Origin of the sequence: Achromobacter pulmonis (genome assembly GCF_021733725.1) — a bacterium.
Classification (GTDB): Bacteria; Pseudomonadota; Gammaproteobacteria; order Burkholderiales; family Burkholderiaceae_B; genus Achromobacter; species Achromobacter pulmonis.
Genome location: NZ_JAIFOT010000002.1, coordinates 1 through 93,321, shown reverse-complemented (window position 1 = coordinate 93,321; position 93,321 = coordinate 1). Strand labels below are relative to the sequence as shown.

At 67.0% G+C, this 93,321-nt stretch carries 83 protein-coding genes and 4 tRNA genes; 58 read left to right on the top strand and 29 right to left on the bottom strand.

From position 1 onward, the window contains the following. Window positions 1–62: 62 nt before the first annotated feature. Entirely contained in the window at window positions 63–413 is a 351-nt protein-coding gene (locus K2W61_RS27695) for a phage tail protein (protein WP_175135843.1), read from the top strand. Window positions 414–428: 15 nt separating this feature from the next. On the opposite strand, the gene K2W61_RS27690 is transcribed toward K2W61_RS27695, so the two are convergent. Beyond that, on the bottom strand, window positions 429–1,451 hold the full coding sequence (locus tag K2W61_RS27690) for a tyrosine-type recombinase/integrase (RefSeq protein WP_175135844.1): 1,023 nt from the start codon (window positions 1,449–1,451) through the stop codon (window positions 429–431). 155 nt (window positions 1,452–1,606) lie between these two features. Between K2W61_RS27690 and K2W61_RS27685 the strand changes: the two genes are divergently transcribed. The 4 genes from K2W61_RS27685 (at window position 1,607) to K2W61_RS27670 (ending at window position 4,789) form a co-directional block, all read left to right on the top strand. Further along, complete coding sequence (locus tag K2W61_RS27685; protein WP_236757147.1) at window positions 1,607–2,098, top strand: hypothetical protein; 492 nt, start codon at window positions 1,607–1,609, stop codon at window positions 2,096–2,098. Further along, window positions 2,088–2,621: a hypothetical protein gene (locus K2W61_RS27680; protein WP_175135845.1), complete on the top strand. Its 534-nt coding sequence runs from the start codon at window positions 2,088–2,090 to the stop codon at window positions 2,619–2,621. The genes K2W61_RS27685 and K2W61_RS27680 overlap by 11 nt, the downstream gene beginning before the upstream one ends. Further along, complete coding sequence (locus K2W61_RS27675) at window positions 2,599–2,874, top strand: hypothetical protein (RefSeq protein ID WP_236757145.1); 276 nt, start codon at window positions 2,599–2,601, stop codon at window positions 2,872–2,874. The genes K2W61_RS27680 and K2W61_RS27675 overlap by 23 nt, the downstream gene beginning before the upstream one ends. 340 nt (window positions 2,875–3,214) lie before the next feature. Next, on the top strand, window positions 3,215–4,789 hold the full coding sequence (locus K2W61_RS27670; protein WP_175141772.1) for a diguanylate cyclase: 1,575 nt from the start codon (window positions 3,215–3,217) through the stop codon (window positions 4,787–4,789). A 27-nt stretch (window positions 4,790–4,816) separates the two neighbouring features. Here the strand turns inward: K2W61_RS27670 and K2W61_RS27665 are convergent, their stop codons facing one another. Beyond that, window positions 4,817–5,059 (bottom strand): 6-phosphofructokinase, encoded by a 243-nt coding sequence (locus K2W61_RS27665; RefSeq protein ID WP_175135847.1) that lies wholly within the window; start codon window positions 5,057–5,059, stop codon window positions 4,817–4,819. A 167-nt stretch (window positions 5,060–5,226) separates the two neighbouring features. On the opposite strand from K2W61_RS27665, the gene yddG reads away from it, so the two are divergent. Then, window positions 5,227–6,135, top strand: a complete 909-nt coding sequence (gene yddG, locus K2W61_RS27660) for an aromatic amino acid DMT transporter YddG (protein WP_175135848.1) — start codon at window positions 5,227–5,229, stop codon at window positions 6,133–6,135. 48 nt (window positions 6,136–6,183) lie between these two features. On the opposite strand, the gene K2W61_RS27655 is transcribed toward yddG, so the two are convergent. After that, the gene (locus K2W61_RS27655) at window positions 6,184–6,375 is read right to left on the bottom strand and encodes a hypothetical protein (protein WP_175135849.1); all 192 of its coding nucleotides are present in this window, start codon (window positions 6,373–6,375) and stop codon (window positions 6,184–6,186) included. A 251-nt stretch (window positions 6,376–6,626) separates the two neighbouring features. Here K2W61_RS27655 and K2W61_RS27650 point away from each other — a divergent pair, with 251 nt between their 5' ends. The 3 genes from K2W61_RS27650 to K2W61_RS27640 all read left to right on the top strand — a co-directional run bounded on the left by K2W61_RS27650 (window position 6,627) and on the right by K2W61_RS27640 (window position 8,287). Continuing rightward, window positions 6,627–6,848, top strand: a complete 222-nt coding sequence (locus K2W61_RS27650; RefSeq protein WP_175135850.1) for a hypothetical protein — start codon at window positions 6,627–6,629, stop codon at window positions 6,846–6,848. Window positions 6,849–7,013: 165 nt separating this feature from the next. Then, window positions 7,014–7,205 carry a hypothetical protein gene (locus tag K2W61_RS27645; protein WP_175135851.1) on the top strand — a complete coding sequence of 64 codons (192 nt, stop codon included), beginning with the start codon at window positions 7,014–7,016 and terminating at the stop codon, window positions 7,203–7,205. A gap of 155 nt (window positions 7,206–7,360) precedes the next feature. Beyond that, complete coding sequence (locus K2W61_RS27640; protein ID WP_236757143.1) at window positions 7,361–8,287, top strand: hypothetical protein; 927 nt, start codon at window positions 7,361–7,363, stop codon at window positions 8,285–8,287. Window positions 8,288–8,542: 255 nt separating this feature from the next. Here the strand turns inward: K2W61_RS27640 and K2W61_RS27635 are convergent. The 3 genes from K2W61_RS27635 to egtD all read right to left on the bottom strand — a co-directional run bounded on the left by K2W61_RS27635 (window position 8,543) and on the right by egtD (window position 11,096). Next, window positions 8,543–8,619, bottom strand: a tRNA-Met gene (locus K2W61_RS27635). A 141-nt stretch (window positions 8,620–8,760) separates the two neighbouring features. Further along, the gene (gene egtB, locus K2W61_RS27630) at window positions 8,761–10,083 is read right to left on the bottom strand and encodes an ergothioneine biosynthesis protein EgtB (RefSeq protein ID WP_236757140.1); all 1,323 of its coding nucleotides are present in this window, start codon (window positions 10,081–10,083) and stop codon (window positions 8,761–8,763) included. A gap of 35 nt (window positions 10,084–10,118) precedes the next feature. Then, on the bottom strand, window positions 10,119–11,096 hold the full coding sequence (gene egtD, locus K2W61_RS27625; RefSeq protein WP_175135854.1) for an L-histidine N(alpha)-methyltransferase: 978 nt from the start codon (window positions 11,094–11,096) through the stop codon (window positions 10,119–10,121). 350 nt (window positions 11,097–11,446) lie between these two features. On the opposite strand from egtD, the gene K2W61_RS27620 reads away from it, so the two are divergent. Together K2W61_RS27620 and K2W61_RS27615 are read left to right on the top strand one after the other, a co-directional pair. Continuing rightward, entirely contained in the window at window positions 11,447–11,779 is a 333-nt protein-coding gene (locus K2W61_RS27620; RefSeq protein ID WP_175135855.1) for an ElaB/YgaM/YqjD family protein, read from the top strand. An 11-nt stretch (window positions 11,780–11,790) separates the two neighbouring features. Further along, window positions 11,791–13,248, top strand: coding sequence for a phospholipase D-like domain-containing protein (locus tag K2W61_RS27615; RefSeq protein ID WP_236757139.1), 1,458 nt, complete (start codon window positions 11,791–11,793; stop codon window positions 13,246–13,248). Between the two features lie 21 nt (window positions 13,249–13,269). On the opposite strand, the gene K2W61_RS27610 is transcribed toward K2W61_RS27615, so the two are convergent. The 4 genes from K2W61_RS27610 to K2W61_RS27595 all read right to left on the bottom strand — a co-directional run bounded on the left by K2W61_RS27610 (window position 13,270) and on the right by K2W61_RS27595 (window position 18,407). Continuing rightward, the gene (locus K2W61_RS27610) at window positions 13,270–14,940 is read right to left on the bottom strand and encodes an FMN-binding glutamate synthase family protein (RefSeq protein WP_175135238.1); all 1,671 of its coding nucleotides are present in this window, start codon (window positions 14,938–14,940) and stop codon (window positions 13,270–13,272) included. A 188-nt stretch (window positions 14,941–15,128) separates the two neighbouring features. Then, on the bottom strand, window positions 15,129–16,352 hold the full coding sequence (locus K2W61_RS27605; RefSeq protein WP_236757137.1) for a YeeE/YedE family protein: 1,224 nt from the start codon (window positions 16,350–16,352) through the stop codon (window positions 15,129–15,131). A 170-nt stretch (window positions 16,353–16,522) separates the two neighbouring features. After that, window positions 16,523–17,467: an AEC family transporter gene (locus K2W61_RS27600; RefSeq protein ID WP_175135236.1), complete on the bottom strand. Its 945-nt coding sequence runs from the start codon at window positions 17,465–17,467 to the stop codon at window positions 16,523–16,525. A 31-nt stretch (window positions 17,468–17,498) separates the two neighbouring features. Then, complete coding sequence (locus K2W61_RS27595) at window positions 17,499–18,407, bottom strand: DMT family transporter (RefSeq protein WP_236757135.1); 909 nt, start codon at window positions 18,405–18,407, stop codon at window positions 17,499–17,501. A 119-nt stretch (window positions 18,408–18,526) separates the two neighbouring features. Between K2W61_RS27595 and K2W61_RS27590 the strand changes: the two genes are divergently transcribed. Continuing rightward, window positions 18,527–18,967 (top strand): GNAT family N-acetyltransferase, encoded by a 441-nt coding sequence (locus K2W61_RS27590; protein ID WP_175141766.1) that lies wholly within the window; start codon window positions 18,527–18,529, stop codon window positions 18,965–18,967. Between the two features lie 98 nt (window positions 18,968–19,065). Here the strand turns inward: K2W61_RS27590 and K2W61_RS27585 are convergent. Beyond that, window positions 19,066–19,150, bottom strand: a tRNA-Leu gene (locus tag K2W61_RS27585). Between the two features lie 205 nt (window positions 19,151–19,355). Between K2W61_RS27585 and K2W61_RS27580 the strand changes: the two genes are divergently transcribed. Further along, on the top strand, window positions 19,356–19,967 hold the full coding sequence (locus K2W61_RS27580) for a tRNA-uridine aminocarboxypropyltransferase (protein WP_175135233.1): 612 nt from the start codon (window positions 19,356–19,358) through the stop codon (window positions 19,965–19,967). 170 nt (window positions 19,968–20,137) lie between these two features. On the opposite strand, the gene K2W61_RS27575 is transcribed toward K2W61_RS27580, so the two are convergent. Then, window positions 20,138–20,222: transfer RNA gene (locus K2W61_RS27575), tRNA-Leu, on the bottom strand. A 178-nt stretch (window positions 20,223–20,400) separates the two neighbouring features. On the opposite strand from K2W61_RS27575, the gene rnr reads away from it, so the two are divergent. The 12 genes from rnr (at window position 20,401) to K2W61_RS27515 (ending at window position 33,099) form a co-directional block, all read left to right on the top strand. After that, window positions 20,401–22,866 carry a ribonuclease R gene (gene rnr, locus K2W61_RS27570; protein ID WP_175135232.1) on the top strand — a complete coding sequence of 822 codons (2,466 nt, stop codon included), beginning with the start codon at window positions 20,401–20,403 and terminating at the stop codon, window positions 22,864–22,866. A 228-nt stretch (window positions 22,867–23,094) separates the two neighbouring features. Further along, entirely contained in the window at window positions 23,095–23,832 is a 738-nt protein-coding gene (rlmB, locus tag K2W61_RS27565; protein WP_175135231.1) for a 23S rRNA (guanosine(2251)-2'-O)-methyltransferase RlmB, read from the top strand. A 42-nt stretch (window positions 23,833–23,874) separates the two neighbouring features. Then, a complete protein-coding gene (locus K2W61_RS27560) occupies window positions 23,875–25,119 on the top strand; it encodes a cystathionine gamma-synthase family protein (protein ID WP_175135230.1) in 1,245 nt (414 codons plus the stop codon). Between the two features lie 53 nt (window positions 25,120–25,172). Continuing rightward, entirely contained in the window at window positions 25,173–25,853 is a 681-nt protein-coding gene (locus tag K2W61_RS27555; RefSeq protein WP_175135229.1) for a Fe2+-dependent dioxygenase, read from the top strand. A gap of 360 nt (window positions 25,854–26,213) precedes the next feature. Continuing rightward, window positions 26,214–26,486 (top strand): HU family DNA-binding protein, encoded by a 273-nt coding sequence (locus tag K2W61_RS27550; RefSeq protein WP_003812968.1) that lies wholly within the window; start codon window positions 26,214–26,216, stop codon window positions 26,484–26,486. Window positions 26,487–26,632: 146 nt separating this feature from the next. Beyond that, window positions 26,633–26,708 (top strand) — tRNA-Val (locus K2W61_RS27545). Between the two features lie 255 nt (window positions 26,709–26,963). Next, complete coding sequence (locus tag K2W61_RS27540) at window positions 26,964–27,761, top strand: energy transducer TonB (RefSeq protein WP_175135228.1); 798 nt, start codon at window positions 26,964–26,966, stop codon at window positions 27,759–27,761. A gap of 1 nt (window position 27,762) precedes the next feature. Further along, window positions 27,763–28,752, top strand: coding sequence for a MotA/TolQ/ExbB proton channel family protein (locus K2W61_RS27535; protein WP_236757134.1), 990 nt, complete (start codon window positions 27,763–27,765; stop codon window positions 28,750–28,752). Next, on the top strand, window positions 28,752–29,231 hold the full coding sequence (locus tag K2W61_RS27530) for an ExbD/TolR family protein (RefSeq protein ID WP_175135226.1): 480 nt from the start codon (window positions 28,752–28,754) through the stop codon (window positions 29,229–29,231). Before K2W61_RS27535 ends, K2W61_RS27530 begins: the two co-directional genes overlap by 1 nt. A gap of 65 nt (window positions 29,232–29,296) precedes the next feature. Beyond that, window positions 29,297–29,968, top strand: coding sequence for a response regulator transcription factor (locus K2W61_RS27525; RefSeq protein WP_175135225.1), 672 nt, complete (start codon window positions 29,297–29,299; stop codon window positions 29,966–29,968). Window positions 29,969–30,148: 180 nt separating this feature from the next. Continuing rightward, window positions 30,149–31,174, top strand: a complete 1,026-nt coding sequence (locus tag K2W61_RS27520; RefSeq protein ID WP_175135224.1) for a sensor histidine kinase — start codon at window positions 30,149–30,151, stop codon at window positions 31,172–31,174. Next, window positions 31,171–33,099: a potassium transporter Kup gene (locus tag K2W61_RS27515; RefSeq protein ID WP_175135223.1), complete on the top strand. Its 1,929-nt coding sequence runs from the start codon at window positions 31,171–31,173 to the stop codon at window positions 33,097–33,099. The genes K2W61_RS27520 and K2W61_RS27515 overlap by 4 nt, the downstream gene beginning before the upstream one ends. 138 nt (window positions 33,100–33,237) lie before the next feature. On the opposite strand, the gene argG is transcribed toward K2W61_RS27515, so the two are convergent. Both argG and K2W61_RS27505 read right to left on the bottom strand, forming a co-directional pair. After that, window positions 33,238–34,578, bottom strand: coding sequence for an argininosuccinate synthase (gene argG, locus K2W61_RS27510; protein WP_175141764.1), 1,341 nt, complete (start codon window positions 34,576–34,578; stop codon window positions 33,238–33,240). A gap of 69 nt (window positions 34,579–34,647) precedes the next feature. Next, window positions 34,648–35,565, bottom strand: coding sequence for a LysR substrate-binding domain-containing protein (locus K2W61_RS27505; protein WP_175135221.1), 918 nt, complete (start codon window positions 35,563–35,565; stop codon window positions 34,648–34,650). A 102-nt stretch (window positions 35,566–35,667) separates the two neighbouring features. Between K2W61_RS27505 and K2W61_RS27500 the strand changes: the two genes are divergently transcribed. The 4 genes from K2W61_RS27500 to K2W61_RS27485 are packed head-to-tail and all read left to right on the top strand — an operon-like array spanning window position 35,668 to window position 38,658. Next, window positions 35,668–36,534 carry an amidohydrolase family protein gene (locus K2W61_RS27500; RefSeq protein WP_175135240.1) on the top strand — a complete coding sequence of 289 codons (867 nt, stop codon included), beginning with the start codon at window positions 35,668–35,670 and terminating at the stop codon, window positions 36,532–36,534. A gap of 58 nt (window positions 36,535–36,592) precedes the next feature. Next, window positions 36,593–37,549 carry a Bug family tripartite tricarboxylate transporter substrate binding protein gene (locus K2W61_RS27495; RefSeq protein WP_175135220.1) on the top strand — a complete coding sequence of 319 codons (957 nt, stop codon included), beginning with the start codon at window positions 36,593–36,595 and terminating at the stop codon, window positions 37,547–37,549. Window positions 37,550–37,551: 2 nt separating this feature from the next. Further along, the gene (locus K2W61_RS27490) at window positions 37,552–38,082 is read left to right on the top strand and encodes a carboxymuconolactone decarboxylase family protein (RefSeq protein WP_236757131.1); all 531 of its coding nucleotides are present in this window, start codon (window positions 37,552–37,554) and stop codon (window positions 38,080–38,082) included. 12 nt (window positions 38,083–38,094) lie between these two features. Continuing rightward, window positions 38,095–38,658, top strand: a complete 564-nt coding sequence (locus K2W61_RS27485; RefSeq protein WP_175141762.1) for a DUF4286 family protein — start codon at window positions 38,095–38,097, stop codon at window positions 38,656–38,658. A 292-nt stretch (window positions 38,659–38,950) separates the two neighbouring features. Here K2W61_RS27485 and argF read toward each other — a convergent pair whose 3' ends face one another. Both argF and K2W61_RS27475 read right to left on the bottom strand, forming a co-directional pair. Then, window positions 38,951–39,892 (bottom strand): ornithine carbamoyltransferase, encoded by a 942-nt coding sequence (gene argF, locus K2W61_RS27480; protein ID WP_175135217.1) that lies wholly within the window; start codon window positions 39,890–39,892, stop codon window positions 38,951–38,953. A 56-nt stretch (window positions 39,893–39,948) separates the two neighbouring features. Then, on the bottom strand, window positions 39,949–41,130 hold the full coding sequence (locus K2W61_RS27475) for an aspartate aminotransferase family protein (RefSeq protein WP_236757130.1): 1,182 nt from the start codon (window positions 41,128–41,130) through the stop codon (window positions 39,949–39,951). A 148-nt stretch (window positions 41,131–41,278) separates the two neighbouring features. Here K2W61_RS27475 and K2W61_RS27470 point away from each other — a divergent pair, with 148 nt between their 5' ends. After that, window positions 41,279–41,569, top strand: coding sequence for a DUF3579 domain-containing protein (locus tag K2W61_RS27470; protein ID WP_006388526.1), 291 nt, complete (start codon window positions 41,279–41,281; stop codon window positions 41,567–41,569). A 120-nt stretch (window positions 41,570–41,689) separates the two neighbouring features. On the opposite strand, the gene K2W61_RS27465 is transcribed toward K2W61_RS27470, so the two are convergent. From K2W61_RS27465 to K2W61_RS27455, 3 genes are all read right to left on the bottom strand, one after another. Then, window positions 41,690–42,967, bottom strand: coding sequence for a TRAP transporter large permease (locus K2W61_RS27465; RefSeq protein ID WP_175135215.1), 1,278 nt, complete (start codon window positions 42,965–42,967; stop codon window positions 41,690–41,692). 31 nt (window positions 42,968–42,998) lie between these two features. Next, on the bottom strand, window positions 42,999–43,499 hold the full coding sequence (locus tag K2W61_RS27460; protein WP_175135214.1) for a TRAP transporter small permease: 501 nt from the start codon (window positions 43,497–43,499) through the stop codon (window positions 42,999–43,001). A gap of 181 nt (window positions 43,500–43,680) precedes the next feature. Next, window positions 43,681–44,655, bottom strand: coding sequence for a TRAP transporter substrate-binding protein (locus tag K2W61_RS27455; RefSeq protein WP_175135213.1), 975 nt, complete (start codon window positions 44,653–44,655; stop codon window positions 43,681–43,683). 113 nt (window positions 44,656–44,768) lie between these two features. On the opposite strand from K2W61_RS27455, the gene K2W61_RS27450 reads away from it, so the two are divergent. The 9 genes from K2W61_RS27450 to K2W61_RS27410 all read left to right on the top strand — a co-directional run bounded on the left by K2W61_RS27450 (window position 44,769) and on the right by K2W61_RS27410 (window position 53,635). After that, window positions 44,769–47,300, top strand: coding sequence for an ABC transporter permease (locus K2W61_RS27450; protein WP_236757129.1), 2,532 nt, complete (start codon window positions 44,769–44,771; stop codon window positions 47,298–47,300). Beyond that, a complete protein-coding gene (locus K2W61_RS27445; protein WP_175141760.1) occupies window positions 47,300–47,722 on the top strand; it encodes a group II truncated hemoglobin in 423 nt (140 codons plus the stop codon). The genes K2W61_RS27450 and K2W61_RS27445 overlap by 1 nt, the downstream gene beginning before the upstream one ends. Window positions 47,723–47,777: 55 nt before the next feature. Next, window positions 47,778–48,443: a 3-deoxy-D-manno-octulosonic acid kinase gene (locus K2W61_RS27440; RefSeq protein WP_272909571.1), complete on the top strand. Its 666-nt coding sequence runs from the start codon at window positions 47,778–47,780 to the stop codon at window positions 48,441–48,443. Between the two features lie 149 nt (window positions 48,444–48,592). Next, window positions 48,593–49,696, top strand: coding sequence for a polyamine ABC transporter substrate-binding protein (locus K2W61_RS27435; protein ID WP_175135209.1), 1,104 nt, complete (start codon window positions 48,593–48,595; stop codon window positions 49,694–49,696). A gap of 5 nt (window positions 49,697–49,701) precedes the next feature. Next, window positions 49,702–50,829 (top strand): ABC transporter ATP-binding protein, encoded by a 1,128-nt coding sequence (locus K2W61_RS27430; protein WP_175135208.1) that lies wholly within the window; start codon window positions 49,702–49,704, stop codon window positions 50,827–50,829. Beyond that, window positions 50,826–51,746, top strand: a complete 921-nt coding sequence (locus K2W61_RS27425; RefSeq protein ID WP_175135207.1) for an ABC transporter permease subunit — start codon at window positions 50,826–50,828, stop codon at window positions 51,744–51,746. The genes K2W61_RS27430 and K2W61_RS27425 overlap by 4 nt, the downstream gene beginning before the upstream one ends. Then, complete coding sequence (locus tag K2W61_RS27420) at window positions 51,743–52,552, top strand: ABC transporter permease subunit (protein WP_175135206.1); 810 nt, start codon at window positions 51,743–51,745, stop codon at window positions 52,550–52,552. Before K2W61_RS27425 ends, K2W61_RS27420 begins: the two co-directional genes overlap by 4 nt. Then, window positions 52,549–52,905, top strand: coding sequence for an arsenate reductase (locus K2W61_RS27415; protein ID WP_175135205.1), 357 nt, complete (start codon window positions 52,549–52,551; stop codon window positions 52,903–52,905). The genes K2W61_RS27420 and K2W61_RS27415 overlap by 4 nt, the downstream gene beginning before the upstream one ends. A gap of 4 nt (window positions 52,906–52,909) precedes the next feature. Then, window positions 52,910–53,635: a DNA-3-methyladenine glycosylase gene (locus K2W61_RS27410; protein WP_175135204.1), complete on the top strand. Its 726-nt coding sequence runs from the start codon at window positions 52,910–52,912 to the stop codon at window positions 53,633–53,635. A 4-nt stretch (window positions 53,636–53,639) separates the two neighbouring features. Here the strand turns inward: K2W61_RS27410 and K2W61_RS27405 are convergent, their stop codons facing one another. Next, entirely contained in the window at window positions 53,640–54,374 is a 735-nt protein-coding gene (locus K2W61_RS27405) for a YrbL family protein (protein WP_175135203.1), read from the bottom strand. A 163-nt stretch (window positions 54,375–54,537) separates the two neighbouring features. Between K2W61_RS27405 and K2W61_RS27400 the strand changes: the two genes are divergently transcribed. From K2W61_RS27400 to phoU, 5 genes are all read left to right on the top strand, one after another. Beyond that, window positions 54,538–55,929 carry a DNA recombination protein RmuC gene (locus tag K2W61_RS27400; protein ID WP_236757123.1) on the top strand — a complete coding sequence of 464 codons (1,392 nt, stop codon included), beginning with the start codon at window positions 54,538–54,540 and terminating at the stop codon, window positions 55,927–55,929. A 99-nt stretch (window positions 55,930–56,028) separates the two neighbouring features. Beyond that, complete coding sequence (locus K2W61_RS27395; RefSeq protein ID WP_175135202.1) at window positions 56,029–57,558, top strand: amidase; 1,530 nt, start codon at window positions 56,029–56,031, stop codon at window positions 57,556–57,558. 52 nt (window positions 57,559–57,610) lie between these two features. Continuing rightward, window positions 57,611–59,275, top strand: coding sequence for an isovaleryl-CoA dehydrogenase (locus tag K2W61_RS27390; protein ID WP_236757122.1), 1,665 nt, complete (start codon window positions 57,611–57,613; stop codon window positions 59,273–59,275). A gap of 39 nt (window positions 59,276–59,314) precedes the next feature. Beyond that, the gene (gene rpiA, locus K2W61_RS27385) at window positions 59,315–59,995 is read left to right on the top strand and encodes a ribose-5-phosphate isomerase RpiA (RefSeq protein WP_175135200.1); all 681 of its coding nucleotides are present in this window, start codon (window positions 59,315–59,317) and stop codon (window positions 59,993–59,995) included. Window positions 59,996–60,156: 161 nt separating this feature from the next. After that, window positions 60,157–60,885, top strand: coding sequence for a phosphate signaling complex protein PhoU (gene phoU, locus K2W61_RS27380; RefSeq protein WP_175135199.1), 729 nt, complete (start codon window positions 60,157–60,159; stop codon window positions 60,883–60,885). Between the two features lie 114 nt (window positions 60,886–60,999). Here the strand turns inward: phoU and K2W61_RS27375 are convergent, their stop codons facing one another. The 3 genes from K2W61_RS27375 to argA all read right to left on the bottom strand — a co-directional run bounded on the left by K2W61_RS27375 (window position 61,000) and on the right by argA (window position 64,834). Then, on the bottom strand, window positions 61,000–62,955 hold the full coding sequence (locus tag K2W61_RS27375; RefSeq protein ID WP_175135198.1) for a phosphocholine-specific phospholipase C: 1,956 nt from the start codon (window positions 62,953–62,955) through the stop codon (window positions 61,000–61,002). 129 nt (window positions 62,956–63,084) lie between these two features. Further along, window positions 63,085–63,357 carry an oxidative damage protection protein gene (locus K2W61_RS27370; RefSeq protein WP_006393887.1) on the bottom strand — a complete coding sequence of 91 codons (273 nt, stop codon included), beginning with the start codon at window positions 63,355–63,357 and terminating at the stop codon, window positions 63,085–63,087. Window positions 63,358–63,475: 118 nt separating this feature from the next. Then, window positions 63,476–64,834: an amino-acid N-acetyltransferase gene (gene argA / locus K2W61_RS27365; protein WP_175135197.1), complete on the bottom strand. Its 1,359-nt coding sequence runs from the start codon at window positions 64,832–64,834 to the stop codon at window positions 63,476–63,478. Between the two features lie 136 nt (window positions 64,835–64,970). Here argA and hrpA point away from each other — a divergent pair, with 136 nt between their 5' ends. From hrpA to K2W61_RS27350, 3 genes are all read left to right on the top strand, one after another. Further along, window positions 64,971–68,909, top strand: coding sequence for an ATP-dependent RNA helicase HrpA (hrpA, locus tag K2W61_RS27360; RefSeq protein WP_236757121.1), 3,939 nt, complete (start codon window positions 64,971–64,973; stop codon window positions 68,907–68,909). A gap of 169 nt (window positions 68,910–69,078) precedes the next feature. Continuing rightward, on the top strand, window positions 69,079–70,812 hold the full coding sequence (locus K2W61_RS27355; protein WP_236757120.1) for an ABC transporter permease: 1,734 nt from the start codon (window positions 69,079–69,081) through the stop codon (window positions 70,810–70,812). Window positions 70,813–70,820: 8 nt separating this feature from the next. Then, window positions 70,821–72,116: an ABC transporter ATP-binding protein gene (locus K2W61_RS27350; RefSeq protein WP_175135627.1), complete on the top strand. Its 1,296-nt coding sequence runs from the start codon at window positions 70,821–70,823 to the stop codon at window positions 72,114–72,116. A 41-nt stretch (window positions 72,117–72,157) separates the two neighbouring features. Here K2W61_RS27350 and lpxO read toward each other — a convergent pair whose 3' ends face one another. Beyond that, window positions 72,158–73,057 (bottom strand): lipid A hydroxylase LpxO, encoded by a 900-nt coding sequence (gene lpxO / locus K2W61_RS27345; protein WP_175135626.1) that lies wholly within the window; start codon window positions 73,055–73,057, stop codon window positions 72,158–72,160. Window positions 73,058–73,185: 128 nt separating this feature from the next. Between lpxO and dnaE the strand changes: the two genes are divergently transcribed. From dnaE to K2W61_RS27310, 7 genes are read left to right on the top strand one after another with little or no spacing between them, the layout of a single operon-like run. Next, window positions 73,186–76,677: a DNA polymerase III subunit alpha gene (dnaE, locus tag K2W61_RS27340; RefSeq protein ID WP_236757119.1), complete on the top strand. Its 3,492-nt coding sequence runs from the start codon at window positions 73,186–73,188 to the stop codon at window positions 76,675–76,677. After that, window positions 76,677–77,768: a glycosyltransferase family 4 protein gene (locus K2W61_RS27335; protein ID WP_175135624.1), complete on the top strand. Its 1,092-nt coding sequence runs from the start codon at window positions 76,677–76,679 to the stop codon at window positions 77,766–77,768. The genes dnaE and K2W61_RS27335 overlap by 1 nt, the downstream gene beginning before the upstream one ends. Beyond that, window positions 77,765–78,613, top strand: coding sequence for a polysaccharide deacetylase family protein (locus tag K2W61_RS27330; RefSeq protein WP_236757118.1), 849 nt, complete (start codon window positions 77,765–77,767; stop codon window positions 78,611–78,613). Before K2W61_RS27335 ends, K2W61_RS27330 begins: the two co-directional genes overlap by 4 nt. Beyond that, entirely contained in the window at window positions 78,610–79,365 is a 756-nt protein-coding gene (locus K2W61_RS27325) for a glycosyltransferase family 2 protein (protein WP_175135622.1), read from the top strand. Before K2W61_RS27330 ends, K2W61_RS27325 begins: the two co-directional genes overlap by 4 nt. After that, on the top strand, window positions 79,362–80,477 hold the full coding sequence (locus K2W61_RS27320; protein ID WP_175135621.1) for a glycosyltransferase family 4 protein: 1,116 nt from the start codon (window positions 79,362–79,364) through the stop codon (window positions 80,475–80,477). The genes K2W61_RS27325 and K2W61_RS27320 overlap by 4 nt, the downstream gene beginning before the upstream one ends. 17 nt (window positions 80,478–80,494) lie before the next feature. After that, window positions 80,495–81,220, top strand: a complete 726-nt coding sequence (locus K2W61_RS27315) for a polysaccharide deacetylase family protein (RefSeq protein WP_236757117.1) — start codon at window positions 80,495–80,497, stop codon at window positions 81,218–81,220. Further along, entirely contained in the window at window positions 81,195–82,343 is a 1,149-nt protein-coding gene (locus K2W61_RS27310) for a glycosyltransferase family 4 protein (protein ID WP_236757115.1), read from the top strand. Before K2W61_RS27315 ends, K2W61_RS27310 begins: the two co-directional genes overlap by 26 nt. Before the next feature lie 54 nt (window positions 82,344–82,397). On the opposite strand, the gene K2W61_RS27305 is transcribed toward K2W61_RS27310, so the two are convergent. The 3 genes from K2W61_RS27305 to K2W61_RS27295 are packed head-to-tail and all read right to left on the bottom strand — an operon-like array spanning window position 82,398 to window position 84,427. Beyond that, window positions 82,398–82,673: a YkgJ family cysteine cluster protein gene (locus K2W61_RS27305; protein ID WP_175135618.1), complete on the bottom strand. Its 276-nt coding sequence runs from the start codon at window positions 82,671–82,673 to the stop codon at window positions 82,398–82,400. A 2-nt stretch (window positions 82,674–82,675) separates the two neighbouring features. Continuing rightward, window positions 82,676–83,440, bottom strand: coding sequence for a YdcF family protein (locus K2W61_RS27300; protein WP_175135617.1), 765 nt, complete (start codon window positions 83,438–83,440; stop codon window positions 82,676–82,678). 15 nt (window positions 83,441–83,455) lie between these two features. Further along, the gene (locus K2W61_RS27295; protein ID WP_175135616.1) at window positions 83,456–84,427 is read right to left on the bottom strand and encodes a glycosyltransferase family 9 protein; all 972 of its coding nucleotides are present in this window, start codon (window positions 84,425–84,427) and stop codon (window positions 83,456–83,458) included. A gap of 108 nt (window positions 84,428–84,535) precedes the next feature. Between K2W61_RS27295 and msbA the strand changes: the two genes are divergently transcribed. From msbA to K2W61_RS27275, 4 genes are all read left to right on the top strand, one after another. Next, window positions 84,536–86,311, top strand: a complete 1,776-nt coding sequence (gene msbA, locus K2W61_RS27290; RefSeq protein WP_175135615.1) for a lipid A export permease/ATP-binding protein MsbA — start codon at window positions 84,536–84,538, stop codon at window positions 86,309–86,311. A 35-nt stretch (window positions 86,312–86,346) separates the two neighbouring features. Then, window positions 86,347–88,161 carry a monovalent cation:proton antiporter-2 (CPA2) family protein gene (locus tag K2W61_RS27285; protein ID WP_175135614.1) on the top strand — a complete coding sequence of 605 codons (1,815 nt, stop codon included), beginning with the start codon at window positions 86,347–86,349 and terminating at the stop codon, window positions 88,159–88,161. A 147-nt stretch (window positions 88,162–88,308) separates the two neighbouring features. Continuing rightward, entirely contained in the window at window positions 88,309–88,533 is a 225-nt protein-coding gene (locus K2W61_RS27280) for a hypothetical protein (RefSeq protein ID WP_175141757.1), read from the top strand. A gap of 318 nt (window positions 88,534–88,851) precedes the next feature. Further along, window positions 88,852–90,339 (top strand): GGDEF domain-containing protein, encoded by a 1,488-nt coding sequence (locus tag K2W61_RS27275; RefSeq protein WP_236757114.1) that lies wholly within the window; start codon window positions 88,852–88,854, stop codon window positions 90,337–90,339. A 58-nt stretch (window positions 90,340–90,397) separates the two neighbouring features. On the opposite strand, the gene K2W61_RS27270 is transcribed toward K2W61_RS27275, so the two are convergent. Next, the gene (locus K2W61_RS27270; RefSeq protein ID WP_236757113.1) at window positions 90,398–91,102 is read right to left on the bottom strand and encodes a DUF3053 domain-containing protein; all 705 of its coding nucleotides are present in this window, start codon (window positions 91,100–91,102) and stop codon (window positions 90,398–90,400) included. Between the two features lie 294 nt (window positions 91,103–91,396). Further along, window positions 91,397–92,860 (bottom strand): ribonuclease G, encoded by a 1,464-nt coding sequence (gene rng / locus K2W61_RS27265; RefSeq protein ID WP_175135629.1) that lies wholly within the window; start codon window positions 92,858–92,860, stop codon window positions 91,397–91,399. Window positions 92,861–93,321: the final 461 nt, after the last annotated feature.

Below are 93,321 nucleotides of genomic sequence, written 5' to 3'. Positions count from 1 at the left end.
CCTGCCGGCTACCCAACACCCGCGCATTTGCAGTGCAAATTTCATTTCCAAGGAAAACCAAAATGCAAATAGACGTATTCCAGGCCGACGACAACGGCCTGTTCCTGTACAAGTCGGTCGCCAACGAACTGGCGTTGACGCCCGGCTCGTTCAATATTCCTTTTGGCGCCCACGCGGACGCCCCGCCGACCCCGCCTGCCGGGAAATGGCCGCGCCGCCTGGGCGATACGTGGAGCATGGTCGAAGACTATCGCTCCACGCCGCTGTGGCTGGTGGAGACGGGTGCACCGTATTCGATTGGTGCGGAACATGACGGCGCTGGCGGCAAAGTCAGCTATCCCGGCTGGGGACCGCTGCCGGCCTGGCTGACGATGGTGGAACCCCCGGACCGCGAGCAGGAGGGCACGGTCTAAGCCTCGGGGCAGGCGTCAGGCGGCCAGGGGCAAGGCTCCCTGGCCGAACTCGCGCTCGTGCCGCATTTCCTCGAGCTGGCGCCGGCCCAACTGGCTGCGCGCCAGCTTCTGGGCCAGTTCACGTCCGTGAGGATGGTAGTAGCGCAGGAGCATGCGGGTGTCGACGTTGCCATTGACCTTCGCCAGTTCGTGGATCTGGAACACGGTGGCGAGCTGCGACGTACCCTCGTGGCGCAGGTCGTGAAACCGCAGATCGCGGAAGTAGGCGGCGTTGGGCCGCCGGCCATGGTGCCGGCACATGCCTTCGTAGCGCAAACGGGCGCGGCGCCGTGCGCGGATGAAAGCCCGCGTGACCGAGCCGGGTTGCATCGTGAATATGCGGCCTCGCATGGGCTTTCCCGTGACCCAGCGCCGCAGGGCCTCGCGGGCCCGTGGCGTCAACGGTACGTCGCGGGCGCGGCCGTTTTTCGTGTGGGGCAGGTGCACCACGCCGTGCATCAGGTCGAGGTGTTCGCGCTGGATGCCGACCACCTCGGACCGGCGCATCCCTGTTTCCTTGGCCACAGTCAGGATCGTGGGAAGTTCCGTCGAGCGGGTAGCGCGGATGATCCATTCCAGCTCTTTGCGCGGACAGTCCTCTTGCGACAGTCCGCGCAGGGTGATGCGGTCGAACAGACGCCGATCGCGGGCGTCATCCACGGGCGGCCGTCGCACCAGTTGGACCGGATTGGCCAGTTGGTCAAAGCCCCAATCTTTCCGGATCACCGTATACACGTGCGACAGGAAGGCCATGCGTCGCACGACGGTGGCGGGCGCCCGATCCTTGAGCCATTCGTCGCGCAGCTCCGTCAGGTCGGAGCTGCGGATGCGGTCGACTGGGCGGATGGCCAGGCGTGTGGCGCGCCAGATCCGCGCGATCGATTGTTCCGAGGTATGGCCCTTCTTGGTGACCGAAACCTCGGCCAGATAGCGAACAAGCGCCTCGGCGAGCGTGGGCGTGGTCTTGCGGCGGGGTTGGCGGCGGGTCCAGGGTTTCATGGCAAGTCGGGCAGGGAGGTAAAGGCGATAGACCAGAAAGATAGCAGCACAAACGCAGGCAAGGCCTGCGGCAAACGGACGACAGTGTCGCCCGGATTTCAAATTTTCCATCCGGTGCGCCTGCGTGGCGCTCGTGATGCTCACGGGAGGCAGCAATGCGCACCGTCGACAGGAGCGGTGTAACCATGGAACCGGGATCAACGGGTTTGGGCGGATTCGCCGCCCTGAAAATTGCGCTGGCCTTCGGCATGCCGGCGGCGATGGCGGCGTTGATCGGCATGTTGCTGATGCCGCCGCGCACGCCGCGCGAGTTCGTCGCGCGTACCGCCTGTACGGTGGTCAGTTCTTTTCTGTTCGGGCCGTTGCTGGCGATCGGCATGATCGCATGGATGCCCGACATCATGTCGTCCGCCTATTGGATGGCACAACGCACCGGGCTGGGCGAGGACGGGCTGCTGGCGATGTTCTACGTGCTCGGCCCCTGCATGCTGCTGGCGGGATTGCCGGCGTGGTGGGTATTGGGCGCCTACTTGCGCCTGACCGCCAAGCTGCAGAACCAGGATCTGGTGGACTGGGCGGTGGAGATCCGGCGCAAGACGCTCGGCATGGAAACGCAATCGGATAAGGAGGGCAGGCATGACGCTTGACCAGATCATGGATGATGCGCTGCGCCCGGCGCTGGCGCGGTTGCCGGCGCGCATGGACACGCGCGAGGCGTGCTGCATGCTGCTGGCGATCGGCTTGCAGGAAAGCCGCTTCGTGCATCGGCGCCAGATCGGCGGACCGGCGCGTGGCTTCTGGCAGTTCGAGAAAGGCACCCGCGCCAGTCGCGGTGGCGTGTGGGGTGTGTACTTGCACGCCGCCAGCCGGGATCACCTGGCCGTGCTGTGCAAGGCCCGCAGCGTGGCCTGCGATCCGGACGCGGTCTACGCCGCGCTCGAATACGACGACGTGCTGGCCGCAGGCGTTGCGCGGCTGCTGCTGTGGACCGATCCGAGGGCGTTGCCGCCGGTCGGCGATGCGGCAGCGGCCTGGGCGCTGTACCTGCGCACCTGGCGCCCCGGCAAACCCTGGCCCGACAGCTGGAACCGTCTGTACCTACAGGCGGCCGCGGCGGTGCGGTCGGGGGAGCAAAGGAGTGTGACCGATGCTGTTGCAGCAATGGATTAAGCGGGGCCTCGGCTTGATGGCGGCAGTGCTGGCGGGTCTGGCCGCCGTCGCCGGGGTGTATTGGCGGGGGCGGGCCATGGGCCGGGCGCAGGAACGCGCGGACAGTGCGGCCCGCCTCCAGGAGCGGGCCGCCCAGGCCCGCCAGGAGAGCGTTGATGTCGAAGAAACGGTGGCTCGTCGCAATGACGATGCCGTGGCTGATCGCCTCAAGTCTGAGTGGGTGCGCGCCGCCCCCCCTGCGGACCGGGATTGAGTATTGCGATCATGCCCGGCCGGTGTATTTCAATTCCGCGGCCGAGGTCGACGCGACCCCGGCGGCGATCCGGCGACAGATACTGGTTCATAACGAGATGGTCGCCAGACTCTGTTTTTGAGGTAAATTGGGGACGCGATTTTCCGTTGGAGGCCAACCTGCCCGCCGGCTCGGCATTAAGGGCGGATGGGTGGGGTGTGGTCTGGTTCTGCAATAATTTCTGGTTTTCCGTCCTGCCGGGCTTCCTGTCCGGCTGACCGTTCCAGGAGAGGCGCCATGAGTCAGAAAGTGTGGTGTCGGCAAACGTCTTGTCCGGCGCGGCCGCGCCCGGAAAAATAATATGGCTGACGGCGAAATCCTGGCGGCGACGCGGGCTCGCCCGCGGCGCCGCTATACGATGCGGACCGGCTTGTTGGCGCTGGTGTTCGCCTGTATCGCGCCGGCGCTGGTGGTGGCATCGATCGCCGTCTATGAAAGCTATCAGATCCAGAAAGAGCGGATCTTTCGCGACACGATTTTCCTGGCACGCAATCTGACCGCCGTTCTTGATCGGGAACTGACCGGCGTCGAGGCGGGTTTGCAGATGCTGGCGAGCTCGCCCGACCTGATAGGCGGCGATCTGGCCGGATTCCATCGGCGCGCCCGCGAAGTCATCAAATTCCAGATTGTCGACAGCTATGTCCTGACCGACAAGGAGGGCCAGCAGGTACTCAATACCCTGGTGCCTTACGGCACGGCGCTGCCGCCGTCGGCCGTGTCGCGGGAGCTGGCCCAGGTGTTCCGCGCGCGCGAGCCGGTGCTGAGCAGCCTGTTCATGGGTGGGGTCAGTCATGCGCCGACCATTGCGCTCGGGGTGCCGGTGGTGCGCGGCGAGGACGTCATCTACAGCCTGAATGTGGGCCTGTCGCCGGAGCGCATCGGCAATGTGCTGGGGCGCCGCGGCCTGCCCGACGGTTGGGTGGCCGCCGTGCTGGACAAGAGCGGCACCATCATCGCGCGGACCCGCGACACGGCAAAATTCGTTGGCCAGAAGGCCGTGCCGGCGCTGGCGCAGGCGGTGCGGGCGGAAGACGAAGGTTCGCTCGAGACCACGACCAAGGAGGGCACCCCGGTCTACACCGCCTTCAACCGTTCCACCCTGACAGGCTGGACGGTCGCCGCCGGGGCGCCGATGACGCTGGTGACGACCGATCTGTATCGTTCGATCGCCTGGCTGGCGCTGGGAACGCTGGCGGCGTTCGGGTTGGGCCTGTGGCTCGCATTGCGGCTGGCCAACCGCCTGACCTCGGCGGTGCAGGGCCTGGTGGAGCCGGCGCTGGCGCTGGGGGATGGCCGGACCGTCGAATTGCCCGACACGCGCGTCAAGGAAGCCGAAGAGGTGGGCACGGCCTTGCTGCATGCTTCACGCATGCTGGCGCGCGCGCAGCATCTGGCGCACTACGATCCGCTGACGGGACTGTGCAACCGGGTACTGTTCGGGGAACTGGTGCTGCGCGAGCTGGCGGTGGCGCAGCGCAGTGGGCAGTCATTCGCCATTCTTGCGATCGACCTGGATGGCTTCAAATCCGTCAATGACCTGCACGGTCATGCGGCCGGCGACACCGTGCTGAAAGAGGCCGCCGATCGCATGGCCCGCGCCATCCGAGTCTCGGATGTGGCGGCGCGGCTGGGGGGCGACGAGTTCGCCGTGCTGCTGCTGGGAACCGATCACGACGGGGCGCAGGCGGTTGCCGAAGCGCTGGTCGAAAGCCTGTCGCTGCCCTATCCCAATATCCGGGTGGCGGTGTCGGCCAGCGTGGGAATCGCCGTGTATCCGCAGTCGGGTAGCACCATGCTGCAGTTGCTGGAGCGGGCCGACGTCGCCCTCTACCGGGCCAAGGGCCTGGGCAAGCGGCGGGTGGCATCCGATGGCTGAGCCGGCGGGTGCTGTGCCCGGCCAGGCTCAGGCGTCGGGGCGTGGCGCGGGCGACGGGACCAGAGCGGTCAGCACCTCGCCCGATTTCAGGCGATAGCGACGATCCCCCAGGGCGATGACGTGTTCGCCGTCCGAGGTCCTGAGAATGTAATGCGTGATCGCGGGTGGACCGGCCCGGCTATCGGCCTGTGAGAACACTTCGATGCGATAGAGGCGGCCCGATGCCGTGGTGGCCAGCACGTCAGTCAGTCTGCGTACAGAGATGGTCATGCGCCTTGCTCTCCCTCTTGTTCGTTGTCGACGGTTGCATTGCGCGCCGGCTCGGGCTTCCTCAAAGCCGGCCATGCCGCGACCCATTTCCTGTTTTCGCTACACTGCGTCGTTTCGGCGCGCGTCGCCCGGCGCGGCGCTTGTAAATCGGGCAATCGGAAACAGTCATGCAATTCGTTCTCAGCCGGAAGACGGCGACCGGCGCGGGTCTGATGGCAGTCGTGCTGTGGGGCACGGTCGTCGGCCTCATCCGCAGCATCAGCGAGCGCTTCGGGCCGATTGGCGGCGCCGCCTTGATCTATACCGTCGGCTCGCTGTTCCTGGTGTTGCTGGTGGGGTTCCCCCGCCTGCGCACGTTTCCGCGCCGCTACCTGCTGTCCGGCAGCATCCTGTTCGTCGCCTACGAAATCTGCCTGTCGCTGTCGCTGGGATTTGCCGCCAACCGGGGCCAGGCCATCGAACTGGGCATCGTCAATTATCTCTGGCCGTGTTTCACCGTCGTCCTGGCGATACTGATCAACGGCCAGCGCGCCCGCGCCTGGGTCGTGCCGGGCATTGCGCTGTCACTGTGCGGCATCGTCTGGGTGGTCGGCGGCGACGGCGGCATCTCGTGGCAAGGCATCGTTGCCAATGTCTCGGGCAATCCCCTCAGTTATGGCCTGGCATTCGGCGGAGCCATCATTTGGGCGGTTTATTGCAACGTCACCAAACGCTATGCGGACGGCAAAAATGGTGTTGCGTTGTTCTTCATGTTGACCGCGGCGGTATTGTGGATCAAATACGGCATGAGCGCCGAGCCTGCGTTGGCCTTCGATGGCGCCGCCGTGCTGGAACTATGCGTGACGGGGGGCGCCATGGCGGCCGGCTACGCGTTATGGAACGTGGGCATATTGAACGGCAATCTCACGCTGCTGGCCACGGCCTCGTATTTCACTCCGGTGCTATCGACTTTTTTCGCGGCGCTGTGGCTGTCCACCCATCTGACCGCGGCATTCTGGCAAGGCGTGGCCATGGTCACTGCCGGCTCGCTGATCTGCTGGGCGGCCACACGCGGCCGACCGGCCCGGGGCGGCTAGCCCGGGGCCGGAATTCGGTCTCGCGCCAGCCATGGCGCGATGGCTGGCTCAGTCCAACACCATGGTCTGCGCCACGGCGTAGCCGAGCGGGATGAGCAATAGGGAAGCGAACAGGGAACTGACGATCGCCGCCGATATCTTCAGCCAGGGCTCGGGCCCCGCGCTTTGAATCGTTTGAACCACCAACGCGACGATACCCACAACCATCAAACAGCTGATTACCACTGCTACGTAAGTCATGTTGCCTCCGTCCTCGCCTGATTAAGGGGATTGCGGCGCCGCTGGTACGGTCTAGGTGTTTGGTCTGATTGTGCGCCTGTATTGGGAGGCATGGCGCTAGGGTTTTCCTGGCTACGGGGGCTCGGTGTGGCGTTTTTGCCGCGCACCCCGCAGCATGGAATTGGTGTGCGCCGCAGCATTTTCAGGCCGCCGCCAAGGCTGCGCTTTGCGCTACGATGGCGGCGTCGAATCATTTTCAAAGCCGCGTCGATATGCCGCAACGACTCCGCCCTGGTACCCGCGCCACGTTGCAGGTCAGGCAATTGATGCCGGGCGAGTTCGCCTGGATCATCACCCTGCTGGACCCGGAGACGGGCAATGTGCGCAGCACCAATTATTCCGAACGCCGCTACGCCAGCCAGGACGAGGCCTCGGCCGCCGGCAAGGCCGCCGTGGTGGAATTTCTCGGCGCCGATGGCCGCAACGGCGTCTAGACCAGGGACGGCAGGTCGCCCAGGCCTTGCCCGCAAAGCGTGCGCACGAACCCCTCCCGCCCTCCATGAGGGCTTTTTTGTGGCCGGCGCCTGGTCGGAGAGGGGGTGGGCACGGCGCTTGCTGACCGTGGATCGGCGCGTTTTGCGCTATCTAGGAGATCCACTATGTCGCACGCTTCCCACCGTCCACCGGGCGCACCCGATGAGGTGCCAGCCGATGATCCGCCGCTGCCAGGCAACCCGCCGCCGGATGATCCTCCTGCACGCCCGAATCCCGCGCCCGACGATCCTGCTTCCCCCGATGTGACGCCGCCCGCGCCGGATCCGCGCGCGCCGGGCACCATCGATCTGGCTTGATTCCCGACCGACAAGGAGGTTCGCATGCGTTCCATTCTGCTATGGCTGCTGGGCGTGCCCATTCCCATCATCCTGCTGCTGGCGCTGTTCTGGCATTGACTGCCGGTTTGACACCATGCGGCGGCGGCCGCTTGTGACCTGAACAAGGAATGACCATGGAAAATGCAATATCGGCAAACCGCGCCCAAGATGGCGCAGTCCCGGCGCGTGAATCGACGGTGTCCGCGGTCTCGTGGGCGGCGGTCTTCGCTGGCGCGGTCATCGCCGCGGCACTATCGTTGGCATTGCTGGCGGGCGGCTCGGGCCTGGGCCTGCTGTCGGTGTCGCCGTGGGGCGACGAGGGGCTGTCGGCCCCGGCAGTGGGTATCGGCATCATCGCCTGGATGCTGTTCACGCAAATCGTGACTTATGGGATTGGCGGCTACGTCGCCGGCCGCTTGCGGACCAAGTGGGTCGATGCGCACATCGACGAGGTGTACTTTCGCGATACCGCGCACGGCTTCCTGGTATGGGCGCTGAGCGCCGTCGTCAGTGCGGCGCTATTGGGTTCGGCGCTGGCCACGCTGGCATCGGGCGCGGCCAAGGCCGGGGCATCGGTGGCGGCCGGAGCGGGGGCGGCGATGACGGCAACCGCGACCGCGGCTGCCGGCGCGGGCGGCGCGGGCGGCGCGGACCAGGCACGCGATTACTTCACCGATACGCTGTTGCGTGCCGAACGTCCCGAGGCTGGCGGCGACCGCGCCGCGGCGCGGGCCGAGGTGGGGCGAATCGTTGCGATGAGTCTGGCGCGCGGTGAGATGGCGGCGGCGGATCGCGACTATGTCGCCAAGGTGGTGGCGGCCCAGGCCGGCATCGATCCTGCCGCGGCGCAGCAGCGCGTCGACCAGACGCTGCAAAAGGCCCGCCAGGCTGTCGAGGATGCCAAGCGCGAGGCGCGCGCCGCAGCCGACCTGGCGCGCAAGGCCACGGCGACCTTGGCGCTATGGGGCTTCGCGTCCATGCTGATCGGCGCCTTCGTCGCCAGCCTGTGCGCCACGTGGGGCGGCCGGCGCCGCGATTTGCCTTCGCCGCTCAAACCGTAGCGCGGCAAGGCCATGCCACCCCGGCCGGCCTGCGGTATGCCGCCAGGCCGGCGTGGCGCCGCCTTTCGAGGTTCTCGGGGGGCTTGTCCTAGGCGTGCTTTCTTGCGGGGGACTGTATCGGCGCGCGCTTCCCTGAGCCCCCTTCCTTGATCATGCCTTTTCTGGTTGCTTTTCTGGTCCGCTTCCCCGATCGCTTTTTCGGCCGCAAGGCACAAATGAAAAAGGCCTTCACCGAAGTGAAGGCCTTTTGAATTTTGGTGGCGCATCCCTGATTCGAACAGGGGACCTGCGGATTATGATTCCGTCGCTCTAACCGGCTGAGCTAATGCGCCATCCTATCGCCGCTTGGGCTGCCTACTCCCTTGGCTGCCTACTCCCTTTCAAGTTCGTAAGCAAAGCAGCGAAGAACAAAATTCTAGCACGGAATATTTTTGCAATGCAACTCTAGCCGCGGTTTTTCTTATGCCTGCGCCTCAGTCGTCCCGGGCCAGTCGGATGCCGGAGAACTGCCAGCGGGCTTCCGGCGGGAAGAAGTTGCGATAGCTGGGCCGGAGGTGGCCGCGCGGGGTGGCGCAGGAGCCGCCTCGCAGCACAAACTGGTTGCACATGAATTTGCCGTTGTATTCGCCTACGGCCCCCGCGTCGGGCTTGAAGCCGGGATAGGCGTCATAGGCGCTGGCGGTCCATTCCCAGGCATCGCCATACAACTGCGCGGGCCCGCTGGCGTTCAGCCTGGCGGGCGCGGGGCGCGGATCGAGATGGCCATTTTCCAGCAGGTTGGCCCGGCTCGACCAGGCGGCGTCTGGCAACTGCCGGGTCCGGGCCGCGTGCTCCCATTCCGCCTCGCGCGGCAGGCGTACCCGGGCCCAGCGCGCGTAGGCATCGGCTTCGTAATAGCTGATGTGCGTGACCGGGGCCTGCAACTCCAACTCCTGCATGCCGCGTAGCGTGAAGACGCGCCAATCGTCACGCTCGCCTTCCCAGTACAAGGGCGCGCGCCAGCCTTCGGCACAGACTTTTTCCCATCCCAGCGATAGCCACAGTTCCGGCCGTTTGTAGCCGCCATCGCGGATGAACGCCAGATACTCGTGTTGGGTCACCAGGCGGTTGGCCAAATGGAACGGGGGGAGCAGCACATCATGCGCGGGGCCTTCGTTATCGAAGGCGAAACCGCCGCCTTCGTGGCCGATGCGGGTTATGCCGCCGGCGTAATGCGTCCATCCGGCCGGCGTGCCTGGCGGCAGGGCCGGCGAACCCGACGCCACGTATGCAGGGCGCAACGGGTTGGCGTACAGCAGATGCTTGAGGTCTGTCAGGATCAGTTCCTGGTGCTGTTGCTCGTGGTTCAAGCCCAGCTCGAGCAATGCATCGAAGGCCGGATCGTTGCCGCCCAGCCGAGAGATCAGTGCGTGCATGGCCTGGTCCACATGCTGGCGGTAGCGCATTACGTCGGCCAGCGGCGGACGGGTCAGCAAGCCGCGCTGCGGGCGCGGGTGCTTGGCGCCGACAGCGTTGTAATACGAATTGAACAGCATGCGGTACTGTGGATGGAACACCGGCACGGGTGGCGCGAAGTGGGACAGCAGGAAGGTTTCGAAGAACCAGGTGGTGTGTGCCAGATGCCATTTGACGGGGCTGCAATCCGGCATGGACTGCGCCTGGCAATCCTCCGGGCTCAGCGGCGCCGCGAGCGCCATGGTGGTGGCGCGCACGGCATCGTAGCGATCATGCTGGCCCGCCTGTCCGGCGGCGTAGGGCCCGCTGGCGGGGTGGGTCAGCAGGCAGGCGGGTTCCATGGCGATCCTCCCGTGGCGGGTTGCGGGCGGGCGCGTCAGGCGCGCGCACTGAAAACCGAAAACCAGCCGCGCGAATCCGACCAGTGTTCGATGTTGTTGAAGCCCGCGCGCCCCAGCAGATCGGCAAAGGCCTGTGGCGCGAACTTGTACGAATTTTCCGTATGGATGCGTTCACCCGGTGCGAAGTGCCGGGCATCGCCGGGCCAGGTGACGGTGACGGGGTGGCGCGCTTGCAGGTGCATTTCGATACGCGAGCGATCGCTATTGAATAGCGCCACGTGGTGCCAATCATCGACGTCGAAATCGCTGCCGAGCACGCGATTGACATGGCGCAGCACGTTCAGGTTGAAGGCGGCCGTCAGGTGCAGGGCGTCGTCGTAGGCGGGCTCCAGTACCTGCCTGGGCTTGACCCGGTCAACGCCCACCAGCAGCCCGCCACCGACGCACTGGCGCCGGATCCGCCGCAACATGGCGAGCGCCGCTTCCGGGTCCAGGTTGCCGATGCTGGAGCCCGGGTAGAAAAACAGACGTTGCTCGGGAGCGATCTCGGCCGGTAGCGCCAGCGCTTGCGACAGGTCCAGGCCGATCGGGGTGATGCGCAGGTCCGGATAGGAGAGGCGCAGCCTGCGCACCGCCGACTGCAGGTAGTCCGCGGAGATGTCGATGGGCACGTAGTGGCGCGGCCGCAGGCTGGCGAACAGCCGCTCGGCCTTGGCACAGTCGCCCGCGCCCAGGTCGATCATGGCCTGCACCGGCCCGACGCGCCGTGCAATATCCTGGCCGTGGCGCTCGAAGATCTCGGCCTCGCAACGGGTGGGGTAATACTCGGGCAACTGGGTGATGGCGGTGAACAGCGACGAACCCAGCGCGTCGTAAAGGAATTTGGGGTCGATATGGGCAGGATTGTCCAGCAACCCGTCGCGCAGCTCTTGCTGTTCGGGGCGGGGAGATGCAGACGGGGGCGCCAGGAAATACGAATCGGCGCCGGCTGGCAGGGCGGAGGGAGAGACCATGCGTTCAGTTCCTTTGTGAGGCTGATGAAGCGCATTGCAAAGGCTTATTGTGGCGGACAGAGGGGTTCTGGTGTCAAGCCTAAGCCGCTGAAATGCAATGGACTTTTACTAAATCGACCGGTCGGCCGCGTGGAGGTCGCCACGGGCGCGGGCTGTCAGGCCCGGACCGTTCAGCAAGTGCCGCGCCGCTGAAATATCGGTTAACGGCTGGTTGCCAAAGCTCGGGCGCGAGATGCGGGGAGTGGCCACAATGGGTCATGGCCTGGGCGGCAACTGTCCGGCCCGCGCCGGCAGCGGCGATGCGCCGTGCCGGCTGGCCCCCGTAAACCACAAGCAAAAAAGGAGCGACCATGAATCGAAAGCACCAACGCGCTGAAATGGCCTTGCATCGTGAGCGCGTCAACGACAGCCTCCACGAACTGCTGGCCGGTACCGAGGATCTGCTGCGTTCGACGGCCTCGTACACGGGGTCCGAAATCGAGGCTGCGCGCGCGCGCCTGAAGCAGCAGCTGGCCGACGCGCGCGAGTCCGCGGGCGATTGGGAAGGAGTGGCGCGGGAGCGGGCGCGCCGCGCCCGGGCCTATGCCGATGAATATGTCCATGAACACGCGTGGAAGTCGGTCGGCGTGGCCACGCTGGTGGGGGTATTGCTGGGCTGCTGCCTGCTGGCCAACCGGCGCTGAGCGCGCATGTCATGAGGCCATCGCCGGTCCCGCCGGCCTCACCGCGCGCGACGGCCCGGGCGGGGGCCGCCGGCTGGTGGCGCGCATGGCGCGCCGCGGCGCTGGCCGGCGGCATCGCAGTGCTGGCCGCGTGCGCCAGCGTGCCCGATGCGCGCGAGCGCGCCGCGCGCCAGGCCCAGGCCGGGCTGTCGGCCGATGCAGCCCGGGAGAGCTACCGGCGCGGCCACGCTATCGCGGCGGATCCGCGCAATGCGCGGGACGATTTTCTGGCGCGCCACCTAGCGGCGGAAGAGGCGGTCAGCGGCGCGCCGCTGGTGGCCGGCAATCGCGTGCGCCTGCTGACCGATGGGCCAGGCACCTACCAGGATATGCTGCGTTCGATCGCCCAGGCGCGGCGCTATGTCCATATGGAAACCTACATCTTCGACGATGATGAGGAAGGCGCGCGCTTTGCCGAGGCCTTGATCGCGGCAAAGCGCCGGGGCGCCGATGTGGCGTTGATGGTGGACGCGGTAGGCACCCTCAATACGCCGGATGCGCTGTTCCAGCGGCTGCGCGATGCGGACGTGCAAGTGGCCGTTTTCAATCCGGTCAACCCGGCCAGCGGCAGCCGCGCCGGCTGGTCGCCGAATCAGCGGAACCATCGCAAGATCCTGGTCGTGGACGGCAAGGTCGGCTACCTGGGGGGTATCAACGTCAGCGCCGTGTATGCGTCATCGCCGGCGGCCGAGAGCGTCGCGCCGGGCGGCGCGGATGGCGAGCGCACCGGCGCCGCCGGCGCGCCATGGCGCGATACGCATCTGCGCATCGACGGGCCGGCCGTGGCGCAACTGGAAGCGGTGATCGAGCGTGGATGGCAGTCCCAGGCCAAGGAGCCCTTGCGAGGCGGCGGCGTGGCCATCGCACCGGCGGCGGGACCGACGCGGGTGCGGATCCTGGCCAACCAGCCTGACCGCAGCGATGGCTACACGGTCTATCTGACGTTGATGTCCGCGTTCGAAAGTGCCCAACGTTCGATCCACATCACCATGGCCTACTTCGTGCCGGATCCGGCCTTCGTCGATGCGCTGGCGGCCGCGGCGCGCCGGGGGGTGGATGTGGTGCTGGTGTTGCCCGGTTTCAGCGATTCCTCACTGGTCTTCCATGCCGGCCGTTCCCACTACACCCGGCTGCTGCAGGCTGGCGTGAAACTTTACGAACGGCGCGATGCGCTGTTGCATGCCAAGACGGCGGTGGTGGACGGCGTCTGGTCCACGGTTGGATCGAGCAACATGGACTGGCGCAGCTTTGCATTGAACTACGAGGTCAACGCGGTCGTGCTGGGGGCGGACTTCGGCGCCGGGATGGAGGCCCTGTTCCAGCGCGATGTGGCCGCATCGGTACGGATCAGCCCCGGGGCCTGGCAGGCCCGGGGCGTGGATGACCGCTTCATGGAGTTCTTTTCGCGGATGTTCGAGCGCTGGCTGTAGCACGCCGGCGCGTCCGCGCGCTCAGGCCGTGGCGGGCCGCGGCGGATGCGCCATGGCGTGTTCCTGGGCCAACGCGGTGCTGATGTCGTGGGTCGGCTGGAACGAGTCGGCGCGCGCCATGGACCAGCCGGTGCGGAACACCTGGTGGCGGAATTCGCCCCGGAGCAGTTCTCCCGGCGCCAGTTCGGGGAACAGCGCCGACAGCAGCCGGATCTCGCTGGGCGAAATGCGGCGGGCGATGTGATGGGGGCGCAATTGGCCCGGATGGGTCAGGCCGGCGGCGGCCAGCAATTCGGCCAGCGCGTGCAGCGTGTTCTTGTGGAAATTGGCCACGCGCTCAGCCTTGTCCGGCACCACCAGGGCGCGTTGGCGCAGCGGATCCTGGGTGGTGACGCCGGTCGGGCATTTGCCGGTGTGGCAGGCCTGGGCCTGGATGCAGCCGATGGCGAACATGAAGCCGCGCGCGGCGTTGCACCAATCGGCGCCCATGGCCATGACGCGGGCCATGTCGAAAGCGGTGATGATCTTGCCCGAAGCGCCCAGCTTGATGCGGTCGCGCAGGTTCACGCCGATCAGCGTGTTGTGCACCAGGCGCAGCGCCTCGCGCAGCGGCGTGCCGACATGGTCGACGAACTCGACCGGCGCGGCGCCGGTGCCGCCCTCGGCGCCATCCACCACGATGAAGTCGGGCGTGATGCCGGTTTCCAGCATGGCCTTGACGATGGCGAACCATTCCCAGGGGTGGCCGACGCAGAATTTGAAACCCACCGGCTTGCCGCCGGACAGCTCGCGCAGGCGAGCCACGAACTTCATCAGGCCGATGGGCGAGTCGAAGGCCGAGTGGCTGGCGGGCGAGTTGCAATCCTGCCAGGGCGCGACACCGCGCGCTTCGGCGATCTCTGGGGTGACCTTACCCGCCGGCAGGATGCCGCCGTGGCCCGGCTTGGCGCCCTGCGACAACTTGATCTCGATCATTTTGACCTGCGGGGTACAGGCGTTTTGCGCAAATGCCTCCTCGGAAAAGGCGCCATGTTCGTCACGGCAGCCGAAGTAGCCCGAGCCGATGTTCCACACCAGGCTGCCGCCCGGTTGGCGGTGGTAGCGGCTGATGCCGCCTTCGCCGGTGTCATGCGCGAAGTCGCCCTGGCGAGCGCCTTCGTTGAGCGCCAGGATGGCGTTGGCCGACAGTGCGCCAAAACTCATGGCGGAGACGTTGAATGCCGACATCGAATACGGCTGGGTGCAGTCCGGGCCGCCGACGGTCACACGGAAATCGGTATCGCCGATATGGGTCGGCGACATGGAATGGTTGATCCATTCATAGCGGTCGCCGTAGACGTCTTCCTGGGTGCCGAAGGGACGCTTGTCGATTTCGCGCTTGGCGCGCTGGTACACGATCGAACGCTGCGCCCGCGAGAACGGCGAAGCTTGCGTGTCGTCCTCCAGGAAGTACTGACGGATTTCGGGCCGGATGAACTCGAACAGAAAGCGCAGGTTGCCCAGCACCGGATAGTTGCGGCGGATGGCGTGGCGCGTCTGGATCAGGTCGTAGACGCCCAGCAGGCCCAGCAGCAGCAACGGCACGGCGGCCCACAGCCACCAGTACGAGTGCGTGAAGACCAGCACGGTGGTCGCGACGGCGGCCACCAGGGTCAAGATAAAGGCCGTATAGCGGCCGGCGATCCATTGCATGTCCATCTCCGTATTGCGGGATGCAGCAACCATACACCAGGGCGACGGTAAAACCGGTAAACGAACGGCGCGGCGCGGCGGCCATCCCGGATCAGTCTGTCGTCCCGAAGGCGGCGCCAGCGTTGGCGTTGCGCGGGACAGGCGCAAAAAAAGCCCCCGAACAGGGGGGCTTGCTGGAACAGTGTTTTTCAGCAGCTGGACGCTACGGGGGTTCTTTCGACCGCCAGACCGAACAGCGGGCGCAGGTGTACGCCCAGGGCGCTGCCGGCAAAGGCCGCCGGCAACCACAACCAGGCGTGCAGGCTGCCCGAAAGGATGCCGCTGAAATAGGCGCCGATGTTGCAGCCGAAGGCCAGACGCGCGCCATAGCCCAGCAACAGGCCGCCGATAACCGCGCCGGCCAGCGAGCGCGCGGGCACCTTCCAGACCGGCGCGAACTTGCCGGCGGCGCTGGCCGCGGCCAGCGCGCCCAGCATCAGGCCGAGGTCCATCACCGTGGTCACATCCTGGCGCAGCGGCGCGCTCAGGCCCGCCTGCCTGCTCCAATAGGTCCACGTGGCCACGTCACTGCCCATCGCGTCCAGCGTCTTGGCGCCCCAGAGTGCGAAAGCCGAGGTAATGCCCCAAGGCCGGCCGGCCAGCGCCAGCGTGGCGAAATTCAGCGCCACCAACGCCACGCCGCCCCAGATCAGCGGCCACGGACCTTGCAGCAGCGAAGCCGGGCGCGTGGTGCGCGCGGCCAGTGAGATTACATGGCCATGGCGACGCTTTTCCAGCACGGTGGCGATCCAGGCGATCAGCGCGAACACCGCCAGGTTGGCAATGATGGCGGGCGCCAGGCCCCAGGTTTTGATCAGCGAAGTCGGCGCCAGCGCGGGCAGCGCGGACCACCAATCGAAATGGGCGGTGGCGACGACCGAGCCGACGATGAAGAACAGCAGCGTGACCAGCATGCGGGTATTGCCGCCACCCACCGCGAACAGCGTGCCCGAGGCGCAGCCGCCGCCCAGTTGCATGCCGATGCCGAACAGAAAGGCGCCCAGTACCACCGATACGCCCGGGGGAGCCACCAGGCCCCTGACCGGCAGGCCGAACAACGAGCCCTGCGCCAGGAACGGGAAGAACAGCAGCACGCCGAGCGCCAGCATGAACATCTGCGCGCGCAGGCCGGCGCCGCGGCGATCCGAGACGAACACGCGCCAGGCCTGGGTGAAACCGAAGGAGGCGTGGTAGAGCGCCACGCCCAGCAACGCGCCGACGATCCACAGCGCGCCCTGGCGCCAACTGACGGTCTGGTGGAGGTACAGCGCGCCGGCCAGCACCAGCAATAGCGCGATCCAGAGCGGCTTGCGGTTGGCGCGGACCGGCGGCAAGGCCGCGGGCAGGGGCAGGGCGGAAACGTGGGTACTCATGGTCGGGTCCAGAGGGAGCGGCAAGAACGATGCCGGCGAGGGAAAAGCAAACGGGCGCGTTGCCGCACCCGTTATGGTCCGCTGCAGTCTAAGGCCGGCGGAACATTTCTCAAAGAACCAATCGCGGATTTTTTTATGACTTCAAGTTATATAACGACCAGGACCGGTGTTCAGGCGATCGGGTGGGCGCTGATCCAGGCCACCAGCAGGCTGACCGTCAGCACCGACAGCACGGTGGAGACCAGGATGGCGCGCGAGGTGACGCGCGCGTCGCGGCCATACATCTGCGCCAGCATGAAAGGGCCGGTGCCGATCGGCAGGGCGCTCATCAGCACTGCCGTCCAGGCCCACAGCGGCGGCATGGAAAACACCTGGAATGCCAGCAGCGCGGTCACGGCGGGCTGCAGCAGCAGTTTGCCGGCCACCAACCGCAGCACGCCCGGGCCGGGGCTGGCGGTTTCGGTCTGGGCCAGGAACAGGCCGATGGTCACCAGCGCACACGGGCTGGCCGACGCGCCCAGCAGCGAGACATAACGATCCAGCCCCTCGGGCAGCGCCAGGCCGGTGCCGGCCCATGCCAGGCCCAGCACCGGTGCGGCCAGCAAGGGATTGCGCATCAGCGCGCGGCCGACCTTGGTCAGCGTGGCGGCCAGACTTGGCGCCTGCTGGCGGTCGAACTCGATCAAGGCGATGGTGCAGCCAAACAGGACGCTGGCCGTCAGCAGCGTGCTGAAGGCCGCGGGCGCCAGACTCTCGGCGCCGAACAGCGCCAGGCAAAGCGGGATACCCATATAGCCGGCGTTGGCATAGGCCGCGGCCAGGCCTTCGATGCCACGATCGGTCAGCCCGCGCGGGCCACGCTTGCGCGGCAGGAATGCCAACAGGAAGGTGACGGCGATGCCGCCGGCAAAGGCGCCGACGAACCCCCAATGCGCCATGTGCGCCAGATCGACCTGGGTCATCGCGCGGAACAGCAGTGCCGGCAGCGACAGGTAGACCACGTAGCGGTTCAGCGCGTCGGTGGCGCCCGCGCCCAGCAGACGCCAGCGTGCCGCCAGCCATCCGGTCAGGATCAGCGCGAAGACCGGCAGGGCGGCGGTGATGACGGCATTCATGGCGGTGAAAGAGGCGAGCGCGGAAAGGCGCTCATTCTACTTGCCGCGGCATGGCGTGGCCGTGTGCCGAGCGCGTCACCAGCAGGATGCCCAGCGCCGCCAGCGCCATGCCGGGCCACGCCAGCGGCGGGATGGGCTCGCCCAGCACCAGCAGGGCAATGACGGCGGTGGAAGGCGGCACCAGGAAAAACAGGGCCGACACGCGCGATGCCTCGCCATGGCGCAACATGGCCAGCAGCAGTGTGATCGCGACCAGTGAATTGCCCACCACCAGGTAGGCCAGCGAGCCCAGCAGCGGCGCGCTCCATTCGATGCGCATCGGCTCCAGCCAGAATGCCAGCGGCGCCGTGACCGCCAGCCCCACGGCGTATTGCACCGTGTTGGCGGTCACGGGATGGGTCGGCACGCCAAAGCGCTTTTCATACAGTGTGCCGCTGGTGATGCAGAGCAGGGCGGCGCCCGCGAACACCAGGCCGAGCGTCGAGGCCAGGTCGACCGAGGCCTTGGCGACAATGACCAGCGCCGCGCCGGACACGCCCAGTGCCAGCCCCGCCCAGCGCCGCGCGTTGACTCGTTCGTGCGCGATCATCGGCGCCAGCAGTCCGATCAGGATGGGTTGCAGCGAGGTGATCAGCGCCAATCCACCGGCCGACATGCCCTGCTTGAGCGACAGGTAGGTGCAGCAGAAGTAGCCGGCCTGCAGCAGCAGGCCAACCATGGCCAGATGCATCCAGGCATGGGCGCCCTGGGGCAACGGTGGCCGCAACGCCAGCAGGAACGGCGCCAGCAGCGCCATCACGCAGGCATAACGCAATGCCAGGAAGGTCAGTGGATCGGCGTAAGCCAGCCCCACCTTGAGCACGACGAAGCCGCTGGCCCATAGCAGCAGGAAAAGCGCGGGCGCGAATTTCAACCAGGCGGGCGTTGCGGCTTGCGGCATCTGGAGGGTCCGCTGCGGGAATGGGCCAGCCGCGATGGTACGCCTGTTTCGCGGATGCGCCATCCCTGCGAAAATGGCGCGATCATCTTTTCGGCAAGCCGCAGCGCGAGGACATACAAATGGCTACTGACAAACCGGCGGTACGGATCACTCTCGGAACCTGGGACCGCCTGCGCGCCGACGCCGCGGCGATCCGCTACGATGTTTTCGTGGTCGAGCAGAATGTGCCGCCCGAAGTCGAAATGGACGATGACGACGCGGTGTCGGTGCACGCGGTGGCCTACGGCGCGGATGGGACGCCGCTCGGTACCGGCCGCCTGTTGCCGGATGGCCACATCGGCCGCATGGCGGTACACAAGCGGGCACGCGGGCTGGGCGTCGGCGGCCAATTGCTCGATGCCTTGGTCAGCCAGGGGCATGGCGATGGCCATCGCATGCTGGTGTTGCATGCCCAGGCCCATGCCAAGGGCTTCTACGAAGCCCACGGTTTCCAGGTCGAAGGCGAGGAGTTCATGGAGGCCGGCATCGCGCACGTCGTCATGACGCGGGTGCTGGCGTAATCCGGCGCTGGGGCTGCGGGGCAAAACAAAAACCCCGCACGCTTTCGCGAACGGGGTTTTCTTGGCGCATCACGACAGGTATCTCGTGATGTAATAATTGGTGCCCAGGAGAGGACTCGAACCTCCACACCTTGCGGCACATGGACCTGAACCATGCGCGTCTACCAATTCCGCCACCTGGGCGCTGATGTTTCACCTTCCACGTCGCTTTCCGATTTGCCTTCCACCTTTCGGCTTCTTGTCTTTCGACTTTTTGCTACCGGCTGCGTTTCGTTTCGTGTTCAACAGCAGAGGAACGAGATTATGCATACTTTTTTGAAAGTGTGCAAGTCGTGCGGCATTTTTTTCACTTTTTTTGAGGCGGCCGGCTTCGCTATAGTGTCGCCCCATGTCACGCCTTCTTTGCCTGCGCTGCAAGCGCCCTGAATCCCATTGCCTATGTGCGCTGATCCCGGCGTTGGTGCCGCGAACCCGCGTGGTGGTCTTGCAGCATCCGAGCGAGGCGCGCCATGCGCTGAACACGGCGCGGCTGGCGGTGCTGGGGCTGGAGGGCGCGCGGCGCCTGGTGGGGGAGCGCTTCCAGTATGCGCAGTGGGCCGAGCCAGGCTTTGAGCCTTGCGTGCTGTTTCCGGGCGAGGGCGCCGAGATATTGACGCCGGGGTGTGCCGCCGCGACGGGTGCGCCGGTGCAATTGATCGTGCCGGATGGCACCTGGACCCATGCGCGCAAGCTGCTGCACATCAATCCGCAACTGGCCGCGTTGCCACGCGTGATGCTGCCGCCTGGTCTGGTCACGCGCTACCGGGTGCGGCACGCGGATATCCCGGGTGCGTTGTCCACCATCGAGGCGGTGACGCATGCGCTCAACGCGCTGGAGGCGCCGCGCAACTTCGACGGCCTGCTGCGGCCGTTCGAGGCCTTGATCGATGGTCAGATCGCGGGGATGGGCGCGGACCTGTATGCGCGCCACCACTTGAACCGCAAGGTGCCGTGGCGCTGACCCATGACGGGAGTCATGGGCGGGGCGCCCAACCCAACTGGGTCGCGCAAAGCAAAAACCCCGGAAATCTCGCGATTTCCGGGGTTTTTAACTTTTTGCCAACGCTGTTCGCTTGTTTCCGCGACGACTTGCATGCATCGCGAATCCAGGCAGCCTTGGCTGAAATTCCGTGGTGCCCAGGAGAGGACTCGAACCTCCACACCTTGCGGCACATGGACCTGAACCATGCGCGTCTACCAATTCCGCCACCTGGGCACTGAGACATTGCAGTCAGAACTTTGTGATACGCTGCCACTTCGATTGCATGAGGTTTTTCTCATGTATTCAAAGCGCAATTGCAAAACCACTCTACAATCCGTCTGACCATTTCTGCTTCAGTGTTCAGCCTTGGGCGAACCACAGAAGCTGCGCATTATATACGGAAAAATTAGCTTTGGCAAAACGATCGAATAACGAATCGAACAACAACAGATCCACTCCGTTGCCGGAAGCGCCGCCAGACTTCGATCCCGATGTCCCGTCCCGTGAAGCCATCCTGAAGGCGCTGCGATCCGCGGGGGCGCCGTTGTCCCCGGTGGAACTGGCCGAGCGCATGGGCGTGGAGCGTCCCGCGACGATGGTGGGATTCGAACGCCGCCTGGGCGCCATGGAGCGCGACGGCCAATTGATGCCCAATCGCAAGGGTGTGCTGCTGCTGGCCACCAAGCTGGATTTCGTGGCCGGCAAGGTGCTGGGCCACCGCGATGGCTTCGGTTTCCTGCTGCGCGATGATGGCGGGCCGGACCTGTTCCTGTCGCCGCGCGAAATGCTCAAGGTGCTGCATGGCGACCGCGTGCTGGTCAAGCCGTCGGGCGAATACCGCGGCAAGCCGGAAGGCACCATCGTCGAAGTCATCGAGCGCCGCACCAATAAACTGGTGGGCCGTTTCCTGCACGAACATGGCCTGTCCATCGTGGTGCCGGAAGACCAGCGCATCAAGCACGACATCCTGATTCCGCCCAGCGATACCAACGGAGCCCAGCACGGGCAGGTGGTGTCGGTGGAGATCATCGAACAGCCCACCCGCCACACGCAGCCGCTGGGCCGCGTGGCCGAGGTGCTGGGCGAGATCGACGATCCCGGCATGGAAATCGAGATCGCGGTGCGCAAGTTCGACGTGCCGGTTGAATTCTCCGAGGCGGCGCGCAAGCAGGCCGCACGGTTGCCGGATGTGGTGCGCAGGACCGACCTGAAAGACCGCGTCGATCTGCGCGACGTGCCGTTGATCACCATTGACGGCGAGGACGCGCGCGATTTCGACGACGCCGTCTATTGCGAGGCGGTGGAACTGGGAACGGGCCAGCGCAAGCGCCCGGGCTGGCGCCTGCTGGTGGCCATCGCCGACGTCAGTCATTACGTGCGGCCCGGCGATGCGCTGGACGACGATGCGCTCGAGCGCGGCACCAGCGTGTATTTCCCGCGCCGCGTCATCCCGATGTTGCCCGAATCGTTGTCCAACGGCTTGTGCTCGCTGAACCCGGATGTCGATCGCCTGGTGCTGGTGTGCGACATGGTGATCCCGGCATCGGGGGCCAAGGCCGGGACCGTGACGGCCTATCAGTTCTACAACGCGGTCATGCATTCGCACGCCCGCACCACCTACACCAATATCTGGGCGGCGCTGCAGCAGCCTGGCGGCCCCGCGGCCCATGCCATGCGCGCCGTCATGCCGCAGGTGCAGAGCCTGTACGAGCTTTTCCAGCTGCTTTCGCAAAGCCGCAAGAAGCGCGGCGCCATCGATTTCGACACGGTCGAGACCAAGATCGTCTGCAACGAGTTGGGCCGCATCGAACAGATCGTGCCTGCGGTGCGCAACGACGCCCACAAGCTGATCGAGGAGTGCATGCTGGCCGCCAATACTTGCGCGGCCGACTTCATGGCGCGCAGCAAGCATCCCGGCCTGTATCGCATCCACGAAGGCCCGACGCCCGAGCGCCTGCAATCGTTGCGTGAATTCCTGCGCACCATGGGCTTGTCGCTGGGTGGGGGCGAGACGCCCAGCGCCAAGGACTACGGTGATTTCCTCGACTCGGTGCGGGGGCGTCCTGACTACCAGCTGCTGCAGACCATGTGCCTGCGTTCGATGCAGCAGGCCATCTACAGCCCGGACAATCTGGGCCACTTCGGCCTGTCATATCCCGGCTACAGCCATTTCACCTCGCCAATCCGCCGATACCCCGACCTGCTCACGCACCGCGTCATCAAGGCGTTGCTGGCCGGCCAGCGCTACGTGCCCAGCCTGGACGAGCAGCCGGTCGTGATCGGCCGCACCCAGCGCGAGCACGAACACGCCATCTGGGAAAAGCTGGGCCTGGTGCTGTCGGCCAGCGAGCGCCGCGCCGACGAAGCCTCGCGCGATGTCGAGGCCTGGCTCAAGTGCTGGTTCGTCAAGGAGCGTGTGGGCGAGGATTTCAGCGGCACCGTCACCGGCGTGGCCAGCTTCGGCATCTTCGTCACGCTCGACACGCTGCACGTGGAAGGGCTGGTGCATGTTTCCGAGCTGGGCGGCGAGTACTTCCAGTTCAACGACGCGCTGCACGAGCTGCGCGGCGAACGCACTGGCATGCGCTACCGCTTGACCGACAAGGTCCAGGTGCAGGTGTCGCGGGTCGATCTGGAGGCGCGCCGGATCGAATTCCGTCTGGTGCAGGGCACCAGCTTCGATGCCTTGCGCAAGGCCGCGGCCCGCGGCCCCGACGAGGGGCCGCGCCGCGTGAAGAAGGCAGCCGCGCCCAAGCCGGCCGCGCTCAAGGGCCAGACCGCCAAAGAGCGGCGCGCTGCCGCCAAGAAGGCGAGCAAGCCGCCCAAGGCTGCCCAGCACGCCGCGCCGGCCAAGCAGGCCACGCGCAAGCGCCACTGACGGCGGGCCGCGGCGTTTCTCCCGGGAAGGGCGGGGCGCCGTGGCATCCCGCTGGCAAGGCGGGCGTCCTGGCCGCGCGCCCCTGGGGGGGGGGCGCGGCGCCGGCGACAAGGGATGAGGCCATAAGGAATAAGGCCATAAGGGGTAACATTGCGCCTGTGGCCGGTGCGTCCGGCGGCCCGTTCCGCTCCGGCGCGGGTATTCGTTTCTCTAAAGGTATTTGCATTTATGGCGTCGACCCAAGTCCTTGCCGGGTTTCACGCGGTTGTCGCGCGGCTGCGCCACGCGCCCGAGTCGATCAAGGAAATCTACGTAGAAGCGTCGCGCCGCGACAAGCGCATGCAGACGCTCATCGAGCAGGTCGAGCGGGCCGGCTGCCGCCTGCATCCGGTTCCGATGGAGCGCCTGGATGGACTGGCGCGCGGGACTCGCCACCAGGGTGTGGTGGCGCTGGCCGATGAGCGCCAGTTGGCGGTGGATGTGGATGAGGTGCTCGATGTGATCGAGGGGCCGCCGCTGCTGTTGATCCTGGATGGTGTGACGGACCCCCACAATCTGGGCGCCTGCCTGCGCACGGCCGATGCCGCCGGCGTGCACGCCGTGATCGCGCCGCGTGACCGCGCGGTGGGGTTGAACAGCACGGTGCAGCGCGTCGCGTGCGGCGCGGCCGATACCGTGCCGTACCTGATGGTCACCAACCTGGCGCGCACCATGCGCGGCCTGAAGGATCGCGGAGTGTGGCTGGTGGGGACCGACGACCAGGCCACCGAGAGCATGCACCAGGTCGACGCGCGCCAGCCCATGGCCTGGGTCATGGGCGCCGAAGGCGAGGGCATGCGCCGGCTGACGCGCGAGACCTGCGACCAACTGGTCAATATTCCCATGCTGGGTTCGGTCGAGAGCCTGAACGTCAGCGTGGCCAGCGCCGTCTGTCTCTATGAATCCGTGCGCCAGCGCCAGGCCTGAATCCGTATCTCCGTAGATCTTTCCCTTCCCGCGTAACCCATCATGCACCAGAACGGCTTTACCACCACGATCCTCCATTCCGACCGCCAGCAATCCGTCGAGCACGGAGCGGTGCACAAGCCGATGCATCCCTCGTCGGAATTCGCCTACGCCGATGCGCGTGAACTGGCGGCGGTATTCCAGGGCAAGCCGGGTTTCACGTACGCGCGCCAGGGCACGCCGACCACCACGGCGCTGGAAGCCAAGGTCAACCATATGGAAGGCGGCAAGGGCACGGTGAGCTTCGCCACCGGCATGGCCGCGCTGGCGGCCATTTTCACCACGCTGCTGCGCCGTGGCGACCACCTGGTGTCGAGCCAGTACGTGTTCGGCAATACCAACAGCCTGCTCGGCACGCTGCTGGAGCTGGGGGTGGAAATCACTTTCGTGGACGCGACCGACTCGGCGCAGGTGCGCGCCGCGATCCGGCCCAATACCCGCATGGTGTTCACCGAAACCATCGCCAATCCCGGCACCCAGGTGGCCGACCTGGCGGTCATCGGCGAGATCTGCCGCGAGAAGGGGCTGGTCTATGTGGTCGACAACACGTTGACGTCGCCCTGGATGTTCCGGCCATCGACGGTGGGCGCTTCGCTGGTGATGAATTCGCTGTCCAAGTACATTGGCGGCCACGGCAATGCGCTCGGCGGCGCCGTCACCGATACCGGCCTGTACGACTGGGCCAATTATTCGAACATCCATGACGCCTATCGCAAGGGCCCGTCCACCGGCTGGGGGCTGACCCAGATCAAGAAGAAAGGCCTGCGCGATATGGGCGGCACGCTGGCGGCCGAGCCCGCGCACCGCATCGCGGTGGGGGCCGAGACGCTGGCCCTGCGTATGGCCAAGCACTGTTCCAATGCGCTGGCGCTGGCGCGCTTCCTGCAAGAGCATCGCGGCGTGGCGAAGGTGCATTACCCCGGGCTGGACAGTCATCCGCAACACGCGCGCGCCGCAGCGCTGTTCGGTTCGCGCTTTGGCGGCTTGCTGGGCGTGGAGCTGGCCGAAGGCGTGGACTGCTTCGATTTCCTGAACCGCCTGCGCGTTGTGCTGATGGCGACCCACCTGGGCGACACGCGCAGCCTGGCGCTGCCGGCCGCGCACACCATCTATTACGAGATGGGCGCCGAGCGGCGCAAGCAGATGGGGATCGCCGACAGCCTGATCCGGGTGTCGGTGGGCATCGAGGATGAGACTGATCTGCTATTTGACTTCGATCAGGCGCTCAACGGCAGCCTGCAGGGATAATCCCACGGGTCTCCGGCGTGGCGATGCGCCGGCCGCAACCCGGGCAGGAAGCCATGCTGATACAGATCGCCGAAGTATTCTCCGCTGACGAGGCGGCCACCCTCCGCCAGCGCCTCGAAGCCGCCGACTGGGTGGATGGCAAGGTCACCGCCGGCCATCAATCCGCCGCGGTCAAGCACAACCGCCAGTTGTCCGAGCGACATCCGCTGGCACAGGAACTGGGCGACCTGATCCTGCAGCGCCTGTCGGGCAACAACCTGTTCATGTCGGCGGCGTTGCCGCGCAAGATATTCCCGCCGCTGTTCAATCGCTACGAAGGCGGCGAGGCTTTCGGCTATCACGTCGACAACGCCGTGCGTGGCATTGCCGGCACCGCCGAGCGCGTGCGCACCGACCTGTCCGCCACGCTGTTCTTCTCCGAGCCGGACGCCTACGACGGCGGTGAGCTGGTCATCGACGATACCTACGGCCCGCGCACCGTGAAGCTCCCGGCGGGCCACATGGTGCTGTATCCCGGCACCAGCCTGCACAAGGTCAATCCGGTCACGCGTGGCGCCCGGATCAGTTCGTTCTTCTGGATGCAGAGCCTGGTGCGCGAGGACAGCCAGCGCGCCCTGTTGCTCGACATGGACGTGGCGATCCAGCGCTTGAATCAGGATGCGCAGGGCCACCCATCGATCGTGCAGCTCACTGGCATTTATCACAATTTGCTGCGCCGCTGGGCCGATGTTTGAGGCGCGCGCCAAGGGGGGGGCAAGGCGCTGTCGTGCAAACCCCGAAATGCGCGTTTATGTTTATTGCGGAAAGGCCTAAAAGCTAGTATTGGTGCGGCTTATCGTGAGGTTTTCGCTTGACAGCCGCTCTACGCCAAGGCCTAATACACGTCTGCGTCGCTGACGGTTCGAGGGCTTCAAAGCCCTCGAAACCTAAGCGGCGCAGCAGTTTAAAAGTTGTGCTTTGCAGCGCAAGAAAAAGTTTATCCACTAGTCTGTTCGTCGTTTGTCGGGTATGCGCGCCGAGTCGTGATGTCCTGCATGACACCATGATGAACTGCACTCCCGGCAGACTCCATACCTTGTGAGGGGTACACCTGAATGAACAAAACCGAACTCATCGATCACATTGCCAGCAAGGCCGATATCTCCAAGGCTGCCGCCGGTCGTTCGCTTGACGCCCTGATCGGTGCCGTCAAGACCACCCTGAAGAAGGGCGGTACGGTCACCCTGGTGGGCTTCGGCACGTTTGCCGTGTCGGCTCGCGCCGCTCGCACCGGCCGCAACCCGCGCACGGGTGAAACCATCAAGATCAAGAAGGCCAAGGTGCCGAAGTTCCGTCCGGGCAAGGCCCTGAAGGACGCCGTCAACTAAATCGACGGCAAGGCGGATCGGGCGTGCGCGGCACTCCTTGATTTGCCGACAGGTACGCGGTCCGGTATACTCCGGCCCGCGTATTGCTTTTGAGTACCCCGGCAGTGTTTTTCCGCATCGCATTCGCGGCGAAACCAAAATCAGACGGGTGCTTAGCTCAGTTGGTAGAGCGGCGCCCTTACAAGGCGTAGGTCACAGGTTCGACCCCTGTAGCACCCACCATCAGCAAGCCGAATCAGAAACCCGCACACGGTACCGTGGCGGGTTTTTTGTTTGCGCGGCGTTCGCGGTGCGCGCGGGGGCAGGGGCAGGTAGGCCATGGCGCGCGGCCGAATGTTATGCTGTTGCAGACGAAATATGACGTGCGAATCATTCGCATTTAAGATATCATGTCTGGCTTGTGCTGGTCAGCCGGCGCGCGTTCTTGGCGCGCATTTTCGGGGTTGGCCAGATAAGTCAATGCATCCTGGCTGATTCATGCCTAGCTTTCAACGTGGTTTGAACCCCTCACCACCATCTTCCCTTGGTATACGCATAGGCGCGGGCCTGGCGGTCGTCGCGCTGCACGCCGCGGTGGTTTATGCCATCTACCTGACTCCCGATAACCCTCCCGAACTGGAGGAGCCCGAGGCCATCATGGTGAGTGTGGTCGAAGCGCCCATTCCCCAGGTCGCCAAAGCCGATCCGGCGCCCGAAGTGCCGCAGCCCGTGGTCGAGCCGCCGCCGGAACCGCAGCCCGAGGTCGAACCCGAGCCGGAAACCAAGGTGGAACCGGAGCCCGACCCCGAACCCGAGCCCGAGGTGGTCGAAAAGCCGCCGATGCCGGCGCCCAAGCCCAAGCCAAAACCCAAGCCGAAACCCAAGCCCCAGCCCAAGCAGGAGGTCAAGCCCGAGCCCAAGCCGGAGCCCCCCGTTGAGACGCCGCCCACCGGCGCGCCGGATGGCGCGCAGGCCACGCAAGCGCCGCGCCAGGGGCCGCCGCCCGACCAGATCCTGCAGGAAACCCAGATCGAGTACCTGGGCGCGCGGCCGATGCCCAACTATCCGATGGCGTCACGGCGCATGCGCGAAGAGGGCCGGGTGGTTGTCCTGGTGGAAATCAACACGCAGGGGCTGGTCGAGCGTGCCACGATCGATTCGTCGTCGGGCTTTCCCCGGCTGGACGAGTCGGCACTGGCCGCCGCGCGCAAGGCCCGCATGAAACCCTATAGCCGCAATGGCGTGGCTTATCCCGCCAAAGCAAAGATTCCGTTCGATTTCGTAATGAGGAACTGAGATGTCCAACGCAATGCACAGCGCCACCCTGGTGGCGCAGGCGGCCACCAGCCCGGCAGCGGCTCCGGCGGCTGCGGCACCCGCCGCTGCCGTCGCGGCTCCCGCCGCCCAGCAAGCCGCAGCCGCGGCGGGCGGCGTCGTTCAGCAGGCCACTGGCGCGATCCAGCAGTCCGCGGACGCGCTGCACAGCGCCGCCGCCGCGCTGCCCGCGGTCGCGCCGGTGCCAGCCGCCGCGCCCGTCCCCGACATGGGTTTCCTGCACTTCGTTGCCCAGAGCGATGTCGTCGGCAAGAGCCTGTTCATCATCCTGATCCTGATGTCGCTGGTGACCTGGTACCTGATCCTGGTCAAGGTCGGCAGCAACATCAGCATGCGCCGCCGCTCGGCCGACTTCCTGAACAAGTTCTGGAACGCCAGCTCGCTGGAGCAGGTGGAAAACGAAATCGTGACGCACGGCGCGCGCGATCCGTTCTCGCATCTGGCCAGCCACGCCATGTACGCGCAGGCGCACCATAACAAGTTCGGCGCCACCAAGCTGGAGGAGGCGGGCTCGAGCAGCGATTTCGTCACCCGCACCATGCGCAAGGTGATCGACGAGGAAACCGCCAAGCTCGAGAACGGCCTGACGGTGCTGGCCTCGGTGGGCTCGACGGCGCCTTTCGTCGGCCTGTTCGGCACGGTGTGGGGCGTGTACCATGCGCTGGTCGGTATCGGCCTGTCCGATGGCGTCACCATCAACCGCATCGCCGGTCCGGTGGGCGAAGCCCTGATCATGACCGGCCTGGGCCTGGCGGTCGCCATCCCGGCTGTGCTGGCCTACAACACTTTCGTGCGCAACAACCGGGTCTACCTGTCGCGCCTGGACGCGTTCGCGCATGACTTGTTCGCCTTCCTGACGACCGGCCAGCAAGTGGCATTGTCGGACAGCAAGGTGCGTGCCCTGCGCCGTCAGCACGGTAACGACGCTGCGGCCCAACGCGGGAGCGCATAATGGCTTTTGGCAGCTTCGAGGGCAAGGGGTCCGGGACCCATACGGTTTCCGAGATCAACATGGTGCCGCTGATCGACGTCATGCTGGTGCTGCTGGTGATCTTCATCATCACGGCGCCGCTGCTGGCGCATTCGATCAAGATCAACATGCCCCAGGTGGCCGCCGAGCAGATCGAGGAAGAACCCAAGACCGTGGATCTGGCGATCGATGCCGGGGGCGCGCTGTTCTGGGACGAAAAGCCGGTCAATATCGACGACCTGCCCAACCGTTTCAAGTCGATCGCCGGCGACAAGCCGCAGCCTGAAATCCGTATCCGCGCCGACCAGAACACCCGCTACGAGACCTTGGCCAAGGTCATGGCTTCGGCCCGTCGCTCTGGCATGACGCGCATCGGTTTCGTCACCACGCCGCCTTCGGGCGGCGCGGCGGCGGACGAGCCGGCAGCGACTGGGGCCCCTGCGGCGCCGTCCAAGCCTTGAACGATTCCCAACAACGGGGCGCATTTCGCGCCCCGTTTTTTCCGGGATCGCGCTAGAATCGCGGCATGCGAGTTCTGGTAATCGAAGACGACACCACCCTGGGCCATGCGCTCCAGGAATTTCTGGCCGACCAGGGTTATGCGGTCGACTGGCTGACCGATGGCGACCGCGTCCTGGGCGCGCTTGCCGGCCAGCCCTATGACCTGATGCTGCTCGACCTCAATCTGCCCGGCATGAGCGGCCTGGACGTGCTGCGTCAGCTGCGCCAGGACGGCAGCCAGGTTCCGGTCCTGATTCTGACGGCCCGCGACGGCATCGAAGACCGTGTTGCCGGGCTGGACGCCGGCGCCGACGACTATGTCACCAAGCCTTTCGAACTGCCCGAGTTGGCCGCCCGCGTGCGCGCTTTCGGCCGCCGTCGGGCAGGGCAGGCGCAGCCGCTGATTGAAGTCGGCCCTCTGGTGTTCGACACCGTTGGCCGTGAAGTCCGGGCCAACGGCCAGCGCCTGTCACTGTCGGTGCGCGAGTTGTCCGTGCTGGAAATGCTGATGGCACGTGTCGGTCGCGTGGTCACCAAGCGCCAGATCGTCAATTCGCTGTCGGCCTGGGATGCCGATTTCAGCGAGAACGCCGTGGAAGTCTACGTATACCGCCTGCGCAAGCGCCTGGAAGGCACGGGCGCCAGCATCCAGACGGTGCGTGGCTTCGGCTACATGCTGGATGTGGAAACGGCCTGACGGCCGCCCGCCCGGCCGCTGGATGCCGGCTAGCCTGGCCGGCCCGCGGCGGTCTCCCCTGCACGTCCTCCTGAGCGAGGACTCCGCGTCATGACGCCAGATCGCACGCCTTCCGCTTCCGCCGCCCCCCGCCCAGTGCTTCCGTCCCGCTCGCTCGCGCGGCATCTGGTCATCCGCCTGATGCCGCCGATCCTGTTGTTGGTGCTGCTGGACCTGGCGGCCACCTGGGTCATCACCCACAAGATCGACATGTCGCTCTGGATGCTGGAAGACTTCTTCTGGCTGATGGTGGTGGGGCAGGTAATGCTGATCGGCCTGTTCACCTGGGTCGTGATGCAGGGCGTGCGCTCCGGCCTGCGCTCGGTCAATCACCTGTCCGAGGAGATCCGCCAGCGTTCCATCGACGACATGCAGCCGCTGGAGGTGGCTGGCGTGCCCGTCGAGATCGAGCCGTTGGTTACCCACACCAACGATCTGCTGCTGCGGCTCGATGCCTCGCTGGCGGCGCAGCGCCGTTTCATCGGGCATGCCGCCCACCAGCTGCGCACCCCGCTGTCGGGCCTGCGGCTGGAATCCGAATTGATGCTGGCGCGCCCCTTGCCCGACGATGTGCGGGCGCGTGCCGAGCGTATCAAGGCGGTCAGTGACCGCATGATCCGGCTGGGCCAGCAATTGCTGGTGCTGGCGCGCGCCGATCCCAATGCCCGGCCGCAGGACAGCTTCGTGCGTATCGATCTGTGCGAATGGGTGCGGGCGCATGGCGCCGAATGGTTTCCGCGGGTGCGCGAGGCGCGCTATGAGCTGGATCTGGTCGCGCCCGATGCGCCGATCTGGATCGACGCCGATCCCTTGCTGCTGGCCGAATTGCTGGGCAACCTGATCGACAACGCGCTGCGCTACGGCAACGCCACCGGCAAGATCACCTTGATCGTCGGCGCCAATCCACCGTCGCTGACGGTCGAGGATGACGGCCCCGGCATTCCACCCGAAGAGCGCGATCGCGTCTTCGAGGCGTTCTATCGTTCGCCATCGGCCAGCGCCGGTGGCTCGGGCCTGGGCCTTGCCATCGTGCGCGAGATCGCGCATGCGCACGGCGCCTGGTGGAAGCTCACCAGCCGGCCCGATTTTTCCGGAACACGACTGTCGGTCGTGTTTCCCGGTCCTCGCAAGGGGGCTCAACTCACACGGCAAGAACCTACATCATGAGCCAGGGCCCGGTCAGTGCTCCTTCCTCGTCCAACGGCCAGGCGCACGCCGGTCATGCACCGTCGTCGCGCGCGGCACTCATCCTGGGGGCGCTCGGGGTGGTGTACGGTGATATCGGCACCAGTCCCCTTTACACGCTGCGGGCCTGCCTGACGGGGCTGAGCGTGCACACCGACCTGGAGCCGGCCCACTTGCTGGGCGTGCTGTCCATCCTGTTCTGGATGCTGATGCTGGTGGTGTCGTTCAAGTATGTGACGCTGGTCCTGCGCGCCGACAACCGTGGCGAAGGCGGCACGCTGGCGCTGCTGGAGCTGGCGGTGCGCAGCCGCGAGGGCAAGTTGCGCTGGATCCTGATCGTGCTGGGCATATTCGGCGCGGCGCTGTTCTACGGCGACAGCATGATCACGCCGGCGATTTCAGTGTTGTCGGCGCTGGAAGGCATCGGCATTGTTTCGCATACTCTGGATCCCTGGGTGGTGCCGCTGGCGCTGGTGGTGTTGGTGGCGCTGTTCGCGATCCAGTCGCACGGCACGGGGGCCATGGGCAAGCTGTTCGGGCCGGTGATGCTGTTGTGGTTCGGCACGCTGGCGGCGCTGGGCGCCTGGCAAGTGTGGCAGACGCCCGAGGTGCTGGCCGCGCTCAATCCGATGTGGGGGCTGCGTTTCATCGTCGAGTTTCCCTGGATCAGTTTCGTGCTGCTGGGCGCGGTGGTGTTGGCGTTGACCGGCGCCGAGGCGTTGTATGCCGACATGGGCCATTTCGGCCGCCCGGCGATCCGCAGCGCCTGGTTCAGCATGGTGCTGCCGGCGCTGACGCTGTGTTACTTCGGCCAGGGCGCGCTGTTGCTGCGCGATCCGGCCGCGATCCGCAATCCGTTCTTCATGATGGCGCCGGACTGGGCCCTGGCGCCGCTGGTGGCGCTGGCGACCGTGGCTACTATCGTGGCTTCGCAGGCTGTGATCTCGGGCGCCTACTCGGTGACGCGCCAAGCGGTGCAACTGGGCTTCTGGCCGCGCATGCAGATCCTGCACACGTCGGCGGTGGAGAAGGGCCAGATCTACCTGCCCCAGGTCAACGCGTTGCTGTTGTGCGCGGTGCTGGTGCTGGTGCTGTTGTTCCGCAATTCGGACAATCTCGCCGCGGCCTATGGGTTCGCGGTGACCGGCACCATGCTGACGACTTCGGTGCTGGCCTTCGCGGTGCTGCCGCGCGGCAGCACCGGTGTCAAGCGCCTGCTCTGGTTTGCGGTGCTGGGCCTGCTGTTGATGTTCGATGTGCTGCTGTTTTCGGCCAATGTATTCAAGATCCACGAGGGCGGCTGGCTGCCGCTGGTGGTGGCGATCGTGGTGTTCACGCTGATGATGACCTGGCGGCGCGGCCGTCGGCTGCTGTCTGACATGCAGCAGCGCGACCGGCAGCCGCTCAAGGAGTTCATGGAGCAACTCGAGGCCTATCCGCCGTCGAGGGTGCCGGGCACGGCGATTTTCATGACGATGAATTCGGGCAATGTGCCACCGGCGCTGCTGCACAACCTGAAGCACAACAAGGTGCTGCATGACCATGTGCTGTTCCTGACGATCCGGGTGGCGGACGTGCCGTACGTGTCGGAGGACGAGCGATTTTCGGTGCAGAAGATGAGCGCGTCGAGCTGGGCGGCGACGATCAACTACGGCTTCAAGGAAGATCCGGACGTGCCGGAGGCATTGCGGCAGGTGGCCGAAGCCTATCCGGAGCTGGATCTGGAGCCGATGCGCACGTCCTACTTCCTGTCGCGGCAGACGGTGGTGGCGGCGAAGAAGCCGGCATTGTTGCGCTGGCGGCGGGCGGTGTTTTCGTTCATGGCGCGCAATTCGACGCGCAGCACCAAGTTCTTCAAGATTCCGGCCAATCGCGTGGTGGAGATGGGGATGCAGGTGGAGTTGTAGGCCTGTTTTTTTGGGTCTGGGACGAGCCGGGTTCCTGAGACGCCCGGCGTGCCTGACTGACGGGCGCGGCATTGTCGGTGTTTGCGCAATAAAAAGCCCCTCGGTGTTGCCGAGGGGCTTTTCGTTGGGCGGGAAGAATTACTTCTTCTTGGCCTCGTCTTTCAGCTGCGGCAGCGAGGTGCCGGAGGCCGAGAGCAGGCCGGTCTGCGTGTAGGTGAACAGCTTGGCGCGGGTGTCGACGATGTCGAGGTTGCGCATGGTCAGCTGGCCGATGCGGTCGGCGGGCGTGAAGGGGGCGTTCTCGACCTTTTCCATCGACAGGCGCTCGGGGGCGTAGGTCAGGTTGGGCGATTCGGTGTTGAGCAGCGAGTAGTCGTTGCCGCGGCGCAGTTCGATGGTGACTTCGCCGGTGATGGCGCGAGCGACCCAGCGTTGGGCGGTTTCGCGCAGCATGATCGCTTGCGGGTCGAACCAGCGGCCCTGGTACAGCAGGCGGCCGAGCTTGCGGCCGCTTTCGCGGTATTGCTCGATGGTGTCTTCGTTGTGGATGCCGGTGACCAGGCGCTCGTAGGCGATGAACAGCAGGGCCAGGCCCGGGGCTTCGTAGATGCCGCGGCTCTTGGCTTCGATGATGCGGTTTTCGATCTGGTCGCTCATGCCCAGGCCGTGGCGGCCGCCAATGCGGTTGGCTTCGAGCATCAGTTCGACCGGGTCGCTGTATTCCACGCCGTTCAGGGCGACCGGTTGGCCTTCCTCGAAGCGGACGGTGACTTCCTCGGCCTTGACGGCGACGTCGTCGCGCCAGAACGCCACGCCCATGATGGGCTTGACGATGCGGATGCCGGAATTCAGGTGTTCCAGGTCCTTGGCTTCGTGGGTGGCGCCGAGCAGGTTGGAATCGGTGGAGTAGGCCTTTTCCGCCGACATCTTGTAGTCGAAGCCGGCCTGGCGCATGTACTCGGACATTTCCGAGCGGCCGCCGAGCTGGTCGATGAACTGCTGGTCGAGCCAGGGCTTGTAGATCTTCAGGTCGGGGTTGGTCAGCAGGCCGTAGCGGTAGAAGCGCTCGATGTCGTTGCCCTTGAAGGTGCTGCCGTCGCCCCAGATGTTGACGTCGTCTTCCTTCATGGCCGCCACCAGCATGGTGCCGGTGACGGCGCGGCCGATGGGCGTGGTGTTGAAGTAGGTGATGCCGGCGGTGGAGATGTGGAAGGCGCCGGCCTGCAGGGCGGCGATGCCTTCGGCCACCAGCTGCGCGCGGCAGTCGATCAGGCGGGCGTTCTCGGCGCCGTAGGCCATGGCCTTGCGCGGGATCTCGTCGTAGTCGGATTCGTCGGGCTGGCCCAGGTTCGCGGTGTAGGCGTAGGGGATGGCGCCGTTGTTGCGCATCCAGAGCAGCGCCGCGCTGGTGTCGAGGCCGCCGGAGAAGGCGATGCCGACCTTCTGGCCGGTGGGAAGGTTCGGGAGGATAGTGGTCATTGTTTGAGGTGAGACGCCAACGGGACTTTGACAGCAACGAGCCGCCAAACAAGAAATCTGGCCGCTATTTTAACTCTTTTGCCGGATAGGCTCGAACAACGCCGCCAGGTTCAACTGACGGATCAGTTCGCCTGTGGCCGTGGCCAGCCGGGTGGCGGGGCGGTGGCGGGCGCTGGCCAGCACCAGATTGTTGGTGATGCTGGGCGATACGATTTCGCTGAGCGACAGCACATGTTCTGCCGCCGGGCCGCGCGCGGCCGAGCGCGGCAGGATGGCGTAGGCATCGCCCTGCGCCGCCAGTTCGACAATGGTCTGCACCGCGTCGACCTCGGCCGCGACCTGCAGGCGCACGCCCTGGGCGCGGCAGACGCTCTCGACCAGGGTGCGGATGGCATTCGGCAGGCTGGGCAGCACCAGCGGATAGGCGCCCAGGCCGGCCACGGCGATGCGCGCGGGTAGGGGCGGCTGGTGATCGGGGGCGGCCACCAACACCAGGTTTTCCCGGAACAGCGATTCGTAGCCCAACTGCGGCGATGGCGCCGGGTCGTACAACAGGGCCAGATCGACCCGGCCGGCCAGCAACCATTCGCGCATTTGTGCGCTCAGGCCTTCGGCCACGGCGATCGAGGCGTCGGGAAAGCGGCGGCGGAATGCCTGCACCAGTGGCGGGGTGAGAGCCCGTGCGATGCGTGGCGGCAGGCCGACCACGACCTTGCCGGTGGGCGTTTCGCGCAGGCTCTGCAAATCCTGCTTGGCGCGGTCGGCCAGGGCCAGCAGGGCGCGGGCATGTTCCAGGAAGCGCAGGCCGGCCTCGGTCGGCTCGGCGCCACGGCCATTGCGGTAGAGCAGATGTTGGCCCAGTTCCAGTTCCAGCAGGCGCACCTGGCGGCTCAGGGTCGGCTGGGCCACGTCCAGCATTTCGGCGGCGCGAGAGAAGCTGCGTCGCTCGGCCACACGCACGAAATACTCGATCTGCTTCAGATCCATGGAAATTAGGTATTTATATTTTCTATATCTGAAATCAAAGATATAGCATTGTTAAGCAGACTGCAATCCGCGAGCATGGCGTTTTTCCTGCTGGATCCCGCCGTGTCCGATTGCCGTCCTCCGCTTGCCATGCCTTCCCGCCCCCGCCACGCGCTGCCGGCCGGGGCCTGCGATGCGCACTGCCATGTGTTCGGCCCGGCCGAGCTGTTTCCCTATGCCGAGGGACGTTCCTACACGCCGCCGGATGCGCCATACGCGAAGATGGCGGCGCTGCATGCGCACCTGGGTGTGCAGCGTGCGGTGGTGGTGCAGGCCAATTGCCACGGCAGCGATCATGCCGCCCTGCTCGACGCATTGGCGCAGAGCCAGGGCCGCTATCGCGGCGTGGCGCTGCTGGGCGCGGATGCCACGGCGGCTCGGGTGCGCCAGTTGCATGAGGGCGGGGTGCGCGGCGCGCGCTTCAATTTCGTGCCGCACCTGGGGGGCGCGCCCGATCCGGCGGTGTTCGACCACGTCGTCGGCCTGATCGCGCCGCTGGGCTGGCACATCTGCCTGCACCTGGACGGCGCCATGCTGCCTGGGCTGCTGCCGCGCCTGCGCGCGCTGCCGGTGCCGTTCGTGATCGACCATATGGGCCGTGTGCGGACCGCCGATGGTATGGACACGCCCGCGTTCCGGGCATTGCTGGACCTGGCGCGCGAGCCGCGCGCCTGGGTCAAGGTCTCGGGCATCGACCGCATCGCTTCCGGCAAGCGCCCCTTTGCCGAGGGCATTCCGTTCGTGCGCGCGCTGGTGGAGGCGCTGCCCGAGCGCACGCTGTGGGGCACCGATTGGCCGCATCCGAACGTGGCGGGCGATATGCCCGACGATGGCGAGCTGGCCGATGCTTTTTTCCTGGCCTGCCCGGATGCCGAGACGCGCCGGCAAGTGCTGGTGGACAACCCGGCGCGCCTCTATGGCTTTCCGTAGCCGCGCCAACGCCCGGCGACGGGCGTGAACAAGACGATATATCCCGAGGAGACAATTCATGTTCAAGAAATTCGTGTTCGCCGGCCTGCTGGGTCTGGCCAGCCTGGGCGCCACGGCGCATGCCGAGGGGCCGGTGCGGCTGATCATCGCCTTCCCGCCCGGCGGTCCGGTGGATCTGGTGGGGCGTGTACTGGCCGATCAACTGGGCAAAGAGCTCAAGCAGCAGGTCATCGTCGAGAACAAGGCCGGCGCCAATGGCAATATCGCGGCGGCCTACGTGGCCAAGGCGCCCGCCGACGGTTCCGTGTTGTTCCTGACGAGTGTGGGCGCGGTGGCCATCAGCCCGGCGCTCTACAAGGATCTGCCTTATGATCCGGCGCGTGATTTCGCGCCGGTCTCGCGCGTGGTCAACAATGCCACCGTATTCGTGGTGAACCCGGCCAACCCGGCGACCGACGCGGCGGACTTCGTCAAGCGCTCGCAAGCGGCCGCGCAGTCGGTGGCGATCGGTTCGTCGGGCATCGGCAGCATTCCGCACCTGACGCTGGAGATGTTCGCCGATGCCAGCAAGGCCAAGGTGCTGCATGTGCCGTACAAGGGCGCCGCGCCTGTGATCAACGACGTGCTCGGCAATCAGGTGGCCGGTTTCTTCGGCGACGTGCCCGGGCTGATCGGCCACATCCAGGGGGGCAAGCTCAAGGCGCTGGGCATTGCCGCGCCGACGCGCCATCCCCTGTTGCCGCAGGTCAAGACGCTGGCCGAGCAGGGCATCGCCGGGGTCGAGTCCAACAACTGGTATGGCATTGTGGCGCCGGCCGCCACGCCGCCCGCTACGGTGGAAAAGCTGAATCAGGCCGTGCGCGCCGCGCTCGGCAATGACGCCGTGCGCACCAAGCTGGAGAAGTTCGGCGCCCAGGCCGCGCCCAGTTCGCCTCAGGAACTGGCGGCCTTGATCGCCGCCGATCGCGAGAAGTGGGGCGCGTTGATCCAGCGCAAGAACATCCGCCCGGAGTGAGCATGAGCGACTGCCGAGTCTCGCCGGTCGTGCCGGGCACGCGTCCGGCCCTGGCCGAAATGGAAGCGCGCATCGCAGCCGCGCGCGGCCGCGTCTCGCCGTTGTACCAGGTACTGCTGAACAGTCCTGCAGTGGTGCAGGGCTGGGAGGCGATGCTGACCGCGATCCGCCTGAACACTTCGCTGTCGCCGCGGGTACGCGAGCTGATCATCCTGCGCGTGGCGACCCTGAACAACGCGCCTTATGAGTTCGACGCGCATGTGCCGCATGCGCTGGCCGCGGGGATGCCGCAGGCGGTGGTCGAGCAGTTGCGCGACGGGCCGCGCCCGGACGCCGTGCCGGGGCTGGAAGCGGGCGAGGCCGATGTTCTGGCCCTGACCGACGCCATGACCCGCGACATCGAGGTTCCGGACGCCCTGTTCGCGCCGCTGCGCGCGCGCTATAACGACCAGGAACTGGTCGAGTTGACCGCGACGGTGGCGGCCTACAACATGGTGTCGCGCTTCCTGGTGGCGTTGCGTTTGGGACACTGAAAGGAGCTTTGCATGGACAAGACGGTATTGCTGGTGTCGCTGGGTGAGCGTTTCGACGCAGCGCGCGCGGCCGCCATGGCGCAACGCCTGACCGAGGGGCTGGATGGCGTGCGGCTGCGCGTCTTCGCCGCGGTCGAGGAGGATGAAACCTACGTATATGTCGACGGCGATGCCGCCGGCCAGCCGGAAGTGCAGGCGCGCCTGGCCGAGCTGTTCCCGGGGGCGCAGGCACGCGTGCTGCACCGAACCCTGGACCTGGCAGGCGCGTCGGCCGGCTCGGATGCGCCCTGGCACTACATCGTCGAGACCGACGTGCTGCCCGAGGCCGAAGCCGATCTGAATGCGTGGTACGACCAGGAACACCTGCCGGGCCTGGCTTCGGTGCCTGGCACCGTGCGCGCGCAACGCTACGAGTGCCGCGACCAGGGGCCGCGCTACCTGGCCTGCTATGACCTGGAAACGCGCGAGACCTTTGGCAGCCCGCCATGGCTGGCGGTGCGCGCGACCGATTGGAGCAGTCGCGTGCGGCCGTCATTCCGTAACACGCGCCGCACCATGTTCCAGAAGGTGCTTTGAGCCAGAGGAACGGGGAGACAACGATGCACAAGCGCTGGGCGAAGGTGGCGTTGTGGGGCGCGTCGAGCGCGGCATGGTGATCGTGCGCGAGCGTCTGGCTCAATGACTGGTATCCCGAGGTCAGCAAGAGCCGGCGTCTGGCCGGCAAGGCCACGCACGGGTGCCGGAAGCGCCGCAGGCCGTGGTCGACGCCATCGTGCGCTGGGAAACGTCGCTCGCGCCCTGAACGTCCGCGCGATGCGGGCAGAAAAAAAGCAGCCCCGCGGGGCTGCTTTTTTCAGGGGCGTGGCGCTTACTTCAACTGGCCCAGCAGCAGGAATTCCATCAGCGCCTTCTGTACGTGCAGGCGGTTCTCGGCTTCGTCCCAGACCACGCTCTGCGGGCCATCGATGACTTCGCCGGTGACTTCCTCGCCGCGGTGGGCGGGCAGGCAGTGCATGAACACGGCCTGGGGATCGGCGGCGGCCATCATCTCGGCGTCCACGCACCAGTCGGCGAAGGCGGCGCGGCGCTCGTCGTTCTCGGCCTCGTAGCCCATGCTGGTCCAGACGTCGGTGGTCACCAGGTGGGCGCCCTGGCAGGCCTGCATCGGGTCCTTGAACTGGCGCAACACCTTGTCCGACGGCGAACCGATGCGGGCGGCTTCGAGCTCGTAGCCGGCCGGGGTCGATACGTGCAGCGTGAAGCCGAGCATCTCGGCCGCCTGCAGCCAGGTGTAGGCCATGTTGTTGGCGTCGCCGACCCAGGCGACCGTCTTGCCGGCGATGGGGCCGCGGTGCTCGATGTAGGTGAAGATGTCGGCCAGGATCTGGCAGGGGTGGAATTCGTTGGTCAGGCCGTTGATCACGGGCACGCGCGAGTGCGAGGCGAAGCGCTCGATGCGGGTCTGCTCGAACGTGCGGATCATGACGATGTCGACCATGCGCGAGATGACGCGCGCGGTGTCCTCGATGGGCTCGGAGCGGCCCAGCTGGGAATCATTGGAGGTCAGGTTGATGACCGAGCCGCCCATCTGGTACATGCCGGCCTCGAACGAGACGCGGGTACGGGTGCTGGCCTTTTCGAACACCATCGCCAGCGTGCGGTCGTGCAGCGGCATGTGGGGTTCGTAGCGCTTGAATTTTTCCTTGATCAGCCGCGCGCGGTCCAGCACGTAGGCGATCTCGGCGGACGAGAAGTCCTTGAACTGCAGGAAGTGCCGCAAGGGGCCGTTTTGAGTCGTGGGAGGAGTCATGGTGATGTCGCAGGTCATTGGGCCCGGACGGGCTCGTGGCCCGGGCGGGAGGTTGATTATGGATGTTCGGCCAGGAACTGTCGAATCAGCGGCGCCAGGATACCGACGATCTGATCGGCTTCGGCGCGCGACAGCACCAGCGGCGGCAACAGGCGGACGACGCGCTCGCGGGTAACGTTGATCAGCAGGCCTGCCTCCAGGGCGCGCAGGGCCAGCACGCCACAGGGACGGGTCAGTTCGATACCCAGCATCAGGCCGCGGCCGCGCACCTCGGCCACGCCCGCCACGCCGGCCAGCTCGGCCGACAGCCGCGCCTGCAGGTGGCCGCCCACGGTGCGGGCGTTGTCCAGCAGGTTTTCCGCTTCCAGTGCGTCCAGCACCGCCAGGCCGGCCGCGCAGACCAGCGGGCCGCCGCCGAAGGTGGTGCCATGGCTGCCGGGGGTGAGGACGCCGGCGGCGGGGCCGGCGGCCAGCATCGCGCCTATCGGCACGCCGCCGGCCAGGCCCTTGGCCAGGGTCATGACGTCCGGCACGATGTCGGCCCACTGGTGGGCGAACCATTTGCCGGTGCGGCCGATGCCCGACTGGACCTCGTCGATCATCAGCAGCCAGCCGCGCTCGGTGCACAACTGGCGCACCTCTTGCAGGAAGGCGGCGTCGGAGGGACGGATGCCGCCTTCGCCCTGCAGCGCCTCCAGCAGCACGGCCGCCACGCGCGGTTCGGCGTCACCGGCGGCGCGGATCGCGGCGGCGTCGTTGTAGGGCACCTGGATGAAACCGGAGGGCAGGGGCTCGAAGCCCTTGCGCGCCTTGTCGCTGCCCGTGGCCGCCAGCGTCGCCAGGGTGCGCCCGTGCCAGGACGAATCCATCGTGATGATGTGGGCGTGGCGGTTACCGCGTTGGTAGGCGTGGTAGCGCGCCAGCTTGATGGCGGCCTCGTTGGCCTCGGCGCCGCTGTTGTTGAACAGCACCTCGCGCATGCCGGACAGGCGCGCCAGGCGCGCGGCCAGCTCGGTCTGCAGCGGGATGTCGTAGAGGTTGGAGGTGTGGATGACACGGGCGGCCTGTTCGCCGATGGCGGCCACCAGCCGCGGATGGGCATGGCCCAGACAGGAAACGCCGATGCCCGCCAGCGCGTCCAGGTACTTGCGGCCCTGGGCGTCCCACAGCCACACGCCCTGGCCGTGCGTGAATGCGACCGGCAACCGGGCGTAAATATTGGCCAGCGGCGAGGTCATTGCGGGTCCTCCTGGGCTTTTTTTCCCTGGGCAAAGTGCCTTGCGGGACAGGGCAAAGGATCAATCATATACAATTCGCGGCGCGGGGCGCATGTTTGATCACGCCGACGATCCGGCTTAGTGGTGGGCGTTCCGTAGTGAAGAATCCATGGCAACTCGCGTCAGACAATTCGTAATTCATGGCGTTACCGAGAGCGGCAGCCGCTTTCGCCCCAGCGATTGGGCGGAACGGCTGGCCGGCGTAATGGCACAGTTCCGGCCTGCCGGCTGTGCGGGTAACCACCTCACCTATTCGCCCTACGTGCTTCCCGTCGTCATCGACGGCGTGCGCGGCATCGTGGTCGACCAGCGCTTGCGCGACCTCGAACCGCTGGCGTACAAGTTCGTGGTGGATTTCGCCCGCGACAACCACCTCAAGACGGAAGAACGCGAAATCTAGCCCCGCCAGAACCGAAAAAGCGCCCACCCCGGGCGCTTTTCCGTTTCCGGTCCATCGCAGACGCGCTCCGGCACCGGCCGTGGCGCGCGCCGCCGCCTGTGCGCGGCGGCGCGCGCCACGCTACTTCGCGTACACCAGGTCGCGCAGGCCCAGCGACAAGGCCGGCCAGTACGTGATCACGATCAGGCAGACGACCACCACCCCGACGAACGGGATCAGGGGCTTGATCAGGCGTTCCAGCGGCACCTTGGCCACCGCGCTGGCGGCGAACAGATTCACCCCGAACGGCGGCGTGATCATGCCGAGCGCCAGGTTCACGACCATGATGATGCCGAAGTGCACCGGGTCCAGCCCGAATTTCACGGCGACCGGCAGCAACAGGGGGGCGAGCACCACGATCGACGCCGAGGTCTCGATGAACATGCCGATCAGGAACAGCGCCAGGTTCACGCCCATCAGGAATGTGATCTGCGTGTCGAACAATTGCGCCAGCCAGACGCCCAGGGCATCCGGAATGCCGGCGCGGTTCAGCAGGAAACTGAAGACGCCGGCATTGGCAATCACGAACATGATCACGGCGGTCGAGACGACCGATTTGTGCAGGGTGCCGGACAATTGCCTGAAGCTCAGGCGGCGGTAGATGAACTTGCCCACCACCACCGCGTACATCACCGCCACCACCGAGGCTTCGGTCGGGGTGAAGATGCCGCCGTAGATGCCGCCCAGGATGATCACCGGCATCATCAGGGCCAGCCAGGCGCGCTTGAAGGACGGCCACAGCGGCAGGCGGCCTTCGCCGTCGCGCTTGCCCAGGTGATTGCGTTTGGCGTAGAGCCAGACGTAGAACATCAGCGCCGTGCCGATCAGGATGCCGGGCAGCACGCCAGCGATGAACAGTTCGCCGGTCGAGGTGTCGGTGGACACCGCGAACAGAATCATCGGGATCGACGGCGGGATGATCACGCCCAGCTCGGCCGCGCTGGCCTGCAGCGAGGCGGCGAAGGGGGCAGGGTAGCCATGGCGCACCATGGCCGGGATCAGGATGGCGCCAACCGCGAAAGTGGTGGCCACGCTGGAGCCGGCCACGGCGGCGAAGATCATGCAGGTCAGCACGCAGGTGCAGGCCAGGCCGCCCTGGATGCCGCCGACCACGCTCTTGGCGAATTCCACCATGCGTTCGGAAATGCCGCCGGCTTCCATCAGGTTGCCAGCCAGGATGAAGAACGGGATCGCGACCAGCGGGTATTTGTCCAGCGCGGCGTACAACTGCTGGGCCACCACCAGCCAGGGCAGGTTGGCGGCGCCGACTCCCGCCAGGCTGGCCAGTCCGATCGACACGGCGACCGGCACGGACAGCCCGAAGAAAATCAGCATCGAGACAATCATTAATTGGGACATGGCGATATCGGCTGCTTGTTCGGGGCGGGGCTCAACCTTGCGCGTCGTTGCGCACGGGGGCGTCTTCTTCCTGGCCGGCGCACCAGCGCGCCAGCACGGCGATGGCGGCGAGCGTCGCGCCCACCGGGATCGCCAGGTAGATCCAGGAAATCGAGATGTCCAGGCTGGGCACCGTCTGAAAGCGCACGCGGTAGGTCATGTGGCCGCCGATCCAGGCAATGAAACCGAGAAAGCCGGCGCAGATCAGGCCGATCACGGCCTCCAGCACGCGGCGGCGCATGCCACCCAGCAGGTTGCGCAGCAATTCGACGCTGATCATGGCGCCGTGGCGGAAGGCCAGGGCCACGCCCAGCAGCACGGTCCAGATCAGCAGGGCGCGGGTCAGCACCTCGCTCCAGTCGGCGGGCGAATGCAGCACGAAGCGGGCGATGACCTGGTAGAAGGCGGCGGCCGCGGCGGCCACCAGCAGGAGTTGGGCGATGACCGACACCAGTTTGAACAGGAGGCGGTCGAAGGCGCAGAGCAGACGCATGAGGGTTCCAGGAGCGGGTAAAACAGGACGCGGCAGACCGGGAAGGCGGCCCCCGGCAGCGCGCGTGGCGGTGTCCGGGGATGGGCCGCGATGCCGGGCAGGCGCCACGCGCGGACCGGGCGGCCGGGGGACGAAAACCGGTTCCGTCATCCCGGCGCGTCCGGCCGCGCCGGCCTTGCGCTTACTTGGTGTCGCGGATCGACTCGATCAGCTTCTTGTCGAACTTCTTGTAGTACTCGGGGTAGGCCGGTTCGACGGCGGCGGCGAAGGCGGCGCGGTCGACTTCGGTGACCTGCATGCCTTCCTTCTTGAGCTGCTCGACGCCGGTCTTCTCGATGTTGTCGACGTAGGCGCGCATGGCCTGGGCCGATGCCTTGCCGGCCTGGTCGAACTTGGCTTTGTCCTCGGCCGACAGGCTGTCATAGACGTTGGCGGACATCAGCACCAGCGCCGGGCCATAGACGTGGCCGGTCAGCGACAGGTACTTCTGCATCTGCGACAGTTTGGCCGAGGTGATCACCGACAGCGGGTTTTCCTGGCCGTCGATGGTGCCCTGCTGCAGGGCGGTGGCCACTTCCGGCCAGGCCATCGGCGTCGGCAGGATGCCGATCTGGCGGAAGGCGGTGATGTGGATGGGGTTTTCCGTGGTGCGGATTTTCAGGCCCTTGGCGTCCGCCGGGGTCTTGACCGGGCGCACGTTGTTGGTCAGATGGCGAAAGCCCTGTTCGCCCCAGGCCAGCGCGATGATGCCGCGGCTGGGGAACTTTGCCAGCATATCCTGTCCGATCTTGCTGTCCAGGACCTTGCGGGCGTGTTGCAGGTCGCGCAGCAGGAAGGGGATGTCGAAGACGCCCGTTTCCGGCACGAAGTTCAGCGTGGCGCCGGTCGAGACGATCGCCAGGTCGATGGTGCCGATCTGCAGGCCCTCGATCACTTCGCGTTCGCCGCCCAGCGCGCTGTTGGCGAATTGCTGGACCTTGAATTTGCCGTTGCTGGCGGTTTCGATGGATTTGGCGAAAGCGTCGGCGCCGGCGCCATAATGCGACGACGTGGACAGGGCATAGGCCATCTTGAGGGGGGCCTGGGCCGAGGCGGCCAGGGGCGCGGCGACCGCGCATGCGGCAAGCATCGTGGCCGCGAGCCAGGATTTACGCATTGTCTTCTCCAGGGGATCAGTATTTTTTTCAGCAAGTGTGAGGCGCCACGGGGGCGCTTCGCGCATGATAGCGGGATTCGGCCCCCATTCCGGCCGTTGGTTAACATTGGCAGATGATGGATTTCCCTGATGTCTCCCGGGCCAGGCGCCCCGGTTTCTGGACCACCCTGGCGCTGGGCGCCCGCATGATGCTGCGCGACGCCCGCGCCGGCGAGCTGCGGTTACTGGTGCTGGCCCTGGTGGTGGCGGTGGCCGCCGTCACCAGCGTGGGCTTCCTGGCGGACCGCGTCAGCCGGGCGCTGGAGCGCGACGCCGGACAGATGCTGGGCGCCGATCTGGTGCTGGACGCCGACGAGCCGGTGCCGCCGGCCTTCGTGGAGCAGGCGCGCGAGCGTGGCCTGGCGGTGTCCAGCACCTGGCAGTTCCCGTCCATGGTCAGCGCCGGCGAGGGCGCCCAGTTGGCCGCCCTGAAGGCGGTCCAACCCGGCTATCCGCTGCGCGGCGCCCTGCGGGTGACCGGCGCCCCATTCCAGCCCGATGCGCCCACCCGCGACATTCCGCCCGAGGGCGCGGTGTGGGTGGATGGGCAATTGCTGGCGCTGCTGGGCCTGAAGGTCGGCGACTTCCTCAACGTGGGCGACACCCGCCTGCGCATCGACCGGGTCATCACCTACGAACCGGATCGCGGCATGCAGTTCGTCAACGTCGCGCCGCGGGTCATGCTGCGCGCCAGCGACCTGCCGGCCACGGGCCTGATCGCGCCCGGCAGCCGGATCGGCTACGCGCTGCTGGTGGCCGGCCAGCCGGACGCGGTCGCCGATTATTCGGCCTGGCTCGGCCGCAACCTCAAGCGCGGCCAGAAGGTCGCCACCCTGGAGTCGGGACGGCCCGAGGTGCGCCGCACGCTGGACCGCGCGCAGCGCTTCCTGTCGCTGGTGGCGCTGCTGGCGGTGCTGATCTCGGCTGTGGCGGTGGCGCTGGCCGCCGGCCGCTACATGACGCGGCACCGCGACGGCATTGCCGTGATGCGCTGCCTGGGCGCGGTGCAATCGCAGATCGCGCGCATGCTGACCCTGGAATTCGCGCTGGTCGGCCTGTTCGCCTCGGCGGCCGGCTGCCTGCTGGGCTACGCGGTGCATCAGGCGCTGGTGATGGTGCTGGGCTCGCTCATCGACACGGCCCTGCCTGCGCCCTCGGCCATACCGGCCCTGCAGGGGCTGCTGACCGGTCTGCTGCTGTTGCTGGGCTTCGCCCTGCCGGCCCTGGCGCAGTTGCGCCACGTGCCGCCGGCGCGGGTGCTGCGGCGGGATGCCGACGTCATCAGCGCCCGCGGCGCGCTGGGCTATGGCGTCGGCGCGGTCGGTTTCGCGCTGCTGATCTGGTGGTTCGCTGGCGATGCGAAGCTGGGCGGGGTGGTGGCGGGCGGTTTCCTGGCGGCGTTCGCGCTGTTCGCGCTGGTGGCCTGGCTCTGCATCCTGGGCCTGGCGCGGCTGCGCGGCCTGGCCGCCGGCCTGCCGGCGCTGCGGTTCGCGCTGGCGGGCGTGGTGCGGCGGCGCGCCGCCACCATCACCCAGGTGTGCGCGCTGGCGGTGGGCCTGATGGCCCTGTTGCTGCTGGCCATGACCCGCACCGACCTGATCCAGGGCTGGCAGCGCACGCTGCCGCCGGACGCGCCCAACCGTTTTCTCATCAATGTGCAGCCGGACCAGCGCCAGGCCGTGACCGAGGCGCTGAGCCGCGAGGGGCTGGGTCGGATCGTGCTGTCGCCGATGGTGCGCGGCCGCCTGATCGCCATCAACGGCAAGCCGGTGGTGCCGGACGACTACGAGGAGCCGCGGGCCAAGCGCCTGGTGGACCGCGAATTCAACCTGTCCTATGGCGAGCAGTTGCCGTCGTCCAACCGCATCGAACAAGGCCGTTGGCTCAAACCGGGCGCGGCCGAGGTATCGCTGGAGTCGGGCCTGGCCAAGACCCTGGGCATCAAGCTGGGCGACAAGATGACCTTCGATGTGGCCGGCCAGCAGTTCGAGGTGGCCGTGACCAGTACCCGGCGGGTGGATTGGGATACGATGCGCGTCAATTTTTTCGCCATCCTCACGCCCGCCACCCTGTCCGACATGCCGCAAAGCTGGATCACGTCCTTCTACCTGCCGCCCGAAAAGGCCCAGGTGCTGCCCGCGCTGGTGCGGCAGTTCCCGAACCTGACGGTGTTCGATGTGGGCGCCATCCTGCAGCAGTTGCAGTCGGTGCTCAACGAGGTCGGCCGCGCGGTGCAGCTGCTGTTCCTGTTCACGTTGGCGGCCGGGGTGCTGGTGCTGTCGGCCGCCCTGACCGCGACCCGCGACGAGCGCATGCGCGAGGCCGCGGTGCTGCGCGCGCTGGGCGCCACCCGGCGTCAGCTGGCGCGTTCGCAGCGCATCGAGCTGTGGGCGGTGGGCGGCCTGGCGGGCCTGCTGGCAGCGGCCGGCGCCAGCGCGATTGCTTGGGTTTTATCAACCCAGGTATTCGATTTCACGATTACCCTCAGCCTTTGGCCCTGGCTGGTGGGGATCGGCGCGGGCATGCTCGGCGCCTGGGCCGGCGGCGCGCTGGCGCTGCGCGGCGTGCTGCGCACCCCGCCGCTGGTCACCCTGAGAGAAACCTGATGACGACCTCCGTCCAAACCCCTACCGAACCCGTGGCAACCTCCCGCAGCATTTTCGATCTCCTGGGCGGCGAGCCCGGCGTGCGCGCCCTGGTCGACCGCTTCTACGACCTGATGGACATCGAGCCCGACCTGAAGGAACTGCGCGCCGCGCACGGTCCCAGTCTGGACGCGGCCCGCGACAAGCTGTTCTGGTTCCTGTGCGGCTACTTCGGCGGCCCCGACCACTACATCCAGCGCTTTGGCCATCCGCGCCTGCGGGCGCGGCACCTGCCGTTCTCGATCGGCCAGGTCGAGCGCGACCAATGGGTGGCCTGCATGGGCCGCGCCATGGAAGACGAGGGCATCGATCCGGCCCTGGTCGAGCGCCTGCTGCAATCGTTCTTCGGCGTGGCCGACTGGATGCGCAACCGTGAAGGCTGAGCGCGATGCCAGCGGCGCCCGGCGCCTCGCCTGGCCGGCGCCGCTGGGCGGCGCCATGCTGGCCGACGCGCGTCTGGGCGAGGCCGGCCCCGAGCTCTTCAACCCGGCCCACTATGGCGATCGCGCCCGGCCGGTGGACGCGGGCGGGCGCCAGGCGGCCTGGTTCGTCCAGGGGGCGGGCTGGCAGGGGGTGCTGCGGCGTTACCGGCGCGGCGGCCTGATCGCCAAGCTCAGCCGCGACACTTATCTGTGGGCGGGCGAAGGCCGCACCCGCAGTTTCCGTGAATTCCGCCTGCTGGCCGCCATGCGCGCCCAGGGGCTGCCGGTGCCGGCGCCGCTGGCCGCGGCCTACTGGCGCCAGGGGCCGACCTACCGCGCCGCGATCGTGGTCGAGCGCATCCCGGGGGTGCGGCCGCTGGCCCAGGCGCTGGCCGAGCCCGTGTGGCAGCCGGTGGCCGAAGCCATCGTGCGCATGCACCGCGCCGGCGTCTGGCACGCCGACCTGAACGCCTTCAACATCCTCATCGGATCCGATGGCCGGGTCTGGCTGATCGATTTCGACCGCGGCACCCAGGGCGGGCTGTCCGACCGCCAGCGCCAGGGCAACCTGGAACGTTTGCGCCGTTCGCTGGTCAAGGTGGCGGGGGAAGACGGCGAGCGCTTCTGGCTCAGATTGCGCGACAGCTACTGGACCGCCTGGGGCGTCGGCGTCCAGCCCTGAGACCGGCGGCGCCACGGGCCGATCGGGGTCCAATTGCGGCAAATTGCGCTAAATCTCCCGGCAAGGTTGGGCAGTCCACCGCTAAAAGGCTTTATGATTTCGCCTTTTGGTACTCCTGTAACTTACGGCATATCGCTGGGGGGCTGGTAATGAAACTACGGGCGGGAATGCGCTGGGCGCTGGGGACGATGCTGGTCGCGGCAGCCACGTCGGCGGCGATGGCGCAGAACAAGGTCGTCAACGTCTACAACTGGGCTGAATACACGGCCCCGGACACGATCTCGGGTTTCGAGAAGGAAACCGGCATCAAGGTCCGTTATGACGTCTACGACAACAACGACACGCTGCAGGCCAAGCTGCTGGCCGGCAAGTCGGGTTACGACGTCGTTGTCCCGTCCACCCATTACGCCTCGCGCCAGATCGAGGCCGGCCTGTTCCAGAAGCTGGACAAGTCCAAGATCCCCAACTGGAAGTACCTGGATCCCGACGTCATGGCACTGGTCGCCGCGGTCGATCCCGGCAATGAATACGCCATTCCGTGGGGCTACGGCACCAATGGCCTGGGCTACAACGTCACCAAGGTCAAGCAGATCATGGGCGACAACGTCGACCTGGCCAGCTGGGACATGATCTTCAAGCCCGAGAATGCCGCCAAGCTCAAGGAATGCGGCATCTCGATGCTGGACGAGGCCGCGCAGGTGTTCCCGGCGGTGCTCAAGTATCTGGGCAAGGACCCCAACAGTACCAACCCGGACGACTACAAGGCCGCGCTGGACGTGCTCAAGCAGATCCGCCCGTACATCCGCCAGTTCAGCTCCTCGGGTTACATCGACGAACTGGCCGTGGGCGACCTGTGCATGGTCTATGGCTTCTCCGGCGACGTCATGATCGCCCGCAAGCGCGCCCAGGAGGCCAAGAAGCCCTATGAAGTGAACTACTTCATCCCCAAGGGCGGCGCGCCGGCCTGGTTCGACCTGATGGTCATTCCGAAGGACGCGCCGCATCCGGAAGAGGCCCTGGCGTTCATCAACTACATCGAGACGCCGCAGGTGCACGCCGCCATCACCAACACCATGTTCTACCCGAACGCCAACAAAGAGGCGCGCAAGTACGTGGTCAAGGACGTGGCCGACAACCCCATGATCTACCCGTCGCCCGAAGTCTCCAAGACCTTGTATGTCATCAAGGCGCTGCCCTTGAACATCCAGCGTCTGCAGACGCGCATGTGGGCCGAGCTGAAGTCGGGGCGCTAGTCATCATGAGCGATAGCCGTTACTCGGCGCAGCATGCGGCCGATCCGGACGAGTTCGTCCGGGTGGCCGATGTGGTCAAGATCTTCGGCGACGTGGTCGCCGTCCGTTCCGTCAATCTCTCGGTCAAGCGCAACGAGATCTTCGCGTTGCTGGGCAGTTCCGGCAGTGGCAAGTCGACGCTGCTGCGGATGCTGGCCGGCTTCGAGGAAGCCACTTCGGGCCAGATCCTGCTCGATGGCGAGGACATCACCAACGTGCCGCCGTACCGGCGGCCGGTGAACATGATGTTCCAGTCGTACGCGCTGTTCCCGCACATGACGGTCGAGGCCAACGTGGCCTTCGGCCTGAAGCAGGAAGGCGTGGACCGCGCCGAGATCCACGACCGCGTGTTCGAGGCGCTGGACCTGGTGCAGATGGCCGGCTATTCGCGCCGCAAGCCCAACCAACTGTCCGGCGGCCAGCAGCAGCGCGTGGCGCTGGCGCGCAGCCTGGTCAAGCGGCCCAAGTTGCTGCTGCTGGACGAGCCGATGTCGGCGCTGGACAAGCAGATCCGCCAGAAGACCCAGATCGAGCTGGTCAAGATCCTGGAGCAGGTCGGCGTGACCTGCATCATGGTCACGCACGACCAGGAAGAGGCCATGACCATGGCGCACCGCCTGGCGGTCATGACCGAGGGCCAGATCGTCCAGTGTGGCACGCCGCAGGACGTCTACGCCTTCCCGAACTCGCGCTTTGTCGCCAGCTTCATCGGCTCGACCAACATGTTCACCGGCACCATCGTGGTCGATGAACCCGACCACGTCGCCATCGAAAGTCCGGAATTGAGCCGTCCGCTGTACGTCAGCCATGGCGTCAGCGAACCGCTCGGGATGGAGGTGCACGTCTCCATCCGTCCCGAGCGCATGGTGGTGTCGCGCCAGCAGCCCGACGGCGACTACAACTGGGCCCACGGCATGGTCAGCCACATGGCCTGGATGGGCAGCTACGCGCTCTACCAGATCCGCCTGGATTCCGGCGCCATGGTCGAGGCCAGCGTGCCCAGCCTGCAACTGGCCCTGCTGGACGCGCCGGGGATCGACGAAGAGATCTTCGTCAGCTGGGACGCCGACAGCGCGACGGTGCTGGCGTCATGAGCCGCTTCTCGCCCCGCGACTGGCTGCCCTCGGGCCGGACGCTGGCGGTGGTGCCGCCGTTCGCCTGGCTGGTGCTGTTCCTGCTGGTGCCGTTCCTGCTGGTGTTCAAGATCAGCTTTGCCGAGCTCAAGTTCGGCATTCCGCCGTACACCTCGCTGGCCGAGTTCAAGGACGAGGCGGTGCAGTTCAGCCTGCACCTGCGCGGCTACATCCTGCTGTTCACCGACAGCCTGTATTTCGCCACCTACCTCAGCTCGGTCAAGATCGCCGCTATCACCACGCTGGCCTGCGTGCTGATCGGCTACCCCATGGCGTACTACATCGCGCGTTCGTCGCCGCGGGTGCGCAACCTGCTGCTGCTGGGCGTGATCCTGCCGTTCTGGACCTCGCTGCTGCTGCGTGTGTATGCCTGGGTCGGCATCCTGCGCAACGACGGGCTGCTGAACAATTTCCTGCAATGGCTCGGCATCATCTCCAGTCCGCTGGAGATCTACCGCACCGACTTGGCCGTGTACATCGGCATGGTCTATGCCTATTTGCCGTTCTTCATCCTGCCGCTGTACGCCACGCTGGTGAAGATGGACCTGCGCCTGCTGGAAGCCGCCTATGACCTGGGCGCCAGGCCCTGGCAGGCGTTCTGGCAGATCACCGTGCCGCTGTCGCGCCAGGGCGTCATCGCCGGCGCCATGCTGGTGTTCATCCCGGCGGTCGGCGAATACGTCATCCCAGAAATGCTGGGTGGCGCCAACACGCTGATGATGGGCCGGGTCATGTGGAACGAGTTCTTCAACAACACCGACTGGCCGATGGCCTCGGCGGTGACCTGCGTGATGGTGCTGCTCTTGCTGGTGCCGCTGGCGCTATTCCAGTACAACCAGGTCAAGCAGCAGGAATTGGCTGGCGGAGGGCGCAAATGAACGGTCCCAACAAGACCTTGCGCACCGTGGTGCTGGGCCTGGGCTACTTCTTCCTGTACGTGCCCATCATCAGCCTGATGGTGTTCTCGTTCAACGAATCGCCCGCCGTCACCTCCTGGACCGGGTTTTCGATGCGCTGGTACCACTCGCTGTTCAACGACGACGCGCTGCTGCGCGCGGCCTGGCTGTCGTTCCGGATCGCCGCCATGACCGCCACCGCGGCGGTCATCATCGGCACCTGGGCCGGCTACGTGCTGGGGCGCATGGGGCGCTTTCGCGGTTTCGCGCTGTACGTCGGCATGCTGAGCGCGCCGCTGGTGATCCCCGAAGTGGTGCTGGGCATTTCGCTGCTGCTGATGTTCGTGGAGCTGCGCGGTCACCTGGGCTGGCCGGCCGAGAACGGTATCTTCACCATCTGGGTCGGCCACGTCACGCTGTGCATGGCCTTCGTGGCGGTGGTGATCCAGACCCGCGTCCGCGACCTCGACCGCTCGCTGGAAGAGGCGGCGTTGGACCTGGGCGCCACGCCCATCACCGTGTTCTTCAGGATCACGCTGCCGCTGATCGCGCCGGCGCTGGCGTCGGCCTGGCTGCTGTCGTTCACGCTGTCACTGGACGATGTGGTGCTGGCGTCATTCCTGTCCGGCCCCAGCTCCAGCACCTTGCCGATGGAAGTCTTTTCGCGCGTGCGGCTGGGCCTGAAACCCGAGATCAATGCGTTGGCGACGCTGTTCATCCTGGCGGTGGGCACCTGCGTCATCCTGGCCAACCGCATGCAATGGCGCAAGGAGTCCGAACCCAAATGAAGCAAACCACCCTGTATGGCCTGACCAAGTGCAGCACCTGCGTCAAGGCGCGTGAGTGGCTGACGGCGCACGGCGTCGATCACCAGTTCATCGACTACCGCGACCATCCGGTGCCGGCCGCCACCCTGAAGGACTGGGCCGGCCAGCTTGGCGGCTGGGAAAAGCTGGTCAACCGCGCTTCCATGACCTGGCGCAACCTGCCCGACGAGCGCAAGACCGCCAGCACGGACGCCCAGTGGACCCAGCTGATCGCTGAATTCCCGGCGCTGGTGCGCCGCCCGGTGGCGGTGACGCCCGACGGCGAAGTCGGCGTCGGCTTCAGCGAAAAGCGCTACGGCGAACGTTTCGCCTGATCCCGTGGCGGCCAGGGCCGACAAGGCATCGCGTGGCGCCGGCCTGGCGTTGCCCGATGCCTTTTTCGATCGCGATGCGCGCCAGCTGGCGCGCGAACTGCTGGGCAAGGTGGTGCGCCATCGGGTCGACGGCCTGTGGCTGTCGGCGCGCATCATCGAGACCGAGGCCTATTACCTGGAAGAGAAGGGCAGCCACGCCTCGCTCGGCTACACCCACAAGCGCCGCGCCCTGTTCATGGATGGCGGCGTGGTCTATATGTATTACGCCCGCGGCGGCGATTCGCTCAACTTCAGCGCGGGCGGTCCGGGTAACGCGGTGCTGATCAAATCCGGCTATCCCTGGGTCGACGCAGTGTCGGGACCCGAGGCGCTGGCGCGCATGCAGGCCCTGAACCCCGATGCCCAGGGGCAGCCCCGGCCGCCGGCCCGGTTGTGCGCCGGCCAGACGCTGCTGTGCCGCGCGCTGGGGTTGAAGGTGCCGGATTGGGACGCGCGCCGCTTTGACCCAAGGGCGCTCTTCGTGCAAGACGTGGGCGAGTCACCGCAAGCCCTGATCAGCACCACCCGCCTGGGCATCCCGCCCGGACGCGACGAACACCTCGAATACCGCTACGTCGATCCGGCGTATGCCGCGTGGTGCACGCGCAACCCCTTGCGCCGCGGCCAGCAAGCCGGGCGAGACTACCATTGGGTCGATCAACAGGGGGCGCCCCTGCCGCGGGCGCCGTGAGGCATCAGGCGGACTGACCGTCGTCGGCGCGGCCCGCCTTGAGCGCCGCTTCGCGGGCGCGCCGGGCCATGGCGTCGCGCATTTCGTTGTATTTGCGCCGGATGCGTCGGCGGTTCAGCCGCTTGCTCCAGGCGTAGACCGGAATCAGCGGCAGCACGCCAAAGCCGTCGATCAGGAACAATCCCGACTTGCCATCGGCGTTCTGGCCACAGGCGATGTTGGCGGCTGACAGGTCGTGCAGCACCACGTGGGCATCGGCCAGGTCTTCGATGAATTCGTCCAGTTGCGCCGACAGGGCGTCGTTCATCTTGCCCTGGCGCGCGAGGTCGGCGACGGTGGGGGCGATGTTGCCGGCCTCATCGGTGATTTTCTCGACCAGCAGGCCCAGGCCCAGCGTGGTCTGCGCCACGCCCAGGACACGCGCCATCGGCACTTGCCAGACACCGGACGGGCGCGTGGTGGTGGTGACGTATTCGGTGATTTCGTTCAGGTAGACGCGGTAGGCGCTTTCGCGCTGATATTGCTTGTACCAGCGCTTGAACGGACGCGCTTCCAGGTAGACGGCGCGTGCCTGCATGTCCATGACCTTGACCAGCAGGGCAGGGGCATGGGGATGCTGGAATATGTGCCGATCCCCACCGACCGCCACCGGCGTCTCGTCATTCAGATTCAAAGGGCCGAAGACAGCGCCGAAGGCGACAGGGGGCTGGCAAAACGGGGGAAAATCAGCTGTATTCAACTGTTTTTAAGGTTTTTATGTAGTTGTTAACAGTTTAATGCCGTTGCTTGCTTTTGTTTTTGACTGGCGTCCTGGAAGTCGTTTCGGATAGATACAGGGGTCGGAACGCAGTCCTATAATTTCGCGTGCCCGGCGTGGGCAAGTCATTCATCGAGGAACGGTTTTGTCGAATGATGTTCTGCTGTGGATCGCCGCCGTGGGCGCGGTGCTGGCCTGCCTGGTGTGCCTGCTGGCCTGGCTGTCGCGGCCCGGCCGCGACGAGCGCCTGGATGCCCTGCTTGACGGGCTCGAGCGCACCGAGCGCGCCTTGCGCGCCGAGATGGCCGAGGGCCAGCGCGGCCTGCGCGCCGAATTCGCCGAATCCACCCGCGGCCTGCGCCAGGAGCTGGCCCAGTCGCAGGGTGAGCTGCGCGCCGCATTGACCCGCGATGCACAGGCGGCGCGGGCCGAATCGGCCGAGTCGCTGGCGCGCTTTGCGGCCGGCTTCGGTGACCAGTTGCAGGGGCTGATCCAGATCAGCGAGCGGCGCCTGATGGAGGTGCGCACGACGGTCGATCAGCGGCTGCAGGCGTTGCAGAATGACAACAGCGCCAAGCTCGACGATATGCGCCGCACGGTCGACGAGAAGCTGCATGCCACCCTCGAGCAGCGCCTGGGCGAGTCCTTCAAACAGGTGTCCGAGCGTCTCGAAGCCGTGCACAAAGGGTTGGGCGAGATGCAGGTGCTGGCGGCCGGCGTGGGCGATCTCAAGCGCGTGCTGACCAACGTCAAGTCGCGCGGCACCTGGGGCGAGGTGCAACTGGCCCGGCTGATCGAAGACAACATGACGCCGGAGCAATACGCCAGCAACATCAAACCGGTGCCGGGCAGCGATGCGGTGGTCGAGTTCGCCATCCGCCTGCCGGGACGCGGCGATGGCGGCGCCCCGGTCTGGCTGCCGATCGACGCCAAGTTTCCCAAGGAAGAGTACGAGCGCCTGATGGACGCGCAGGAAGCCGCCGACGCCGAGGGCGTGAAGGCGGCCGGCATCGCACTGGGCAAGGCGGTCGAGGTGCAGGCCCGGTCGATCGCCGGCAAGTACATCGCGCCGCCGCACACGACCGATTTCGCCATCATGTTCCTGCCCACCGAGAGCCTGTATGCGGAAGTGCTGCGGCGTCCGGGGCTGCTGGACCGCCTGCACGATCTGCGCATCAACGTGGCCGGGCCCAGCAACCTGGCGGCGTTGCTCAACAGCCTGCAGATGGGGTTCCGCACGCTGGCCATCGAGCAGCGCTCGTCCGAGGTCTGGCAGGTGCTGCGCGCGGTCAAGACCGAGTTCGGCAAATTCGGTGATGCGCTCGCCGGCGTCAAGAAGACGCTGGACACCGCCAGCAGCAAGATCGGCCAGACCGAGGTGCGCACCCGCGCCATGCTGCGCAACCTGAAGAGCGTCGAGGCTTTGCCCGAGGCCGAGGCGCTGCGGCTGCTGGGCGCCGGGGGCGCGGCGGCCGACGATGGCGCGGACGATCCCGCCGCTGGCGATACGCCCGCTGCGCCAGGGCCCGGCGCCTGATTCGCGCGGCCGCCGTCGGACCCGGCTTGTGACCGGGGCGCTCTGTCGATATCCTCATACTTGCGGCATTCCGCCGTCGATATCAGGAGCATCGCACGCATGGCCACCGCTGACCGAGTTGATTCCTCTTCCTTCGACGCGATGGCGCTGGGCGCCGATATCGCCCAGGGGGCCACGACGGCGCTAGCCGCCATGGAGCAGGCGCTGGAACGGGTGGCGGCACGCAATCCGTCGATCAATGCAGCCTGTGGCGTGCGGGCCGAACTCGGCCTGGAGCTGGCGCGCGCGCAGGACGACGCGCTGGCGGCGCTGTCCTCCGGACAACGCCTGGCGCTGCTGCGCGAGCAGCCGTTCCTGGGCGTGCCGACGCTGCTCAAGGACCTGGGCACCGCCGCGCTCGGCCTGCCCAGCACCATGGGTTCGGTGCTGTACGGCCAGGTGGAATGGAACGTCGATGCCGAGATCGTCAGGCGCTACCGCCGCGCCGGCCTGATTCCGTTCGGCCGCAGCACCAGCGCTGAACTGGGCCTGAGTCCCACCAGCGAATCGCCGGTCTATGGCGCGCCGACCCAGAACCCTTGGAAGGCCGGCCACAGTGCCGGGGGCTCCAGTGGCGGCGCCGGGGCGGCGCTGGCCAGCGGCATGGTGCGCATTGCCCACGGCAGCGACGGCGGCGGCTCGATCCGGATTCCGGCCTCATGCTGCGGCGTGCTGGGCCTGAAGCCCTCGCGCGGCATGATGCCGCTGGGCCCGCTCAAGGGCGAGGGCTGGGGCGGCCTGGCCACGGAACACATGATGACGTTGTCGGTGCGCGATTGCGCGGCGGCGCTGGATATCAGCGCTGGCGCCGACGTGGGCGCGCCGTACGCCGCGCCGGCCAGGCCGGGCGACTCCTATCGCGACATCGTGGCGCGGGTGTCGGCCGATCCGCGGTCGTCGCCGCGCCGCCGCATTGCCTATATCAACACCACCTACGAAGGCGAGGCCATCCATCCCGAAGTCGCGGCCGTACTCGACGAGGCCGCACGCCTGTTCGCCGGGCTGGGCCACGAATTGACTGTGGCCGCGCCGCCGGTCGGTTCCGAGGAAGTGCTGTCGCCGATGCTGCCGCTGATCGCCAGCGCCGCCGCCAACGCCATCGACAGCTTCGTCGGCGCGCGCAATCGCCGTCTGGCGGCCGATGAGTTGCAGCCGACCACGCTGGGCGCGCGCGAGTACGCCCGGGCGATTTCCGGCGCCCAGTATGTGGCTTGCGTCGATACCTGCCACGAGATCACGCGCCGTATCGGCCGCTTCCTGCATCGCGAGGGTACGCAGGGCTATGACCTGTTCCTGTCGCCGGTGCTGGCGCAACCGCCGGCACCCATCGGCCGCTATGCGATGGACAATGCCGACTACCTGGCCTACCGTCTCGGCAAGAAGGGCGTGATCGGCTATTCGCCGTTCGCGCCGCTGGCCAACCTGACGGGCATGCCCGCCATTTCCATTCCGTTCGGCCTGTCGGCCGACGGCCTGCCGATCGGCATCCAGGTCATGGGCCCGCTGGGCAGCGAGGCCTGGCTGCTGGAAATGGCCGCCCAGGTCGAGGCCCTGCGGCCCTGGCAGCGGGTGGCGCCCATCGCCAGATAGGCCCGCGGGCGGGGCGCGCCGGGACGCGGCGCATCAACGAAGAGGAGCCAGCATGCCGTCGTTCGTGACCCACACCGTACTTAACCAGGTCCCGCCCCTGGAGGCCTATTCCCTGTTCGACACCGACCCGGCGCTGCGCGAGGCGGCCGTGCGCGAGGGCGCCGGCGCCTGGCTCGGCGACCTGGGCGCGCATGGCGCGTGGCTGGGACGCGCCCAGACCCTGGCCGCCGGCGTCGACGCCAACCGCTATCCGCCGCGGCTGCAGGCCTATGACCGGGCCGGTCATCGCATTGACCATGTCGACTTCCATCCCGCCTGGCAACTGTTGATGAGCGGCATCGTCGCGCGCGGCCTGCACAGCCGCGCCTGGGCCCAGCCGGTGCCGGGCGCGCAGGTGGCGCGGGCGGCGGCGTACCTGATGCAGGGCCAGGTCGAGGCCGGCACGCTGTGTCCCACCACCATGACCTTTGCCGCCGTGCCCCTGCTGCAACGCGAACCGGCGGGCGTGATCGACTACACCGGCGATTGGCTGCCCGCGTTGTATTCGCGTGAGTTCGACGGCGCCGATGCGCCGCTGGCCGGCAAACGCGGCGCGCTGATCGGCATGGGCCTGACCGAAAAGCAAGGCGGTTCCGACCTGCGCGCGGTCACCACGCGCGCCACGCCGCTGAGCACGGTCGGGCGTGGTTGCGCCTATCTGCTGGTGGGCCACAAGTGGTTCTTTTCGGTGCCGCAGGCCGACGCCCATCTGGTGCTGGCGCAGACCGACGAGGGGCTCAGCTGCTTCCTGGTGCCGCGCTGGATTCCGGAAGGGCCACGCAACGCGGTCCGCATCCGGCGCCTGAAGGACAAACTGGGCAATCACAGCAATGCCAGCGCCGAGGTCGAGTTCGAGGACGCCTGGGGTGTCATGCTCGGCGAGCCCGGGCGCGGCCTCGCGGTGCTGCTGGAGATGGCCGCCACCACCCGGCTCGATTGCGTGCTGGGCAGCGCCGCGTTGTTGCGCCAAGCGCTGGCGCAGTCGCTGCACCACGCCTGCCACCGTCACGCTTTCGGCAAGCCATTGCTGGCGCAGCCGCTGATGCGCAATGTGCTGGGCGACCTGGCGCTGGAATCGGAAGCCGCCCAGGCGCTGGCGCTGCGCCTGGCGCGCGCGGTGGATGAACGCGCCGATCCCGCCGCGCGCGCCCTGGCGCGGGTCGGCACGCCGGCCGCCAAGCTGTGGGTCTGCAAGCGCGCGATCGCGGCGGTGGCCGAATGCATGGAGGCCTGGGGCGGCAACGGATATGTGGAGGAAGGGCCGATGCCGCGCCTGTACCGGGAAACGCCCGTCAATTCCATCTGGGAGGGCTCGGGCAACGTCATGGCGCTGGACGTGCTGCGGGCCTTGCAGCGCGAGCCCGAGGCGCTGCCGGCGCTGGACGGCGAGTTCGCGCCCGCCACCGGGCGCTATCCGGAATTCGATGCGGCGCTGGCGCGGTGGCGCGCGCTGTTGGCCGATCCGGCCCAGGCCGAGTTCCAGGCCCGCCGCATCGCTTGTGGGCTGGCGCGGCTGTGGCAGGCGGCGCTGTTGATCCGGCATGCCCCCGAGCCCGTGGCGCGGGGCTTCGTCGGCAGCCGACTGGGGGCGGCGGGCGGCGTGTTCGGCGAACTGGCGGCCGGCACTGATGTGGCCGCGGTGCTGGCGCGGGCCTGGCCGGCCGCGGCCGCGTGCTAAATTTCTCCGCTTCACTCACCTTTTTTGCGCATTCCCGCCATGCTCTCGCAACAAGAACTCAAGCAACAAGCCGCTGACGCGGCCCTGGAACTGGTTGAACAGGTCGCCGGTCCCGATGTCATCATCGGCGTCGGCACCGGTTCCACGGCCGATCTCTTCATCGACGGCCTGGCGCGTTTCAAGGGGCGGATCGGTGGCACCGTGGCCAGTTCCGAGCGCAGCGCCGCGCGCCTGGCCGGCCACGGCTTGAAGGTGCTGGACCTGAACGATGTGGCGTCGATGCCGATCTACGTCGACGGCGCCGACGAGATCGACGCCAACCTGCATATGATCAAGGGCGGCGGCGGCGCGCTGACGCGCGAGAAGATCGTGGCCTCGGTGGCCGACCGCTTCGTCTGCATCGCCGATGAATCCAAACTGGTCGAGGTCATGGGCAAGTTTCCCCTGCCGATCGAGGTCATCCCCATGGCGCGCGAGTCGGTGGCCCGCGCCATGGTGGCCATGGGTGGCCAGCCGCGCCTGCGCGATGGTTTCGTGACGGACAACGGCAATATCATCCTGGACGTGTCGGGCCTGTCGATCACCGACGCGCCCGGCCTGGAAGCCCGTGTCAACAACCTGCCCGGCGTGGTCACCTGCGGCCTGTTCGCCATCGCCGGCGCCGACGTGGCGCTGTTGGCCACCCAGAACGGCATCCGCCGCCTGGATCGCCGCGCCTGAGCGCGGACAGGAGCGGGATCGCGCGCTTGCGGGGCCTGCGGCCGCGATTCATAATCCTGTCACACTTGGGTCATAACCTTGCGGGTTGTGCAGGCCCATTCTTGATTGAAACGCTTTCATATCGGGGCAATGCAATGAGACCAACCACGCAGGGAGCCCGGATGACGGAGCACACAAACAAGCAGTTCGACGCTGATCTGGAAAGCGTCCGTTCGCAATTCTTGCAGATGGGCGGCGTGGTCGAGGCCATGATCCAGGAGGCCATAGACGCGCTGGCCAGCGGCGACCTGGCGCTGGTTGAAAAGGTGCGCGAGCGTGAAAAGGAAGTCAATCGCCACGAAGTGGAGATCGACGAGAGCATCAGCCGCATCCTGGCCCGCCACCAGCCCACCGCCATTGACCTGCGCATGTTGATGGCTGTGTCGAAGATGCTGACCGACATGGAGCGCTCGGGCGACGAGGCCGAGAAAGTGGCCACCGTGGCGCGTCGCATCCATGAATCGGAACTGCGCCACATTCCGGTGATCGAACTGCGCCACATGGCCGCGAACGTGCGCACCATGCTGCATCAGGCCCTGGACGCCTTCGCCCGCCTCGACCCGATCCTGGCCGCCGCCGTGGTGCGCAGCGACAAGGAAGTGGACAAGGAATGGAAGGGGGCGCTGCGTCACCTGATCACCTACATGATCGAAGACCCGCGCACGATTTCGCGCGCCATCGACATGATCTTCATCGCCCGCGCGCTCGAACGCATCGGCGATCATGCCAAGAACATGTCCGAGCGCGTGATCTACATGGTCAAGGGTGCCGACGTGCGCCACACCGGCGTCAAGAACACCGAGCGCCTGGCGCGCGGTGAAGAAGACACGCCCGCGTCGCAGGACGAGTGAGCGCCGCGGCGGCCCGGCCGCCGCGCTTGCCCTTGCCGGGCGCAGAAAAACCCCAGGACGCTACCCCGCGCCTGGGGTTTTTTGTGCCGCCGCCGGTTCGAGCTGCGCGCGGCGTCAGCGCGGCGGCAACTCGGCGCCCTGGCACAGCCGCGGGTCCGGCACGCCCGACTTGCCCGTGCTGATGCGGCCGGCCAGGCGCCGCCCGAAGGCCGGCAGGTCCTGCGCGCTGATCTCCAGGTCGTACCAGTCTTCGCAGCCGGCGTATTTCAGTTCCAGCGCGCCGCCGGCCGGCACCTGCGCCACGGCGCGCCAACGGTCGCCCAGGCGCGATTCGATCTGCACCGGCAGGTGCGCGTCGCCGTGGTTGATCAGGCGCAGGCGCAGGCCGGAGCTGACCGGCACCAACTGCGTTTCGAGCTGGCCGGCATCGCGCCGGTCGCCGCGGAACTGGCGGTGAAAGCCGTCCGGCCCCAGCAACCAGAGGTCATAGGCGCCGTCGCCGTCCACGCGCCAGCCGTCGTCCAGCCGCGCACCCGCGCCGACGGTGTAGCGGCGCGGCGCGTGTTCCAGCGCCAGGCGGTCGTACACATGCAGCACCGCGCCTGCCGAGCCGGGGTTGCGGAAGGTCAGGCGGTAGTGTTCGCCGTCGGCGCTCATGCGGCCCACGGCCTCCAGGGCATAGGGCAGCGCGCAGGCGTGGCGCACGCTGTCGGCGTGCCGCACGGTGCGATCGCCGGCGAAGTCGAAGGCGGAGGTCAGGTCGCCGGCCACGGCACGGCGCCAGGCGCTGATATTGGGTTCCATCACGCCGAAGCGGGCTTCGAGGAAGCGGATCACCGAGGTGTGGTCGAACACCTGCGAATTGACCCAGCCGCCTCGGCTCCAGGGCGAGACCACCAGCATCGGCACCCGCGGGCCCATGCCGAAGGCGCGCCCATGCAGGGCCGGCGGATCGTCCGGGGTGGCGGCGCTGGGGCCGTGGCGGGTGTCGTGGTATTCACCGTCCAGTTCCACTGTCGACAGGCCGCCCGGCTGGCCGGCGGCATTGCGGGCGGGGGGCGCCGGCGGCGGCATGTGGTCGAAGAAGCAGTCGTTCTCGTCGTAGGTGACCAGGAACACGCAGCCGCTCCAGACGGCGGGGTTGCGCGTCAGGATGTCCAGCACGCGTTCGGTGTAGGCGCCGCCCTGGCGCGGCGACGAGACCTCCGGGTGTTCGGAATCGGCGGCGGGGGCGATGATCCATGACACCTGCGGCAGCGTGCCCTGGTCGACGTCGCGCGCCAGATCGTCGAGGGTCCGGGTGGACAAGGCTCGGTCGCGCAGCGGCGCGTCGGCAAGGCCGGCGCCATGCTGGCGGCGGTACTGGCGAAAGCCGGCGAGAGGATTGTCATGGAAGTTGTCCGCCATGTCCTGGTAGATGCGCCAGTCGATGCCGGCGGCGTGCAGGCGCTCGGGATAGGTGGTCCAGCCATAGCCCTGGTCGGCCGGGCCGAGGCGGTCATGGGTGTTGACCAGGGCCGGGCCGCCGGCGCGCCCCTGCGGGTCATTGGTGCCGGTCCACAGGAACAGCCGGTTCGGATTGGTGCCTGCCTGGATCGAGCAGTGATAGGCCTCGCACAGCGTGAAGGCATTGGCCAGCGCCGTCTGGAAGGGCAGCTCGGCGGGGCGGTAGGCGCCCATGCCCAGGCGTCGCTTGGCCGCCAACCATTGGTCCATGCGGCCATCGTTCCAGGCGCGCTGGGCATCGTCCCAGGTGTGCGGCGTGATGTAGCCCACCGGCACGTGGCTGGCGAATTCGTCTTGCAGGGCATAGGGGCGGACCTGCGTGTTGCCATCGCGCTGGGTTAGCACGTCGCCGTCCGGGGTGGGCACGCGGTGCGGATCGGCAAAGCCGCGCACGCCCGGCAGGGCGCCGAAGTAATGGTCGAAAGACCGGTTCTCCTGCATCAGGATGACGACGTGCCGCACATCGTCCAGCGTGCCGTGCTTGCGGTCGGGGGCGATCGCGAGCGCGCGCCGGATGGTTCCGGGAAAGTCGGCGGACGAAACGGAACTCGGATCTTCTGTCATGACAGCGTTAATACGGCCTGCAATAGCGGAATCTTAAGTTGGGCGCGGCCCTCGGGCAGCCCGCCGGAAAGTGCGAAGCCCCTCGCGGGCGAGGGGCTTCGCAGAGGCGTGTCGCGCGCCGTGGCGCAATCAGGCCGAGGGCGGAACGTAGCCCTGGGCTTCGACACTGCCGTCCTCGAACAGGAAGCGCTCCATCTGCTGCTGCAGGTACTTGCGGGCGCGGGCGTCGGCCAGGTTCAGGCGGTTTTCGTTGACCAGGCGGGTCTGCACCTGCTTCCACTCTTCCCAAGCTTCCTTGGAAATGCTCTGCCAGATGCGGGTGCCGAGTTCGCCGGGGTAGGGCGGAAAATCCAGCCCTTCGGCTTCACGCTTCAATTTCACACAGTTGATGGTACGGGCCATGGTTCGCTGCCGGAAAGAATGGGTAATGGGCCATTTTAGCGGGCTTGGCGGCGCAAGGCCGCCAAGCCCCTGCGGGCACTGCGGGTAGCCGCCCGGCCAGGCCTGGGGCGTGGGCGCGTCACAGCTTCTTGATGAACACCAGGCTGTTGCGAGAGCGGTTGTAGTTGTTCTGCTTTTCGCGCGGCAGGTCGGTGATGCCGCCCGGCACGAAGCCGCGCTTCATGAACCAGTGCGACGTGCGGGTGGTCAGCACGAACAGGCGCTTGGCGCCGCTGGCGCGGGCGCGCGATTCCATGTGGCGCAGCAGGATCTCGCCTTCGCCCGAGCCCTGCCATTCCGGATGCACGATCAGGCAGGCCATCTCGGCCATGTTTTCCCCGGGGAAGTTGTGCAGTGTGGCGCAACCGTAGATCACGCCATCGTGTTCCAGCACGGTGAAGTTCTCGACGTCGCGCTCGATCACGCTGCGCGGGCGCGGCACCAGCGTGCCGTCGGCCTCCAGCGGCTCGATCAGGCTGAGGATGGCGCCGACGTCATCCAGCGTGGCGGGGCGCAGATCGTCCAGCGTGTCTTCCACCACCATGGTGCCGACGCCGTCATGGGTGAAGATTTCCAGCAGCACGCTGCCGTCCAGCGCGAACGGCACCAGGTGGGCGCGGGCCACGCCGCGCTTGACCGCCAGCGAGGCATATTGCAGGTAGGCGCCGGTTTCCTCGTCGAGCGACCCCGCGGCCAGCAGCGCGTCGGCATCCACCCGCGCCAGTTCGGTATCGACCGAGCCGTCGTCGTTCAGCACGCCCTGGCCGCTGGACAGGAAGATCAGCTTTTCGGCGCGCAGCGCCACGGCCACGCTGGTGGCCAGGTCTTCCATGGCCAGGTTGAAGGCATCGCCCGTGGGCGAGAAGCCCAGCGGCGACAGCAACACCACCGATGAGCCTTTTTCGATGGCGAACTTGAGCGCATCGACGTCGATCTTGCGCACCTGGCCGGTGTGTTTGTAATCGATCCCGTCCAACACGCCGGTGGGACGCGCGGTGACGAAGTTGCCCGAAATGACGCGGATGTGCGCGTGCGACATCGGCGTGTTGGGCAGGCCCTGGCTGAACGCGGCCTCGATATCCAGGCGGATTTCGCCGGCGGCTTCCTTGGCGCATTCGAGCGCGGCGGCGTCGGTTGGCGCCAGGCCGCGGTCGAACTGCTGGGTGAAACCCTTCAGGCGCAGTTGTTCATTGACCTGGGGGCGCGAGCCGTGCACCAGCACCAGCCGGACCCCCAGCGAGGACAGCAGCGACAGATCCTGGACCAGCGCGTTCAGCGCCCCGGCCTGCACCAGTTCACCGCCGAACGCCACCACGAACGTCTTGCCGCGGAAGGCGTGCACATAGGGAGCGACATCTCGGAACCATCGGACGAACTGGGCAGCGGCGAATTCGGGGGCTTCAAGGGCGGAGACGGTGTCTGGTTCCAGGTCGGGCATGATGGCAGGGGCAATTCCTGAGGGTCGGCAACAACGCGGCGCCAGGCCGCGTCAACGCGCCGTCGCGCGACGGCGTGGCGAAATTATATGGCGGCGGGGCGTTTATATAATAGGCAGCTAACCGGATAAATCGTACATGCCAGAATCCTCCCGCCCGCGGCCGCCCGTGCCGGCCGACGGGCCGACCCGGGCCTCGGGCAAGCCGCGCGCCGGCGCCGCGGCCCCTGCGGCGCGCCAGGCGCCCCGCCCCGAGCGGCCCATTCCCGTCGTGACCTACCCCGAAGACCTGCCCGTCAGCGCGCGGCGCCAGGAGATCGCGCGCGCCATCGCCGGCCACCAAGTGGTTATCGTGAGCGGCGAGACCGGCTCGGGCAAGACCACCCAATTGCCCAAGATCTGCCTGGAGCTGGGCCGCGGCCGCCAGAAGATGATCGGCCACACCCAGCCGCGGCGGCTGGCCGCCACGTCCGTGGCCAAGCGCATCGCCGAGGAGCTGAATACGCCCATGGGCGAGGTGGTGGGCTACCAGGTGCGTTTCAACGACCGCACCGGCCCCAATGCGTCGATCAAGCTGATGACCGACGGCATCCTGCTGGCCGAGTCGCAGCGCGATCCGCTTCTGCGCCGCTATGACACCATCATCATCGACGAGGCGCACGAACGCAGCCTGAACATCGATTTCCTGCTGGGCTATCTGAAGCAGCTGCTGCCGCGCCGGCCCGACCTGAAGGTCATCATCACCTCGGCCACCATCGACGCCGAGCGCTTCGCCCGCCATTTCGCCGCGTCCGAGGACAAGCCGGCGCCGGTGATCGAGGTTTCGGGCCGGCTCTACCCGGTCGAGGTGCGCTACCGCCCGGTGCGCGAGGAAGCCGCCGAGGACGAGGCGCCCGCCAGGCCCGGCCGCGACCGCGAACGCATGTCGGGCGACGAAGAGCGCGACCTGATCGACGCCATCGTCGACGCGGTCGACGAATGCGCCCGCCACGGCCCCGGCGACGTGCTGGTGTTCCTGCCCGGCGAACGCGAGATCCGCGAATCGGCCGAAGCGCTGCGCAAGCGCCATCCGGCGGGCACCGAGGTGCTGCCGCTGTACGCGCGCCTGTCGCAGGCCGAGCAGGAACAGATCTTCCATCCGCGCGGCAACGCGCGCCGCATCGTGCTGGCCACCAACGTGGCGGAAACCTCGCTGACCGTGCCCGGCATCCGCTTCGTGGTCGACAGCGGCCTGGCGCGCATCAAGCGCTATTCCTGGCGCAACAAGGTCGAGCAGCTGCGCATCGAGCCGATCAGCCGCGCCTCGGCCAACCAGCGCGCCGGCCGTTGCGGCCGGGTCGGTCCGGGCGTCTGCATCCGCCTCTATGACGAGGCCGATTTCAACGCCCGCGCGCCGTTCACCGACCCCGAGGTGCTGCGATCCTCGCTGGCGTCCGTGATTCTGCGGATGAAGTCGCTCAAGCTCGACGACATCGAGCAGTTCCCCTTCGTCGAAGCGCCGCCCGGGCGCGCCGTGGCCGATGGCTACCACCTGCTGCAGGAGCTGGGCGCGATCGAGCTGGCCGCGGCCGACGACGGCGACGACAGCGCCCGTACCGGCGCTTCGTTCGTCCTGACGCAGACCGGCCAAGAGCTGGCCAAGCTGCCGGTGGATCCGCGCATCGGCCGCATGATCCTGGCCGCGCGCGAACACCAGTGCCTGGCGGAAATGCTGATCATCGCCTCGGCGCTGTCGGTGCAGGACGCGCGCGACCGCCCCATGCAGGAGCGCGAGGCGGCCGAAGCCGCGCATGCCAAGTTCGCCGACGACAAGTCCGAATTCATCTCCTTCCTCAAACTGTGGCGCTGGTACGGCGAACAGGTGCAGCACAAGGCCTCGCAGCGCAAGCTGGTGAGCCTGTTGCGGCAGAACTTCCTGTCGCCCATCCGGCTGCGCGAGTGGCACGACGTCCACACCCAGCTGGCCGCGCTGGTCGGCGAGCAGGGCTGGCGTGTCAACCAGGCCGAGGCCACCTACGAACAGCTGCACATGGCGCTGCTGTCGGGCCTGCTGGGCAACATCGGCTTCAAGAGCGACGAGGGCGGCCACTACCAGGGCGCGCGCGAGATCCGCTTCCACATCCATCCGGGCTCGCGCCTGGTGAAGAAGGCCGGACGCTGGATCGTCGCCGCCGAGCTGGTCGAGACCACCCGTCTGTACGCGCGTTGCGTGGCGCGCATCGACCCGGTCTGGCTGGAAAAGGTCGGCGCCCACCTGATCCGCAAGAACTGGTCGGACCCGCGCTGGGAAAAGAAGGCCGGCCAGGTGGTGGCCAACGAACGCGCCACGCTCTACGGCCTGACCATCTACAGCGGCCGCCGCATCCAGTACGGCCGGGTGCATCCGCGCGAGGCGCGCGAACTCTTCATCCGCCAGGCACTGGTGCCGGGCGAAATCGACACGCGGCTGGCCTTCGTGGCCCACAACCGCAAGCTGATCGCCGGCATCGAAAAGCTGGAGCACCAGACCCGTCGCCCCGACATCCTGGTCGATGACGAGCTGATCTACGCCTTCTACGACCGCCAGCTGCCGGCCGACATCTCGCAGACCGCGACCCTGGAAAAATGGGTCAACGGGCTCGACAAGGCCGCCGCTGCCCGGCTGCTGCTGACGCGCGACGAACTGATGCGGCACGAGGCCGCCGGCGTCACCACCGACGTCTTTCCCAAGAAGGTCGAGTGGCAGGGCGTGTCGATGGCGCTGGACTACCACTTCGAGCCCGGTTCGCCGCGCGACGGCGTGACCCTGGCGGTGCCATTGTTCGCCCTGAACCAGATCGATCCGGCGCGCTGCGAATGGCTGGTGCCCGGCATGCTCAAGGAAAAGGTGCACCTGCTGCTCAAGTCGCTGCCGCAGAAGCTGCGCCGCCACTGCGTGCCGCTGCCCGACTACGCGGCCGGCTTCTACGACCGCTGGTTCGAGCGCCTGGGCGATCCCCAGACCGGCCTGGTGGACGCGCTCATCGCCGACATGTGGGATCAGGTGCAAGTGCGCCCGGCCGCCGCCGACTTCAAGCTCGAGACGCTGCCCGCGCACCTGTTCATGAACTTCCGCGTGGTCGACGAGCACGGCCGCATGCTGGCTGCCGGCCGCAACCTGGCGCAGTTGCGCGCCGAGTTCGGCAAGCAGGCCCAGGCGACCTTCCAGCAACTGGCCGCCAGCGACACCCAGGTGGCGCAGGCGCTGGCGCACGAGAACCTGACCTCCTGGACCTTTGGCCCGCTGCCGGAAATCATGGAGATCAAGCGCCGCGGCCAGTCGGTCATCGGCTACCCGGCGCTGGTCGACCGCGGCGCGCATTGCGACCTGGACGTGTTCGACGATCCGGACGAGGCCCGCAAGGCGCACCGCGCCGGCCTGCTCAAGCTGTTCCGGCTGGGCCTGCGCGAGCAGGTCAAGTTCCTGGAAAAGAACCTGGCCGATCTGACCAAAATCAGCATGCTCTACATGACGCTGGGCACGCAGGAGGAACTGCGCGACCAGATCATCGACTGCGCCCTGGGACAGGCCTGCCTGGCCGAGCCCTGGCCGGTCAACGCGCAGCAGTTCGAGGCGCGCCGGGCCGAAGGCAAGGGGCGGCTGGGCCTGCTGGCGCAGGAAGTGGCGCGCCTGGCGGGCGCGGTCCTGACGGAATACGCCGCCCTGCAGCGCAAGCTGCCGCAGGCCAAGCCGCATGCGGCGGCCTATGCCGACCTGCAACAGCAGCTGGGGGCGCTGATGCCCAAATGGTTCATCCGCGACACCCCCTACGCCCAGCTTTCGCATTTCCCGCGCTATCTCAAGGCGGCAGTGGCGCGCATCGACAAACTGCGCGCCGATCCGGCCCGCGATGCCAAGCTGGTGGCCGAGATGGCGCCGCTCCTGACCCAGTACCAGCGGGCCCGCTCGGCGCTGAAGGGGGCGTCCGACCCACGCCTGGACGAGTTCCGCTGGCTGCTGGAGGAACTGCGGGTGGCCTTGTTTGCGCAGGAACTGCGCACGCCGATGCCGGTGTCGGTCAAGCGCCTGATGAAGTCCTGGGAATCGCTGCAACGCTAGGGGCGGCGGCCACATAGGGCTTTTCGCCCCGCTGCTGGCGCCCGGCGGCGGGGCGGCGCGAGCCGTCCCGTATTACCGCCGGATTTCAGTCGTTTTCTGTTCAGTGACGCGTCATCTGGTTATGCTCCAATGCGCGGGCCTTCACCCCGCTCCCTGGAGCATCGCCGACATGTTCGAGCTCTTCAGCCCCCGGACGCGCCCGTCCTCGTCGTCCCGCTCCTCGCCCAACCGCTGGGACTGGGCGCTGCTGCCCCTGGTGCTGGGGGTGCTGGCGGCCATGGCCTATGGCGCCTCGCAGATGAGCCGGCCTTTCGCCGTCGGCGAATCGCTGCCGATCTCGCTCGACCCGATCTATCTACCGTACTACCTGCTGCGCACCATCCTGCGCATGTTCACGGCGCTGGCCTTCTCGCTGCTGTTCAGCTTCGTCTTTGCCGCCATCGCGGCCAAGTTCCGCACCGCCGAAAAGGCCATGATCCCGATGCTGGATATCCTGCAATCGGTGCCCATCCTGGGATTCCAGGCCATCGCCATCGCGCCCTTCATCGCGCTGTTTCCCGGCAACCTGCTGGGGGTCGAGTGCGCGGCGGTCTTCGCCATCTTCACCTCGCAGGCCTGGAACATGGCGTTCAGCCTGTACCAGTCGATGCGCACCGTGCCGGCCGAATTGAACGAGGCCGCGCGCGTATTCCGGCTGTCGGGCTGGCAGCGCTTCTGGCGGTTGGAACTGCCGTACGCGACGCCAGGGCTGCTGTGGAACATGATGATGTCGATGTCCGGCGGCTGGTTCTTCCTGGTGGCGGCCGAGGCCATCTCGGTAGCCGGCCAGGACATCAAGCTGCCCGGCATCGGCTCGTACATCGCGGTGGCCATCGACGCCGAGAACGGCCGCGCCATCGCCTGGGCCATCGGCGCCATGATGGCCGGCATCCTGCTCTACGACCAACTGTTTTTCCGGCCGCTGCTGGCCTGGGCAGACAAATTCCGCTTCGAGGAATCGCAGGCCGACGTCGCGCAGCAGTCCTGGCTGCTGGACTGGACCCGCCGCAGCCGCTGGATGCAGGCCCTGTCGAATCTGTTCTGGGTGTGCATGCGGCGCGCGCTGGGCTGGTTCAGCGTGCCCTATGACGGCACCTCGATCCGCGCCCGCGCCAAGGCGCCGGACCCGCGTTGGACCCGCATCTGGGATGCGCTGCTGGCGGCGGCCGCGTTGCTGGGCACCTACAGGCTGGTGGTGTTCGTGCACGCGCAGGTGGGTTGGAGCGAGGTGCTGCACGTGGTCGGGCTGGGCGGTATCACCCTGGTGCGGGTGATGGTGCTGATCGGCCTGGCGTCGGCCATCTGGGTGCCGGTCGCGGTCTGGATCGGCCTGCGGCCCAAGTATTCGCAGCGGGTGCAGGCGGTGGCGCAGTTCCTGGCGGCATTCCCGGTCAACCTGCTGTTCCCGGCCGTGGTGTTCGTGATGGTGGCGTTGAAACTCAATCCCAACATCTGGCTCAGCCCGCTGATCATCTTCGGCACGCAGTGGTACATCCTGTTCAACGTGGTGGCGGGGGCCTCGACCATCCCCAATGAATTGCGCCTGGCCGCCAGCAACCTGGGACTGAAAGGCTGGCTGCTGTGGCGCCGGGTGTACCTGCCGGCTGTGTTTCCCAGTTTCATCACCGGCGCCATCACCGCCAGTGGCGGCTCCTGGAACGCCAGCATCGTGGCCGAGTACGTGTCCTGGGGCAATACCTCGCTGGTGGCCGACGGCCTGGGCAGCTATATCAAGCGCATGACCGAACTGGGCGATTTCCACCGCATCGCGCTCGGCATCGGCGTCATGTGCGTCTTTGTCATGCTGTTGAACCGGTTTTTCTGGCGCAAACTGTATGTGCTGGCCGAAGACCGCGGCCGGTAGGAGTCTTCATGCATTCCAATGTCCTGATCGAACTGCACGGCGTCGGCAAGTCGTTCCGCGCCGCCGACGGCACCGCGCGCAATGTGCTGGAACAGGTCGATTTCACCCTGCGCGAGGGTGAGATCGTGGCGCTGCTGGGCAAGTCCGGCTCGGGCAAGTCGACCCTGCTGCGCATCATGGCGGGGCTGGTCAACGCCGACCAGGGGACGGTCACGTATCGCGGCCAGCCGGTGTATGGCCCGGCCGCCGGCATCACCATGGTGTTCCAGTCGTTCGCGCTGTTTCCCTGGCTGACCGCGCAGCAGAACGTCGAGCTGGGGCTGGAGGCGCAGGGCGTGGCGCCGGCCGAGCGCGCCAGCCGCGCCGATGCCGTGCTGGACCTGATGGGCCTGGGGGGGTTCGGCGGGGCGTTGCCGCGCGAGCTGTCCGGCGGCATGCGCCAGCGTGTCGGCATCGCCCGCGCTCTGGTCATGAATCCCGATGTGCTGTTGATGGACGAGGCCTTCTCGGCCCTGGACGTGCTGACCGGCGAAACGCTGCGCGACGACATGCTCGAATTGTGGGACGAGAGCCGTATCTCGACCAAGGGCATCCTGATCGTGTCGCACAATATCGAGGAAGCGGTGATGATGGCCGATCGCATCATCATCTTTTCCAGCGACCCCGGCCGCATCCGCAGCCAGGTCCAGATCGGCCTGCCGCGGCCGCGCAACCCCGATTCGCCGCAGGTGCGGGCGCTGATCGACGAGGTCTACGCCCTGATGACGCAGCGGCCGGCGCACGACATGCCGACCCCGCGCCAGCAGGGCCTGGGCTACCGCTTTCCGCACACCGAGGTCGAACGCATGGAGGGCGTGCTGGACGTGCTGGCCGAGGCGCCATTCCATGGCCGCGCCGACCTGCCCAAGCTGGCCCAGGAAGCCGAGATCGCCGACGATGACCTGCTGCCGGCGTGCGAGGCGCTGGGGCTGTTCGGCCTGGCGCAGATCGACAAGGGCGATATTTTCCTGACACCGCTGGGCCAGCGCTACGTGCAAGCCGACCAGGGGCAGAAGCAGGCCATCTTCGGCCGCCAGTTGCTGGCGCACGTGCCGCTGGCCGCGCACATCCGCCACAGCCTGGAACAGGAGCCCACCGGTACGCTGCCGGAAAAGGACTTCCTGGATTCGATGGAGGAATTCCTCAAGCCCGACGAGGCCGAGCGGGTCCTGAAGATCGCGGTGGAATGGGGCCGCTATGGCGATATCTATGGTTACGACTACCACACCGGCCTGTTGAGCCTGCCGCCGCGCGATGCCGGCTAGGGCGGCGGGGCCGGTTTCGCCCGGCCCGCCGCCGCAAGCGCTTACAGGGCGATGAAGCCCGCGATCACCAGGATGATCAGGCCGTACTTGGTGGCCTTGTAGGCGGTGCGGTTCCAGGCCTTGAAGGCCTTGCGCTTCTGGTCGATGACCCAGTGCGCGTGGGTCAGCTTGTTGATGGCGCCGGTCTGGTCGCCGCCGTCGTTGGGCGAGCTGGCCGCCGACATCACCACGCGGCCGAACCAACGGTTGAAGGCTTCGGCCCAGCCCCACTTGAGCGGCCGCTCGACGTCGCAGAACAGGATGATGCGGTTCTGCTCGGTGTGATTGTAGGCTTCGTGCACGTAGGTCTCGTCGAACACCACGCTTTCGCCGTCGCGCCAGCTGTACGATTCGCCGTCGACGATGATGTGGCAGCGGTCGTCGTTGGGCGTGGCCAGTCCCAGGTGGTAGCGCAGCGAGCCGGCGAACGGGTCGCGGTGGGGGTTGAGCTTGCCGCCCGGCGGCAGCTCGGCGAACATGGCCGCCTTGACCTTGGGCAGCGTCTTCAGGATGGCCACCGTCTTGGGGCAGAGCTCCTCGGCCGACGGGTGGCGGGCGTCATACCATTTCAGGTAGAAGCGCTTCCAGCCGTACTTGAAGAACGAATTGAAGCCGATGTCGTTGTGGCTGTCGGCCGCCTTGATGCGGCGCATCTCGGCCATCTGCAGGGCCTCGTCGCGGATCGTTTCCCAGTTGTCGTCCAGCACCTTGAGTTCGGCGATCTCGCTGGTGGTCAGGTAGGGCGTGGACGGCACCCGCGAGGTCAGCACCATGAAGGCATTGACCGGCGCGAGCAGCACCGAGTGGTCCAGCAATTGCCGGCCCAGCGGCAGCTTGACGCGGCCGCGGAAGTGCGCGAACAGGATGGCGGCGAGCCAGATCCCGGGTATCAGCCATTTCATACGTAAATCTCGTCCTGCGACGGATGATCAGGGGCAATCGTCTATTGTTACACAGGGTCGCCCGGCGGGTGTCGGCGCAATCGGCCAACGGGCGCTTTTCGGCCCTCCGACTAGGTACAATTCCTGCTATGTCCGAAGCCGTAACAAACCCGTCCCCATTTGTCCACCTGCGCGTTCACTCCGAGTTCTCGGTGGTGGACGGCATCGTGCGCATCCCTGACCTCATCAAGCGCGTCGCCAAGCACGGCCAGCCGGCCGTCGCCCTGACCGATCTGTCGAATCTGTTCGGCCTGATCAAGTTCTACAAGGGCGCGCGCAGCGCCGGCATCAAGCCCATCGCCGGCTGTGACGTCTGGTTGAGCAACGACGAGGATCCCGCCAAGCCGTTCCGCATCCTGCTGCTGGTGCGCAACCACCAGGGCTACCTGAACCTGTGCGAACTGCTGTCGCGTGCGTTCCTGACCAACCAGGGCAAGGGCCGCGCCGAAATCCGCCGCGAATGGCTGCAGGGCCAGGACGGCCTGATCGTGCTGTCCGGCGGCCGCGGCGGCGACGTCGGCCAGGCGCTGGATGCCGGCAACGCGGTGTCGGCGCTGGCGCTGGCGCGCCAGTGGGCGCACCTGTTCCCGGGCAGCTATTACATCGAACTGCAGCGCGCCGGCATGGACGGCGACGAAGCCTACACCCAGGCCGCCATGCGCCTGGCGGCCGAGGCCGGCCTGCCGGTGGTGGCCACGCATCCGGTGCAGTTCCTGGACGAATACGAATTCCAGGCGCATGAGGCCCGCGTCTGCATCGCCGAAGGCGAGATCCTGGCGAACCCGCGCCGCGTGCGCCGTTTCACCAAGGAACAGTACCTGCTCAGCTCCGAGGAAATGGCGCGCCGCTTCGCCGACGTGCCCTCGGCGTTGGCCAACACGGTCGAGATCGCCAAGCGCTGCAACCTCAGCCTGGTGCTGGGCAAGCCGCGCCTGCCCAACTTCCCCACGCCCGACGGCGTGTCGCTGGACGACTACCTGGTGCAGTTGTCCGAAGAGGGCCTGGAAAAACGCCTGGCGTTCCTGTTCCCGGACGAGGCCGAGCGCGAGTCCAAGCGCGAGCAGTACTACGAGCGCCTGCGCTGGGAATGCAAGACCATCATCCAGATGGGTTTCCCGGGCTACTTCCTGATCGTGCAGGACTTCATCAACTGGGGCAAGAACAATGGCGTGCCGGTCGGCCCGGGCCGGGGCTCGGGCGCCGGTTCGCTGGTGGCGTACGCGCTGGGCATCACCGACCTGGACCCGATCCGCTACGACTTGCTGTTCGAGCGCTTCCTGAATCCTGAGCGGGTCTCGATGCCCGACTTCGATATCGACTTCTGCCAGGACAACCGCGAACGCGTCATCGACTACGTCAAGGAAAAGTACGGCCGCGCCGCCGTCAGCCAGATCGCCACCTTCGGCACGCTCGGCGCCAAGGCGGTGGTGCGCGACGCCGGCCGGGTGCTGGACATGCCCTACATGTTCTGCGACGGCCTGTCCAAGCTGATCCCGTTCAACCCGATGGATCCGTGGACGCTCGAACGCACCCTGAAGGATGAGCCGGCCTTCAAGGACCGCTACGAGCAGGAAGAGGAAGTGCGCGCGCTGGTCGACCTGGCCAAGCCGCTCGAAGGGCTGACCCGCAACATCGGCATGCACGCCGGCGGCGTGCTGATCGCGCCCGGCAAGCTCACCGACTTCTGCCCGCTGTATTGCCAGCCGGGACAGGAGAACAGCGCCGTCTCGCAGTTCGACAAGGACGACGTCGAAGCCGCCGGCCTGGTCAAGTTCGACTTTCTGGGCCTGCGCAACCTGACCATCCTGGACTGGGCGGTGCGCTACGTGCGCCAGTTCAACGCGGACAAGCGCGACTTCGACGTCATGGCGCTCAGCCTGGACGATCCGGCCGCCTACAAGATCCTGTGCGATGCCAACACCACCGCGGTGTTCCAGCTGGAATCGCGCGGCATGAAGGAACTGCTCAAGAAGCTGCGGCCCAACACCTTCGAAGACATCATCGCCATGCTGGCCCTGTACCGTCCGGGGCCGCTGGAATCGGGCATGGTGGACGACTTCGTCAACCGCAAGCATGGCCGCGCCGCGGTGGACTACTTCCACAACGACCTGGAGAGCACGCTAAAAAGCACCTACGGGGTCATCGTCTACCAGGAACAGGTGATGCTGATCTCGCAGATCATCGGCGGCTACTCGCTGGGCGGCGCCGACCTGCTGCGCCGCGCCATGGGCAAGAAAAAGCCCGAGGAAATGGCCAAGCACCGCGAGCTGTTCGAGAAGGGCGCCAAGGAAAAGGGCCACGATCCGGACCTCGCGGTCAAGCTGTTCGACCTGATGGAGAAGTTCGCGGGCTACGGCTTCAACAAGTCGCACTCGGCCGCGTACGCGCTGATCTCGTACCAGACCGCCTGGCTCAAGGCCTATCACCCGACCGAATTCCTGGCCGCCACCATGTCCTCCGACATGGACGACACCGACAAGGTCCAGATCTTCTGCCGCGACGCCCAGGACAACGGCGTCGAGGTGCTGCCGCCCGACGTCAATTTCTCGGGCTACCGCTTCGAGCCGGTGGCCGACAAGTACACCGAAAAGGGCAAGCCGCCGCGCACCATGCGTTACGGCCTGGGGGCGGTCAAGGGCACCGGCCAGGGCGCGGTCGAGGACATCCTGCGCGCCCGCAAGGAAGGCGGCCCGTTCCAGAACCTGTTCGATTTCTGCCGTCGCGTCAGCAAGCACGCGGTCAACCGCCGCACCATCGAGGCCCTGATCAAGGCCGGCGCGTTCGACACCATCGAACCGAACCGCGCCGCCATGCTGGCCTCGGTGCCCACCGCCATGGAAGCGGCCGAGCAGGCCGCGCGCAGCGCCAACCAGTCCTCGCTGTTCGGCGACGACAGCAGCGACGTGGTGGCCGGCGAACTGGCCAAGGTCGCGCCCTGGGACCTGCACAAGAAGCTGACCGAGGAAAAATCGGCGCTGGGCTACTACTACAGCGGTCACCTGTTCGACGCCTGGCGCGACGAAGTGCGCCAGATCGTGCCGATGCAACTGGCGCGGGTCGAGCCGCAGCGCGACCTGCAATGGATGTGCGGCGTGCTGGCCAGCGTGCGCGTCATGATGACGCGGCGCGGCAAGATGGTGTTCGCGGTACTCGACGACGGCACCGCGCAAGTCGAGATCTCGGTGTTCAACGAGCTTTACGAAAAGCACCGCGGCCGGTTGCGTGAAGACCAATTGGTCATCGTCCAGGGCAAGGTCAGCAACGACGAATACTCCGGCGGCATGCGCATTGTTGCCGAGCAGTTGTACGACCTGCAGCTGGCGCGCGAGGCGCGCGCCAAGTCGCTGCGCGTCAAGCTCAATGGCGGTGCCGACGCCGCGCGCCTGCGCCAGATGCTCAACCCGTTCCGCGCCGAACCCGAGAACGGCATCCCTGGCGTGCCGGTGGACATCGTCTACACCAAGAACAACTTCCTCTGCACCGTGCGGCTGGGTGAGGAATGGCGCGTGCGCATGGCCGACACGCTGCTCGAGAACTTGAACGCCTGGACCAAGCCGAACGGCGTGGAGGTCACCTACTGATGCGCATCGTCCACTCGGAAGCGGCCACCAGCTTCGGCGGCCAGGAAGGCCGCATCTTCAAGGAAATGAACGCCATGCGCGCGCGTGGCCATCACCTCGAAGCCATCTGTCAGCCCAGCGCGCTGCTGGCCGAGCGCCTGTCGGACGCCGGCTTCACCGTCCACACGCTGGAGATGGACGGGCCGCTCAACTACCTCAAGGGCGTCGTCGCCATCCGCCAGATCCTGCGCGAAGGCCGCTTCGACGTGCTCAATACCCACAGCCGGCGCGACACCGTCATCGCCGCGGCTGCCGGCCGCCTGGCGGGCACGCCGCTGATCGTGCGCACCCGCCACCTGTCCAACAAGGTCGGCTCGCTCTGGTCGTACACGCGCCTGCCGCACCGCGTCACCACTGTCAGCGACCACGTGCGCGAGCACCTGATCGCGCGCGGCGTGCCGGCCAGCCACATTGCCACCGTCTACTCGCCCATCGTGTTGCCGCCGCCGGTCGAACACTCGACCTTGCGCGAAGAGCTCGGGCTGGCGCCGGATGACGTGGTGGTCGGCTGTGTCGCCGTGATGCGCGCCACCAAGGGCCACAAGGACCTGATCGACGCCATCGCGCCGCTGATGGCCACCCGGCCCAAGCTGCACCTGGTGTTCGTGGGCGGCGGGTCGCCGGTGTTCGAGCAGACCCAGGCCTATGTGACCGAACGCGGCCTGGCCGACCGCATCCACCTGATGGGCATGCGCCGCGACGTGCCCAACCTGCTGGCCGGCTGTGACCTGTTCGCGCTGGCGACCCAGCAGGAGGCCTCCGGCACCGTCTACGTCGAAGCGCAGGCCAGTGGCCTGCCGGTCATCGGCACCGACGTCGGCGGCGTCTCCGAGATGTTCCGCGACGGCGAAACCGGCATCCTGGTGCCGCCCAAGGACCCGGCCGCGCTCACCGCTGCGCTTGAACAATTGATCGATGACGCCGGGCTGCGCCAGCGCATGGGCGAGGCCGGCCGCAAGATGGTCTGGGAAGAGGGCGTGTTCTCGCCCGCCCGCCTGGCCGAGACCACTGAGGCCGTCTACGCCCGCTGGCTGGCGGAGCGGCGCGGATGAACGCGCCCAATGTTCCGGTGCTGATGTACCACCACGTCACGCCGGCCGGCGGCATGATCAACGCCATGCCCGACGTGTTCGAGGCCCAGATTGCGCGCCTGGCGCGGGCTGGCTACCAGTCGCTGTCCACCGAGCAGTTCGCCGCCTACCTGGCCGGCGCGCCGGCCCCCGAGCGTTCGGTGCTGATCACCTTCGACGACGGCTATCTCAACAACTGGGTCCACGCCCATCCGGTGCTGGCGCGTTACGGCATGCGCGCCGTGCTGTTCACCATCACCGGCTGGATCGGCGACGGCCCGGTGCGTCCGCACGCGGGGCAGGGCTTGCCGCTGCCGGCCACGCCCGACCACGGCGCCAGCAAAGAGCTGATCGCCCAGGGCCGTGGCGACGATGTCATGCTGCGCTGGAGCGAGATCGAGGCGATGCGGGCCGCCGGCACCTTCGAATTCCATTCGCACACCCACACGCATACGCGCTGGGACAAGGTCTGCGGCGCCGATACCGAAGCCAAGCGGGCCCATATCGTCCAGGAGCTGTCTGATTCGCGCGAGACGCTGGCGCGGCGCCTGGGCGCGGTCAGCGATCATCTGTGCTGGCCGCAGGGCTATTTCGACGCCGACTACGTGGCAGTCGCCAGGCAGGCAGGCTTTCACCACTTGTACACTACCGACCCTTTCGGCCAGAACACCCCAGGCGCCGACCCCGGCCACATCTACCGCTTCGCGGTGCGCAACCAGGGCGGCACCTGGTTGAACCGGCGCATCTGGCTGTCGCGCGATCCCTTCTGGGGACCGCGCTATCACGCCTGGAAGGCCTGGAAAAAGCGTCTTAGGAATCGCGGATGAAGTTATCTGTCATAGTCATCACCAAGAACGAAGCGGCCAATATCGCCGAGTGTCTCAAGTCGGTCGCCTTCGCCGACGAATTCATCGTGGTGGATTCGGGCAGCACCGACGGCACGGTGGAGCTGGCGCGGGCGCTCGGCGCGCGCGTCGAGGTGACGTCCGACTGGCCCGGCTTCGGTCCGCAGAAGAACCGCGCGCTCGACCTGGCCACCGGCGATTGGGTGCTGTCGATCGACGCCGACGAGCGCGTCACGCCCGAACTGGCGCGTGAAATCCAGGACACGCTGGCCGCGCCGCGCGCCGACGCCTACGAAATCGCCCGCCTGTCGAACTTCTGCGGCCGCGACATCCGCCACAGCGGCTGGTGGCCGGACTACGTGCTGCGCCTGTTCAAGCGGGGTACGGCGCGCTTCAACGATGCCGCCGTGCACGAACGCGTGGTCCCGGCCAACGGCCAGCCGCCGCTGCAGCTCAAGGGCTACTTCCAGCATTACCCGTACGACAACCTCGATGCGCTGGTCACCAAGATCAACCGCTATTCCTCCGATGCCGCCGCCATGATGTACGCCAAGGGCAAGCGCACCGGCGTCTTCGGCGCGCTGGGACACAGCTTCTGGACTTTCGTGCGCATCTACCTGATCCGGCGCGGCTTCCTGGACGGCCGCCATGGCCTGGTGCTGGCGGTGACGGCCGCGGCGGGCAGTTTCTTCCGTTATTCGAAGCTGATGTTCCTGGCCGAGAAGAACAAGTGAGAATCCTCTATACCAACTTCCACGCCGGCAATGGCGGTGGGCACGTCACCTATATCATCAATCTGGCCCGCGCCCTGGCTGCGGAACACCAGATCACGGTCGCCGCGCCCGCCACCAGCCGCCTGCACCGCTACGCCAAGGCCATCCCGGGCGTGACGGTGGTCGATATGCGCTACACGACGCGGCCCTCGTCCTGGTTCAAGGACCGCGCCCGGCTGCGCCGCCTGATCAAGGACGGCCGCTTCGATATCATCCACGCCAACGGCTCGGCCGATCACAAGCAGGTCATGCTGGCCACGCTGGCCCTGGCGCGCCGCCCGCGCATCGTGTTCACCAAGCACAACGATCACCCGGTCACCAGCGTCGGCCACAAGCTGCGGGTGGCGCTGGCCACCGACCACAGCATCGCCGTCAGCGACTACATCCACCGCCTGCTGTCCGATTCGCCTTACCGCAAGCGGCCGATCACCACCATTCGCCACGGCATCGACACGCGCTTTTTCGCGCCGCCGGCGCCTGACAGCCTGGACAAGCTGCGCGAGATCTTTTTCGGCCCGGATTGGCACGGCAAGTTGCTGCTGGGCAGCGCCGGCGGCACCGACTACGACAAGGGCTGGCTCGACCTGGTGGCTGCGGTGGCGGCGCTGCCGCCGGGCGACAAGCAACGCGTGCTGCTGCTGGTGGCCGGCGACCCGCCGTCCGAAGCCAAGCTCGACCGCGTGCGCGAACTGGGCATGATCGACCAGGTGCGCTTTCCCGGCTTGCTCGACGATGTGCGCGCGGCCCTGGCCGCGTGCCACGCCGGCTTCGTGCTGTCGTACCGCGAGGCCCTGTCGTTCGCCTGCCGCGAGATCATGGGCCTGGGCCTGCCCGCGCTGGTGACCGACGCCGGCGGCCTGCCCGAAAACGTCACCGACGGCGTCGATGGCTGGATCGTGCCGGTGCGCGACGTGGCCGCCATGACCGCGCGCCTGCGCCTCATGCTCGACGATCCCGCGCGGGTCCGTGCCATGGGCGCGAATGCCCGCCAGACCGCCGAGCGCGACTTCAACCTGGCGCGTTTCGCGCAAGCCACGGTCGACGTCTACCAGCGTACATTGGGCGGACACTGAGCCCTTATAATCGCGCCATGTCTATCCCAATTCTCATGTACCACCAGATCGGCGAGCCCAATCCCAAGGGCACGCCGTTCCGCGGCCTGACGGTGCATCCGGACGATTTCGCACGCCAGATGCGCTGGATGCGCCGCCTGGGCTACCGAGGCCTGTCGATGCGCGACGTCATGCCCTACGTGCGGGGCGAACGCCGCGGCAAGGTGTTTGGCGTGACCTTCGATGACGGCTACCGCAATGTGGTCCAGAACGCCATGCCGGTGCTCGACGAACTGGGGTTCACGGCCACCAACTACCTGGTGGCCAATCAGTTCGACGGCGGCAACGTCTGGGACGCCAAGATCGGCATTCCGTTCTCGCCGCTCATGACGATCGACGAAATGCGCCAATGGGCCGCGTCCGGCCACGAAGTCGGGTCGCATACCCTGGACCACGTTCATCTGCCCGAGATGACGCCCGACGAGGCGCGCCGCCAGATGGTCGAGTCCAAGGACGTGCTGGAACAGGCGCTGGGCGCGCCCGTCACCGCCTTCTGTTATCCCTACGGCGATCATGGCCCGGAACACCTGGTCATGGCGCGCGAGGCGGGCTATGACAACGCCACGATCACCCGGCGCGGCCTGGCCAACGCCAGCGACGATCCCTTCGGCTTGCCGCGCGTGACGGTGTCGCGCTCGACCGGCATCTTCCGTTTCCTGCAGAAATGCCTGACCCGCTATGAAGACAAGCGCGGGCGCGGCTGAACGGCGGCTGCGCATCGCACTGCTGGTCGACCGCTTCGGCAACCGCTTCGGCGGCGCCGAAGCCTACGGCGTCGAGCTGATGCGCGTGCTTGGCCAGCGGCACGATGTATCCGTGGTGGCACGCGACTTCGACAGCGACCTGCCGTTTCCCTTCCTGCCGGTGCGCTTTCCCGGCTGGCTGCCGAGCTGGATGCGGGTGCTGTATTTCGCCTGGCGGGCCGACCGTCTCACGCGCGGCCACTTCGACATCGTGCATTCGCACATGAACGGCTGGGCCGGCGAAATCCAGGTCATGCACGTCACGCCGGTGCGCTACAACCGCCTGACCCGGGTCAAGCCGCTCAAGCGCGTGCTCGCCTGGCTCAGCCCGCGCCTGGCCACCTATCTGCTGCTCGAGAAATTCCGCGTGCGCCGCGCGCCCGCGCGTCGCGTGGTGGCGGTGTCGGGCCTCATCATGGACCAGCTGCATCGCAGCTACGGCCCGCAGTTGCCGGTCGACATCATCGCGCCCGGCGTCAAGCTGCCAGGGCCCGACGCTGCGGCGGCCCGCGCCGCCACCCGGGCGCAGGTCGGCTGGGACGCCGCGACCATCGGCTGCCTGCTGGTGGCGCGCAACCCGCTGCGCAAGGGCCTGCCGGCGCTGCTCGACGCGCTGGCGCTGCTGCCGGCGCAGTACCGCCTGCTGGTGGTGGGCGCCGACGCGGCCACCCGTGACCGGGTGCGCAACGCCGGCGCGGTCGCCAGCCGCGTCGCGCTGATCGACCCCACGCCGGACGTCGCGCGCTATTTCGCGGCCGCCGATATCTATGCCCACCCCACGCTCAACGACAGCTACGCCATGGCGCCGCTGGAAGCCATGTCGCACGGGTTGCCGGTGGTGGTCAGCTCGCCCGCCTATTGCGGCTTCGCCCAGTACCTGTCGGCGGGCAAGGATGCGCTGATCTTGCAGGATCCGCGTGATGGCGCCCAACTGGCCCAGGCCCTGCAACGCCTGGGCGACGAACCCGAGTTGCGCGCGGCCCTGTCCGAACGCGGCCTGGCCATCGCCCGCGACCAGAGCTGGGAAACGGTGGCGGCGCGCTACGAGGACCTGTACCGGGCGGTGCTGGCCGAGCGCGGCTAAGGTGCCGTGCCGGGTCGGTAAAGCAGAAACGGGACCGCGAGGTCCCGTTTCTGCTCAGTGGCTGGCCGGCGCGGTGGCCCGCTCCAGCGCGTCCAGCCAGTGGATCGCGTACTCCCGGTCGGCGCCGCACATCTCGGCCTGGGCCTGCAGCCCGCCGCAGAAATCCGGCCGCGAGGGGTGCCCGAAGAGGGCGCAACGCATGTCCGGCAGCAGCTGGATACAGGGCACGCCCGCGGGCTTGCCATCCGGCATGCCCGGTATTGGCCGGGTGATCGATGGCGCGATGCAACAGGCGCCGCAACCCGGCCGGCAGGCCAGCGCCGCCGTCATGGTCAGACCCACCCGCGCAGCCAGTAGACGAACAGGCCGGCGTATTCCTTGATGATGGAGCGGCTGGCGTCGAAGGTGCGCTGGTCGGGCAGCCAGCGGTTCAGCGAACCGTCGGCGGGCGGCACGATCTGTGGCGGGGCGGGGGCGGCGATGGCCACCACGCCCTGCTTGGAAAACGCCGCCATGGCGCGCGGCATATGCAGAGCCGAGGTCACCAGCAGCACCTTGCCGATGCCGCGCGCCTTGAGCTGGTCCTCGGTCAGGGCCGCGTTCTCGTAAGTCGTGCGGCTGGCGTTCTCCAGGATCAGTGCGGATTCCGGCACGCCTTGCTGGCGGATCGCGTGGGCCATGCCGCGGGCCTCGCTGACGTCGCCTTCGAGCGCACCGCCGGACAGCACCACCTTGGGCGCGCGGCCGGCCAGGTACAGCTGCGCCGCCGTGTCCACGCGCACCACGGCGGTGTCCTTGTCGTAGGGCAGAAACCAGTTGGCCCGGCCGTTGGCAGTGTTGCCGCCCAGCACCACGATGGCGTCGGCCGTGGGGGATTCGGCCGGCGGCAGGTGCGGATAGCGGCCTTCCAGCGCGCCGCCCAGCCACAACGAAGTGACGGGCAGCGACCACGCCAGCGCCCATAGCAGGCCGGCGACGATCAGGGCGCCGCCGGTCTTGCGCAGCCGGAACAGGCCCAGCACCAGGCCTAGCACCACCAGGGTCAGGCACAGGTTGAACGGAATGATCAGGTTCGTGAGATAGCTCGAAAGGGTCATGTCAAAACAATCCGTTTACGGCAAGCGATCGAGCAACTGACAGGCCTGCTGCTCGACCAGCGCGTTGGACGGCCAGGCCGTCTCCGAGCCGACGCATACCGCCCGGGGCGACCATGGGCCGGTGCGGCCGGGACGGGTGACGCCGAACAAGGTCAGCTCCCGGGCGCCTGCCGCCGCGGCGACGTGCGAGACGCCCGAGTCGTTGCAAATCACCAACGCCGCGCGCGCCGTCAGTGCGGCAAACGCGCCCAGCGAGAGCGGGGCCAGCAACTGCGCCGTGGGCGCATTGCGCCGGGCTTCGTCGGTCTCCGCCGGAGGGGGGCACATTACCACGGTATGGCCCCGTGCCTGCAGTGCCCGGGTAAGTGTATCGAATCCTGGCCATACCTTGACCTTGCCCTTGTGCAGGCCGGTCGCGGTCGGGGCGATCAGCACGAAACGCTGGCCGGCCAGGCCGGCCGCTTCCAGCGCCAGCGCCGCCGCGTCCTGGTGGGCCGGCGTCAGCGGCAGGTCCAGCGTCGGGCCCGGTTCGGCGGGGCCGGCCGGCAATCCCCAGCGGCCCAGCGCCGCGCGCGTCAGATGATGCCAGGCCTGTACCGCGTGCAGCGCCGCCTCTGGCTTGGTTACCGGCCAGCGCAGCAGGAAACTGCGGCCGTCGTCGCGGTAGCCGGCCGAGGGCACGCCCGCCAGGCGGAACACCAGGGCGCTGGAGAGCGAATCCGGCAGCAGCAGGCCGCGGACATGGCGGGCACCCGCGCCCAGGGTGCGGCGATGCGCGGCGACGGTGGCTCTATCTGGCCCTAATTTTCCCAACATCGGCAGGAACTGCTGTTTTTCGATGCCCTCCAGAAGATCCCGGGCCCAGGGGCGGGCACAGATCACCAGGGGCAGGCCGGCGGCCTGCAAGGCGCGCAGGCTGGGCAGGCTCATGCAGACATCACCGACCCAATTCGGCAAGCGGACGTAGAGGCAACTGATTTCGGACATGGGCGGGCGCGGCGTGCGATAGGGGCTGAAAGGGGGACGCCCGGCCTCGCGTGACAACGCGTAGCCAGTACAATCCGGGGCACAATTGTATAAAAGCGAGTGATTCCATTGAATTCTGCCGCACGCAACGCGCCCGCGGGCTCCCAGCCCGTCCGAGCTGAACTCTGGAGCCGTATCTATAGCCGGGTCGGCTCCTACTGGAAGGGGCTGGTGCTGGCGACGCTGCTGATGGCCGGCGCCGCCGCCACGCAACCCACGTTGGCCGTCATCATGAAGCCCTTGCTGGACGATGGCTTCTCGGGCGCCAAACCCTACTATGTCTGGGCCCTGCCGCTGGCGGTGATCGGCCTGATCTTCGTGCGCGGCGTCTGCAATTTCTTCAGTGACTACCTGCTGGCCTGGGTGGCCAACAACGTCTTGCTGGGCATGCGGCGCGACATGTTCGAGCGCCTGCTGGGCCTGCCCGACGCCGATTTCAAGCGCGGCGACACAGGCCGCCTGTTGAACCGCTTCACGATCGACGCCGGCAACGTCACCGGCTACGCCACCGACGTCATCACGGTGCTGGTGCGGGAAACCCTGGTGGTCATCGCCCTGATCTGTGTGCTGCTGTACACCTCTTGGGTTCTGACCCTGATCATCCTGATCATGCTGCCGGTCTCGGTGCTGATCGCGCGCACCTTCATCAAGCGTCTGCGCCGCATCAACCGCGATACCGTCAACATGAACGCCGAACTGACCCGCGTGGTCAGCGAGGGCATCGATGGCCAGCGCGTCATCAAGCTGTTCGACGGTTACGAGGTCGAGCGCGGCCGCTTCGATTTCGTCAGCAGCCGCCTGCGCCGCTTCGCCATGCGCACCGCCACTGCCGACGCCGCCCTGACGCCCCTGACCCAGGTGTGCATCTCGATCTCGGTGGGCGCGGTCATCGCCGTGGCCCTGGGCCAGGCCAACAACGGCTCGCTCACGGTCGGCAGCTTCGCTTCCTTCATGGCCGCGCTGGCCCAGATCTTCGATCCCATCAAGCGCCTGACCAATCTGGCCGCCCGCATGCAGAAGATGCTGGTGTCGGCCGAAAGCGTGTTCACGCTCATCGACCAGGTGCCCGAGAGCGACACCGGCACGCGCGAGCTGCCCGAGCCGGTGCGCGGCAAGGTCGAATTCCGCAACGTCACCCACCGCTTTTCCGACGCCGACCGCGACACCGTCAACGACGTGTCGTTCGTGGTCGAGCCCGGCCAGACCGTGGCCCTGGTGGGCCGCTCCGGCAGCGGCAAGACCACGCTGGTCAATATGCTGCCGCGCTTCGTGCTGGCCGACAGCGGCGCCATCTATGTCGACGACGTGCCGATCAACGACCTGAAGCTGCGCAGCCTGCGTTCGCACCTGTCGCTGGTCAGCCAGGACGTGGTGCTGTTCGACGACAGCATTGCCGCCAACGTCGGCTATGGCGCGCTGGGCGAGGCCAGCGAGCAGCAGGTGCGCGATGCCCTGGCCGCCGCCAACCTGCTGGATTTCGTCGAAGGCCTGCCGCAGGGCATCAACACCCTGGTCGGCGAAAACGCCGCGCGCCTGTCCGGCGGCCAGCGCCAGCGCCTGGCGATCGCCCGCGCCCTGATCAAGAACGCACCCATCCTGATCCTGGACGAGGCCACCTCGGCGCTCGACAACGAGTCCGAACGCCAGGTGCAGGCCTCGCTCGAACGCCTGATGAAGGGCCGCACCACGCTGGTCATCGCGCACCGCCTGTCGACGGTGCAGAACGCCGACCGCATCATCGTGCTGGACGCCGGCAAGATCGTCGAGCAGGGCCCCCACGCCGAATTGCTGGCCGCCAACGGCCTGTACGCCTCGCTCTACAACATGCAGTTCCGCGAAGACTGATAGCGCGCCGCGACAGGCCATCCAGGAGCCCGCCCATGTCCCTGCCCGCAGAAGGCAACCAGCTCGTCAACGTCGTCGTTCTGCTGGGGGCCGCGGTGGTGGCGGTGCCCCTGTTCAAGCGCCTCGGACTGGGATCCGTCCTGGGCTACCTGGCCGCCGGGCTGGCTATCGGCCCGTTCGGCATCGGCTGGTTCTCCGATCCGGGCGCCATCCTGCACGTGGCCGAGCTGGGCGTGGTGATGTTCCTGTTCATCATCGGCCTGGAAATGCAGCCGTCGCGGCTATGGAAGCTGCGTGGCGAAATCTTCGGCCTGGGCGTGGCCCAGGTGCTGGCCTGCGGCGCGCTGCTGACGGCGGTCGGCCTGGCCGCCGGCTTGTCAGGGCCGGCGGCCTTCATGGCGGCAATGGGGTTCGTGTTGTCCTCCACCGCCATCGTCATGCAGATCCTGGCCGAGCGCGATGAAACCGCCAGCGCCCAGGGCCAGCGCATCGTATCGATCCTGCTGCTCGAAGACCTGGCCATCGTGCCATTGCTGGCCCTGGTGGCGCTGCTGGCGCCGGCCGGCACCGAACATGGCGATCCCTGGCTGCAGGCCGGCATCGCGCTCGGCTGCGTGCTGGCGCTGCTGGCGGCCGGCCGCTGGCTGCTCAACCCGCTGTTCCGGCTGCTGGCCACGGCGCACGCGCGCGAAGTCATGACGGCCGCCGCCTTGCTGGTGGTGCTGGGCGCGGCCCTGCTGATGGAGCTGGGTGGCCTGTCCATGGCCATGGGCGCTTTCCTCGCGGGGGTGCTGTTGTCCGAGTCCACCTTCCGCCACCAGCTGGAAGCCGAGGTCGAACCCTTCCGCGGCATCCTGCTGGGCCTGTTTTTCCTCGGCGTCGGCATGTCGCTGGACCTGGCCGCCGTGGCGCGCGAATGGCAACTGATCCTGGCCGGCGTGCTTGTGTTCATGCTGGTCAAATCGGTCGGGGTCTACCTGGTCGCGCGCATGCTGCGCGCCAGCCATGCCGAGGCGCTCACGCGCGCCGCGCTGCTGGCGCAGGGCGGCGAATTCGCCTTTGTGCTGTATGGAGCGGCAGCCGCAGCGGGCATCTTCGATGCGCACCTGGCCGCGGTCCTGGTCGCGGTGGTCATCATTTCGATGGCGCTCACGCCGCTGTGCGTGCTGGCGCTGCGCGGGTTGCTGCCCAGGCCCGCGCCCTCGATGGAAGGGGTCGACGTGGCGCGGGATCTGGAAGGCTGCGCGTTGATCGTCGGTTTCGGCCGTTTCGGCCAGATCGTGACCCAGGCGATGCTGGCGCGCGACATGAAAGTGTCGATCCTGGATACCGATACCGACGCCATTCGCGCGGCCGCCAAGTGGGGCGTCAAGGTGTATTACGGGGACGGTACCCGCATCGACATGCTGCGCACGGCCGGCGCGGAAACCGCCAAGGCCATCCTGATCTGTATCGACAACCCGCAGTCGGTCAATCACATGGTCAAGCTGATCAAGGCCGAATTTCCTCTGGTGCAACTGGTGGTGCGCGCCTACGACCGCATTCATTCCCTGGCCCTGGCCAAGGAGGGCGTCGACTACCAGGTGCGCGAGACCTTCGAATCGGCCCTGGTATTCGGCGAAGCCGCGTTGCGCGCCGTCGGCGTGCCTGCGGACGAAGCGGCCGAAGTGGTGGCGGATGTGCGCAAGCGCGACACCGAGCGGTTCGACCTGGAGGTGGCGGGTGGCCTGTTCGCCGGGCGCTCCCTGCTGTACGGCAACATGACCGGTCCGGCCGATGGCCGGAATGACCAGCCTGACCGCGAAACCACCAGGCCGGCCGGCCACGCCGAACCTGGCGCGCCGGCATGACCGGCGTGTGACGGGGCGGGCCGTTCCGCGTATTACCGTCTCTTTGCAATACTTTACGCATCATTTCACGCGCAAGTCCGGGCGGCTGAGGTAGATTTGTCTCCAACCACGCTTCACTTCCGAAGCGTTTCTGCCCAGGGGGCTGCCATGCTGCAATCGGATCGCATTTCCACGACCCCGCATGCTGTCGGGTTTGAACTGGCACGGCGCCAGGCCGTGGCCCTGGGCTGCGGATTCTCCGCCGGCGCCATGCGTCGGCTGATCCCGGCCGGCGGCGCCGGTCAGGCCTGGGCCATCAATGCCCACCGCGAAACCGGCAAGGTCCGTGGCGCCAAGGCCTTTCCCTTCCGGATCGCCGCCACGGCATCCTGATGCCGGTCCGGTCGCGCGGCCCTGAGGCGCGCGACCGCTATCCGGTCAGGGCTGGGCCATCGGCGCCCGGCCCATCCCGGCCGATTTGCCCGGTCGGGTGCGTGCCCTACCGCCGCCGTGTCGGCGCCATGCCGCGGAATCAGGGCAATGCCAATGCCGCCACCGATGTGGATTGGCATTTCCCGTTGCAGATCATCGGATTGTAACCCCCCGTCCTGGCTGTCGATAGGCTCACGGGCTTGCCTGGGTGCGTGCGCTTGCGGCATGATGAGCCCAAAAAAGCACGACACCCCGTCGCAATCGCGAAGGAGCGCCTTGTTGAAGTCTCATGGGTTATTGCGCGGTAGCCTTTATGCCCTGGCGGGACTGGTCGCCATCGGCATCTGCGCGGCCGCAGTCGCGCTACTGTGGATGGATCGGCGCATCACCTGGAACCTGGCCCATGTTGCCGCCAGCAACCTCGCGGAAATCCTCTCGGCCGATATCGGGCGCACCATCCGCGTCTACGATCTGTCGCTGCAGGGCGTCATCGAGCGGTTGCACGAGCCTGGCATCGAACAACTGCCGCCCGCCACCCTGCATCGGTTCCTGTTCGACCGCGCCGCCAGTGCCGAGTACCTGGGCACCATTCTTATCCTGGATAAGGATGGCAACGTCCGCTACGACTCGCAGAGCCTGCAGCCACCCGATATGAACTTCGCCGATCGCGACTTCTTCCAGGTCCATCGCGATCAGGCCGACGTCGGCATGTACGTCGGCCGTCCCTATCTCAGCCGCCTGCGTGGCGGCGACGAAAGCATCGGCATCAGTCGCCGGCTCTCCAATCCGGATGGCAGCTTCGCCGGCGTGGTGTCGGGCTCCCTGCGACTGGCTTATTTCCGCGAGCGATTCGCCCGCTTGTCGATCGGTCCCCGCGATGCCATCGCGATCTTGCGCAATGATGGCGCCGTGATCGCGCGCACGCCGTACTCCTCCCGGGATATCGACGCCGATATCAGCCATTCGCCGGCGTTCCAGCAGTTCCTGATTCGCCGCGACGGGGTGTTCGTCGGCGCGCTGGCGCCCGATGGCGTCAACCGCCTGTACACCTTCGACACGGTACCCGGTACGCCCTTGGTCATCGACGTGGCAATGGCGGTCGATGAAGTGCTGGCCCCCTGGGTGCGGCGCGCGATGCTCATTATCCCGGTCACGCTCGCGCTGTTTGTGTCGGTGATGGCGCAGATCGTGCTGTACCGGCGCGAGACGCGCTTGCGGCAGGAAATCGAGACCCAACTCGAGAAAGCGGCCCAGACCGATGGCCTGACCGGCATCGCCAATCGCCGCACGTTCGACGAGTCGCTTGCGCGGGAGTGGGCCAGCGCGTGCCGCGCGGGTCAGCCGCTGTCGCTGCTGTTCCTCGACGCTGACCGCTTCAAGCGCTACAACGACCGCTACGGCCATCAAGAGGGTGACCAGTTGCTCAAGATGCTGGCCTCGAAGGTGCGCGACAATGCCCGGCGTCCGCGCGACCTGGCGGCGCGCTACGGCGGCGAGGAGTTCGTCGCACTGCTGCCCGATACATCGAGCAAGCGGGCGCTGGAAATTGCCGAGCGCATCCGCCGGGCGGTGATCGGGCTGCGCGCCGAGCATCTGGACAACGAGGGGGGCATCGTCACGGTCAGCATCGGAGTCGCCACGGTGATGCCTCGGCCGGACGATGACATGGCTACTCTGGTCGAGGCGGCCGACGCCGCGGTCTATCGCGCCAAGGAGGCTGGGCGCAACCGCGTGGCGAGTGCGGACGGCCCCGGTCTGACCGGCTGAGATGCGGTAAAAAAAAACGGCCCTGTCGGGCCGTCTTCATCAGGTGTGGATCCGCCGGTTATCGACCGCCCAGCATCACCGCCTGCAGGCGGTGCTGCGCCTGTTGCACTTTCTGCGCCTGCGCGCTCAGGTCCTGCAGCAGCGTGTTCAGCTCGGCCAGCACGGCAGGATCCTGCACTCGCGGAGCAGGGCCCGACAGGTCGATCTGCGCCTTGTGCGCTTCCACGTACTCCGCCACCTTCAGGCTGCTGTCCAGCGTACCGCTGATCTGCGGCAACACCTCCCGGAAAGTGTTGGCGGGCACCGTCACGGTCTTGTCGTAAGCCTTGTCGTACACCGCCTTCAGGTCGTCGGGCTGCTTGAGCTGCGCATGGGCGGCGTCGGCCTTGGCTTGTTCCTTGGCCAGGGCCTCGCCCATGTCCTTGAGCGCGGTCTGCACCGTCTTGAGATCGTCACGGCGCGCGATCACATCGTTCAGCGTGCGCACAGCGCCTTTCTGCATCAGGCTGCCCATCGGCTTGACCGAGGCGTCCATGCCGGCATTGAAGTCGGTGATCACCGCGTATTGCGCGGCGTAGTCGCCGAACGATTTCTTTTCTTCTGCCGTCGGCTGCGGCACGCGCACGCCCGGCTTGTCGATGATGCGGGTCTGCAGGAACTGCATGAACGCGGCGCGTTGTTCGGGTTCTTTGTTGCCGCAGGCGGCCAGCACCAGCGGCAAGGCCAGGGCCAGCAGCAGGAACGGCCGGAACAGGGTTTTCATTGCGTGATTCTCCGTAAAACATGGGAAATGGCGTAGCCTCGGGGACGCCGGGGCCAGCCAGCCGGTGGCGAGCTTATCGGGTCATCGCCATGGCCGCCACGGGTTTCAAACTTCATTTCAATCGAAGTGTCACGATACAAAGTTCACACACATTGACGTGAAAGTTTGCGTCGCAGCTGTTATGCGCGAGAGCCGGAGCAACGGCATGGAGCCGATGGAAAGAAAGCCGCTTGCGCGGCTTTCCGGTGTCGTGAATCTTGCGCGACCTGCCTGGAGCAGGCAAGACGGCGGGCCTCAAACTAGGATGATGTCGTACTTTTCCTGCGAGTATGTGCTCTCGACTTCCAGAGACACCCGCTTGCCGACGAAGTCCCCCAGCATCGCCAGATGCTGGCTTTCCTCTTCGAGGAACAGATCCACCACTTCCTGCGACGCCAGAATGCGGAACTCCTTGGGATTGAACTGGCGCGCCTCGCGCAGGATCTCGCGCAGGATCTCGTAGCAGACCGTACGCGGCGTGCGTACATTGCCGCGCGCCTCGCACATGGGGCAGGGTTCGCACAACTGGTGCGCGAGCGAATCGCGGGTGCGCTTGCGCGTCATCTCCACCAGGCCGAGCTGGGTGAAGCCATTAACCGTCATGCGGGTCCGGTCGCGCGCCAGCGCCTTCTTCAGTTCTGCCAGCACGGTTTCACGATGCTCCTGCTCCTCCATATCGATGAAGTCCAGGATGACGATGCCGCCCAGATTGCGCAGCCGCAATTGGCGCGCGATGGCCTGCGCCGCTTCCAGATTGGTCTTGAAGATGGTGTCGTCGAAATTGCGGCCCCCGACAAAGCCGCCGGTATTGACGTCGACCGTCGTCAAGGCCTCGGTCTGGTCGATGATCAGGTAGCCGCCGGACTTCAGGTCGACGCGGCGCGACAGCGCCCGCGCGATCTCCTCGTCGACATTGGCGGTATCGAACAGGGGGCGCTCGCCGCTGTAGTGCTGGATGCGATCGACCACCGACGGCGTATAGACGCGGGCCCATTCCAGCATCGCCGCGGTGGTGGTGCGCGAATCCACCAGGATCGTACCGGTGGCCGGTCCGACCATGTCGCGCAGCACGCGCTGCGCCAGCGTCAGGTCCTGGTGCAGCAGCGCCGGCGCCGGCTGGGTGCGGGCCGCGGCCTGTACGCTGGCCCACAGTTTGCGCAGATATTCCAGGTCGGCGGTCAGTTCGTCGTCATTGGCGCCCTCGGCCTGGGTGCGCACGATGAAGCCGCCTTTCTCTTCGGCCGGCATCAGCGCCTGCAGGCGTTCGCGCAGCTGGATGCGTTCGGACTCCGAGTCGATCTTCTGTGAAATACCGATATGTGGGTCATGCGGGAGGTACACCAGCATGCGGCCGGCCATGCTGATCTGCGTCGACAGGCGGGCGCCCTTGGTCCCAAGCGGATCCTTGACCACCTGCACCATGATGGTCTGCCCCTCGAACAGCAGCTTTTCGATAGGCGTAGGCGTCAGCCCCTGGCTGCGTTCTCCCCGGTTCTCGCGCAGATCGGCGATATGGATGAAGGCGGCGCGCTCCAGGCCAATGTCGATGAAGGCGCTCTGCATGCCCGGCAGTACCCGGACCACCCGCCCCAGATAGATATTGCCAACGTGACCGCGCTGGATGCTGCGTTCCACGTGCAGCTCCTGTACCGAGCCCTGCTCGACCAGCGCGACGCGCGTCTCGAAAGGCGTGACGTTGATCAGGATATCTTCGCTCAACGCGATGGTTGGGGGCATGAGGGCATCTTCTCCGAGGTAAGGGCTGTACGGCGCAAGGCGAATAGTAAACGTACCGATGGGGCAGGCAAGCGGCGGCGAGGCCGGCCTGGCGGGGAGGGCTATCCATATAAGGAAGGCCTGGGCCCTTATATAGATATAGGCAGCGGCGGTCGGGCCGGCCCGACCGCCGCTGCCACGCATGGCATAGCGCTATCTATATAGAGAGATGCGGCGTTGGGCAAGTGCGCTTGCCGGTGTGACGAGCCGTGGATGTGTCCCCGCGGCCCCGCGCGATACGGAGCGGCGCAGGATTCATCAGGCTTTATGGGGCAGCCGTGTGACAAGCCGAAATTCTGTGCTATAGTCTCGCTCCTTCGCAGTTCAAGCAGTTTTGTTGAGCGGCGAGGCCAGGCAAGTGCAACGGATCCGAAGGCTACGGCAAGCGGGTTTGTCGCGGGGCG

Coding starts and splice junctions, on each gene's coding strand:
- K2W61_RS27695 (WP_175135843.1), top strand. CDS start 63: ATGCAAATAGACGTATTCCAGGCCGACGACAACGGCCTGTTCCTGTAC.
- K2W61_RS27690 (WP_175135844.1), bottom strand. CDS start 1,451: ATGAAACCCTGGACCCGCCGCCAACCCCGCCGCAAGACCACGCCCACG.
- K2W61_RS27685 (WP_236757147.1), top strand. CDS start 1,607: ATGCGCACCGTCGACAGGAGCGGTGTAACCATGGAACCGGGATCAACG.
- K2W61_RS27680 (WP_175135845.1), top strand. CDS start 2,088: ATGACGCTTGACCAGATCATGGATGATGCGCTGCGCCCGGCGCTGGCG.
- K2W61_RS27675 (WP_236757145.1), top strand. CDS start 2,599: ATGCTGTTGCAGCAATGGATTAAGCGGGGCCTCGGCTTGATGGCGGCA.
- K2W61_RS27670 (WP_175141772.1), top strand. CDS start 3,215: ATGGCTGACGGCGAAATCCTGGCGGCGACGCGGGCTCGCCCGCGGCGC.
- K2W61_RS27665 (WP_175135847.1), bottom strand. CDS start 5,059: ATGACCATCTCTGTACGCAGACTGACTGACGTGCTGGCCACCACGGCA.
- yddG (WP_175135848.1), top strand. CDS start 5,227: ATGCAATTCGTTCTCAGCCGGAAGACGGCGACCGGCGCGGGTCTGATG.
- K2W61_RS27655 (WP_175135849.1), bottom strand. CDS start 6,375: ATGACTTACGTAGCAGTGGTAATCAGCTGTTTGATGGTTGTGGGTATC.
- K2W61_RS27650 (WP_175135850.1), top strand. CDS start 6,627: ATGCCGCAACGACTCCGCCCTGGTACCCGCGCCACGTTGCAGGTCAGG.
- K2W61_RS27645 (WP_175135851.1), top strand. CDS start 7,014: ATGTCGCACGCTTCCCACCGTCCACCGGGCGCACCCGATGAGGTGCCA.
- K2W61_RS27640 (WP_236757143.1), top strand. CDS start 7,361: ATGGAAAATGCAATATCGGCAAACCGCGCCCAAGATGGCGCAGTCCCG.
- egtB (WP_236757140.1), bottom strand. CDS start 10,083: ATGGAACCCGCCTGCCTGCTGACCCACCCCGCCAGCGGGCCCTACGCC.
- egtD (WP_175135854.1), bottom strand. CDS start 11,096: ATGGTCTCTCCCTCCGCCCTGCCAGCCGGCGCCGATTCGTATTTCCTG.
- K2W61_RS27620 (WP_175135855.1), top strand. CDS start 11,447: ATGAATCGAAAGCACCAACGCGCTGAAATGGCCTTGCATCGTGAGCGC.
- K2W61_RS27615 (WP_236757139.1), top strand. CDS start 11,791: ATGAGGCCATCGCCGGTCCCGCCGGCCTCACCGCGCGCGACGGCCCGG.
- K2W61_RS27610 (WP_175135238.1), bottom strand. CDS start 14,940: ATGCAATGGATCGCCGGCCGCTATACGGCCTTTATCTTGACCCTGGTG.
- K2W61_RS27605 (WP_236757137.1), bottom strand. CDS start 16,352: ATGAGTACCCACGTTTCCGCCCTGCCCCTGCCCGCGGCCTTGCCGCCG.
- K2W61_RS27600 (WP_175135236.1), bottom strand. CDS start 17,467: ATGAATGCCGTCATCACCGCCGCCCTGCCGGTCTTCGCGCTGATCCTG.
- K2W61_RS27595 (WP_236757135.1), bottom strand. CDS start 18,407: ATGCCGCAAGCCGCAACGCCCGCCTGGTTGAAATTCGCGCCCGCGCTT.
- K2W61_RS27590 (WP_175141766.1), top strand. CDS start 18,527: ATGGCTACTGACAAACCGGCGGTACGGATCACTCTCGGAACCTGGGAC.
- K2W61_RS27580 (WP_175135233.1), top strand. CDS start 19,356: ATGTCACGCCTTCTTTGCCTGCGCTGCAAGCGCCCTGAATCCCATTGC.
- rlmB (WP_175135231.1), top strand. CDS start 23,095: ATGGCGTCGACCCAAGTCCTTGCCGGGTTTCACGCGGTTGTCGCGCGG.
- K2W61_RS27560 (WP_175135230.1), top strand. CDS start 23,875: ATGCACCAGAACGGCTTTACCACCACGATCCTCCATTCCGACCGCCAG.
- K2W61_RS27555 (WP_175135229.1), top strand. CDS start 25,173: ATGCTGATACAGATCGCCGAAGTATTCTCCGCTGACGAGGCGGCCACC.
- K2W61_RS27550 (WP_003812968.1), top strand. CDS start 26,214: ATGAACAAAACCGAACTCATCGATCACATTGCCAGCAAGGCCGATATC.
- K2W61_RS27540 (WP_175135228.1), top strand. CDS start 26,964: ATGCCTAGCTTTCAACGTGGTTTGAACCCCTCACCACCATCTTCCCTT.
- K2W61_RS27535 (WP_236757134.1), top strand. CDS start 27,763: ATGTCCAACGCAATGCACAGCGCCACCCTGGTGGCGCAGGCGGCCACC.
- K2W61_RS27530 (WP_175135226.1), top strand. CDS start 28,752: ATGGCTTTTGGCAGCTTCGAGGGCAAGGGGTCCGGGACCCATACGGTT.
- K2W61_RS27525 (WP_175135225.1), top strand. CDS start 29,297: ATGCGAGTTCTGGTAATCGAAGACGACACCACCCTGGGCCATGCGCTC.
- K2W61_RS27520 (WP_175135224.1), top strand. CDS start 30,149: ATGCCGCCGATCCTGTTGTTGGTGCTGCTGGACCTGGCGGCCACCTGG.
- K2W61_RS27515 (WP_175135223.1), top strand. CDS start 31,171: ATGAGCCAGGGCCCGGTCAGTGCTCCTTCCTCGTCCAACGGCCAGGCG.
- argG (WP_175141764.1), bottom strand. CDS start 34,578: ATGACCACTATCCTCCCGAACCTTCCCACCGGCCAGAAGGTCGGCATC.
- K2W61_RS27505 (WP_175135221.1), bottom strand. CDS start 35,565: ATGGATCTGAAGCAGATCGAGTATTTCGTGCGTGTGGCCGAGCGACGC.
- K2W61_RS27495 (WP_175135220.1), top strand. CDS start 36,593: ATGTTCAAGAAATTCGTGTTCGCCGGCCTGCTGGGTCTGGCCAGCCTG.
- K2W61_RS27490 (WP_236757131.1), top strand. CDS start 37,552: ATGAGCGACTGCCGAGTCTCGCCGGTCGTGCCGGGCACGCGTCCGGCC.
- K2W61_RS27485 (WP_175141762.1), top strand. CDS start 38,095: ATGGACAAGACGGTATTGCTGGTGTCGCTGGGTGAGCGTTTCGACGCA.
- argF (WP_175135217.1), bottom strand. CDS start 39,892: ATGACTCCTCCCACGACTCAAAACGGCCCCTTGCGGCACTTCCTGCAG.
- K2W61_RS27475 (WP_236757130.1), bottom strand. CDS start 41,130: ATGACCTCGCCGCTGGCCAATATTTACGCCCGGTTGCCGGTCGCATTC.
- K2W61_RS27470 (WP_006388526.1), top strand. CDS start 41,279: ATGGCAACTCGCGTCAGACAATTCGTAATTCATGGCGTTACCGAGAGC.
- K2W61_RS27465 (WP_175135215.1), bottom strand. CDS start 42,967: ATGTCCCAATTAATGATTGTCTCGATGCTGATTTTCTTCGGGCTGTCC.
- K2W61_RS27460 (WP_175135214.1), bottom strand. CDS start 43,499: ATGCGTCTGCTCTGCGCCTTCGACCGCCTCCTGTTCAAACTGGTGTCG.
- K2W61_RS27455 (WP_175135213.1), bottom strand. CDS start 44,655: ATGCGTAAATCCTGGCTCGCGGCCACGATGCTTGCCGCATGCGCGGTC.
- K2W61_RS27450 (WP_236757129.1), top strand. CDS start 44,769: ATGATGGATTTCCCTGATGTCTCCCGGGCCAGGCGCCCCGGTTTCTGG.
- K2W61_RS27445 (WP_175141760.1), top strand. CDS start 47,300: ATGACGACCTCCGTCCAAACCCCTACCGAACCCGTGGCAACCTCCCGC.
- K2W61_RS27440 (WP_272909571.1), top strand. CDS start 47,778: ATGCTGGCCGACGCGCGTCTGGGCGAGGCCGGCCCCGAGCTCTTCAAC.
- K2W61_RS27435 (WP_175135209.1), top strand. CDS start 48,593: ATGAAACTACGGGCGGGAATGCGCTGGGCGCTGGGGACGATGCTGGTC.
- K2W61_RS27430 (WP_175135208.1), top strand. CDS start 49,702: ATGAGCGATAGCCGTTACTCGGCGCAGCATGCGGCCGATCCGGACGAG.
- K2W61_RS27425 (WP_175135207.1), top strand. CDS start 50,826: ATGAGCCGCTTCTCGCCCCGCGACTGGCTGCCCTCGGGCCGGACGCTG.
- K2W61_RS27420 (WP_175135206.1), top strand. CDS start 51,743: ATGAACGGTCCCAACAAGACCTTGCGCACCGTGGTGCTGGGCCTGGGC.
- K2W61_RS27415 (WP_175135205.1), top strand. CDS start 52,549: ATGAAGCAAACCACCCTGTATGGCCTGACCAAGTGCAGCACCTGCGTC.
- K2W61_RS27395 (WP_175135202.1), top strand. CDS start 56,029: ATGGCCACCGCTGACCGAGTTGATTCCTCTTCCTTCGACGCGATGGCG.
- K2W61_RS27390 (WP_236757122.1), top strand. CDS start 57,611: ATGCCGTCGTTCGTGACCCACACCGTACTTAACCAGGTCCCGCCCCTG.
- rpiA (WP_175135200.1), top strand. CDS start 59,315: ATGCTCTCGCAACAAGAACTCAAGCAACAAGCCGCTGACGCGGCCCTG.
- phoU (WP_175135199.1), top strand. CDS start 60,157: ATGACGGAGCACACAAACAAGCAGTTCGACGCTGATCTGGAAAGCGTC.
- K2W61_RS27375 (WP_175135198.1), bottom strand. CDS start 62,955: ATGACAGAAGATCCGAGTTCCGTTTCGTCCGCCGACTTTCCCGGAACC.
- K2W61_RS27370 (WP_006393887.1), bottom strand. CDS start 63,357: ATGGCCCGTACCATCAACTGTGTGAAATTGAAGCGTGAAGCCGAAGGG.
- argA (WP_175135197.1), bottom strand. CDS start 64,834: ATGCCCGACCTGGAACCAGACACCGTCTCCGCCCTTGAAGCCCCCGAA.
- hrpA (WP_236757121.1), top strand. CDS start 64,971: ATGCCAGAATCCTCCCGCCCGCGGCCGCCCGTGCCGGCCGACGGGCCG.
- K2W61_RS27355 (WP_236757120.1), top strand. CDS start 69,079: ATGTTCGAGCTCTTCAGCCCCCGGACGCGCCCGTCCTCGTCGTCCCGC.
- K2W61_RS27350 (WP_175135627.1), top strand. CDS start 70,821: ATGCATTCCAATGTCCTGATCGAACTGCACGGCGTCGGCAAGTCGTTC.
- lpxO (WP_175135626.1), bottom strand. CDS start 73,057: ATGAAATGGCTGATACCCGGGATCTGGCTCGCCGCCATCCTGTTCGCG.
- dnaE (WP_236757119.1), top strand. CDS start 73,186: ATGTCCGAAGCCGTAACAAACCCGTCCCCATTTGTCCACCTGCGCGTT.
- K2W61_RS27335 (WP_175135624.1), top strand. CDS start 76,677: ATGCGCATCGTCCACTCGGAAGCGGCCACCAGCTTCGGCGGCCAGGAA.
- K2W61_RS27330 (WP_236757118.1), top strand. CDS start 77,765: ATGAACGCGCCCAATGTTCCGGTGCTGATGTACCACCACGTCACGCCG.
- K2W61_RS27325 (WP_175135622.1), top strand. CDS start 78,610: ATGAAGTTATCTGTCATAGTCATCACCAAGAACGAAGCGGCCAATATC.
- K2W61_RS27315 (WP_236757117.1), top strand. CDS start 80,495: ATGTCTATCCCAATTCTCATGTACCACCAGATCGGCGAGCCCAATCCC.
- K2W61_RS27310 (WP_236757115.1), top strand. CDS start 81,195: ATGAAGACAAGCGCGGGCGCGGCTGAACGGCGGCTGCGCATCGCACTG.
- K2W61_RS27305 (WP_175135618.1), bottom strand. CDS start 82,673: ATGACGGCGGCGCTGGCCTGCCGGCCGGGTTGCGGCGCCTGTTGCATC.
- K2W61_RS27300 (WP_175135617.1), bottom strand. CDS start 83,440: ATGACCCTTTCGAGCTATCTCACGAACCTGATCATTCCGTTCAACCTG.
- K2W61_RS27295 (WP_175135616.1), bottom strand. CDS start 84,427: ATGTCCGAAATCAGTTGCCTCTACGTCCGCTTGCCGAATTGGGTCGGT.
- K2W61_RS27285 (WP_175135614.1), top strand. CDS start 86,347: ATGTCCCTGCCCGCAGAAGGCAACCAGCTCGTCAACGTCGTCGTTCTG.
- K2W61_RS27280 (WP_175141757.1), top strand. CDS start 88,309: ATGCTGCAATCGGATCGCATTTCCACGACCCCGCATGCTGTCGGGTTT.
- K2W61_RS27270 (WP_236757113.1), bottom strand. CDS start 91,102: ATGAAAACCCTGTTCCGGCCGTTCCTGCTGCTGGCCCTGGCCTTGCCG.